This is a genomic window from Micromonospora sp. GCM10011541 (assembly GCF_042650725.1).
Taxonomy (GTDB): Bacteria; Actinomycetota; Actinomycetes; order Mycobacteriales; family Micromonosporaceae; genus Micromonospora; species Micromonospora sicca.
Genome location: NZ_JBHSBP010000065.1, coordinates 1 through 109,497, shown reverse-complemented (window position 1 = coordinate 109,497; position 109,497 = coordinate 1). Strand labels below are relative to the sequence as shown.

The following is a 109,497-nucleotide window of genomic DNA, read 5'->3' as shown; positions in this document are numbered from 1 at the left end:
CGCGCCCGACGTCCTGCACCGCCTCGAGCGATTCGCGGGCCTGGTCGGCGTCCGAGTCGAGCACGGCCTGCGCCGCGCCGGCCTGGAGCACCATCACCGAGACGCCGTGGGAGACGATGTCGTGCAGCTCCCGGGCCACCCGCAGCCGCTCGTCGGTCCGGGCGGCGGCTTCCCGTTCGGCGGCGAGCGCGACCAGCCGGGCGGCCTGCGCCCGACGCATCCGCACGGCGTAGCCGGGGCCCAGCACGGCGAGCCCGACGAAGAGGATGAACATCCAGTCGGAGTCGCCCGCGGCGAGGTTCTCGATCCCGAGCGAGCCGAAGTAGCTGACCGCGGCGACCGCCGGCGCGGCCCGCCCACCGACGGCGATGCCGGCGAAGCAGGCGGCGACCAGCGCGAGCAGCGGTACGACCGGCCACTCCGGAAGCACCGGCGTGAGGCTCTGCGCGGTGAAGCAGGCGCCGGCCAGGACGGCGGCCGCCCGGGGGTACGCCGTGCAGCCCGCCACCGCGAGGCCGTAGCCGGCCAGCAGCACGGTGAGCACGGCGAGCCAGCCGCCGGGCAGCGCGGCGATGTCCGGCCCCTGTCCCTCGACGTAGCCGGCGAGCGGGACGTACAGCTCGGCCAGGCCGAACGCGAACAGCGCGACACCCGCGACGAGGACCGCGCCGCGGCGCCAGCGGGATCGGATGTCGAGGGCGGCGGACATGGTGGGAAGGGTATCGGCGGAGCCGGCGGCCCGGCGTCCACCCACGGGTGTAGGAGGGCCGGGCGGAACTCCACCCGCGGATCAACTTCGCGGCGGACGACCCGCCCGGACCCGACTCCTAGCGTCCATCACACAGCTTCGAGAGGGAGATTCTGATGGATGACAGGACCGGATGGCGGTACGGCCGGCGGCTCACGGCGGTCGCCCTGGCCGCGGGCGGTGTGCTGTACGGCGTCGCGAACGCCTTCTACTGGGTGATGTTCCCGGACGACGTGTCCGAGACCGCCGGCAACGTGGCGGTGGCCGCCGGGAACCTGGGCGCCTGGCGGGCGGAGACCGTCCTGTTCGCACTGGCACATCTGCTGCTGCTGCCGGCGATGGCCGGACTGGCCGCCGCCCTCGGCCGGCGCAAGCCGCTCGTCGCCGCCATCGGCGGCAGCGTCGCCCTCCTCGGCCTCTACTTCTCCGGCGTCCACCTCTGGCATTACAACGCGTTCTTCGGGGCCCTCGCCGGCGCCGGCGTCGACGCGGACGCCGCCCGGCCGGTCGTCGACGCCCTCGACAACGATCCGTTCGTGATGGCGTCGTTCGCCGTGTGGCTGCTGGGCTGGCTGGTCGGGCTGCTGGTGCTGGCCTTCGGCGCCTGGCGCGCCGGCCTGGTGTCGCTGTGGGTGCCGCTCGTCCTCACCGGCGGGCAGGTGCTCGACATCGTCACCGAGGGGGCCCCGCTCAAGATCGCGGTCAGCCTGCTGATGGTGGCCGGGCTGTTCGGCCTGGCCCGCGGTGTCGACCGCCGTCGCCCGGCCGACTCGCCGGGCGAGGCGAAGGCCGCGCTGGCCGCACAAACCTGAGCCGGGGTACGGGGACGTGGGCGGGGTCGCCGCATCGCGCGACCCCGCCCACGTGCGTCCCGTCCCGGCCGTCGGTGCGACGGCCGGGATCGTCGGCCCGCCGCCGGCCGCGCCCTACAACTCAGCTGCGGCGGAAGGCGTACCGGCGGGTCTGGCCGGCGCGCTGGCTGCGCCCGGCGAACCGGGCGTCCCGACCGGCCGGCGGACCGCCCTTCGGCGGTGGCGGGATCTCCGCCTGCGTCGACGCCGGCAGGGCGACCGGCGCGGCCGGTGCCACCGCGGGGATGTCGACGTCGGGCAGGGTCACGTCCACCACGGACGGCCCGGACGACGGCTTACGGGACTTCTTCGGACTGCGTTTGGCGGGCATACGCTGCCTCCTGACTGCGGGGCGCCGGTGGCGCGGCGAGCGGGGAACGGGGCTGCCCCGGCGGGCCCGACCACGGAGGACGTCGCGACGACGGCGGCGAGTGGCATGCGGACGCCCGGAGCAGCGGCCCGCGGCGACGGCGGCGGGCCAGCTTCCGAAAAAAGGGCGTCAGTTACGCATGCCCCGAGGCTATCCGACGGCCCGGGCGACCCGCAGCCGAATTACTGGCACGATCGGCGACATGCTGATCGCGTTCTCGATCACCCCGCTCGGCGTGGGTGAATCCGTCGGTGACCTGGTCGCCGAGGCCGTCCGGGTGGTCCGCGAGTCCGGGCTGCCGAACCGGACCGACGCCATGTTCACCACCGTGGACGGCGAGTGGGACGAGGTGATGGCGGTGGTGAAGCGCGCCGTCGACACCGTCGCCGCCCGGGCACCCCGGGTCAGCCTGGTGCTGAAGGCGGACGTCCGGCCCGGGGTGACCGACGCGATGCACGCGAAGGTCGCCCGCATCGAGGCCCGGCTGGCCGAGGGCTGACCCGGGCCGACGCGGCCGCTGCGCCGCACCGACGGCCGGCTGCCCGACCCCGACCGCCACACCGCGCTGACGGTGCGCTCACCCGACGTCGATGAGTCGCCCCGGGCCGCCGTCGACCGCGATACGGTCGCAGGACGGGCAGTCCGGCGAGAGGTGGCGGTACGGATGGCACAGCAGGCGACGGCGCAGATCGGCGTGACCGGTCTGGCGGTGATGGGTCGGAACCTCGCCCGGAACCTGGCCCGCAACGGTTTCACCGTGGCGGTGCACAACCGGTCGCCGGAGCGCACCCGCAGCCTGGTCGCCGAGCACGGCGACGAGGGCGCCTTCGTCCCGTCGGAGTCCCTCGCCGACTTCGTCGCCTCGCTGGAGCGGCCCCGCGCGGTCATCGTCATGGTGAAGGCGGGCGGCCCGACCGACGCGGTGATCGACGAGCTGGTGCCGCTGCTCGAGGAGGGGGACATCGTCGTCGACTGCGGCAACGCGCACTTCGCCGACACCCGCCGCCGCGAGGAGGCGCTGCGCGGGCACGGGCTGCACTTCGTCGGCACCGGCGTCTCCGGCGGCGAGGAGGGCGCGCTCCGCGGCCCGAGCATCATGCCCGGCGGCTCGGCCGAGTCGTATCGGAAGCTCGGGCCGATCTTCGAGAAGATCGCCGCGCAGGTCGAGGGCACGCCGTGCTGCCGGCACATCGGCCCGGACGGCGCCGGCCACTTCGTGAAGATGGTCCACAACGGCATCGAGTACGCCGACATGCAGCTCATCGCCGAGGCGTACGACCTGCTGCGGGCCGGGCTCTCGGCGAGCCCGGCGGAGATCGCGGAGATCTTCCGGGAGTGGAACGGCGGCGAGCTGGAGTCGTTCCTCATCGAGATCACCGCCGACGTGCTGGCGCACACCGACGCCGCGACCGGCAAGCCGTTCGTGGACGTGGTGCTCGACCAGGCCGAGCAGAAGGGCACCGGCCGCTGGACCGTGCAGAGCGCCCTCGACCTCGGCATCCCGATCACCGGCATCGCCGAGGCGACCTTCGCCCGGTCGCTCTCCGGCCACGCCGACCAGCGCGCGGCCGCCCGCCGCGCCTTCGCCGACGCGGGCGAGAAGTGGCAGGTCGACGACCGGGAGACGTTCGTCGAGGAGGTGCGGCGCGCGCTGCTGGCCAGCAAGATCGTCGCGTACGCACAGGGCTTCGACCACATCCGGGCCGGCAGCCGGGAGTACGACTGGGACATCGACCTGGGCGGCACCGCCACCATCTGGCGGGGCGGCTGCATCATCCGGGCCCGCTTCCTGGACCGGATCCGCGAGGCGTACGACGCCGAGCCGGAGCTGGCGACGCTGCTGGTGGCGCCGTGGTTCGCCGACCGGGTGAGCGCCGGCGTGCCGGGCTGGCGGCGGGTGGTCGCCGACGCGGCCCGGGCGGGCGTGCCGACTCCGGCGTTCTCGTCGTCGCTGGCCTACTTCGACGCGCTGCGCGCCGAGCGGCTGCCGGCCGCGCTGATCCAGGGGCTGCGGGACAACTTCGGCGCGCACACCTACCGGCGGGTCGACCGCGAGGGCTCCTTCCACACGCTCTGGGCCGGCGACCACTCTGAAGTGGAGGCGTGAGGCTCAACCGCCCAGCGGGCGGCGCGGTCAGGCGAGGGCGGCGTGCATCTCCCAGACCAGGATCTCGGCCGGCTCGGTGGCGGTCACCCGCTGTCCGCCGGTCATGGTGATCCGGGCCGCGTCCCCGTCGCCCAGCCGACCGGTGCCCTCCAGCGTCACCGCCCCGTTGGGCACGTAGAGGTGCAGGAACGGCGCGTCCGGGAGGGTCACCTCGTCGCCGGGGGCGAGCCGGGCGGCGTGCAGGGTGGCGTACCGGTTGCGGATCCGGATCGCGGACGCGCCGTCGTACTGGTCCATCCCGGAGGCGACCGGGACCAGGCCGCCGCGGAGCAGCTCGTCGCCGATCTCCAGCTGCTCGTACCCGGGGTCGACCCCCTCCTCGTCGGGGATCACCCACATCTGGACGAAGTGCACGGGGTCGTCGTGCGGGGTGGTGCCGGCGAGCCGCCAGGCGTCGTTCTTCTCCGAGTGCAGGATGCCGGTGCCCGCGCTCATCCGCTGCGCCAGGCCGGGGTAGATGACGCCGGAGTGGCCGGTGGAGTCCTGGTGCACCAGCGAGCCGCGCAGCACCCAGGTCACGATCTCCATGTCCTGGTGCGGATGGGTCTCGAAACCGGTGCCCGGGTGCACCACGTCGTCGTTGTTGACCAGCAGCAGCCCGTGGTGGGTGTTGGCCGGGTCGTAGTGCCGGGAGAACGAGAACGAGTGCTTCGAGTCGAGCCAGGACAGCCGGGTCGTGAACCGGTCGGCGGCCCGCCGGACGTCCACGGCGGGCATGGGGGCGACAGCGGTCACCAGGCACGCTGCCCGGTCTCGGTGGGCGCCCAGGTCAGCGCCGGCTCGCCGGTGGCCCCGAGCTCGGCGATCTCGCCGGAACGCACGCTCGGGACGTGCCCGAACTCGGCGCAGTGCTGCTCGGCTATCTCCGCGCAGATCCCGGCCACCTGCTCGCAGATCGGGCTGCCGAGGTCGGCCGCGTTCAACGCCATGATCATCTTGTACCGGAGATCCCGCATCCCCACCCCCGTGGCGGGCGCGTCCCGACGGCGCGCCCTGGGCCGATCGTACGCGCGAGCGCCCCGCCCTCCGGCCGGAAAGCCGGATGCGGGGCGCGGTCCGCGAGCCCGGTCAGCGCCGCGACGCCGCGGCGCCGACCGTCGACGTCACCAGAACCGACGACGCTTGGCCTTCTGCGGCCGCAGCATGTCGGCGCCCTTGGTGAGCAGTCGGCTCACCCCGGACGAACCGCGCCGGGCCTCCAGAGTGTGGCTGAGCCGACGGGCGCCGGCCGCCGCCAGCGGCACGGCGACCGCCATGACCGCCCACTGGGCAATCCGCTTCTGAATCATGTGGGTTCACCTCCGCGATTGGCTGCTGTCCGGATTGATACCCAGCCCGCCGCGCGGGTAAGCGTGACTCAGATCCGCGGCGCGACCGGGTTGGGCAGCGCGCCACCGAAGCGGCGGTCCCGCTGGGCGTACAGCTCGCAGGCGTACCAGAGGTGGCGGCGGTCGAAGTCCGGCCAGAGCGTGTCGAGGAAGACCAGCTCGGCGTACGCGCTCTGCCAGAGCAGGAAGTTGGAGGTCCGCTGCTCGCCGGAGGGGCGCAGGAAGAGGTCCACCTCGGGGACCTCCGGGTGGTACAGGTACTTCCCGATGGTCTTCTCGGTGACCTTGCCCGGGTCGAGCCGGCCGGCGGCCACGTCGCGGGCGATCGCGGCGGCGGCGTCGGCGATCTCCGCCTGGCCGCCGTAGTTGACGCAGAACTGGAGGGTCAGCGTCGAGTTGCCCCGGGACATCTCCTCAGCCGTCTGCAACTCGGAGATGACGCTCCTCCAGAGCCGGCCGGCCCGACCCGACCAGACCACCCGGACGCCGAGGTCGACCAGCTGGTCCCGGCGGCGGCGGATGACGTCCCGGTTGAAGCCCATCAGGAAGCGGACCTCGTCCGGCGAGCGCCGCCAGTTCTCGGTGGAGAAGGCGTACGCGGACAGGTAGGGGATGCCCAGCTCGATCGCGCCCTCGATGGTGTCGAAGAGGCTGTGCTCGCCCTGCTCGTGACCCTTGGTGCGGGGCAGGCCGCGCTCCTTGGCCCACCTGCCGTTGCCGTCCATCACCACCGCGACGTGCTTCGGCACCGCGTCGGCGGGCAGCGCCGGGGGCCGGGCACCCGACGGGTGCGGAGTCGGTGGCGCCGGCTCGCGCCGGCCGGCACTCGTCGATCGGATCACTCGGTCTTCTCCCTGTTCACACCGTCCGCCTCCGCGACCGCGCCGACCGGCGGCGGGACCGCGGTGGCCGCCGGGGCACCCCGGTCGACCAGCGGCAGCGAGCGTAGCGCGCGCTCCAGGTGCCACTGCAGGTGCGCCGCGACCAGGCCGCTGCACTCCCGGCGTACGCCGGTCTCGGTGGCGTCGGCGAGCACCCAGTCGCCGGTGGTCAGGGCGGACATCAGGTCGATGGTGGCCGGCGCCGGGTGGGCCGCACCGGGCGGCCGGCAGTCCGGGCAGACCGCGCCGCCGGCCGGTACGGAGAACGCCCGGTGCTGCCCGGGCGTGCCGCAGACCGCGCACGCGGTCAGGGCCGGTGCCCAGCCCGCGAGGGCCATCCCGCGCAGCAGGTACGCGTCGAGCACCAGCGTGGTGGCGTGCTCGCCCTGGGCCAGGGACTTGATCGCGCCCAGGGTGAGCTGGAACAACCGCAGCGACGGTTCCCGCTCGACCGGGGTGAGCCGCTCGGCGGTCTCCGCGATCGCGCTGGCCGCGGTGTAGCGGGGGTAGTCGCCGAGGAACCGCTTGCCGTACAGGTCGATCCCCTCGACCTGGCTGACGGTGTGCAGCGAGCTGCCGTGCTCGCCCTTCGGGTCGCCGGCGAGCTGGAGGTCGACGTGGCCGAACGGCTCCAGCCGGGCGCCGAACTTGCTGGTGGTGCGCCGGATCCCCCGCGCGACCGCGCGCAGCCGGCCGTGCCGGCGGGTGAGCAGGGTGATGATCCGGTCGGACTCGCCGAGCTTCTGCACACGGAGGACCACCGCGTCGTCGCGGTAGAGCTGTCGGCGGTACCCGGCCATCCGGTCATTCTCCCTCGGGGTGCGATCTCAGGGTCGGTTCGGGGTGGACGGGCGGACGAACCCGGATGTGCGCCGGGCCGCCCCGGTCGTAGCGTGCTGGCCATGGCTCTGCACCAGACCACCGCCGTCGCCGCGCGCACCGGGGTCGCCGCGGCGGCGGCCGCCGCCCTGATCCTCCTCGCCGGGTGCGACACCCTCTCGTTCCGCCGGCTCGACTTCGACAACACCGAGGCGGTGAAGATCAGCCGGATCACCGTGCTGCCCGGCTCCGGTGACGTGACGGTCCGCGCCTCCGGCACCACCCCCCAGGTACGGATCAAGCGGATGGTGCGCTACCAGGGCGGCGAGCCCGACGCGCGGTACGAGGTCAAGGGCGACGAGCTCGTGCTGGACACCGACTGCGGGAACCGGTGCAGCATCTCCTACGAGGTGACCGCTCCGGAGGGGGTGGCGGTCCGGGGTGAGACCGGCTCCGGCAACGTGGAGCTGACCCGGGTCGGCCCGGTGGAGATCAAGCTCGGCTCCGGCGACATCACGGTGACCGGCGCCACCGGCCCGGTACGCGCCGAGACCGGCTCCGGCAACATCGAGGTGGTCGACGTGGCCGGCCGGGTGGACCTGCATGCCTCCTCGGGCGACATCAGCGCCCGCCGGCTCGGCGACCAGGTGGACGCGGAGGCCAGCTCCGGCAACGTCACCGTGGAGCTGGACCGGCCGGCCTCCGCCCGGGTCCACGCCGGCAGCGGCGACGTCGAGCTGACGGTGCCGGCCGGCCGGTACCGGGTCCGGTCCAGCACCGGCTCCGGGGACGCCGAGCTGGGCGTCGCCGACGACCCCACCGCGCCCCTGCTGCTCGACGTCGGCACCGGCAGCGGGAACGTGACGATCAGCCAGCGCTGACCCCCGGGCCGGTGGCCGCCCGCACGCCCCGCTGGGCGGGGACCCGGCCGCCGCGGGGCACCGGCGCGGCCGGCGACGGCGCCGCGGCCGGCGCGCCGCCGAGGTGGGCGGTGCCCGCCCCCACCCCGACCGGGACCGGTTCGGACCCGGCCCCGGCCGGGGCGGGACTGGCCGGGGCGGCGGCCCGGCCGGCCGGCGTCGAACGGGACCCGCTGGGCAGCAGCTCCGGCACCCGCCGGGCGGCCACGTCCTCGACCCAGCCGACCAGCACGGTGACCACGCCCACCAGGGCGAACACCAGCACCACCCGGACCGCCAGGCCGACCGGGTCCCGGCGGGACCAGCCGACCAGGTCCACCAGCGGGGTGAGTGCCACCACGAAGGGCATGTGCCAGAGATAGACGGTGAGCGCCCGCCGGTTCAGCACGGTGACCACCCGGCCGACGACGGCGTTGCGGTCCACCCACCCGGCGCCGGCCGGCGCCCGGCCGATGGCCACCAGGATGAACGCCGCCGACCAGAGGGCGTTGCCCAGGTGGATGTCGTTGAGGTCGTAGCCGCGCGGGCCGGGGTGGGTGAAGATCCAGGTCAGCCCGGCGGCGCCGAGGGCCAGCGCGGCCGGCACCAGGACCCGGCCGGCCAGCCGGCGCAGCAGGCCGTCGTGGTGGGCGAAGCCGAGCAGCCAGGCGCCGAAGTAGAGACCGAACTCGCGCAGCACGGTGGGCGCGGCCGGCAGGACCCCGAACTCCATCACCGCGAGCAGGGCGTACGGGGCGAGGAGGGTGGGCAGCGGGGCACGGCGGAACAGCCACAGGGCGAGCGGCGAGGCGAGCACGAACCACAGGTAGTCCCGCAGGTACCAGATCATGCTCAGCGCGACCGACCCCCAGCCGTTGGCCGGCGGGTCGCTGACCGGGAAAAGCCAGAGCAGCACCTTCGGGGTCAGCGGCAACCCGGTGAGCAGCATGGCCGGCACGAAGAGCGCCGACAGCACCCAGAGCGACGGGAGCAGGCGGCGCAGTCGCCGCAGGACGGCCGGCGGGCCGGTGCGGTCCAGGGAGGCGGCCATCAGCGAGCCGGCGAGCGCGAACATCACCGACATCGCCGGGAAGATCAGGGTCAGTGCCGCGGAGCCGGTGACGTGGTAGACGACGACTCGGACGATGGCCAGGAAGCGGAGCAGATCGAGGTATCGATTGCGCATCAGCCTGCATCTATGTTGGGGGGCGGGGGGGTTGCCGTCCCCTACCCTCCGACGCGGCCGGACGAAACCGGCGCGCGGGCAGGGCGAAAAGTGAAACTTGCCATATTCCCCGACCGATCCGGACCAGCGCCGCCGCCCCGCAACGCCGAACCGCCGGCCCCCTGAACAGGGAGCCGGCGGCCGGACGTACGGTCAGAAGCCGAGCTTGCGCAGCTGCTTCGGGTCGCGCTGCCAGTCCTTCGCGACCCGGACGTGCAGGTCCAGGTAGACCCGGGTGCCGAGCAGCTCCTCGATCTGCCGGCGGGCGGTCGTGCCGACCGCCTTGAGCCGGCTGGCCCGGTGGCCGATCACGATCGCCTTCTGGCTGGGCCGCTCGACGTAGAGGTCGGCGTAGATCTTCATGACCTGGCCCTCGGGGATCATCTCCTCCACCACCACGGCGATGGAGTGCGGCAGCTCGTCGCGCACCCCCTCCAGGGCCGCCTCCCGGATCAGCTCGGCGACCAGCACCTGCTCGGGGTCGTCGGTGAGCATGTCGTCCGGGTAGAGCTGCGGCGACTCGGGCAGATAGCCGGTCATCACGTCGACCAGGGTGTCCACCTGGTGCCCGGAGACCGCGCTCACCGGCACCACGGCCGCGAAATCGCCCAGCTCGCTGACCGCGAGCAACTGCTCGGCCAGCTTCTTCTTGTCGACCAGGTCGGTCTTGGTCACCACGGCGAGGACGGTCGCCTTCAGCTCGGCCAGCTCACCGGTGATGAACCGGTCACCCCGGCCGATCGGCTCGTCCGCCGGGATGCAGAGGCCGATCACGTCGACCTCGCTCCAGGTGGAGCGGACCAGGTCGTTCAGGCGCTCGCCGAGCAGCGTCCGGGGACGGTGCAGACCGGGCGTGTCGACCAGCACGAGCTGCGACTCGGGGCGGTGCAGCACCGCGCGGATGATGTGCCGGGTGGTCTGCGGCTTGTTCGAGGTGATGGCGATCTTCGTACCGACGATCGCGTTGGTCAGCGTCGACTTGCCGGCGTTCGGCCGCCCGATGAAACAGGCGAAACCGGCCCGGTACGGCCGCGGCTCGAGGTCACTCACTCGACCACCGTGCCGAGGACGGTGCCGTCCGGCGCGGCCACGTGGATCGGCGCGTCGGCGGAGAGGTCGCGAACCGCGGCGTGCCCGGCGCCGTCCAGCGTCGACGCCTCGGTCACCACCACCGCCGCCTCCAGCCGGCTCGCCCCGGCGGCCACCGCCGAGGCGACCGCCAGCTGGAGCGCGGTCAGGGTGAGCGAGGGCAGGGCCACGCTGGCCGCGGCGTACGTCCGGCCGTCCTGGTCACGGACCGCCGCGCCCTCCACGGCGCCGACCCGGCCGCGCGCGCCCCGGGCCAGGATGACCAGCTTGCCGTCCTCGGCGCTCAGCTCGGCGGGATCGGACGGGGTGGGCCGGGCCGCCGGCACGGCGGGTGACTCAGGCATCGGCGGGTTGCCTCTCCTCGGATCGGTTCTGGTTGCCGCGGGACTCGGCGTGCTCGCCACGCCCCGCGCTGTCCTGCGCGTCGGTCGGCGCCATCCGGCTCACCAGCACGGTGTCGATCCGGTTGCGCCGCCCGGTGGTGCCCTCGGCGATCAGCCGGAGCCCGGACACCTCGGCCTCCGCCCCGGGTATCGGGACCCGGCCCAGCGACTGGGCGAGCAGACCACCGACCGTCTCCACCTCGTCGGTGGGGAGTTCGGTGTCGAAGAGCTCGCCCAGATTCTCCACCGGAAGGCGGGCGGTGACCCGGACGGCACCGTCGTCCAGGCGTTCGACCGGCGGGCGTTCGACATCGTACTCGTCGGTGATCTCGCCGACGATCTCCTCGAGGATGTCCTCGATGGTGACCAGGCCGCCGGTGCCGCCGTACTCGTCGACGACGATGACCAGGTGGTTGCGGGCCGCCTGCATCTCCGACAGCAGGTCGTCGACCGGCTTGGACTCCGGCACGAAGGTCGCCGGGCGCATCAGCTCCGACACCGGCAGCTCGTCGGCCCGTGGGTCCCCGCCCTGGGTACGCCGGATCAGGTCCTTCAGGTAGAGCACGCCGAGCACGTCGTCGACGCTGTCGCCGATCACCGGGATGCGGGAGAAACCGGAGCGGAGGAAGAGCGCCAGCGCCTGGGAGAGGGTCTTGCCCTCCTCTATCCACACCATCTCGGTGCGCGGCACCATCACCTCGCGGGCGATGGTGTCACCGAGGGCGAAGACCGAGTGGATCATCTGCCGCTCGCCGTGCTCCACGACACCGCGCTGCTCGGCCAGGTCGACCAGCTCGCGCAGCTCCAGCTGGGTGGCGAACGGCCCCTCCCGGAAGCCGCGGCCCGGGGTGACCGCGTTGCCGATCAGGATCAGCAACGAGGCGAGCGGGTTCAGCGCCCGGCCCAGCCAGCGCACCAGGGGCGCGACGGCGCGCCCCACCGCGTACGCGTGCTGCCGGCCGATGGTCCGCGGCGCGACGCCGACCACCACGAAGCTGACCACGGTCATCGCGCCGGCGGTGACCAGGGCGGCCCGCCAGCCGGCGCCGAACGTGTCCACCGCGACCAGCGCCACCAGGGTGGTGGCGGTCAGCTCGGCCAGCAGCCGGAGCAGGAGCAGCAGGTTGAGATGGCGGACCACGTCACCGGCGACCACCTGGAGGGCGCGGGCGCCGCGCGCCCCGTCGCGGGCCAGTTCGGCGGCCCGGGCCGGGGAGACGGCGGCCAGCGCCGCCTCGGTCATCGCGATGAGGCCGGCGAGCACCACCAGCCCCGCCGCGAAGACGATGAGCTGGAGATCGGGCAGGCCGGCGGTACCAGAGGCCGCCGCCAGGGTGGTCATCACCGGGACCGGGTCGACCGCCAGCTGGAAAGCAGGCGGGCCTGGAGCGCGAACATCTCCCGCTCCTCCTCCGGCTCGGCGTGGTCGTACCCGAGCAGGTGCAGCACGCCGTGCACGGTGAGCAGGTGCAGCTCGTCGGCGGGCGAGTGGCCGGCGGTGGCCGCCTGCTTGGCCGCCACCTCCGGGCAGAGCACGATGTCGCCGAGCAGGGCCGGCTCGCCACCAGCCGGGGCGGTCTCGCCCGGGCCGTGGTCGACGCTGCCCTCGTCCATGGGGAAGGCGAGCACGTCGGTGGGACCGTCGCCGCCCATCCAGCGATGGTTCAGCTCGGTCATGTAGTCGACGTCGACCAGCAGCACGGAGAGCTCGGCGAGGGGGTTGACCCCCATCTCGTCGAGGGCGTGCCGGGCGACGGCGAGCACGGCGTCCGTGTCGACCTCGACACCGGACTCGTTGGCGATCTCGATGGACAACTGTCTTCCTCTGATGGATTAGCGGCGCCGGCCGGCCCGACCGCCCTGGGCGGTCCGCCCCGGCACGGCGTGCACGCTCTGCGCCTGCTGGTTCTCCCGCTCGGCGTCCCAGCGGGCGTACGCGTCGACGATCTCCCCCACCAGCCGGTGGCGGACCACGTCGGAGCTGGAGAGCTGGGCGAAGTGCACGTCCTCGACGTTCTCCAGGATCTCCCGGACCACCCGCAGGCCGCTGGTCGTCCCGCCGGGAAGGTCCACCTGGGTGACGTCACCGGTGACCACGATCTTGGAACCGAAGCCGAGCCGGGTGAGGAACATCTTCATCTGCTCGGGCGTGGTGTTCTGCGCCTCGTCCAGGATGATGAAGGCGTCGTTCAGCGTACGGCCCCGCATGTAGGCCAGCGGCGCCACCTCGATGGTGCCGGCCGCCATCAGCTTCGGGATGGTCTCCGGGTCGAGCATGTCGTGCAGCGCGTCGTAGAGCGGACGCAGATACGGGTCGATCTTCTCGTTGAGCGTGCCCGGCAGGAAGCCCAGCCGCTCCCCCGCCTCGACCGCCGGCCGGGTCAGGATGATCCGGTTGACCTGCTTGGCCTGCAGCGCCTGGACCGCCTTGGCCATGGCCAGGTAGGTCTTGCCGGTGCCGGCCGGGCCGATGCCGAAGACGATGGTGTGCGAGTCGATGGCGTCGACGTAGCGCTTCTGCCCGAGGGTCTTGGGGCGGATGGTGCGACCGCGTCGGGAGAGGATGTTGAGCGTGAGGACCTCGGCGGGCCGCTCCGCGCTGCCCTGCTCGAGCATGCCGACGGTACGCCGGACGGCGTCACTGGTCAGGGTCTCGCCTTTCTCGATGAGTTCGAGGAGCTCACTGAAGAGGCGCTCGGCGATGGCGTTGTCCGCGGGGGCGCCGGTGATGGTGATCTCGTTGCCACGCACGTGGACGTCGCTGTTGACCGAGCGTTCGACGAGTCGCAGGATCTCGTCGCCCGCGCCGAGCAGGTTCACCATGATCTTCGGGTCGGGGACCGTGATCCTGGTCTGCACCCGGGGCGGGCCGGGAGGTGGGGTGCCGGTCATAGATCGGGCCCGTCGGGCCCTGCGCCACCTGCTTCCGAATTCGGCGCCGCTGCCCTGTTGGCGCGGCGTGCGGACGTTCTACCCATCGTATCTGTTCAACACCGGACGCACCCCGCCCATTTCGGCTGGTCCGTGATCATCTCCCGGCGCGGAAGTCGTACCCGTCGAAGGTCTCCTGGGAGCGGGTGAAGCGGTAGGTGGCCCAGTGCATCCGCACCACCGCGCCGCGCTCGTCCCGGGTCAGCCGGAGCAGCTCGCCCACCTCCCGCCCGGCGACGGTCCGGAACACGTCCGGCCGGTCGGGCAGCGGCGCGAAGACGGCCGGGGGCTTGCCGGCCGGGTCGTCCGCGCCCCGGGCCCGCAGCGCGCCGTCGTGCCAGGAGAAGACGTACTCGAAGCCCTCGCCCCACCAGCGGCCGAGCGCCCCGCGCAGGTGGTCGGGGGCGGGCGGGCCGGGCCGCCACGGCTCGACGTCCGCCGGGTCGTGCTCGGCCGCGGCGGCGAGCAACTGGTGCGGCAGGTCGAAGACCGCCACGCCGGTGCCGGAGGAGCCGAGCACCGCGCAGCCCATCGCGCCCGCGGTGCCCTCGCCGCCGCACCGGCCGTAGACGGCGGCCAGGAAACCGGGCATGGCCCCGTCGTGCCCCACGTGCAACACGCGCTGCGGCTGCGGCACCAGGATCAGGCCGAGCCCGAAACCGGCCACCCAGAGCGTCTCATCGGTGGTGGTGAGCGGCCAGCGCATCTCATCGAGGGTGGCCGGGGCGAGCACCGCGCCGGTCGAATCGAGCGCGGCGGGGTCGGCGAGGAAGGCCGCCCAGCGGGCCATGTCCGGGGCCGTGCTCCACAGCTGGGCGGCCGGGGCCACCGCCCCGAAGTCGGTCGGCGGCTCGGGGTGGGCCTCGTCGGAGTACGCGTCGACCAGGAACCCGGTCGCGGCCCGGTCGCCGGGCGTCGGGCCGGTGGCGGTCAGCCCCAGGGGGACGAGCACCCGCTCGGCCAGCACCTCCGCCCAGGTGCCGCCGCGCAGCCGGCCGACCAGCTCGCCGAGGAGCGCCATGCCGAGGTTGGAGTAGTGGTAGCGCCGGCCGGTCGGCAGCACCCGCTCGACCCGGGCCAGGTCGGCGAGCAGCTCGTCCACGCCGGGCGCGCGCAGCGAGTCCCAGACGTCGCCGTACGGCTCGCGTTGCAGGCCCGCGGTGTGCGACAGCAGCCGGCGTACCGTCAGCTCGCCGTGCGCCGGCAGGTCGAGGTGCCGGCCGATCGGGTCGTCCAGGTCCAGCAGGCCGTCGTCCCGGCACTGCATGACCAGCACCGAGGTGAAGGTCTTGGTGACCGAGCCGATCCGGAACACCGACTCCGGGCCGACCGGCGTGTCGTTGCCCGTGTCGCCCACCGCGCAGCTCCAGAGCGGGCGATCGGCCCGGTGCAGGGCGGCCGAGATCGCCGGCACCCGGCCCCGGGCCTGCGCCTGCCGCACCATCCGTTCCAGCCGGTCGTTCACGGTGATCATGCCAGCAGTGTAAGGAGCGGGCCGCCGTGGAGCCCTCAGCGGGCGAGCATCGGGCCGAGCGGGGCGCCGCCGAACAGGTGCGCGTGCGCGTGGAAGACCTCCTGGCCGGCGTACGACCCGGTGTTGAACATCAGCCGGAAGCCGTCCGCGAGCAGCCCCTCCTCCTCGGCCACCACGGCGGCCGTGGCCAGCACCTCACCGGCCAGGCCCGGGTCGCCCTGGGCGAGGGTGGCCACGTCCGCGTAGTGCTCCTTCGGGATGACCAGCACGTGGACGGGCGCCTTGGGGTCGATGTCCCGGAAGGCGAGGGTGGTGGCGGTCTCTCGCACGATGGTGGCCGGGATCTCCCCGGCGACGATCCGGCAGAACAGGCAGTCGGTTCCCATCCGGGCATGCTAAGCGCTGCCCGGACCCGCCGCGCCGCCACCGGCCGCGCCGGGCATGATGTCCGGCGTGACTTCTCGGGCGGTACTGGTGACGGGGGCCTCGCGCGGCATCGGCCGCGCGGTGGCGCGGGCGTTCGCGGCGGGCGGGGACCGCGTGGCGATCCACCACCGGGACTCGGCGGAGCTGGCCGAGCAGCTGCGCGACGAACTGCCCGGCGACGGCCACGTGGTGGTCCGCGCCGACCTGGCCGACCCGGACGCGGTCCGGGCGATGGTGGACGAGGCGGCGGAGCGGCTCGGCGGGCTGGACGTCCTGGTCAACAACGCCGGCGTGTACGGGCCGCGGGACTTGCCGCACCCGGTCTTCGGCAACACCTATGAGCAGTGGCGCCAGCAGTGGCGGCTGGTGCTGGAGACCAACCTGACCGGGGCCGCCAACGTGACCTGGTGCGCCGCCCAGCACATGCGGGAGCGGGGCGGGCGGATCGTCAACGTCTCCTCCCGCGGCGCGTTCCGGGGCGAGCCGCAGCAGCCCGCGTACGGGGCGAGCAAGGCGGGGCTGAACGCGCTCGGTCAGTCGCTGGCCCTGGCCCTCGCCCCGTACGGCATCGCGGTGGCGACCGTGGCCCCCGGCTTCGTCGAGACGGACATGACCACCGAACACCTCACCGGCGAGAACGGTGCCGCCATCCGCGCCCAGAGCCCGTTCAACCGGGTCGCCCGCCCCGAGGAGATCGCCGCCGCCGTCCACTGGCTGGCCAGTCCCGAGGCGGAGTGGGCCTCCGGCACCATCGTCGACCTCAACGGCGCCTCCTACCTGCGCACCTGACCCCGCCGCTCGCGGCCCGGCACTCGACGCCCGGCACTTGAGGCGCGGCACTCAGGGCTTTGCACTCGAGGCCCCGTGCTCGATGCCCGGTGCTCGATGCGGGCGCTCGATGCGGGCGCGGACATTCCCTACGCACGCTTTGCTCTGCTGCAGCCCACGCAACACTCCCGGGCCGTGAGTGTTGCGTGGGCTGCAGCAGAGCACAGGGCGTGCTGGAACTCCTCTGGCGGGCGGGGCGACTCACGCGAGTTGCGGGAGACGGCGGCATCACGTGCGCCGGACACACCGTAGTTTCCGGAACATCGTGTGGATCTTCAGCCAGCCGACCGGCGGAGACGGCGGAGACGGCGGGAAGGGCGGAGACGGCGAAGCTCATCACGCGGACGGCAAGCCGGCTGCGGACGCGCGGGTCACCAGCGCGCGAGGCGGGTGGCGAGGACGGCGAGGGCCGCCACGCCGGCCGTGGAGGTGCGCAGCACCGACGGCCCGAGCCGGACCGGGCGGGCGCCGGCCTCGCGGAAGGCCGACAGCTCGGCCGGGGCGATGCCGCCCTCCGGGCCGACCACCAGCACGATCTCGCCTGTGGCGGGCAGGTCGGCGGTGGTCAGCCGCTCCTCGGCCTCCTCGTGCAGCACGAACGCGCCGGCCGCCCCGGCGATCCGCCGGACGACCGTCTGGGTGGACTCGTCCGGGGACCCGGCCACCACCGGCAGCCAGGCCCGGCGGGCCTGCTTGGCCGCCTCCCGGGCGGTCGCCGCCCACTTCTCCCGGGCCCGTACGCCCCGGTCGCCGCGCCACTGGGCCACCGAGCGGGACGCCGCCCAGGGCACGATCTCGTCGACCCCGACCTCGGTCATCGCCTGCACGGCCAGCTCACCCCGGTCGCCCTTGGCGATGCCCTGTACCACCACGACACGCGGGACGGACGCGTCGGTGTACCCCCGGGAGGTGACCTGGAGGTCGAGGGTGCCCCTGCCGACGGCGGTGACCACCGCGGCGGCCGTGCCACCCCGACCGTCGGCCAGCAGCAGTTCCTCGCCGACCCGCAGCCGCTGCACGTTCGCGGCGTGGTGCCCCTCGGGGCCGTCCAGCGTCAGTGCGTCACCGGTGGGCAGCGCCTCCACCAGGAACAGCGGGGCGGACACGTCAGGCGTGCCCGTTGAAGGCGTCGCGCATCCGGGAGAAGAAGCCGCCCTGCTTGGTCAGCTCGGCAACCTCCTCGCCCCGGGTCTTGGCGAAGTCGCGCAGCATCCGCTCCTGGTCGGCGTCGAGCTTGGTCGGCGTCCGCACGTCCAGATGGACGTAGAGGTCGCCGCGGCCGGTGCCGCGCAGGTGCGGCACGCCCCGGGCGCGCAGCCGCAGCGTGCTGCCCGGCTGGGTGCCCGCCTTGACGTCGACCGTCTCCTCGCTGTCCAGCGTCTTGATGGTCAGCCGGGTGCCGAGCGCGGCGGCGGTCATCGGCACGGTGACCCGGCAGTGCAGGTCGTCGCCCTTGCGGGAGTAGACGTCGTGCGGCCGCTCGTGGATCTCCACGTACAGGTCGCCGGCGGTGCCGCCGCCCGGGCCGACCTCGCCCTGCTGGGCCAGCCGGATCCGCATGCCGTCCTCGACCCCGGCCGGGATCTTGACGGTCAGCGAGCGGCGGGTCCGCACCCGGCCGTCGCCGGCGCAGGTCGGGCAGGGGTGCGGGATGGTGGTGCCGTAGCCCTGGCAGACGGTGCACGGCCGGGCGGAGACCACCTGGCCAAGGAAGGTCCGCTGCACCGACTGCACCTCGCCCCGGCCGCCGCACGCCTCGCAGGTGGCCAGGTGGGTGCCGGCCGCGGTGCCGGCGCCGGAGCAGGTGGTGCAGAGCACGGCGGTGTCGACGGTGATCGGCGCCTCGACGCCGAACGCGGTCTCGTGCAGGTCCAGCTCCAGCCGCAGGATCGCGTCCGCGCCCGGCCGGGTCCGCGGGCGCGGCCCCCGGGCGCCGCCCGCGGCGCCGCCGAAGAAGGCGTCCATGATGTCCTGGAAGCCGACGAACGGGCCGGCCCCGCCGGGACCACCCGGACCGCCGGCGCCCCCGCCGCCCGGCGCGAGCGGGTCGCCGCCCAGGTCGACGATCTGCCGTTTCCGGTCGTCCGAGAGGACCTCGTACGCGGCGTTGATGTCCTTGAACTTCTCCTGTGCCTCCGGGTCCGGATTGACGTCCGGGTGGAACTGCCGCGCCAGCTTGCGGTAGGCGCGCTTGATCTCGTCGTCGGAGGCCTCCCGGCTCACGCCGAGAATGCCGTAGTAGTCCCTGGCCACTGCGTTCCGTGTCCTCATGTTCGTCTCGCGTTGCGCCGGTCGGCGGCCGGAGCCGGCCGTCGGCCCTGACTGGTCAGTTCTGGGCCAGCAGCTCGCCCACGTAGCGTGCCACGGCCCGCACCGTGGCGATGGTGCCGGGGTAGTCCATCCGGGTGGGCCCGAGCACCCCGAGGCCGCCGACGATGGTCGCGCCCGGGCCGTACCCGGTGCTCACCACCGAGGCGGCGCGGAGGTTGTCGATCTCGTTCTCGTCGCCGATCAGCACCCGAGTGGTGCTCGGCTCGGCCTCCCCGATCAGCTTGAGCAGCACGACCTCCTCCTCGAGCGCCTCCAGGATGGGGCGCAGCGAGCCCTGGAAGTCGAGCAGTCCACCGCGGGTGAGGTTGGCCGTCCCGGCCAGCGCGATCCGCTCCTCGTGCCGCTCCACCAGCGTCTCCAGCAGCACGGTGGAGAGGGTGGTCATGGCGCCGCGCAGATGCGGCGCCGACTCGTCGACGAGCGCCTGGACCAGCGGCGGGGTCTCCGAGAGCCGGCTGCCGACCAGCTTCTCGTTGACCAGCCGGCGCAGGTCGATGACGTCGGCGGCGGGGATCGGCGCGGGCAGCTCGACCAGCCGCTGCTCGACCCGCCCGGTGTCGGCGATCATGACCAGCATCAGCCGGGTGGTGGAGATCGGCACCAGCTCCAGGTGGCGCACCGAGGAGCGGGCCAGGCTCGGGTACTGCACCACGGCGACCTGGCGGGTCAGCTGGGCCAGCAGCCGGACCGTGCGGTGCACCACGTCGTCCAGGTCGACCGCGCCGACCAGGAAGCGCTCGATGGCCCGGCGCTCGGCCGGGCTGAGCGGCTTGACCCGGGAGAGCCGGTCGACGAAGAGCCGGTAGCCGCGGTCGGTGGGCACCCGGCCCGCGCTGGTGTGCGGCTGCCGGATGTAGCCCTCCTCCTCCAGCACCGCCATGTCGTTGCGCACCGTCGCCGGGGAGACGCCCAGCTGGTGTCGCTCGACGAGGGCCTTGCTGCCGACCGGCTCCTGCGTGGCGACGTAGTCCTCGACGATCGCGCGCAGCACGGCGAGCTTGCGGTCGTCGAGACCCATCTCCCCACCTCCTGAAGCACCTCGACCCGCCGGTGGTCCGGGGCGGGCCGGGCACCTGGCACTCGACTGTAGCGAGTGCCAGTCTACGTCGGCGCCACCCCTGACGCGATGATCAGCGACGGACCACGGGGGTCCGGCCCGCCACCCAGCACGGCGCCAGAGCCGTTCAGCCGGACATCCCGGGCGATCTCGCTCTGGTGCCGCCTTGCGGGCAACCCCTACCGTGACGTCCATGACTGAACCACCTCGCCCTCCCGGAGCGGGGGACGCCGGCGCTCAGCCGCCGGACCCGACCCCGCCGTCGGCACCGTACGGCTCGTCGGCGGACGAGCCACCCACCGCACCACTGTCCGGGGCGCCGGGCGCGGGCGGCTATCCCCCGCCCGGTGGCTATCCCCCGCCCTCCGGCGGCCAGCCGCCGTCGGGTGGCTACCCACCTCCGGGCGGCTATCCGCCGCCGGGCGGCGGCTATCCGACCGGCGGCGCGTACGGCGCCCCGAGCGGCGGCTGGGCCAACAACGAGGACAAGACCTGGGCGCTGGTCGCGCACTTCGGCGGCGCGGCGGCGATGTTCGTCAGCGGCGGCGTGCTGGGCTGGCTCCCGCCGCTGGTCGCCATGCTGGCCCGGGGAAACCAGTCGCCGACGGTGCGTCAGCACGCGGTCGCGGCGCTCAACTTCCAGCTGCTCTGGTCGATCGTCGGCCTGGTCGGCTGGGTCCTGGCCTGCATCGTGATCGGGTTCCTCGCGGTCGGCGCGGCGGTCATCATCGGCGTCCTGTTCGGCATCCTCGCCGGCGTCAAGGCCAACGAGGGCCAGCTCTACCGCTATCCGATGAGCATCAGCCTGGTCAAGTGACGCCCCGCCCGGCCGGCCCGCGGGTCGGCCGGGCGATCGGCGGTCAGGGCAGCAGGTCGCGGACCACCGCGTCAGCCAGCAGCCGGCCGCGCAGCGTGAGCACCGCCCGGCCGGCCGCGTACTCCGGCGCGGCCAGCAGCCCGCCGGCCAGGGCCCGCTCGGCCCCGGCGCGCCCCGCGTCGTCCAGCACGTCCAGCGGCAGCCCGGAGGCGAGCCGCAGCCGCAGCATGACGTCCTCCATGTGCGCCTCGTCGGGCGTGAGCACCTCCCGGGCCAGGCCCGGCGACTCCCCGGCGGCGAGCCGCTGGGCGTACGTCGTCGGGTGCTTGACGTTCCACCAGCGCACCCCGCCGACGTGGCTGTGCGCCCCCGGTCCGAGGCCCCACCAGTCGGCGCCGGTCCAGTAGAGCAGGTTGTGCCGGCACCGGGCCGCCGCCGAGCGGGCCCAGTTGGACACCTCGTACCAGGAGAAACCGGCCGCGTCGAGGGCGGCCTCCGCGGCCAGGTAGCGGTCCGCCGCCACGTCGTCGCTCGGGTACGGCAGCTCGCCGCGCCGCATCCGCGCGGCCAGCCGGGTGCCGTCCTCCACGATCAGGGCGTACGCGCTGACGTGGTCGACCCCGGCCGCGACGACCTGCTCCAGCGAGGCGGCGAAGTCCTCGGCGCGCTCCCCCGGCGTGCCGTAGATCAGGTCCAGGTTCACGTGGTCGAACCCGGCGTCGCGCGCCTCGAGGGCGGCGGTGGTGGCCCGCCCGGCGCTGTGCTTGCGGTCCAGGATCGCCAGCACGCCCGGCGCGGCGGACTGCATGCCCAGCGAGATCCGGGTGTAGCCGGCGGCCCGCAGCGTCTTCAGCGACTCCGGCGTGACCGACTCGGGGTTGGCCTCGGTGGTCACCTCGGCGTCGGCGGCGAGCCCCCAGGTGCGGTCGATCCCCGCCAGAATGCGGGCCAGGTCGTCGGCGGGGAGCAGGGTCGGCGTGCCGCCGCCGACGAAGACGGTGTCGACCCGTCGCGGCGGCGTGTCACCGAGCACCCGGCCCGCGAGGGCCAGCTCGGCCAGCACGGTGTCGGCGTACGACTCGCGGCTGGCCCCGCCGCCCAGCTCGGCCGCCGTGTACGTGTTGAAGTCGCAGTAGCCGCAGCGGCTGGCGCAGAACGGGACGTGCACGTACACGCCGAAACCGCGCGCGCCGACCGCGCGGGTGGCGGCGGCGGGCAGCGACCCGTCACGCGGGACGGATTCACCTTCTGGAAGAGCGCCGGGCATGGCAACTAGTGTGCCCGGCATGACCTCTCCGGACGCTCTCGTGCGGGTCGCCACGGCCCGTGGGGTGACCACCCTCACCCTGGACAGCCCGCACAACCGCAACGCGCTCTCCACCCCGCTGATGACCGGGCTGCTGGCCGGGCTGGCCGCGGCGGTCGCCGACGACGCGGTCCGGGCGATCGTGCTGGACCACACCGGCCCGGTCTTCTGCTCCGGCGCGGACCTGAAGGAGACCGCCGCCGCGTACGCCAGCGGGACGGTGCCGGCCGGGATGCTCGGCGACGTGCTGGTGGCGGTGCGGGAGTGCCCGAAGCCGGTGCTGGCGAAGGTGGCCGGGCCGGCGCGGGCCGGCGGGCTGGGCCTGATCGCGGCGGCCGACCTGGCGGTCTGCGCCGAGGAGGCGACCTTCGCCTTCACCGAGGTGCGGATCGGGGTGATCCCGGCGGTCATCTCGGCCACCGTGCTGCCCCGGCTGAATCCCCGGGCCGCCGCCGAGCTGTACCTGACGGGGGACACCTTCGACGGCCGCCGGGCCGCCGAGATCGGTCTGGTCACCGCGGCCGTGCCGGCGGCCGGGCTGGACGCGGCGGTGGCCCGTTACTGCGACTCGCTGGTCCGGGGCGCGCCGCGGGCCCTGGCGGGCGCCAAGGAGCTGCTGCGCCGGCCGGCCCCCACCGACCTGCGCGCCGAGATCGCCGAGTTGGCCGCCCTCTCCACCGGGTACTTCCTCTCCGACGAGGGCCGGGAGGGCGTTCTCGCCTTCCGCGAGAAACGGGACGCGGCCTGGGTGCCGACCGGGAACGCCGCCGACTGACCACGGATGCCCTCCGTGGCCGAGTGGTGACGGAACGGGAGGCAACCGGTCGGACGACCCGGGCGGCGCTCCGGGGGACGTACGCTTGGCGGACTGTCGAACAGGAGGTGCGGGTGCGAACTCGGGCAATCGGGGCAGCCGGTGTGGTGGTGGCGGTCGTCGCCCTCCTCGGGATCTGGTTCGTGGCCCGGCACGTCGCGCCCCAGCTCCGCCTCCCGGCGGCCAGCCGCACCTGCACCGTCCAGGCCGACGGCCGGGTCGTGCTCGGCGCCGACCAGATGGCCAACGCGGCCACCATCGCGGCGATCGGCGCACAGCGCCGGATGCCCGAGCGGGCCGTGGTGGTGGCGCTGGCGACGGCGTACCAGGAGTCGCACCTGAAGAACCTCGCCCACGGCGACCGGGACTCGCTCGGCCTGTTCCAGCAGCGCCCGAGCCAGGGCTGGGGCACCGCCGAGCAGATCCAGGACCCGCGCTACGCGGCGGACCGGTTCTACGCGGCGCTGAAGAAGGTCAAGGGCTGGGAGGAGCTGCGGGTCACCGAGGCCGCCCAGCGGGTGCAGCGGTCGGCCTATCCCGAGGCGTACCAGAAGTGGGCGGACGAGTCGCAGGTCCTCACCCGCGCGCTGCTCGGCCATGCGACCGGCGCGGTGGCCTGCACGGTCGGGCCGACGCCGGCGATGCGCGGCCAGGCCGCCGCGGCCGCGCTGATCCAGGGGCTGACCCTCGACTGGGGGTTGCCGGGCGTGGCCTCCCCGACCGACCTGACCGGCCTGGCGGTGTCGGCGACGGACAGCCGCAACGGCTGGCGGTACGCCCACTGGCTGGTGTCGCACGCCGACGACCACGGCGTGAAGCGGGTCCGCTTCGGCGGCCTGGAGTGGACCGCCGAGCAGGGCACCTGGGCCAAGGTGGCCGACGGGCGGGCGACCCCGACCCAGGTGCTGGCGGAGGTCTTCGCCGACACGTAGGCCGGCAAACCGGCCCCGGTCAGGGGCGGCTGCCGGAGAGCCGGCGGCGGACCCTCTCCCGGATCGGCTCGGGCAGCTCCGGGGCGTCCAGCAGCCGGGGCAGCAGCGCCGGCTCCAGACTCGTCGCCCGGAACACCTCGCCGATCGTGACGCCGTGCGCCGGGCGCGCCACCACCTCGACCGGGTCACCGGCGCCGACCGTGCCCTCCCGGAGCACCCGCAGGTACGCCCCGGGCGCGGCCCGCGCGGTGAACCGCTTGATCAGGTCGGGCATCCCCCAGAAGCCGGCGAAGGTGGTGCACGGCGTGCGGGGCTTGGTGACCTGGAGCAGTGCGTCGCCGATGGCCCACTGCTCGCCGATGACCGCCCCGGTGACGTCCACCGCGTACGTGGTCAGGTTCTCGCCGAAGCCGCCGGGCCGGATGCCCCGGCCCAGCTCGGCCGCCCACCAGTCGGCGTCCTCCTCGGCGTAGGCGTAGACGGCCTGGTCGGGCCCGCCGTGGTGGGCCCGCTCGCCGATGAAGTCGCCGGCCACCCCGTCGACCCGCAGCAGCACCGGACCGTCGACCGGCCGCTTGTCGATGCCGCTGCGACCGCTCGGGTCGCCCGCCCACTCCGCCTCGGTGACCACGCCGAGGTTCACCGCCGCCAGCCTGCCCGTCATGGCGGTGAGCCTAGTCGGGCGCGGATCGGCGGGACAGCCGGTGATCAGCCCTTGACGGCGCCGGCCACCAGGCCGGAGACCATCCGGCGCTGCACCAGCAGGAAGAAGACGATCACCGGCAGGGTGAACAGCGTCGAGGCGGCCATGACCGACCCCCAGGCGGTGTCGTCCCGCCCGAAGAAGAAGGTCATCGCCACCGGCAGGGTGTACCTGTCCTGGTCGTTGATGAAGGTCAGCGCGAAGATCAGCTCGTTCCACGCGGTGATGAAGGAGAAGATGCTGGTGGCGACCAGCCCCGGGGCGACCAGCGGGAAGAGGATCCGCCGGAAGGTCTGGGCCCGGCTCGCGCCGTCGATCGCCGCGGCCTCCTCCAGTTCCTTGGGCACCGCCGCCACGAAGCCGCGCAGCATCCACACGGCGAACGGCAGCGAGAAGCCGAGGTAGGTGAGGATCAGGCTGGGCAGCGTGTTGTAGAGCCCGAGCCGCTGGATCATCAGGAAGAGCGGGATGACCAGCGCCTCAAGCGGGATCATCTGCACCACCAGCAGCAGGATCAGGAACGTGGTGCGCAGCCGGAACCGGAACCGGGCCACCGCGGTCGCCGCGAGCAGCGCGACCAGGCCGCTGAGCAGCACCGTCGCCAACGCGACCAGGGCGCTGTTGAGGAAGAAGTCGGCGAACGTCACGCCCGGGATCAGGTTGCCGGTGAGGATCTCCCGGTAGTGCTCGAGGGTGGGCTCCGCCGGCACCGGGCGCGGCGTGGCCGAGAAGATCTCCCGGTTCGGCTTCAGCGAGGTGGCGATCATCCAGTAGACCGGGAAGGCCGCGAAGAGCGCGACCAGCAGGCCGGCGCCGTTGAGGGCGAACTTCTTCACGACTCGTCCTCCTGCCGGAGCACCATCCGGACGTAGACACCGGTCACCACGAGCAGGATCAGGGTGAGGATGACCGCGATCGCCGCCCCGAGGCCGTACTTCGGCGGCGGTGAGAAGGCCTCCGCGTACGAGTAGATGGAGAGCATGAACGTGGGCCGGTCCTGGGTGCCGCCGGCCAGCACGAACTGCTGGGTGAAGACCTTGAAGTCCCAGATCGTGGAGAGCACCACCAGGATGCCGAAGACCGGTCGCAGGGTGGGGAAGGTGACCGACCAGAAGACCCGCCACGGCCCGGCCCCGTCCACCCGGGCGGCTTCCTGCAACTCGCTCGGCACGCTCTTCAGGCCGGCGAGCACGCTGACCGCGATGAACGGGAACGAGTGCCAGACCACCACCAGGGTCAGGATCGAGAAGAACAGCAGCGGGTCGTTGAACCAGCCGTAGCCGGTCCAGTCGCTGCGCCCGAAGAGCGCGGTGGAGAGCCCATCGGGAAGCTTGTTGAACAGCCAGGTGACCAGGCCGCTGGTGTCGTCGAAGATCCACTTCCAGACGATGGTGCCGGTCAGCGCCGGGGTGGCCCAGGCCAGCATCACGCAGCTGGCGACGAAGGTGGCCATCCGCTTGCCGAGCCGGTTGAGCAGCAGCCCGACCAGGGTGCCGAGGATCATCGTCAGCATCACGTTGGCCGCGGCGAAGAGCACCGTGTTGCGCAGCACCGTACGGAAGAACGGGTCGCCGAGGATCTGCGCGTAGTTGGCGAACCCGACCCAGGGCCACTCGCGGTCCCCGCGCAGCTGCCGGACGCTGTCCAGCTTGTAGAAGGACATGCCCACCACCTGACCGAGGGGCCAGAGCAGCAGCACCCCGATGATCACCAGGCAGGGCAGGAGCAGCAGGTACGGCAGGCGGTCGACGCGGCGGCGCCGCCGCGCGGGGGTCTCCCGCGCGACGGCCTCGCCGGTGGCCTCGGTCAGCGTGGTCACTTGGCGTTGAGGATGCTTTCCATCTCGGTGGCCGCGTCGGCGGTGGCCTTCTCGACCGTCTTCTGACCCTTGATGACCGAGCTGTTCATCGCCTGGGTCACCGTCTTGGTCCGGCTGACCTCGACCCACTTCGGGGTGAGCGGGGTCAGCTTGGTGTTCTGCATGGTGGTGGCGAATGCGGCCATCACCTTGTCGTTGGCGTAGTTGCCGCCGCCGACCAGATCCTTGTAGACCGGGAAGAAGTTGAGGCTGCTGGCGAACTCCTGGTCCTTCTGCTTGCTCAGCAGCACGGTCAGGTAGTCCCAGGCCAGGGCCTGCCGCTTGCTGTCCTTCCACAGGGCGATGTCGGAACCGCCCGCGAAGGCCGGGGCCGGCTTGCCGTCCGGGCCGGGGATGGGGAACGTGCCCCACACCTTCTCGATCTCCGGGTTGTCCTTCTTCATGGCGCCGCCCTGCCAGCTGCCGGCGAAGGCCATCGCCGCCCTGCCGGTGGCGAACTGGGTACGGGCGTCGACCTCGTTCCAGCCGGCGGCGGCCGGCGGGGCGACCTTGTGCACGGTCACCAGGTCGGTCCAGAACTTGACCGCCTTCTGCGCCTCCGGCGTGTTGTAGCCGGACTTCCAGGTGTCGCCCTGCTTGGTGGCGATCTCACCGCCGGCGCCCCAGAGGAAGGAGTAGAACGGCAGCTCGGAGTTGCCCGGCAGGGCGATGCCGTAGGTGCCCGGCTTCTTCGCCTGGACGGCCTTCGCGGTGGCGACCAGCTCGTCCCAACTGGTCGGCGGCTTCACGCCGGCCTCGGCGAACCAGTCGGTGCGGTAGTAGATGGCCCGCACCCCGGCGTACCACGGCACGCCGTACTGCTTGCCGTCGAGCTGGGCGTTCTTGACCAGGTCGGGGAGGATGTCCTTGCCCTCGGACCAGCCGTTGAACTTGTCGGTGACGTCGGCGAGGGCCTCCTGCGCCGCCCAGCCCTGGGTCTCGGTGTTGCCGAGCTCGGTGACGTCCGGTCCCTCGCCACCGGCGAGCGCCGCCTGGAACTTCTTCGGCGCCTCCAGCCAGGGAATGTACTGGACGACCACGTCCGTCTCGGGGTGCTTCTTCTTGAATTCGGCCTCGACTCCGTCGAGGAACTTGGTCTGGGCGTCGCCGCCCTCACCCATCATCCAGACCGTCAGCTTGCTGTTGTCCGCGGCCTTGTCGTCGTCACCCGAGCCACCGCAGCCGGCGAGCACCATCGCGGCCGAGGCCACGATGGCGGTGACCGGCGCCAGCCGCTTCCACCTGTTCACGCCCATATCTCCCTCGCGCCGTTTGGCACTAACCTTCTCCGCCGCACCTTAGTAGGAAAAAATCCTTTACGACAGGGGGTAGTCGTGCGGGTCGGGCGAGGCGACGGTATCGCAGGGTGCGGGGGCCGGGGCAAGCGTGCCGTACGGGCAGGTCGCGGGCGTCCGGGGCGGCAGGCACGAAGCGGGCGCCCGACCTTTCGGCCGGGCGCCCGCGTCAGCAGGTGCGCGTGTCAGTACCGGGTGACGCCCCGGCGACGACCCACGCCGGCCACCAGGGCCACCCCGATGGCGGCGAACAGGATCTGCAGCAGCAACTCCCGCCAGTCGATGCCGGCGGTGTCGGCGAAGCCGGAGGCGCGCGCGACGATCGTGCCGAGCAGCGCGGCGCCGACGCCGATCAGCATGTGCAGCCACATCGGCATGTTCTGACGGCCCGGTACGACCAGGCGGCCCACAGCGCCGACGATGAGACCAACGATGAGCGCGGTGATGATGCCCCAGACGGTGAGCTCCACGGTCGCTCCTCCTTCAGTAATCGAGTCACACGCTGTCGTGTGTTTCCTGCCGTCACCGCCAATTGCCCGACCGGCCGAAAACCCAAACCGACTCGGGTGACGAAGGCACCCTGGGGGTCGAATCCGTGGAATATTTCGCGTGCGGCCGCACCTGGACACAATGCGGAACGGGCGCCCGACCTTCCGGTCGGGCGCCCGTTTCGGCAGTTCAGGCTGGGTCAGTAGCGGGAGACGCTGCGGCGACGACCCACGCCGGCCACCAGGGCCACGGCGATGGCGGCCACCACGACCTGGACCAGCAGTTCCAGCCAGTCGATACCGGCGGTCTCGGTGGCGATGCCCAGCGCCCGGGCGATGACCGTACCGAGCAGCGCGGCGCCGATACCGATCAGCATGTGCAGCCACATCGGCATGTTCTGGCGACCCGGAACGACCAGGCGGCCCAGAGCGCCGACGATGAGACCAACAACGATGGCGGTGATGATGCCCCACACGGTGAGCTCCACGGTCGCCCTCCTTCTTCAGAAGTTTCACACGGTGTCGTGTGGTTCCTGTCGTGACCGCTAAGTGCCCGAGCGACCGGAAATCCAAACCGAGTCAATCTGCCGGACGTCGTGCAAGGTCGATGTCCGGGCCGCGCGTCGGTTCGGGCAGCAGGCGACATCCCGCAGGTGGGAGCGGGTGCCGGCCGACCCGACGACGGCGTCCGGGACGGGAGAAATTCATCGACGGTACGACCACGAACGGCGGCGCCCCGCGCGGAGGACCCGGGTGCGGGTCGCTCCGGCGGGGCGCCGGCCGTGCTGGGGTGACGCGAGCGGGGCTACTTCTTGCCGGGGGCCTTGCCGTCCCCGGAGTCGGAGGAGAGCGCGGCGATGAAGGCCTCCTGCGGCACCTCCACCCGGCCGACCATCTTCATCCGCTTCTTGCCTTCCTTCTGCTTCTCCAGCAGCTTGCGCTTCCGGCTGATGTCACCGCCGTAGCACTTGGCGAGCACGTCCTTGCGGATCGCCCGGATGGTCTCCCGGGCGATCACGCGGCTGCCGATGGCGGCCTGGATCGGCACCTCGAACTGCTGGCGGGGGATCAGGTTGCGCAGCTTCGCCGCGATGGTGACGCCGTAGTTGTACGCCTTGTCCTTGTGCACGATCGCGCTGAACGCGTCCACCGGCTCGCCGTGCAGCAGGATGTCGACCTTGACCAGCTCGGAGGCCTGCTCGCCGGATGGCTCGTAGTCCAGCGAGGCGTAGCCCTTGGTGCGGCTCTTGAGCTGGTCGAAGAAGTCGAAGATGATCTCCGCGAGGGGCAGGGTGTAGCGCAGCTCCACCCGGTCCGCGGAGAGGTAGTCCATGCCGAGCAGGCTGCCCCGGCGACCCTGGCACAGCTCTATGACGGCGCCGACGTAGTCGTTCGGGGTGAGCACGGTGGCCCGGACGACGGGCTCGTACACCTCGGCGATCTTGCCGGTCGGGTACTCGCTCGGGTTGGTCACCACGATCTCCTGGCCGTCCTCGGTGATGGCCCGGTAGACCACGTTCGGCGCGGTGGAGATCAGATCGAGGTTGTACTCGCGCTCCAGCCGCTCCCGGATGATCTCCAGGTGCAGCAGGCCGAGGAAGCCGCAGCGGAAGCCGAAGCCCAGCGCCCCCGACGTCTCCGGCTCGTAGTCGAGCGCGGCATCGTTGAGCTTGAGCTTGTCCAGCGCCTCGCGCAGGTTCGGGTAGTCCGACCCGTCGATCGGGTAGAGGCCCGAGTAGACCATCGGCTTCGGGTCCTTGTAGCCGCCGAGGGCCTGGGCCGCCGGCCGCGAATTGATGGTTACGGTGTCACCCACCCGGGACTGGCGGACGTCCTTCACTCCGGTGATCAGGTAACCCACCTCGCCGACGCCGAGTGCGTCGGCCTTCACCATCTCCGGCGAGATGACGCCGATCTCCAGCAGCTCGTGCACCGCGGCGGTGGACATCATCTTGATCCGGTCCCGCGCGCTGATCCGCCCGTCAATCACCCGGACGTAGGTGACCACGCCCCGGTAGACGTCGTACACCGAGTCGAAGATCATCGCCCGGGCCGGGGCGTCGGCGTCGCCGACCGGGGGCTGGAACTGCCGGACGATCTCGTCCAGCAGGTACGGCACGCCCTCGCCGGTCTTGCCGGAGACCCTGATGCAGTCCGCCGGGTCGCCACCGATCAGGTGGGCGAGCTCCTCGGCGTACTTCTCGGGCTGGGCGGCCGGCAGGTCGATCTTGTTGAGCACCGGGATGATGCGCAGGTCGTTCTCGAGCGCCAGGTAGAGGTTGGCCAGGGTCTGCGCCTCGATGCCCTGCGCGGCGTCGACCAGCAACACGGCCCCCTCGCAGGCGGCCAGCGACCGGGACACCTCGTACGTGAAGTCGACGTGCCCCGGGGTGTCGATCATGTTGAGCACCGCGTGCTCACCGGCCCGCTCACCCTCGCGGATGGTCCACGGCATCCGGACGGCCTGGCTCTTGATTGTGATGCCGCGCTCGCGCTCGATGTCCATCCGGTCCAGGTACTGGGCACGCATCTGCCGGGGGTCGACCACGCCGGTGAGCTGCAACATCCGGTCGGCCAGGGTCGACTTCCCGTGATCGATGTGGGCGATGATGCCGAAGTTCCGGATGCGACCGGGGTCGGTGGCACCAGGAGCATTCGCGCCGGGATCGAGCTTCGGTGGCACAGCGGTCCGTTCTGGTCGGCTGACGTGAGGGGGCCGGCACGCGCCGGCCCCCTCTATGCTCCCACGTCGCTCCGGACGCGGTCCGATCACTCCTGGCCGCCGCCGAAGGCCCGATCGGTCACTCCGCCGGCGGCTCGACGAAGAGGGCGGCGAGCCGGGGCAGCCGGCGACGCGCCTCCTCGTCGTCGTCGAAGTCCCAGAAGTCGTTCAGATCGGGCACCGGCACCGGGTCGCGGTCCGCCGGCAGGTCGGCCGCGGTGGCCTTCCGGTACGCCTCCCAGGACACCGCGAGCATGTCCTCGCACTCGAACTCCTCGCCGCTGAGCGCGGCGGCCCGCACGCGGGGCAGCTCGGCGAGGGAATCGGGGTCGGCGACCGCCCGGGCGAACACCGCCCGGCCCTGGGTCATCAGCCAGCCACGGAAGTACTCGAAGCCGTCGCCGGAGGCGCCCCCGTTGATCAGATAGGCCGCGCCCCACAGGTCCACCCGGTAGGACGCCGCGAGCACCCGCCGCTGGTGGTGGGCGTACTCGACGATGTCGTCCGGGTCCCGCTCGGCCAGCAGGGCGACCGCCCGGGCGGCGATGGCGTCGGGCTCTCCCCCGCCGCCCTCCCGGGCCCGGTCGATCAGCTGCCAGAAGTCGTCGGTCCGCATGGCTGGCAGTCTGGCAGAGCCGACCGACACCCGACCGCCGGCACGACCGGGCGGGCACCGTCGGGCAGCATGGGCGGGTGCCCGCGATCTCGCTGCCCCCGGTGCCGTACGACGCCACCGCCGTGCGCCCCGCCTGGGCGGCGCTGCCGGCCGGCCTGCGGGACGCGGTCGCGGGGCGGCTCGGCGGCCCGCCGGTCGCGGTACGGGTGGCCGGCGCCGGATTCACCCGGGGCTTCGCCGCCGTGCTGGAGACCGCCGACGGCGCGCGGGCCTTCCTGAAGGCGGCCTCGCTGACCACGCAGCGGCACCTGGTCGACTGGTACGCCCACGAGGCCGCCGTCCTCGCCCGGCTCCCCGCCGGCCTGCCGGTCCCCCGGCCACGGTGGGCGCTCACCGAGGCCGGCTGGTACGCGGTCTGCCTCGACGCCGTCGACGGCGCCCCGCCCCGGCTGCCCTGGGACCCGGCCGAGCTGACCGCCACCCTCGCCGCGTACGCCGAGGTCGCGGCCGCCCTCGCCGAACCACCGGCGGAGCTGGTCAGGCTCGGGCTGCCCCGCCTCGCCGACCTGGCCCGCGACGACATCCTCTGCTGGGGCGAGGTGGCCGCCGGCCGGGAGCCGGCGCCGGAGCTGCCGCCCTGGGCCCGGCCGCGGCTGCCCGAGCTGGCCGCGCTGGAGTCCCGCCTCCCGGCGTACGCGGACGCCTCCCCCGCCGGGTCGGGCCGTTCGCCAACCGGGTTGATCCACTGCGACCTGCGGGTGGACAACGTGCTGATCGACACCGCCGGTCGGGCCTGGATCTGCGACTGGAACTGGCTCTGTCACGGGCCGGCCTGGTTCGACCTGGCCGGCCTGTTGATCACCGCGTACGCCAGCGGCCTCGCCGCGGACGAGGCGTTCGCCACCCACCCGGCGGCGGCCGGCGCGCCGCCGGACGCGCTCGACGTGACCCTGGCCGCACTGTCCGGGTACCTCCTCACCAACGCGGCCGCCGGCCCGTCCTCCGCGTCGCCGCACATCCGAGCCCACCAGCGGTGGAGCGGCGACCAGGCGCTCGGCTGGCTGGCCGCCCGGCGGAGCTGGGGCTGAGTCGTTTTGGCTCGTCCCGGCCGACCTGGTAACCTGGCTCTTCGCGCAGCGATGACGCATGCTCGTCGCGCGTGAAGCAGACCAAACCGAGCTATCAAGACGAGGCTGTCGCGTGGCGAACATCAAGTCCCAGATCAAGCGCAACCGGCAGAACGAGAAGCGCCGGCTGCGTAACAAGTCGGTCAAGTCGTCGCTGAAGACCGCCATCCGCAAGTTCAACGAGGCTGCGGAGGCCGGTGACGCCGAGAAGGCCACCGTCCTCATGCGTGACGCCGCCCGCAAGCTGGACCAGGCTGCCAGCAAGGGCGTCATCCACGCCAACCAGGCGGCGAACCGGAAGTCGGCGATCGCGAAGCGCATCGCCTCGTTCTCGGCCTGACAAGCGCCGGTAGATCTGCCGGAAGCCCCGGGCACTGACCCGGGGCTTCCGGCTGTCTGCGTCTGGGATCGCGCCCGCTGCCACCGTCCGGCTCTCGGCCGGCACGCCCTCGTCGGGCCCCGGCGCCCGGGTGCGGTCGGCTCAGCGCATCGGGTCGTGCCGGACCGGGTCGGTCCAGGTGCCGCCCTCGTCGTACCGGGCGACCTGGTCGCCGGGGCGGGCGGCCCGCAGCGTCGGGTCGGAGGCGAGGACCACCCCGGGCAGCGCGCGCGGGGCGGACGGCACGCGGGCCCGGCCGACCACCGGCTCCATCTGCCGGCGGAACCGGTCCTGTTCCTGCTCCGGCACGAGCGCCGCGGTGCGGACCACCACCTCGGCGACCATGTCGTTGAGCTTCACCATCGCCGCCACGGCGACCGGCAGCACCAGCACCGCCCACCAGCTGACCAGTTCGGCGAGGGCGAGCAGCACGGCGAGCGCGATCGAGCCCTCGAAGAAGAGGAAGCACAGCACCCCGCCGGGGTTGACGAACCGCAGCCCGAGGACCCGGGCGTACAGCGGTCGGTACCGCTCCTGGTCGGTGGGGACCGTCGCCCAGCCCGTCCGGGGGGATCGGGTCACCGGGCGCCGCCCTGCCGGGCGGCGGCGACGGAGAAGACGGCCCGCTCCAGCGCGTACGCCCGGTCGTCGGCGCCGCCCTTGACGGCCGCGTTGCACTCGGCGGCGGCGCGCATCGCCTGCACCAGGCCCTCGGGTGTCCAGCCCCGTCCCTGCCGCTGCGCCCGCTCGATCTTCCAGGCCGGCATGCCGAGGCTGCTGGCCAGCTGGTACGGGCTGCCCCGCCCGGCGGAGGCCACCCGGGCCACCGTGCGGACCCCGTCGGCGAGCGCGTCGGCGATCGGCACCGGGTCGACGCCGACGTGCAGCGCCCAGCGCAGCGCCTCCAGCGCGGCGGGCACGTCACCGACCATGGTCGCGTCGGCGACGGTGAAGCCGGTCACCTCGACCCGGCCGCGGTAGTAGCGGGCGACCGTGTCGGCCCCGATCCGGCCGTCGGTGTCGGCGATGAGCTGCGAGCAGGCGGCAGCCAGTTCCCGCATGTCGGTGCCGACGGCGGCGATGAGCGCCTCGGCCGCGTCGTCGGTGCACCGGCCGCCGCCCCGGCGGACCTCGTCCCGGACGAAGGCGACCCGCTCCCGGTGCCCCTTGAGCTTGGCCGCCGGCACCACGGTCGCACCGGCCGCGCGCAGCCCGTCGGCGAAGGCCTTCCCCTTCGCCCCGCCGAGGTGCAGCACGACGAGCTGAACCTCCGGGTCGGGGTTCTTCGCGTACGCCAGCAGCGCGGTGACCAGGTCCTTCCGGGCGTCCTGCCCGGCGTGCAGCACGAGCACCCGCCGGCCGCCGAAGAGCGACGGGCTGAGCATCTCGGCGATCTCCCCCACCGCCACGGCGCTGGCCTGGTACTCCCGGACGTCCACGTCGGGGTCGACGGCGCGCGCCGTCGCGACGGCTTCGCTGACCGCTCGCGTGGCGAGCAACTCCTCGTCGCCGAGGACGAGCAGAATGGGGGGCAGGCTGGCGGGGGTCACGTCGCCCATATTCGCACGGCCCTCGACCGGATCGTGCCTGCTCATCGGCGACTGTGACGGCAGAGCCCGCACTCAGCGCGAATCCCGACATTTGCGTCGATGCAACCGCTATAGCAACAAGCCGCCTCCATTGGTCGGTCACTCCGCCGATCGTCGCCGGCCGGTCGAGGCACGCCGGCTCGCGCCGGGTTGTGCGGGCTGTTGCGAGCCGGCGGGCGTGGGCGCCACGGGTGTCACGGCTGCCGCCCGGGTCGGGTGCCGCGGGCCACCACCGCCAGTCCACGCCGGTCCCGGACCACCGCGAGATCCCCGTCGGTGTCCGTTCGCAGCACGCGGGCACCGACGCGGGTCAGCCGGGCCAGCAGCCCGGGATTGGGGTGCCCGTAGTCGTTCCCGGCACCCACCGACACCAGCGCGACGGCGGGCCGGACCGCGTCGAGGAACTCCGGGTCCTGGTACGCCGAGCCGTGGTGGGCGACCTTCAGGACGTCGGCCCGGAAGGCGGCGGACGGCGACGCCTCCAGCAACGCCCGCTGCTCCTCGGTCTCGGCGTCGCCGGGCAGCAGGATCCGCACTCCGGCCACGGTGGCGGCCAGCACCAGCGAGTTGTTGTTGGGATCAAATCTGCCCGACCGAACGGCTTTCCGAGTCTTCCCGCGTTAGCGCAGGTCACGGGCCGCTTATGTAGATCTACATCACTCTGTGATGATCTCGCGTAGAGATCAACTCTCACAGTCTTCTCACAACGGCCCTCAGCCGCTCAGTGCGTCACCCAATGCGGTGCTGACCTGCGCGATCCTCTCCGCCATGGCGTGGGTGTAGCCGGCGGTCACGCTCACCTGCGACTGGCCGAGCCAGGCGGCCACGGCGGCGAGCGGCAGACCCATGTCACCGAGCAGGCTTGCCGCGCAGTGCCGGGCACCATGCAGCGGGATCCTCGGCAGACCGGCCACCTTCACGGCCGCATCCCACCGCTCGCTCCACGTCTGCGGCCGCGGCGCCGTGCCGTCCGCGTCCACCACGACGTACCCGAGCGGGTTGTACTGCTCGCCGATGCCGGTCGCCAGCCGCTCGGCCGCCTGGTCCTTCTTCGCCTGCTTGAGCGCCTGGGCAACCAGCGGAGGCAGCACCAGCACGCGCCGGCCGCCGCGACTCTTCGGGCTGTAGACATGCTCCTTGCCGGCGACGACCACCCGGTTGCGGGTGATCGCGATGGTCGGGGTGCCCGCCGGGAACTTCGGCGCGCCTGGCCACCACGGACGGTCGGCCCGCTCCCCTGTCAGGTCGCAGCGGTCCCACCGCAGCCCGAGCACTTCCCCGCGGCGCGGGCCGAGGGCGGCGAGCAGGAAGCCGACGTAGTACCGGGACTCGCGCACCGACCGCAGGAACGCGACCGCGTCGTTGAGCTGCCAGGCGCCGCGCAGCGCGGCGACGTCGGGCGTTTCGAGGTCATCCGGGTCGACGATGGGTGGCCGCACTCGCGCCACTGCGGCGGCCGGATTGAGCGGCACCTTCTTCCGCTCCACGCCCCACGCGAACATCGACGTGATGGTCTGGAGCTGAAGGTTGATGGTCCGCCGGGCCAGTGGTTCACCGGCCGGCCCGATCTTCCGCAGTTCGCCGGTCAGCCCGGCCGCCTTCAGCGCCTCGATGTGGTGCTCGGCCAGCTGCTGGGCGGGCATGTGGCCGTGCCTCTCCCGCAGTGGTGCGAGCGCGTCGACGTAGCTGCGCACGGTCGACGGCTTCAGGTCCGCCTTGGTGGCAAGCCACAAGTCGCACAGCTCGTTGACGGTGGTCTTCCTGTCAGGCTTGACCAGCGTGCCCTGCCCGCGTTCGTGCTTGATCCGGTTCCACTCGGCGCGAGCATCGGTCAGCTTGTCGAACGTGAACGTCCGCTGGTCGCGGGTCATGACGGGCCGGCCGTCACCGCCAATCACGGGTAGGCCGGTCGCCTTGTCGATCTTCGGCTTCTTGCCGACGTCGATCATGAACCGGTACCGGACCGTCTTCCCATCGGCAAGTTCGATCTTCTTGATCGGGTCGCCTCGTTTGGACATGCGTCGCCCCTTTCCCTAGCCTGCGTCCGCGCCGGCGGCGGGCTCGCCGATCAGGGTCGCGAGGACCACCGGCAGTCGCGGCGGCAGAACCCCGTCTCCGCGCATGCGGGTGCGAAGGTCCGCGATCAGGCGTTCCAGATCGCCCAGGCGGCGCCGAACGTCCCCAAGGCGGCCCTGGTGAGCGCTGCGCTCCTGTTCGGTGGTCGCCGCGGCGGCGGCCTCCTCGAGGATGTCGACCCGGCCTTGCTCCCACAGCCAGTCGAGCACCAGCCGGTCGTGTTCGTCGTGGTGCAGCAACGGGACGGCGCTGGCCAGGTACGCCTGGTTGTCCTCCGGCGTTCCGTTGCCCGCGCTCGGACGTGGGTCAGGGTCCGGCGCGGGGAATGCGCCCCGTCCGCCGAACCACTTCACCAGCTCCCATGTCGGGCGTCTCTGGCCAGGCAGGGCGTCGGCCTCCAACTCCCGACCCAATGGCAGGACCAGCAGCACGGGCGGCACGCCTAGCGCCTTCGCCAAGGCGAGCAGGTCAGGGACGGTGATCGTGTTCCGGTGACCCCTCTCCAGCTTCGCGATCACGGACCGGTCCAGCGGATGACCCAGCGCGGCGCACCTGTCCGCGAGTCCCTGCGCGGTCATGCGTCCCGGGGCGCGCTCGCGGAAGTACGCGACTCGCTGGCCGATCTGTCTCGTGAGTTGGCGGGACCACTCATCGTCAGTTTGTTCCACAGCGGCACGCTAACCGCCATGTGGCGACTTGACAAGCACACACACCGCCATATGCTGACACCTGTTCCGCTGTGGTCGCCTGATTAGGAGTTGTCGACCGTGAGAGAACAGTCCGCCCGCGCCGAAGCCGGCCAGGATCTGCATGGGAATGCGGAGCCTCCCCGGTTCCACAGCGACGCGTGTCGAAGCGACCAGCTACTGCGACGCCCGACGGTGGCGCTGCGGCTAGACGTCAGCGTTCGCACCCTCGAGCGCTGGGCGCAGCAAGGCATCGGGCCGCGACCGGTCAAGGCCGGGCCGCGATTCGTGAGGTACCGCGCCAGCGAGGTCGAGGCGTGGCTGGACCAAGCCCAGGAGGCAGTGGCATGACGACCGCATCGGAAGCCCGCGAGCTGCCGGACCCGGCCGCCGAGCCCACGCTGGTGCCGAACCGGGCCGCGGCCATCCTCGGGGTGTCGCGCACCGCCGTGTACGACGCCATCGGGCGGGGTGAGATCCCGAGCTTGCGCGTCGGCCGCTCCATCCGCATCCCGACCCGGCGGTTCTTGCAGGTCTACTTCCCGGAAGAACTGGCGACCGAGTCTGACGAGACGTCAAACCCGCCCACCCCTGAGCAGGGAAAACAGGGCGACATGTCACCGAATCTCACCCAGCAGACGACCCCTCAGCGGGTCGGGCTGGCGGCGGTTCGGGACTCGACGGCCGCGTGATGGCTGCGCGAGCCGATCCCGACAACACGGCGGCCGGGCGCTCCGCAACGCCCGGCCGGCCACCGATGAACCACCCTCACCACAAGAGCAGGTCCGCCATGAATGTACCCCGCCAGCCGGGCTCGCAGCGGTTCCGAATGGACCCGCTACCGACGGCAGGACCCGCCCGGGTCGCCGCGATCAACCAGCTCGCCCGGCGGCTGGCCGACGACCTCTTCGCCACCGCGACTCACCTCCAATTTGAGGGGATGACCGAGGACGACGTCGTAACCCTCCTCGAATGTCAGCGACGGTGGCTGTGCAACCTCGTGGACGAAGCCCACGGCCAGGCCGTCGCCTACGTGAGGTGGGCAAGTTGACCGCCGCCCTCGAGCCGGCCGCCCTCACGGCCGCCGACGTCACCGCCGCCGCCTACCAGTGGCACCAGGCCGGCTTCTGCGTCCTGCCCGTCAAGGCCGATGGCAGCAAGGCGCCCGACGTCACCACCTGGACTCGGTATCAGCGGGAACAGTCGACCGACAGGCAGATCAAGGCGTGGTTCGGCAACCACAAGCGCGCCGGCCTCGGCATCGTCTGCGGCGCCGTGTCCGGCGGTCTGGAGATGTTCGAGCTCGAGGGTCGATGCCTCGCGGACGGGGCCCGCGACAAGCTGGTCCCCGCGCTCGAAGCCGCCGGCGTCCTTGACGTGTGGCGCCGGCTGGTCAACGGCTACGCCGAATGGACCCCCTCCGGCGGCCTGCACCTGCTGTACCGACTCGCCGACCGGGAGGTCCCCGGCAACACCAAGGTTGCCCAGCGACCCGCCCGCGAGAACGAGCTGGACGACCGGGAACGCGAGATCCTGCGCAAGAACCCCGACAAGATCTTCCGCCGGGTGCTCGCCGAAACCCGCGGTGAGGGCGGCTTCGTCGTTGCCGCTCCCAGCCACGGCACCACGCACAGCAGCGGCAGGCCGTGGGTGCTCGCGAAGAAGGCGCAGCCCGGTCGAGTCCCTACCATCAGCTGGGACGAGCGGGTCGCCCTGTTCGCCGCAGTCCACGCGGTGCTCGACGAGACGCCCGAACCCGAGCCGGTACAACCTCGATCCCAGCTGACGCGCGGCGAGGTGGGCGAGCGGCCCGGCGACGTGTGGGCCGCACAGACCGACTGGTCGGACATCCTCACGCCACACGGATGGCACCACGTCTACCGCCGGGGCGACATGGACTTCTGGCGCCGCCCCGGCAAGGACATCGGCTGGTCGGCGCGCACCGGCGGCCGGCATGACGGCCTGTACGTGTGGTCGACGTCCACGGAGTTCCCGACCGAGGTGCACATCTCGAAGTTCCGGGCGCACGCGATCCTCAACCATGGCGGCAACGACAGCGCCGCCGCGAGTGACCTGCGCCGGCTGGGGTACGGGGGGCAGCCGGACGAGCGGCGTCTGGCACCCTCCCCTGCGGCTGACCCGGCCGCCGGGGGCCACAGCGCTGAACATGCGGGCTGGCCGGACGGCACTGTGCCGGAGCGCCCCGCCGACGAGGGAGAGCAACCAAGTCACCTCGACCGGCTACGGGCCGCACTGGTCGACTCGGCGGGGCTGGACAACATCCCCGACCCGGACCCGCTCGTCGGGGCCGACATCCTGTTCCGTGACTGCCTGGCCTGGATGGTTGGCAAGCCCGGCTGCATGAAGTCGTTCACCGCTCTGGATCTTGCTGGCTGCGTCGCGACCGGCGAGACATGGCAGGGCTACCAGGTCAGCCAAGGGCCCGTGCTGTACCTCGTCGCCGAGGGCGTGCGGGGGATCAAGAAGCGCGTGCGTGCTTGGGAACAGTCCATGGGGAGGCGCATGGGCGGGGTGTACTTCCTGCCTGTCGCCGTGCAGTCCAAGAACGCCAGCCAGTGGGCCGCCCTGGTTGATCTCGCCAGCGAGCTGCGTCCCGCGCTTGTCGTGGTCGACACTCAGGCGCGGGTGACAGTCGGGGTGGAGGAGAACTCCAACACCGAGATGGGCGAGTTCGTGCACCAGGCGGAAAAGCTGCGCGCGGCCTCGGCGGCGTGCGTGCTGATCGTCCACCACATCGGCCGCAACGGCGACACCGGCCGCGGCGCGACCACCCTCGACGGTGCTCTCTCCACCGTCATCAAGGTCACCAAGGACGAAGACCGGGTGAAGCTGGAGTGCCAGAAGAACAAGGACGGCACCGAGTGGGAGCCAATCGAGCTGCGCGCCGTGCCCACCGGTGACTCACTGGTGCTGATGGTCGACAACGGCGCGACCCAGCCCAAGGCCAACTCTGCCGCGAGCCGCAAATGGGTCCGCGAGTGGTGGTCGATCTTCGAGGCCGACCCCATGACCCCGGCGAAGCTCATGGCAACCCTGGGGGTCGCCGAATCGACGTTCTACCGCACAGCCAAGGAGCTGATCGACGCCTCCGCAGCGGCCAAGGAGGGCCGCGGTAGCGCGACCAGATACCGGCTCTTGCACGCCCCTACTCCCACCTGACTCCCACACTCCCACCCCTGAGGGTGGTGGGAGTGGGTGGGAGTCGGAAATCAGGCGACTCCCACGAGACTCCCACCACCAGAAACGGCACCTGACCTGCGGAACTCCCAGACTCCCACTCGACTCCCACGAGAAAGCGTGGGAGTCACCCGGAAGCAGTGACTCCCACTCAAGGACTTCGATGACCGAGGCAACCCGCGATCCACTGCACCCGCCCGCGAGGCAGGCCGGCAACGACCTGACATGTGGGAGGCGAGGTGGCGCCGTACGCGATGACGAGTCAACGGCGGTGGCCGTCGCAGCCAACGCGATCCGGCAGGCCCGTCAAGGTAAGCCCGGCGACCCGTGGGAGTGGGACGCGTGCACACAGGACGACGTCGACCGGGCTCGCTGCCTGGTCGACGCGATCGCATCCGTGGCGCAGCGGTCATGACCCGGCGGCTACGTCACAAGCACATGGGGTCACGGACCAGGGCGTGCACCATGGGGCGGCGACCGTGCATGGAGCACGCTTACCGGCGGACGGCGTCCCGTCCAACGAGTGCGACGGCGGAGTCCCTGACGATCTGGGCGTCGGCGCCGGTCAGCTTGAGGACGCGGATCAGGTCCTCGGCCATGACGGTGGAGGGTGAGCGCTCGCCCCGCTCCAGCATCCCCAGGTACCCGTACGAGCTGCCGCATGCGGCGGCGACAGCGCGCAGCCCGAGGCGGGCGCGGAGCCGGGCAGCGCGCAGGGTGGGGCCGAACTGGGCTGGCGGGATGTGCCGCATGGTGGGGGTGTCACTCACGGTTTCCAGCGTAGGCCGGTCGTGCTCCATGGGGTTCAGCCCACCGGGAGGCGTGCGGTGACGGGGGCGTTCGAGTACGGGCCGCCGGTGGGCGGCGAGGCGGCCCGGTTGGCGGCCGGCGTCGGTGCGTTGATCGCGGCGGAGCGGAAGGCCCGCGGCTGGTCGAAGGCGGAGCTACGCAGGCGGGCAGGCGTGGACCTGGGCCGGGTGGAGCTGGGGCGTAGCCGCCCGAGCTGGCCGGGGCTGTGCCGTGTTGCGGCGGCGTTGCACCCGGACGACCGGCCGGCGGCGCAGGCCTTGGCGTTGCGGCTGGCGGAGGCGGCGGGGCCGTCGTTGGCGGGTAGCCCGTGGCTGCCGGTGGGTGTGTCCCGGGAGCTGGTTGTGCTGGTGCTGGTGCGGTCCGCGCGGGCTGTCGGGCTCGACCTGGACGACGACACGGTGCGGCTGGTGGTTGGTGAGCAGTTGCGCTTGGCGGCGGGGGAGGCGGCGAGCGGGCAGCGAGCGATTGGGGCCGCGCCGGAGGGTGAGGTGCTGTCGTGACGACCGCCGATCACAGGTCGCCGGCTGAGCCGCTGAGCCGCCCGCTGGCGGTCGCGCCGGTGTCGGGGTTCCCGGCGGCGGTGCTCGTCGGGGTCCTCGCCGAGCACCTGCCTCGCGTGGCTGAACAGGTGGCGGCAGGGCGGATACACCCCGACTACCTGACGCAGCTTCGCGAGGCGTACGCGGCGCTGTGCGAGGTGGCCGCGCAGTGGCGGGTGTGGCGCCGGGCGTGCGCGGAGGCGGAGGCGACGGCTGCCGCCGACGACAGCGCTGCCGCCCTATCCACGGCAGCGGCGGAAGGCTTACGGGAGATCGACACCGACGCCGCTGCGGTGGTGCTGAAGGTGACCCCGAACCGGGTCCGTCAGCTGTGCCGCGCCGGCCAGTTGCCGGCCCGGAAGGTGGGCCGGACGTGGATGGTGCCGGTCGGCGAGCTGAGGCAGATGGAGGTGCAACGAAGTGGATCAGTTTGACGCGATAGCCGATCTTGGTCGGGCGTTGGGCATGAACGAGGCGACCGCGCGGCAGTTCGCGATCGGCCGGGACGGCACCGAGGGGACCGCTCGGCGGCGCTGGTCGACCCGGGAGGCGCAGCCGCAGCCGGCCGCCGCGGATCCGGCGCGGGCGCAGGCAGAGGCCGCGCAGGCCGCGATCGACGCGGAGATGGCCGTGCTGGGCCGGACCCGGGAGCAGGCCAGCGAGCACGTCCGCGCGATGGTGCGCGACGCGGGCGCCCGCCGTGGCGTCGCATACGCCACGCAGCTGGCCACCGAGTACGCGCGGGCACTCCGGTCCCCGGAGTCGTAGCCCGAACAGCTTGACCGGGGCGTGAACGTCACCGTCCGGCGTGCCGACATGCGCTGGGGAGCGGACACGAAGGCGACGAGGGTTTTCCCTCCTTTCTCGGCCCGACGACTCGCCTGCGCCCACCGTGGGCGCCGGCGGCGCGTTTTCCCATGGCGCGCCGCCGGCTCCTTCGCTTCCCCTCTTGGTGAAAGGAACCTGATGTCCATCGCTGACGCTGTCGCCCAACTGGAGCAGGCGGTCGCCGAGAACCCCGCTGGCTGCACGTTTTGCGCCGTGGAGCCGCCCGCCGACCTGGATGGTTGGACTGCTCGCGGCCTCGACGCCGATGTGGTGTGGCGCCTGCCGGACGGCGACCAGCCGGCGGGTGTCATGCCCGCGGCGGATCTGTACTGGCTGTGCCCGTCGTGTGAGAGCTGGATCGCTGGCCAGCGTCCGGCGAGCTACGTCGACGCGCTGCTCGACCTGACCGGGCTGACGGGTGCGGAGCGCGGCGCGGTGCGGGCGGAGCTGCTGCCGTTCTTGCTGGCGGTCGCCGACCGTCTCGGCCCGCCCGCCGACCTGGCTACCACGCTGATGCAGGGGGGTGGGGGCGATGACTGAGCGGAATGTGACCGTGCGGCTGCGGATGGTCGCCCGGGACTACACGATCGGCGCTACCGAGGCCGAGCGGATGACGAAGCGGCTCGCCGCCGCCCAGCGGGACCTTGCCGGGTCCTCGCGGTCCGCTGGTGACGAGCTGGACCGCTCGGCGCGCCGGGCCGAGATGGCGGGGCAGAGGTCCGGGCGGGCGTTGCAGTACACGGCCGCCGGCGTGGCCGCGCTCGGCGCCGCCGGTGGCGCACTGAAGGTGCTGCCTGGTTTGCTGACCGCGACTGCCACGGCTGGCGCGGCGCTACCGCCGATCCTGACCGGCGCGGCCGTGTCCGGCGGTGTGCTGGCCGCCAGCCTCGCCGGGGTTGGGAAAACCGCCGGGGAGGTCCTCAAAAGCGACGACCCGTTCGCCGGGCTCGGCAAGAACGCCCGCGCGCTGGTGTTCGAGATCAAGGCGCTGCAGCCGACGCTGTCCGGGGTCCAGCAGGGCTTCCAGGACCGGACGTTGAAGAACGCCGCCCAAGACCTCCGCATCCTGGCCACGCAGGTGTTGCCTCAGGTGCGGGGCGGGCTGAACGCCCTCGCCGACAACTGGGGTGACACCTTCGACCAGATCACCGCCAGCGTGGCGGATCCGCATTTCATCGGCGCGTTCAACAGTGCGACGCGCAGCGCTGACTGGCTGTTCGACATGCTCAACGCGCGGATCCCCGCGACCGTGCGGACGGTCGGGACCCTGGTCGAGAGTGCCGACCCGCTCGCCCGCGCATTCGGCCACAGCTTGGTCACCAGCCTGGACCAGTTCAACGCCGCGGTCGACCGGGCCGCCCGGTCCGGCTCCCTCGAGGAGTTCTTCGCCCGCGGGGCGAAGGGCGCTGGCGACTTCATGGCCATCGCCGAGGGCGTGCTCCGGCTGACCGGGATGGTGGTCACCGAGGTCCAGAAGCAGAACGGCAGCCTCGCCGACACCCGGGCGTCGCTGGAGGCGTACCTGGCCAGCGGCCGCGGTGCGGCGGATGTCGCCGGAATCGTGCACACCCTCACCACCGCGTACGAGGGGCTCCAGGACGTGCTGGGCCCGCTGGGGGCGATCGCCCGGGACGCCCTCGCCGATCCGGCGACCGCCGACGCGCTGCGCACCATGTTCGACGTGCTCGCGGCCGGCTCCCGGGTGCTGCAGGTGGTTTTCGGCCTGTTCCAGGGGCTGCCCGACGTGTTCCAGTCGACGATCCTGGTGGCGATCGCCGGCGCCGTCGTGTTCGGCAAGCTGTCCAAGGCGCTCGCCCTGGTGCAGGGCGCAGCCGACCGGGCCGCGACCTCGCTCGGCAAGACCGGGAAGGCCGGCGAGCGGGCCGGGCGCGGGTTGCGCAGCGCCGCCGCCGGCGCTGGGAAGGCCACGGTTGCCCTGGTCGGGCTTCAGGTCCTCGGCGATGTGCTCGACCAGTTCAACGGGGCCGCGCCCGATGTCGATGCGGTCGGCCGGGCGCTGGAGGACTTCGCGGCGAAGGGGAAGCTCGGCGGCGAGATGACCCGGCTTTTCGGCAAGGACCTCGAGTGGGTGGGGGGTGTGGCGAAAGACGCGTCGGACACCTGGCTCAACAACCTGTCGCGGGGGATCGAGGGGGCCGTCCCCGCGATGCAGAGCATCAGCGAGTGGCTCGTCGACGCGTCGGTGACCGGCAACACCGAGAAGATGAAGACGCTCGACGCGGCCCTGACCGAGTACGCCCGCACCACCGGCGACGTCACCACCGCGCAGGAGGTGTGGAACCGGGTCTTCAACGCCTCCGGCATGGACATGCAGGACTTCGCCAAGCTGCTGCCGACGTCGACCGCCGAGCTGCAACGGCTGAGGGAGGCGAACGAGACCGGCGCGCAGGGGTTCACCGCCAACAGCGAGCGGGCGAAGCTGCTCGGCGGCAGCTTCCGCGAGGCGGCTCTGGCCGGTAAGGACCTCGCCAACACGATGGACCTGATCAACGGCAAGAACACCTCCGCCCTTGAGGGGCAGATCCGGCTGGAGCAGGCATACGACGACGCCGCCGAGGTTGTCGACAAGTACGGGCGGGTGACGAAGAAGGGCACCAACGAAATCGACCGGGGGACGAAGGCGGGCCGCGAAAGCCTGACCGCCCTGATCGGCATCAAGGACGCCGCGGTCGCCGCGGCCGACGCTGAGGTCAAGCGGACCGACAACACCGCCGCCGGTGTGCCGATCCTCAACGCCGCCCGGGACCGGTTCATCGCCCTGGCCACCGAGATGACCGGCAGCGCGGCCGCGGCGACGGCCCTCGCGAACGAAATCTTCAAGATTCCCGACAAGGACGTCAAGGTCGACGCGAAGACCGAGGCGGCGATCGCCAAGCTCCAGGACATGGGCATCACCATTGGGAAGCTCCCCAACGGCAAAACAGTGCTCTACGCGGCGAAGACCGAAGAGGGCCGCCGGAAGCTCCGCGAGGCGGGTTTTGAGCTGAAGAAGCTGCCTAACGGCAAGTGGGTGGTCGTCGACGCGAAGACCGACGAGGCCAAGAAGAAGCTCCGGGAGGCGCAGAACCTGATCGACCGGTTGCAAGGCAAGACGGTGACGCTGACGGTCGTCCAAAAGACCATCACCCGGGACGGCCAGCGGGTCACCGGCGGGACGGGCTCCGGCACGCTGATCCGAGCCCACGGTGGCGTGTCGGTGCCGTACGGGCGGCCGATCGCCGCAGCGGTGGGGCTGGTGCGGCCGGACATCTACCCGGCCAGCAACCCGCCGCTCTACCAGTTCGCCGAGCGGGAGACCGGCGGGGAGCTGTTCCTGCCCCGGCGGGGCATCGACATGGCCCGGGGGCGGGCGCTGCTCGCGATCGCCGCGTCGTGGTACGGCGGGATGTTCATGCCGATGGCGCGGGGTGGGATCACCGCCGCGGCGGCCGGGCTTGTGTCGTACGCGCCGTCGTCGTCGACGTCGACCAGGACGCGCGGCAGCGCACTGGACTCGACCGCCGCGTACATCGACGCCCGCGACGCGCTCTCCCGGCTGAACGCCAGCCTGAAGGAGAACGGCCGCAGCTTCAGCCTGTCCACCGCCAAGGGCCGCGAGAACTACTCGACGCTCATCGCGGCCGCCCGCGCCGCCGAGGACGCCGCGCAGGCCAAATACGCGGAGACGGGGTCGGTGAAGGCCGCGAACGCCGCCTACGACGCGCACATCGCCGCCCTGCGCCGGGCGCTCGCGCAGCAGAAGGTGTCCGCGTCGACGATCGCCGCGCTGACCCGGCAGCTGGGCCGCCCGTCCTACGACCTGCCCGCGCCGGCGACGCCGGTCGGGTCGTCGCGGAACATCGCCGCGACCGAAGGCCGGATCCGCGCAGAGGACGCCCTCGCCGGCCTGGTCGACCACTTCAGCCTCACCAAGCCGGTGTTCGACATCAAGGACGCCACCGGCCGGGAGAACCTGACCGAGCTGTTCGGCTACCTGAAAGCCGCGCAGGACGCCGCTCAGGCGGTGCTGGAGCAGACAGGGAACCGCAAGACCGCCTCGGGGGTGTACGAGTCGTACATCGGCCGGCTGCGGGCCGCTCTGGGCGGCGCCGGGGCAGGCAAGGGACTCATCGACTCGCTGATCGCGCAGTACGGCAAGGCGGTGCTCGCCCCGAACCTGGCCGGCGGCGTGTACGGGCCGATGGCGCTGTCGGAGGCCAGCCTGTGGCGGCCGGGGTCGACGTTGTACGGCTTCGCCGAGCGGGGCACGGGCGGGGAGCTGTTCGTGCCGAGGTTGGGCGACCAGGCCCGCGGAGAGCGCCTCCTGGCGATCGGCGCCGGCTGGTACGGCGGCCGGTACGTGCCGGCCGGCGGATCCGGCGGCGACACGACGACGGTGAACAACACCCTCAACGTGAGCGGCGGCCAGCACCGGCTCACCCTCGGCGAGCTGCAGGGCCTGCTTCGGCAGATGGACGCCCGCGCTCGGGTGGGCCGCAAGAACTGACCCCGCAACGGCGAACGGCCCGCCAGGCGCGATCCTGGCGGGCCGTTCGACATCCCTACGACCAGGGGCCGTCTCCGTAGAGCTTGCCGCACACGTCGAGCACAGCAAGCTGCGCTTGAGCGATGTCGATATTCGTGTCCGGGCCGGGGGCTGCGCTGGCCGCCCCTGCCGCCTTCACCAGATCTCGGCCGGCCAGCGAGAACCCCGGGTCCGCCACCCGTTCGGCCTGCTTCCCGACGGCCAGGCTCGCGGCTGCGTCGTACTTGAACTCGTTGCCGAGGTTGGCAATGTTGTCGCACAGCTTCCGGATCGTCGTCTCATCGGTGATCGGTTCGGTTGTAGCCGTCGACGGCGCCACGGTGGAGGCGGCGGGCGCGGCAGTCGTGCGGCTGGGGGATCCGGCCGGTTCGTTGCCGCTTGAACATGCGGTCAGAGTTGCCGCGAACAGAGTGACGGTGATGAGGGCTCGGGGGAGGCGAATCATCCGGGCACGGTACCGGCGGGCGGACGCGTGGCGGTGTCGCACAGGCGACAGCCTGTCAGCGCGCCTCCCGGGCGGTGCGCCGGGCGCGTTCCCACATCCGCCGGCCGAACCGCAGCCGCCCTATCCGACGACCATGGGTCGACGTCCGATCGCCGCGTTGATCTGTTCGGCGATGACCAGCATGTCGGCGGCACGGATAGGTTCCCCGCTGCCGATCGCGTCTGCGGACATCAGGTCGACGAGGGACCGCACGACGGGATCATGAGGGACCGCCTGCTTGACGTCGTCCAACGCGGCAGCGACGACGGGAACGGCGAAGCCTTGTACCTGCTGCTCCGGGTCGCTGGCAACGAGCGCGGTCAGTGACTTGATCAGCGCGTCGATGCGCCTCTTGGCAACGTACGGATAGTTCGACACGGGTGGTCTTCTCCAGAAAGGCTCACGGGGCTTATGCGGCTACGAACTCGACGGAACCGCGTGTGATTTTCACGTCGAACTCCATGCCTGTGCCCTTGGACAGCTTGGCTAGCGTGGGGATAGACGGCGGCTGGTCGCCGGACTCCAGCCGCGCGATGACGGACTGGGTCATGCCGACCATGCGTGCGAGGGCGGTCTGCGTCAGGTTGTTCTCGGTGCGGTACCGAACGATGCGGAGGGCCACGTCGCGGGCGAATGCTGTCCGGTCCCACTCTGCGCGGAACGCCGGATCTTGGCGGCGTTCCTCGATGACTTGCTGCGCGGTTTTCAGATCGGATAGCTTCATCACTCGTCCCTTACGTCGTTGATCCTCTGCTCGGCGGCGGCTACGGCCCGGCTGAATTTTCGCTGGTTGACGTTGGCTTCGGGCCCAATCGCGCCGATGACGAATGCGGGCCCCACTTGTCGGTAGAACGCCCGCCACCGGCATCGGCCACCTCGGGGGCGAAGTTCACGCAGGTTGTGGGCGATCTTGACAGCGCTTGAATGCGGGTGCCCGAGGTTGGGTCCTTGGCTTTCCAGCTTCTCAACAGCGTGCCCGATTGCTACCTGTTCGGTTGTCGGTAGTGCCCGAAGCTCGGTATCGGCGTCGGGGTGGTAGACCACTGGCCATGACACCTACCGACTATAGCAAAGTTGCGATTCGCTGACCAGCCGCTCTAGCCGCGCAACCAGCTACTCGTCGGTGCCGTCACTCGCCTGGCTGTAGACAACCCGAAGCGCGGCTTCGCCGCCCATTGGCAGGTCGAGGAACAGTGCAATGGCCTCGCGCACGTAGACGTCCAGGGTCGCTTCGTCTTTCGCGAAGGTGTGTACGCCCGGCAGTTCGGGCACGTCGGCGCACAGGTCTCCGCCGCTGCGGGTCACCACCACGTGGTAGACGCGCGGGTTCGTCTCCGTCATGCATCCGCTCCCCTGGCCAGGTCGGGGCGCACGGGCTTTCCCGGCGCCGGGGTCCCATCCCCGGCCAACCAGGCCGCAGCGGCTTGTCGTGAGGCTTCCCGGAAGGCGGCGAGCTCGGGCGAATCTGGTAGCCAAGCAACGGGCGCTGCGGCTACCTTCGCACGCGCCCGCGCGAGTTCGTCCTCCGCAATGACGATGCCGCGGCGAGCGAGCTCGGCCAAGAACGCGCCTACGGGACTGGTCGTGGACTGCTCGTCCATGCGCCCAAGATACGTCAGGCGGTGGCCGATGGAGGACCGACGCGTGGTGAAGGGATGCCCTCGCCTATTAGAGCCAAGGCCCGTCGCCGAACTTGTCGCCGCATGCGTCGGACGTCGAACTGTGCCCGGGCGATCTCGAGGTTGGCGGTGACACTCGCCCACTACCCGTTGGTGCCCTCACCCCGCCTGGCTGTAGCGCCCGCCGCGTCGGCTCATTGACCGGGACGTCGGCCCGCATCTCCCGGATCTGCTGCTCCAGCTCGTCGACGGACGGGCCGGTCGGCGTCCATGCCAGTTCGGCCGCCTGCCGTGCGGGCAGGGCGTCACGCATGGCGAGGCCGTCGGCGATCGCGGTGCCGGCTGAGGTGATGGCGTCCGCGCGGGTCATGGCGCCTGGACCCAGGCGCGCAGTTCGCGGTTCTGGCGGACGTGCGGGGAGCGGGTGTTGAGTGCCTTCGTCCAGCGTCCCTGAACCGGTCGGCGAGCTCACCCCGCGATTGTGGGTCTACGCCGAGACGGGCACGATCAGACCATGTCAGCACAAGTACAAGGCGATCGATTAGCCCGAACGATGCACCACCAGGGAGTAGAGCGCAGGCCCTAACCTGGCTGGCGTGAGTACGCCCAATGTGACCGACTGGCTCCAAGCAATCGGCACCGTCGCCGCATTTGCCGTCACCGGTGCGGGGTTGCTGTGGGAGGCCCGATCCCGGCGGCTAGAGCGACGCGATGGAGACAAGGCTCTGGCCCGCTGCGTCGTCATCACGGCCATACCTGACGAGTTGTTGAGCAACGCGTACGGCAGCATCCAGGCGGTGGGGGGCGCGGCGGTAACGGTGACGAACTACAGCCGGGAGCCGATCACCGAAGTGCGGATCATGTTCGCTGACAGCGCCGCGGGGGCTGTCAGGGGGGATGACTTCACCGCGAGCATCGGACCGGGCGAGTCGCACGGCTTCGGGTGGAAGTTCGCCAAGCCGCTGGAGTATCCGGATGGGGACATGCAGATTCCCCCGTCGTTGCTCGACATGGTCAAACCCGTCGTGGAGTATCGGATCGTCGGCGGTCTGTGGACTCGGGCCGGTCATCTGGAGCCTGTGCGCGGCCGAGCCGGCGGATAAGGCGAGACGGAATGGTCGGCCAGGTGGTGAGCCTGGCGGGCCGTTCGCCGTTCATGACGGCAGGCTGCGCGCCGGCCTGTCGTCGGTGTTGCCGTCGCGTTTCGCTGCCGTCGGTGAGCCGACCAGGAGGGTGTAAGAGGTCGGGTTGCGGCTGCCTGGCGATTGCCGGTCCCGCTTGACCCAGCCCGCATCCTCGAGCGCGTTCAGCCAGTCGGCGACCGTCGATCGGGAGTAGCCAGTCATGGCGGCGAGCGTGGTCAGCGAGGGCGAGCGCTCGGGCGGGACGACGGCGGTACTGACGTTGGCTTCGGTGAGCAGCGTCATCATGATCTGCCGGGCAGTTGGTTCCAGGTCGGACGAGCACACCGCTTCCTCTACCTCCCAACGGGTGACCGGCCTGTCCTGCTCTGGGACGACGTGGGCGGCCGGCAGCAGCAGGGGCGGCTAGGTGGCGGCGCTGGTCTTCGGTGAGCGGCGGGGCGGCGTCGACGGCCGCGCGGATGGCCACCTCGAGCTTGGCGGCGCGCAGGTCGCGGCGGGCTTCGTCGGCGGCTTGCTCGTCACCGCGCATGGTGGCGTTGGCGAGACGCGCGCGGTGGTGCGTCCAGTTGGTCACTCGTTTCTCCTGTCAGCTCGGGTTGTCAGTTTGCCGCGCGGTGCAGCCGGCGCGCTCGGTTCCACAGCCGCCGACCGATGCGCAGCCGCTTCCCGGTGCGGTGGCACCAGAAGCACGGGCGGGACAGCTTGCGGTTGGACTTGCTGCGGAAGTGGCCCTGCCCGTCGCACACCCAGCAGTCGCGGAACGGTCGGATGATGCACGACAGCGCGTAGGCCAGCAGGACGGCCAGCACGATGCCGGTCGCGGTGAGAGTGCCTCTCATCAAGTGCCTCCAGAGACGGATTTCCGGGCCTCGGCGGGGGTGCCGCGACCACGCGACCAACAGGTGTTTGCGCTGGTAGGGGCCGGTCGCGGGGGTGGTCGCACTTCCGCGACCATGATCCGTCCCGCGACCGGCCACGCGACCTACTCGGCTTCGATCTCGCGGCGCTGCTGCGCGGCGTCCAGCGACGTGCGCCGGGCGCCCTTCAGGTTCTTCCGGCCGACCTTCACGTCCATCGAGTCGACGCCGTACCGGGCCAGGGACTCGCGCACCATGTCGGCGGTGTAGCCGGCGTACATCTCCGGCGCCAGCTCGGCGAGCCGCTCGGCGAGGACCGCCCACGGCACGCCAGCCTCACCGGGCCGCAGCACCGCGCGGGCGTCGGCGAGCATGTCCCGGGCCTCGACCCGCTCGACGTCCTCGCCCACCACCTGGCCGCGCAGCTGCCCGGCGCGAGCGACGATCGCCGCGGTCACCTCCGGCTTTGGGAAGAACGACCGCGCGCTGCCCGGCTTGTCCACACCGACCATGACGCCCCACCCGGCGTCGACACCCGGCCGGTAGACGGTGCCGGTGAACCCGCGCTTGTACGCCCCGGTGCCCAGGATCATGTCGTTCTCCACCTGGCCGAGCACGGACAGGCACCAGCGGGTGGTGATGCAGCGGGTGATGTTCGGCGGCAGGCTGTCCTTGTCGGGGATCTGCGTGGCCAGGCAGAAGATGATGCCCAGCGCGCGGCCCCGCTTGATGGCCCGCTCGCACGCCGCGGCGGCGCCCGGCACGGCGGCGAACAGCTCGTGCACCTCGTCGAGCAGGATGAACACCGGGTGCAGCCCCGAGCCGCGCTTGGCGGCCAGCTCGGGCGTCACCTTGCCCTCGGGTGCCTCGCCGCGCTTCTTCGCCTCGAGGATCCGCTTGCCGCGCCGCTCACACTCGGCCAGGGCCCAGGTGATGATGTCGCTGCCCGTCTCGAACGCCTCGTCGTCGACGCCCACCACGTAGGTGGAGCACAGCGGCGACATGTCGAGGAAGTCACCGACGCCCTTGAACTCGGCCACCTTCAGCTCGACCGTGGGGTCCAGCATCGCGATGGTGAGCAGCGTCCGCGCGGCGTAGGACTTGCCGGAGCCGGGCTGACCGCCGATGAGGAAGTTCCGGGCGAACAGCACCGTCGACAGGGGCCGCTGCCGGGCGTCGGTGGCGAACGGCTGCGCCTCGAAGACGCTGGTGCGGGCGTTGTCCGCCGCCAAGGCCCAGCGCGGCTGACCCATCTTGCTCGACGGCTGGTAGCCGACCCACAGGTCCACCTGTCCGGGGTGGTCCGGGCCAACCTCCGGCCACACCTGGTCGACCGGGAGGCGCAGCGCGGCGGCGAGGTTGTCGCGCTTCTCCAGCAGCGTGGTGGCCACGATGGCGCCGGGGAGGTTGAACCGGGCCAGCCAGCCAGGCCCGTCCTTGTGGATGCCGGGCGGCGGGAACGTGAGCTGGCCGGGCTCCTTCACGCCGATCGACAGGGCGACGACGGCGTTGCGGACCATCTCGGCGGTGAGCTTGGTGAACCGCTGTCCGGTGGTCACCCGGTCGACGATCGGCTTGTCCGCCGGCCGGCCGAGGCGGGCGGCGACCAAGACCATGCCGACGACGGCGGCCCACCAGCCGACCGGCGGCATCCCGGCCAGCTCGGCGCCGATGAGCGCCGCCAGCAGCAGCACCAGGCCGGCGCCGACGACCCACCAGCGGGCCGAGGACTCCTTCGCCCGGGTCCGGTTGAGGGACTGCCAGGTGTGGGGGTCGTTCTTGTTGGCTGCCTCCTGCCGGAGGTGGAAGTTCTCCCGGCCGCCGGCGGCCCACCACAGCACCGCCGTGCCGGCCCGCCACATGCCGCGGGGTGCGTAGGCGGCGACCTTCACCCCGTACTTCGGGGAGCGGGTCACGTGGTAGAGCGCGCGGTTGGCGCCGTAGCGGGCGGACCAGCGCACCAGCGCCCGCCTGCCTTCCGGCGAGCGCAGCACCGCGGGCACGATCGGGCGGGTCTGCTCGTCGCGGCTGACGACGTCGGCGAACGTGGCCTTGCGGTCTGGCGCGTCAACCGGCCCGCCGCGCTGGTCGGCCTCGATGACGTGCCGCTCGTCGTCGTACTCCATCGGGAGAGTGGTCATGTCAGTTACCGTCCTTCCGCCTGGTCGGCGAGATTCGCGGCGCGCACGGCGAGCACGCCGAGCAGCTCGGATCGGTGCATGGTCGGCTCGACCATCTCGGACTCGATGAACGCGGCCAGGGCCCGCAGGCCGCCGGCCGCGGCCCCGAGCCGCATCAGCAGCTCGGGGCACGCGGTGCAGTCGTTCTCGGCCACGTCAGTCCGTGCTCTCGATGTAGCCGCCCACGAACTTGCCGCCGTGCATCCGCTTGGCGTGGTCGACGGCGTCCTTGTTGGCCTGGTTGAACGTGTCGCGCTTCGGGCCACGCATGTCACACGACGAGCAGCCGCCGCGCATCTTGTGCCCGTCTGCCGGCGGGACGTCGGCGGGGTTCGGCTTCCGGTTGAGCAGGCCCATGGGTCAGCTCTCCTTGCGGTTGGTGGGTCGGGTGCCGGTGAACGGGCGCTTCTCGCTCACGCCCCAGGTGCGCCCGGCCTTCGCCGAGCCGGTGAAGCTGCCGCGGCCGGCGGACTTGAACACGTCTGGGCTGGTCGACCAGGGCTTGCGGGTGCGCTTCGGCTCGTGGCTCATCGGGCGTTCTCCCGCCTGCGGCGCACGTGGAAGGCGACACCGGCCGCCGCCGCACCGAGCCCGGTGACGATGGCGGTGGTGGTGTGCCCGGTCAGGTTGGCGGCCACGGACACGGCCGCGAGGACGGCGGCGACGACGCTCACTTCGCACCCTCCGGTCCGGTGCGCAGCGTCTTCTCGTGCCGGTACAGCTGGTCGACCAGCGCGGTCGACGCCTTCCACCGGCGCGCGGTCAGCGCCTCACGCATCCGGCGACGGAACTCCCGCAGGCTCGGCGGGTTCTCGTCGACCTCGGCGGCGGTGTACACCTCGGCGGCCAGCAGCTGCAGGGCCTTGTCGTCGGGCGTGCCGTAGCCGTCTTCCGCCTGCGCCACGACCGTGCCGGAAGGCGTGCCACCTGCGGTGATGGACGGAACAGTCAGCGAGTCGAGCAGGGTCCGAATGTCGTCGTCGGAGATCAGCCCGAAGCTCGGCAGGGCTGACACGGGGGCGGCGCCGGCGATGTCGGCGGCCTGGTCCTTCAGCGCCGACTCGTACGCCCGGCGGGCGTCGTCAACCTCGGCGTGCGCCTTGACGCGGGACCGGTACTCCCGGGCCGTGTGCTCGGCGCCCACAGCTTCACCGACGGCCTTCACCTCGTCGACGGCCCGCGCCACGGCGACGGCGTCCCGGCCGCGGGAACGGACCATGTCGACCTTCCGCTGCGCGTCGGGGGTGATCCGCACGCTGGCCGTCGACATGGCCATCTGCAGGGTCAGTTTGCCGAGCACGGGGATCACCGCCCCGATGACGGCGATGGGAACGGTGGTGGCGGCCAGGCCGTGAACGAGCACAGCGGCGACGGACACGGCCAGCAGCACCCAACCGAGAAGGGTCGGCGTGCGGGAGACGGACGCGGACCGGCGGTGCGCCCGCTCGTGGAGCATCGCGGACACCCACACCAGGTCGAACAGGCCACCGGCGCTGTAGGCGACCCACGCGGGCGCCTGCGTGGCCAGCAGCCCACCGACGGCCACGAGGGTCCAGGCGACCGCGAGCGCGGTCAACGCGATCGGCAGGCCCCACAGGATGCCGCTCTGGACGGCGTTGAGGATCTTGCTGCGTGCGGTCATCGGTCGGTACCTCCGGTCAGGTCGTCGGGCGCCCGCTCCGGGCGCACCTGGTAGCGCGGGCACCGCTCGCCCACGTGGCGCGGGCCGCCGCAGAACGGGCACGGCCCGCGCTGGCCACCGTCCGGCCGGCCGCAGTAGCCCGTGTCGCCGAACCGGCCGCCGGCGGGCCGGCCGCACGTGCACACCTCGCCCGGCTCGGCCGGCCGCTCCCCGTGCTCGGTCATCGGGTCAGCTCCCTTCGGGGCTGGTGGTTGGCGTCGGCGGCGAGCACCTGCAGCTCACCCACCACCGACGCCTCGAACGTGGCGGTGGTGTCGCGGCGCACCAGGGCGCGGGCGATCAGGAACGGGACGGTCATGGCGGCCGTGCCGCCGGGGATGATCAGCAGCAGCCACCTCATCGGGCACCTCCGGCCCAGCTGGTCGAGACGCACATGCCGCCGGCGCCGACGCTGGCACCGGTGCACGGGTGGTCGTGGTGGTTGGCCATGAAGGCCAGGCCGGCGAGCGCAGCGCAGAGCAGCACCGTGCGCTTCACCAGGCGGTCAACGAACGCGGCCATGGCGGGCACCTCCAACGGGGGCGGTACGGGTGTACGGACGGGGGGTCCGCCGGGGCGGCTGCTCGCCGAGCTCGGCGAGCAGCCGCACCAGCACCTCGGCGGTGAGAGGGCCGGCCGGCCGGCGGCGGATGGTCTGGTAGCGGCTCACCGGGCACCGCCGCTCTGCGCCATCGCCTGGCATGCGGCGGTGAAGATCGGGCGCACGGCCGCGGCGGGCATGCCCAGCTTGTGGGCGGTCACCTTGGCCGGCTGGTGGTCGACGCCGTACAGCACCACCACCTGCTGCTGGGTGACCGTCAGCCCGTCGAACGCCCTGCGGAGGCGGCGGGGCATGCGCAGGGCGGGTGCGCGGCTCACCGGTCCACCGCCTCGAGGTCGCGCAGCGGCAGCGGCGCGGCGTTGTCGGCGGCCGTGAGCAGCGCCGCGGCGAGCTGCCGCGCATGCTCGGGGGTGAGCGCCAGGTCGTCCATGCTGATCCGCCCGTCCGGGCCGATCAGCAGGTTCACCGACGGCGCCGGGTCCTGGCCGGGCCGGTCGACGCGGGTCGCGGACACGGAGAGCGTGACCGGCCCGTCGACGTGGCTGACGGCCTGGACGTCGGCGAAGGTGGACGCGTGGTGCTGGGCGCCCTCGGCCCAGTCCCGGCAGTCGCTGGCGCACCACGGCGGGCATACGGCTGCGGTCATCGCCGGCGCGGTCATCGGGCCGCCTCCGCTTCGAGGGCGTCCAGCAGACGCCAGAAGGCCTTGCGCTGCCGCCGCGCCGCCCGCCAGTACCGCTGCGACTTGTCCTGGTCGCCGAGGCCGGACCACATGCCGTTGTTGAACTCGGACAGCGCCTGTCGCTGCGCCATCTTGTCGACGGCGTGCCGGAGCTTGGCGACGCGTCCCCTGCGCTCGAACCGCCGGTCGGCGGCCGTCTGCCGGCTCATCGGGCACCTCCGGCGACAACGAGGCGGGCCAGGGCGCCCGACAGCCGCACGGCGTCGTCCAGGCCCAGCTCGATCACGTCGGTCGGGTTGTCCGCGGCCGGCTCCGTCGGGTCCCACTGCTCGACCTCGATCCCGGGCCGGCCGCCCTGGGGCTGCCCCAGGCTGGCGAACAGGCCGTCACGGATCTCCTCCCGGTCGCTGCGGTGGGTGCCGTGGGGCCGCACCGCAACCGTGCACAAGTTCGGTACGCACCACGTCGGGTGCTGGACGGCGTCCATCAGCGGCCGGCGATCTGGGCGCGGTCGGCGATCACCGCGGCGTTCGCCTTGATCAGCGCGTGGATCAGCGCGGTCGTGGCGTCCGGTCCCAGGTCCCCGGGGCCGCTGACCGTCTCGACGATCACCGCCGCCTGGCCGGCCTCGCCGTCCTCGTCGAGGCGCTGCAGGCTGACCGACACGACGGACGTGTCCCCGTCGACGGTGTCGGTGATCGTGGTGGCCGGGCTGGTGTGCAGCCGCGACGATCCGTCGCCGAGGCTCCGGCACTGCTGGTCGCACCAGTACGGGCAGGAGCTCACGGCCGTTCCCGTCGCGTCGGCGTTGTTGATCCGCGTGGCGAGAGCGTCGGCCGCGAGCATGTCCGCAGCGAGCGCGGCCAGCGACCCGAAGGTGCCCGCCGACTCGAAGTCGATCACAGCCGGGGTCGGGTGCCCCTGCTCGTACCGCTGCGTCACGACGCCCGACCACGTGGCGCCGTCGAACTCGTCGGTGCCCTCCCACGGCTTGCTGTAGTGGTCGACGACGCCCGGGTCGGGGCTGACGCACTTCACGCACCACGACAGCTGGCAGAGCGGCGGGGTGGAGTAGCCGACGCGTCGGATCAGCGGGGTGGTGTCGCCGTTGATGAGCCGCTGCCCGTACCGGAGGAAGATCTCCGACACCCGGTCGCCCAGGTCGCACAGCGGCGGCGGGGTGGTGAGCAGCTGGTCCAGCTCGGCCGTCACCTGCGGGTCGTTGATGGTGCGCAGGTCGGTCATGAGCTGCATCGACCAGCGGACGTCGTCGGTGAGCGCCTTCTCCGGGATGGGGCCGTAGGCGCGGCTGTTGCGGGCGCCGAAGCGCACGGTGTCCGCGTCGATGAGACGGTTGCTGGCGGGGACAGGTGCGGATGCCATGATGGTCATCGGTCGGGTCCTTTCCCGATCTTGGGCCTCCGGCAGGTGCTTCGCGGTGCGGTGCCGGAGGCCCGCCTATTGCTGCGGGACGGTGGGAAGGAAGCCGGACCGGGGGCGTGACCTCGAGGTGACGCCCCCGGCCGGCGGGGGACGTCAGGCCGCGAGGGTGGCCAGCTGGTCGTTGCGCTGCTCCCGGCGGGTCGCCTCGGCGTCCAGCCGGGCCAGCTCCCGCTCGCCGGCGGCGGTGAGGGTGGCGTGGTCGATGTCGTAGCGGCGGCCGGGCCGCATGTGCAGCCGCACCAGGCCCTTGCGGGCGAGCGCCCGCAGCGTGGCCACCGACTCCTGGTAGGTGCCGCCGCCGCGGGTGACCCGACCGAACGCCACCGCGGTGGCGAGCGCCCGGTGCTGGGGGTCGGTCACGTCGGCGAGCTGCGCGCCGGCCATCGTCGGGCGCACCTGGCGGTGGCTGCCCTGCAGGGCGACGGCGGGGAGGGAGGCGACCGGCGCCGCGCTGCCCTCCGCGTCGGCCTCGGCCTTGGCCAGTTCGGCGTAGAGGTGGGCGACGCTGCGGGCGATCGGCTCGGTGGTGTAGCTGCCGCACTGGTCCTCAACCCGGTACGTGCCCTGGTAGACGGTGACCGTGTACGCGCCGTCGCGGACGTACTGGAGGGTGATGGTGGTGCGGCCGGCGGTGTAGGCGATGCTGTCGCCGGGGCGGCTGAGCGCGCTGATAGCGTGCATGGCGGATCGGACTCCCTGTGTTGGCAGGTGTTCGGTCAAGGGCCTCGGTAGCGAGTGGAGTCGCTCTCCGGGGCCCGCCTTGTATGCCACAAGCCTAGTTGCATGTGGCATCGCTGTCAACGGTAGTAGGCCATACGGCCGAATTGATGTTGCCGAGCGTCGCGTGGGACCATGCCACACATGGACGACCAGTTGACACAGGCCGCGCGGGCGTACCGGGACGCGCTCGCCGAAGAGTCCGAAGCCAAGGAAGCCCTCGCTGCCGCGAAGCTGCGACGCGAGGAAGCCGGACGGGCGGTCAACGCCGCGCGCGGGCCGCTGGCCGATGCGATCGTCGCCAGAGCGCGAGCCGGCATGCGCCAGGTCGACATCCTCGACGCGATAGAGAACGTCTACACCCGCGAGACCGTCCGGCGGATCTGCCGGGCTGCGGGCGTCGAGCCCGGCGAGTAGTTCGGGCACTGGTCAGACCTTCCGTGGTGAACGGCTCCCCTGCCCTGGTCGTGACCAGCGCAGTTGCCATCGGATCGGCCCCGGAGATCTCACAGCCTTGTCACTTGACCCAATGGATCAAGACGGACGGCGCGGTCAGGACGGACGGCCGCGAGGCTTCCGGGTGGCCGTGACCTGCGCTAGACGGACAGGGCGGACGGGAGAGACACGCCCGGTCGGAGTTGGGATCCGACCGGCTGCCCCGCAGCGGGTACGGCGGGCCGAGCGCGACCAGCGCCACTCCCCCCGCCCGCCAGCTCCAGCCCACCGGCGCGGTACGCAGGCTCGCCGCACCGCCCAGCGCGGCGACGCGTACCTGGTACACCCCGAAGGCCGGCTCCGACCACTGTGGGGTCAGCACACCCGCCACCCGGCGGCCCCGGAACACCCCGGCGACCCCGCCGACGTGGTCGGCGTGGAAGTGGCTGACCACCAGCAGCGGCACCTCGCGTACGCCGAGTCGGCGCAGGCAGCCGTCCACACCGGCCGGGCCGGGCCCGGCGTCGACGACCACCGCCCGACCGGCGGCGACCGGCAGCACCAACGCGTCGCCCTGCCCCACCGCGCAGGCCACCAGCACCCAGCCGGGCGGCGGCCAGCCGCCGGCCAGCAGCCGGACGGGCAGCGTGCCGAGCACCACCGCGACGGCGCACACCGCGACGAGCCGCCGGACCAGCGGCCGTCGGGTGGCGAGCAGCAGCGCCACGGTGAGCCCGGCCAGCAGCAGGGCCCCGGTCACCCCGCCCGGCCAGGGCAGGGTCCCGGCGGGCAGCCCCGCCCCGTGGCCGGCCACGGTCACCAGCCAGCGGGCCGGCCAGCTCGCCAACCAGGCGGAGAACTCGGCTCCGGCCGGCCAGACCGGCGACACCACGGCGGCGGCGACGCCGAGCACGGTGGCCGGTGCGATGGCCGGCACCGCCAGCAGGTTGGCGGGCACGGCGACCAGGCTGACCGTCCCGGAGATGCCGGCGACCACCGGGCCGCAGGTGAGCTGGGCGGCCGCCGGCACCGCCAGCGCCTCGGCCAGCCCCACCGGTACGCCCCGCCGGCGCAGTGCGTCCCGCCAGCCGGGGGCGAGCAGCAGCAGCCCGGCGGTGGCGCACACGGAGAGGGTGAAGCCGGCGTCGCCGGCCAGCTCCGGGTCGACCAGCACCAGCACCGCGACCGCGGTGCAGAGAGCGGGCAGCGCGGCCCGGGGCCGGCCGGCGGCGAGCGCGGCCAGGCCGATCGCCCCCATGGTGGCGGCCCGGACCACGCTCGGCGACGGTCGGACCAGGATGACGAAGCCGATCAGGGCCAACGCGCACGCCAGGACGGCCGCCCGGGGACCGGCCCGGGCCCAGCGGGCGAGCAGCAGCACCGCGCCGACCACGATGGCGACGTTCGAGCCGGAGACCGCGTTGAGGTGGGTCATGCCGGTGGCCCGGAAGTCCGCCTCGACGGCGGGCATCAGTCGGCTGGTGTCCCCGACGACCAGCCCGGGCAGCAGACCGCCCGGCTCGTCCGGCAGCGGCTCGCAGGCGCGTTGCAGGCCCGCGCGGAGCGTGCCGGCCGCGCGCTGGAGCCACGGCGGCGGGCCGTGCGGGGTGGGCGGGCCGGTCACGGTGAGGACCGCGGCGGTCAGGTCGCCGCCACGCGGCGCGGCCAACCGACCCTGCGCGCCCACCCGCTGCCCCGGCAGCAGCCCCCGCCAGGCCGGGTCGGCGGCCAGCACCAGGCCACGGACGGGTCCGGCCACCCGCCGCCCGTCCCGAGCGGCCAGGCGTTCGAGGTCGGCCCGGACCAGGAGGGTCGCCGGCCGGCCGGCGGCGCCCCGGACGGGCCGCGGGTCGTCGCGGACGACCAGTTCCGCCGTGACCAGGGCCCGCTCGTCCACCAGCGCCCGGATCGGGGCCGCATCGCGGACCATCAGGCGGGCGGCGGTGGCGCTCGCCCCGCAGACCACTCCGATCAGTACGGCGACGACCACCCAGCCGTGCCGGCGGACCGGAGCGGCCGGGCGCCCGAGGAAGCCGAGCAGGTGGCCGGCGAGGAGGGCGGCGAGCATGGCGGCGACGGCGGCCAGCGCGGTCGTCACCGCTGCGGTGAGGTGCAGTCCGGCCAGCGCGGCGAGCCACGCGGCGACGGCCAGCCCGGCCAACCTCAGGTCCGGGACGCTCTCCTCCGCCCCGACGACCGCCGGCTCCGGGGCGGCGTTCCGGCGGGCGGTCACACCGTCACCAGGTCCTTGAGCTGCTCATACCGGGCGTCGCCGATGCCCTCGACCTGGCGCAGGTCCGCCACCGACCGGAAGCCGCCGTGCTGCTCCCGGTGGGTGAGGATCCGCTGGGCGAGCACCGGGCCGACCCCGGGCAGGGCGTCGAGCTGGGCCAGGGTGGCGGTGTTGAGGTTGACGGGACCCCCGGGTGCCGGCCCGGCGGCGGCCGGCCCCGCCGCTCCACCGGCCGGAGGCTGGCCGGCGGGGCCGGGCGGGGCGGCGACGCCGACCAGGATCAGCTCCCCGTCGATGACCTTGCGCGCCGGGTTGAGCAGGGCCACGTCGACGCCGGGCAGCGCGCCCCCGGCCGCCTCGACGGCGTCGGCGACCCGGGAGCCTGCCGGCACCCGGACCAGGCCGGGGCGGCGCACCTTGCCGGCGACCGCGACCACGAGTTGGCCGTTCGCCGCGCCGGACGAGCCGGCCGGGGACGGCTCGTCCGGCGCGGCGATCGTCGACACCGGCCGGACGGGCTCGGCGTGCGGCCGGGACCGCCAGGCCCAGAGTGCGGCACCGAGCACCACGACCAGGGCGACGGCGGCCAGGGCCCGCACTCCGCGTCGCCCGGGGTCGAAGGCGCCCGGGCCGGGTAGCAGCGAGGCTCGGCGCTCGGGTTCCTCGTCGCCTCCGTCGACGACCGGGGACGAGGCGAGCCGCTCCGGGGCCGGGGAGAGGATGAACTGATTCCCGACGGCGACCTGGGGTGGGGCGGACCGGCGCGGGGCGGACCGGCGGCGCGGGCCGGCGTTCGACGCTCCGCGCAGCTCCAGCAGGACCGCACCGGGCGACTCCTCCGATCCGATGGCCGGGACCGGTTCGGGGAACGGGTCCGGCAGGGGCCGTTCGGACCGGCTCGGGGGAAGCAAGTCGAACGTCGGCCAGTCGGGATCGATCGCGGCCGCCGGATCGACCGGCCGAGGGTGGGGGTGAGCGGTCGGGTCGGGACCGGTGGCGGGGTGGTCGGCGGGCATCGGCGAGCCCGGCGACGGGTCGGCCGTGACCGTCAGCGGCGGGTCGGCCGTGGCCGTCAGCGGCGGGTCGGCCGTGGCCGTCGGCGACGGGTCGAACAGGCGGGACAGCCGCTGCCGCACCCGGCTCTCCTGGTCATCTGACACGACGCGAGGCTAGGGCGGGCAGGCGGCGTCGGTCAGGCCAGCGCGCGCCCCTGTGGACGAAAGCATCTCCTGTGGACAAGGCCCTGATCATGCGGCGATGTGGTACCAGCCGGACGCGGGGCTCACCGGGCTTCCGGGTCGAGGCCGAGCACCGCCCGGCCGCCGTCCACCGGCAGGGTCACCCCGTTGACGAAGCCGGCCTGCGGCGACAGCAGGAACGCCACGGCGTCCGCCACCTCCCCGGTATGGCCGATCCGGCCCACCGGGTGCAACCGGGCCAGCTCCGCCGCTACCCGGTCCGCCTCGGCCGGCTCCTGCCGGGCGAGGAACTCCGCGTGCCGCTCGGTGGCGATCGAGCCGAGGGCGACCGCGTTGGTCCGGATCCCACGATGCCCGTACTCGACGGCCAGCGCGCGGGTCAGCCCCTCGACGGCGGCCTTCGCGGTCGCGTACGGCAGGGCGCCGGGCACCGGCCGGCGGGCCTGGTGGGAGGAGACGTTCACGATGGCGCCGCCGGTGCCGGCGGCCAGGAACCGGCGCGGTGGCGGCGCCCACCACGGCCGGGCGCAGGTTCAGGCCGATCAGGTCGTACACCTCTGCGGCGGGGGTGTCGTGCAGGGCCGCGTCCCGGAAGACCGCCGCGTTGTTGACCCAACCGGCCAGCGGGGCGGCGCGCTCCGCGAGGTCGGCGGCCCGCCCGGTGACCCGCTCGTCGGCGGCGTCCCCGACCACCGGGAGCAGTCGCCGCGCGGCGGGATGTGCCGCCAGCCAGGCCAGCGCGTCCGGGTCCCGTTCGACGACGACCACGGTGCCGTCGTCGGCGGCCAGCCGGGCCACGATCGCCCGGCCGACGCCCCGGCCCCCGCCGGTCACCACGTAGGACACGGTCACCCCTCGGGCGACGCGTCCGGCCCGGGTCGGCGGTGGATCACCACGCAGGCCAGGCCCGGTCCGGCGTGCGCGGCGACCACCGCGCCGGCCTCGGAGACGTACGTGTCGTGGAGGCGGTCGCCGAGCCGGTCGGTCAGCGCCGCGACCAGTTGTTCGGCGCGCTGCGGTGCGGCGAGGTGGTGCACGCCGAGGTCCACCTCGGCGTCGCCGGCCGCCTCGACCGCCAGGTCGATCAGGCGGGCCACGCCCCGGCTGGCGGTGCGCACCTTGTCCTTCACCACGATCGCGCCGTCCGGCATGTGCATGATCGGCTTCACCGACAGGGCGGTGCCGAACAGCGCCTCGGCGGCATTGATCCGGCCACCCCGCCGCAGGAACTCCAGCGTGTCGACGTAGAAGAAGATGGTGGTCCGGTCGACCGCGTCCAGCGCGGCCTGCCGTACGGCGGCGAGGTCGGCGCCGCGCGCGGCGGCCGCGGCGGCGGCGAGCACCGGGAAGCCGAGACCCATTCCGGTGGAACGGCTGTCGACCACCGCGACCCGGTCGCCGACCTCGGCGGCGGCCAGCCGGGCCGCCTCCACCGTGCCGGAGAGTTCGGCGGAGAGGTGCACCGAGACGACCCCGTCGGCGCCCCCGGCGAGCAGCGAACGGTAGACCTGGGCGAACTGCTCCGGCGACGGCCGGGAGGTGCTCACCGAGACCCGCCGCCCGCCCAGCGCCCGGGTGGCGTCGGCCGGGGAGGTCTCCACCCCCTCCAACCCCTCGGCCCCGTTGAGCACGACGGTCAGCGGGACGACGGTGAGCCGGTGCGCGCGCACCAGCTCGGGCGGGAGGTAGGCGGTGGAGTCGGTGACGACCGCGACGGGCATGCCCGGCACGCTAGCCGATGTCGTCGCGGCGTGCCGGGGCCGTTCGGTCAGACCGCCTCGGTCAGCGCCGGCTGCGTGATCAGGCCGACATTGTGGGCGCGCAGGTGCCAGCCCCGGACATCGTCGTGGCGCAGCTCGGTCCAGTGGCAGTTGGACAGGGAGCCGACGCTGCGCAGCACCGCGTGGTCCCAGCCGAGCAGGTGCCCGACGCCCTGCCGGGCGCCGCCGCCGTGAGTGGTCACCACCACGGTGCCGCCGACGGCGAGGTCGGCCGCGTCCTGGAAGGCGGCGCCGATCCGCTTGCCCAGGTCGTGGAGGCTCTCGATCCCGGAGCCCGGGTCTGGGTCGCCGGCGCGCCAGCGGGCGTACTCCTCGGGGAACCGCTCGGCGACCTCGGTGAGGGCGAGGCCCTGCCAGTCGCCGAAGTGCCGCTCCCGCAGCCGGGCGTCGGCGCGGACCGGCAGCCCGGTCAGCGCGGCGAGCGCGGCGGCGGTGTCCGCGGCGCGGCGCAGGTCGCTGGCGACGATGGCGTCCGGGCGCAGCCCGGCGAGCACCGGGGCGGCGGCGCGGGCCTGCTCCCGGCCGAGGTCGTTGAGGGGTATGTCGGTCTGCCCCTGGACCCGGCTGGCGGCGTTCCAGTCGGTGTTGCCGTGCCGCCAGATGATCAGGCGGGTCATTCCGCGGCGGCGGCGCCGGTGGTGGTGTCGGCGTCGACGAGGTCCCGGTCCACGAACGGGATCTGCGGGCAGTCCTTCCAGAGCCGGTCGAGGGCGTAGAACTCGCGCTCCTCGGTGTGCTGGACGTGCACCACGATGTCGACGTAGTCGAGCAGCACCCAGCGGCCGCCCCGCTCGCCCTCGCGCCGGACCGGCTTGGCCTTCTCCGGCAGCTCGAGCAGGCGCTCCTCGATGGCGTCGACGATGGCCAGCACCTGACGCTCGTTGGGGGCCGCGGCGAGGACGAACGCGTCGGTGATGGCGAGCTGGTCGCCCACGTCGATGATGACGATGTCCTGCGCCTTCTTGTCGGCCGCGGCCTGGGCGGCGGCCATCGCCAGCTCGTGAGCGCGTTCGGAAACTGTCACCGTTCTCCTTCGATCAACCGTGCGACCCTCCAAGCCTCTCACACCCGGCCGGGCGACGACTTGTCAGTTCTGGTCGATTACGCGGACACACGCTCACATTCTGGGCGGCATCACTGCTGGTAGAGGCGCCGCTTGGCGATGTACTGCACCACACCGTCGGGCACCAGGTACCAGACCGGCTCGCCCCGGGCGACCCGGGCGCGGCAGTCGGTGGAGGAGATCGCCATCGCCGGCACCTGCACCAGGCTCACCGTGTCGGCGGGCAGGTGCTTGTCCGACAACTCGAAGCCCGGCCGGGTCACCCCGATGAAGTGGGCCAGCTCGAAGATCTCGTCGAGATCCTTCCAGGAGAGGATCTTCTCCAGCGCGTCCGCGCCGGTGATGAAGAAGAGCTGCACCTTCGGGCCGTACTCGGCCTGCAGGTCGCGCAGCGTGTCGACGGTGTAGGTCGGGCCGCCCCGGTCGATGTCCACCCGGCTGACCTGGAACCGCGGGTTGGAGGCGGTGGCGATGACCGTCATCAGGTACCGGTCCTCGGGCGGGCTGACCGGCTCGTCGACCTTCTGCCACGGCTGACCGGTGGGGACGAAGACCACCTCGTCCAGCTCGAACCGGTCCGCCACCTCGCTGGCCGCGACCAGGTGCCCGTGGTGGATCGGGTCGAACGTGCCGCCCATGATCCCGATCCGCCGGATGTCTTCCTCCACCCCGCGATCGTAGGCCGACCGCTCCCACCGGCAGTTCCGGCCCGTCCGCCGTCCGCGCAGCAGGACGGCCACGGAATGGGCTTCCCCAACCGACCTCCCGGCCGTATATTCGTCGACAAGTAATCGCCAGCGAGCATGGGGGGGAGGCCAACATGCCCAAGCAGCGCAAGGTCGGCAACCTGCTGGCACTGGCCGTCCTGTCGGTACTCGTCCGGCGACCCATGCACCCGTACGAGATCGCCACCACGCTCCGGTCCTGGGGCAAGGACCAGGACATGGACATCAAGTGGGGGTCCTTCTACACGGTCATCAGGAACATGGACCGGCACGGGCTGATCGCGCCCGTGGAGAGCATCCGGGAGGGCCGGCGCCCCGAGCGCACCGTCTACCGGATCACCGACTCAGGGCGGGCGGAGCTGGTCGACTGGGCCCGCGAGCTGGTCTCGATCCCGACGCCGGAGCACCCCCGGTTCCGCGCCGGCCTGTCGGTGCTCGCAACGCTGCACCCCGACGAGGCGACGGCTCTGTTGCGGCAGCGGCTGGAGCTGCTGGAAGAGGGGATCAGAGCCGGACGTGACGCGCTGGCGGAGCACCAGCGGCAGATACCGCGGCTGTTCCTGGTGGAGTCGGAGTACGACCTGACCATCCGGGAAGCGGAGGCGGCCTGGGTCCGGGCCCTGCTGGCCGAACTCACCGCGGGCACCTATCCGGGCATCGACGAGTGGCGGGCCTTCCACGAGACCGGCGAGCTCCCGGCCGACCTGAGCGACGCCGCGGAGAGGAGCCGCTCCACGCAGTGACGGACGGCCCCGGCACGGTGCGCCAACACCGCGCCGGGGCCCTTACCTCGAACCACACCTGGAAGGTGCCCGGCCCGAAGCGGCAACCACGAGGATAGCCGGGTCCCTTCCAGGTCGGTTCGCCACGCACGACGACCGACGACCCCTGGGAGGGGAACCATGACCAGAGTGAAGACAGCGATCGTGATCGGCGGCGGCATCGCCGGTCCCGTGACGGCGTTGGCGCTGCGCCGCGCGGGCATCGCCGCCACCGTGCAAGAGGCGTACCCGGGCACCGCCGACGGCATCGGCGGCACGCTCGCGCTCGCGCCCAACGGCGTCGCGGCCCTGCGCCTCGTCGACGCGGACACGGCGGTGACCGACATCGCCACCCCGATCCGCCGGATGGAGATGGCCGTCGGCCGGCGGCACCTCGACATGCCGGGGCTGGACGACGTGCCGCCGCTGCAGGTGGTGCACCGCCACGAACTGCACCAGGCGCTGCACGACCGCGCCCGGGCCGAGGGCGTGATCATCGAGTACGGCAAGCGTCTGGTCGACGTCCGGGAGACGGCGACCGGCATCACCGCCAGGTTCGCCGACGGCGACACGGCCACCGCCGACGTCCTCATCGGAGCCGACGGCATCCGGTCGACGGTCCGCGCCCTGATCGACCCGGACACCGCCGGGCCGCGGTTCACCGGCCTCCTCGGCTTCGAGGCGGTGGCCCGGCACGAGGTCGACGTGGAGCCGGGCACCATGACCTTCGCCTTCGGCCGGCGGGCCTACTACCTCTACTGGCCCGAGCCGGGCGGTGGCACCCGCTGGGGCGCCAATCTGCCGCAGGTCCGGCCGATGAGCCTCGCCGAGGCCCGTGCGGTGCCGCCGGCCGAGTGGCTGCGGACGCTGCGCGACGCGTACGCGGACGACGACCCGGGCCGCCAGCTGATGCTGACCAGCAGCGACGACGACCTGCGGGCGGTGGGCTCGATGCACATCATGCCGCCGGTCCGGCACTGGCACCGGGGCCGCATGGTGCTGGTGGGCGACGCGGCGCACGCGCCCTCCAACAGTTCGGGTCAGGGCGCCTCGCTGGCGATCGAGAGCGCGGTGCAGCTGGCCCGCTGCCTGCGCGACCTGCCCGACGCCCCGTCCGCGTTCGCCGCCTACGAACGCCTGCGCCGGGATCGGGTCGAGAAGATCGCCGCGCGGGCGGCGCGGATCAACCAGGCCAAGGCCCCCGGCCCGGTGGCCCGGGCGCTGATGCCGCTGCTGATGCCGCTGCTGATGAAGACCGCGATGAACCCGGAGAAGACGCTCGGCCCCGAGCAGCGTTACGTCATCGACTGGGACGCCCCGGTGTCGCCGGTCCCGGCGGCACGCTGACTCGGCGCGGTGGGTGGCGCACCCCGGTCGGGTGCGCCACCCACGCCGGACCCACCGCCGCGCGCGGCCCGGTCAGGCCGCCGCGGCGGCCGCCGCCGTCCGGGCGACCAGCGCGCGGCGCAGGTCGTCGTCGGCGTCGGTGACCCGCCGGCGCAACCCCGGCGTGAGGTCGTCGCGGGCCAGCAGCGCCGCGGCCAACTCCCGGGTGGGCTGCGCCACGGCGTAGCGGGGGAAGGCCAGGGCCGCCACCCGGTCGGCCGTCCAGGGGGTACGCAGCCGCGCCGCGGCCGGCATGTCGGCGAAGTACCGCTCGACGTACGACGCGGTCAGCTCGGCCTGCTCCGGCTGCCAGAAGCCCTCCGCGGTCGCCTCCACCAGGCGGTTGGAGAGCTCGGCGTTGACCGTGACGATCTCCCACGCGGCCCGCTTGGCCGCCGGGTCGGGCAGCGCGGCGCGGCAGCTGGCGGCCCGTTCCGCCCCGGTGGCGCTGCGGTCGGCGGCCGCCTCGGCGGCGATCTCCGGTTCGCCGGCCGCGCCGAGCACGACCAGGCGCAGCAGCAGCGCCCAGCGCAGGTCGGCGTCCACGGCGAGCCCCGCCGGCACGCCGTCGCCGGCCAGCCAGCCGCCGAGCAGCGCGGTGTCGGTGGTCGACGAGATCAGGCCCCGGGCCGCGGCGAGCTGGAGCGACCCGCCGGGCGGCGCCCCGGCGAGCAGCGTCGCGCAGGCCCCGGCGACCCGCAGCAGGGCCGCGTCGCGGGCCAGCGGGTCCAGGTAGCGGTCGATCAGGCCGCGGCTGAGGGTGAGCACGTCCTCCGCGATGATCACCTCGGTCTCGGCGGGCAGCGCCGCCGCGATCAACGCCACGAGGGCGGCGACGGGCCGCTCCCCGTCGGTGGCCGCGTCGAGCGCCTCACCCCAGAGCAGCGCCCGGGCCAGCGGGTCGGCCAGCGCCGGCAGCACCATCGGCACCGCGTCGGCGGAGGCCGGGTCGAGGCGGATCTTGGCGAAGGTCAGGTCACCGGCGTTGGGCAGCAGCAGGCCGGTGGCGGCCTCGCCGACCAGTCGGTCGAGCTCGGTACGACCCTTGTCGGCGTCCGGGTCCAGGTCCACCTCGAACCGGCTGGCGGTGCCGTCGGCGGCGTACCGGCCGACGCCGATGCGGTGCGGGCGCAGCACCGGGTACGCCTCCGGCGCGGTCTGCACCACCGCCGCCTCGGTCCACCGGCCGTCGACGTCCACCGCCGTCTCCATCCGCAGCGTGTTCACCTGGGGGCGGCGCAACCAGCGCTCGGCCCAGTCGGTGAGGTCCCGCCCGCTGGCGGCGCTGAGGCTCGCGAGCAGGTCGGCCAGGGTGGCGTTGCCGAACCGGTGCGCGGCGAAGTGCGCGTTCAGCCCGGCCAGGAAGACGCCGTCGCCGAGCCAGGCGACGAGCTGCCGCAGCACGCTGGCGCCCTTGGCGTACGAGATGCCGTCGAAGTTGAGCAGCCCCTGCGCGGCGTCCGCGACCTCCTCCGGCGCGACGGGGTGGGTGGAGGGCCGCTGGTCGGCCGCGTACCCCCAGGCCTTGCGGCGCATGGCGAAGGTCGTCCACGCCTGGTCGAAGCGGGTGGCCTCGGCGGTCACCCGGGTGCCCAGGTACTCCGCGAAGGACTCGTTCAGCCAGAGGTCGTCCCACCAGCGCATGGTCACCAGGTCGCCGAACCACATGTGCGCCATCTCGTGGGCGATGGTGGTGGCGCGCAGCTCGCGCTGGGTGTCGGTGACCGCGGAGCGGAAGACGTAGTCGTCCCGCAGGGTCACCAGGCCCGGGTTCTCCATCGCGCCGGCGTTGAACTCGGGCACGAACGCCTGGTCGTACTTGCCGAACGGGTAGCGCTCGGCGAAGAGCTGATGGAACCGGTCGAGGCACTGCCTGGTGACGGTGAAGATCTCGTCGGCGTCGGCGTCCAGGTGGGCGGCGAGGGAGCGCCGGCAGTACACGCCGAGCGGGATGCCGTCGTGCTCGTCGTGCCGGACGTGCCACGGCCCGGCGATCAGCGTGAAGAAGTACGTCGCCAGCGGCGCGGTCGGGGCGAACTCCCAGCGCCCCGGCGCGGGCCGGGCGGCGACCTGGCCGTTGGCTGCGACCGTCCACTCCGGCGGGGCGGTGACCGAGAGCGTGACCGGCGCCTTCAGGTCCGGCTGGTCGAACGCGGCGAAGATGCGCTGCACGTCGTCGAGGAACGACATCGCATACAGGTACGTCTCGCCGTCGGCCGGGTCGACGAAGCGGTGGATCCCCTCGCCGGTGTTCGAGTACGCCATCTCGGCGCGGACGGTCAGCGTGTTCTCCGCGGCCAGGCCGGTCAGTGGCAGCCGGTTGTCGGCCAGCGCGGCGGGGTCGAGCTCCCGGTCGTTCAGCCGCGCCTCGATCAGGCCGGCGGGTTTGACCTCGGCGAAGGTCTCGGCGCCGGGGGTGGCCCGGAACCGGATGGTGACGGCGGAGCGGAACCGCTCGCCGGTACCGGTCAGGTCGAGGTCCACCTGGTAGGACTCGACGGTAATCAACGCGCCACGCGCGGTCGCCTCTACACGGGTCAGGCTTGGCATCCGCTTATCCTGCCCGATGGGGATCCGGACGGGCTTCCCGTGAGGCATGGCGATGGAGGAACAACGATGGGTCAGCACCCCAAGGGCGACTTCGACCTCACCCGGGCGGTCTGGCAGCGGGCCGAGGGCGACACCTCCGACAGCGCGGTCGAGGTGGCCTTCGTCGACGATCTGATCGGCATGCGCAACTCGGCCGAGCCGGACGGGCCGGTGCTGGTCTTCACCCAGGCCGAGTGGGACGCGTTCGTCGCGGGCGCCCAGGACGGCGAGTTCGACCTGGACTGACCGCGGCGCTCCGCCGCCGGGACGGTGCGTCACCTCCCGGCGGCGCTCACAGATCACCGTCGCCCCAGCCGAGACCACCCGGACCGGGGGCGTGGTGGAAGCCCGGATGGCCGGCGACGTCGGCGCACCGCTCGCCGTCCGGCCCGACCGCCCCGCAGAACAGCCGCTCGGCCCGCTGCCAGGCGTCGGCGGGCGAGAGCGCGGCGGCACCGAGCGCCAGCTCGGGGCGGAGCAGGCTCAGCGCCTCGGCGTACGCCACCGCCAGTTCCCGGGCCCGGTCGGCGTCGTCGGCGTAAAAGCCGAGGTGCACGGTGAAGTACCGGGACGGCGCCGGCCCACGGCGCGGCGGCGCGAGCAGCGGCAGGTCGGGGCCGCCCGCTCCGGGCCGGTCGCGGCCGGCGCCGAGCGCCTCGACCACCCGCCGCTGCCGCCAGTACGGCGGCCTGTTGTCCCGCATTCGTCCTCCCCGTCGTCGATCCGGCCCCGGCGGCCGGCCTCGCCTGCGGCAGCCAAACAGATTTCCGTCGGCCGGGGAGGGGCCAGCGCGACGAGCTTCGGCTGGCCCCTCCCCGGTGCTGTTGATTTCGGCGATGATGGGCGGTTCAGCCGGCTGTGCACGGGTAGACGCAAGCGGGCGCAGTGCCGAGCCCGCTGCCGAACCAGGTCAGGAGCAGCAGATGAGCAGCATCCCCGTCGACCGCAGCCCGGACAGCACCCTGGCGTTCCTCCGCGAGGGCTACCGGTTCATCGGCGAGCGCTGCGACCGGTACGGCAGCGACATCTTCCAGACCCGGCTGCTGCTGGAACCGACCATCTGCCTGCGCGGCCGCCCCGCCGTCGAGCTCTTCTACGACGACGAGCGCTTCCGCCGGCGGGGGGCCATGCCGATCCGCGCGCAGCGGACGCTCACCGGGGTCGGCGGGGTGCAGGGGCTGGATGACGCCGTGCACCGGGCGCGGAAGGCGATGCTGATGTCGATCATGACGCCCGCCGCGATCCGTCAGCTCGGCCAGCTCTTCGACGACGAGTGGCGGGCCCGGATCCCGATCTGGGAACGGTCCGGCCCGGTGGTGCTCTACGACGAGGCGGCCCGGATGCTCACCCGGGCGGTCTGCGCCTGGGCCGGGGTGCCGCTGGCCGACCCGGACGTGGCCCGGTGGACCAGCGAGCTGCACGCGATGATCGAGGCCCCGGCCGCGGTCGGCCCCCGGCACTGGCGTGGCCTGCTCGGCCGACGGCGCGCCGAACGCTGGACCGGCGAAGTCGTCGACCGCGTTCGGGCGGGTGCCCTCCCCGCCCCGGAGGGCAGCGCGCTGCGGGTGATCGTCGAGCACCGGGACGACCGGGGCCACCCGCTGCCCCGCCGGATCGCCGCGGTCGAGCTGCTGAACGTCCTCCGCCCGACCGTCGCCGTGGACCGCTTCGTGGTTTTCGCCGCGCTGGCGCTGCACGACCACCCGCTGTGGCGGGAGCGGGTCCGCGGCGACGAGCCGGCCACCGAGACCTTCGTGCAGGAGGTCCGCCGCTACTACCCGTTCTTTCCGGTGGCGGCGGCCCGGGTCCGGCGCCCCTTCGAGTGGTCGGGACACCACTTCCCGCTGGGGCGGCGGGTGCTGCTCGACCTCTACGGCACCAACCGCCACCCGGAGCTCTGGCCGGGGCCGGAGCAGTTCCGGCCCGACCGGTTCGTCGGCTGGCGCGGCGACCCCTTCGGCCTGGTCCCGCAGGGCGGCGGAGACCAGCTCACCGGCCACCGCTGCGCCGGGGAGTGGATCACCATCGAGCTGATGAAGCGGGCGGTGACCAACCTGACCACCGCCATGAGCTACCGGGTGCCGCCGCAGGACCTGGCGATCAGCCTGCGGCGGATGCCCGCCCTGCCGCCGAGCGGCTTCCTGATCGACGGCGTGCGCCGCACCGCGTAGGCCGGGCTCACTCCGCCGCCACCAGCGCCTGGGGCGCGGCCTGCTTCATCCGGGTACGCAGCCACTTGAGCTGGATCGCGGTTTCCTGCTCGCAGGACTTCACCACCGCCAGCAGGTCCTCATCGCGGGCCCCGTACGCGGCCTGGCCGACCACCGCCCAGCTGATGTCGCACTCCGCCGCCATCAGGTAGAGGTCCTGCAGGTCGCGGAGCAGCCCGAGCCCGCCGGAGCGGGTGCCGGAGAAGAGCTGCGAGTGCAGCCGGTCCGGTTCCGCCGGGGCGTCCTCGGCGTACCGGTGGGCGAACGGGGCCAGCTTCTCCGCGTGGCCCCGACACTGGCCGGCCAGCCGCTGGCAGGTGTGGAAGATGTCCGGCTCGTCGCGGTGCGCCTCGCCGATTTCGGTGAACGCGTCCCCGAGGCGGTTCTGGGCCTTGTGCAGCAGCCCGAGATAGTGCGCCAGGTGCATCTCACTCCCCTCTCGACGGTGCCTCGGCGGCCGGCCCACCGACGGTGGCCGGGATGCCCGATCCCTCGGGCGGAGCGGAGCCGCCGACGGTGGGTGCGGGCGAGGGCCGGCCCCCGGAGTCCGCCTCCTTCACCACCCGCACGGCGGCGACCTTGAAGATCGGCTGCTTGGAGACCGGGTCCCAGGCGGTGATGGTCAGCTCGTTCGCGGCCCGGTCGTGCCGACGGCCCGCGCCACGATCGGCAGCGCCGCCGTCCGGACCGCCGGGCCCGGCCGGGTCGGCGGCGTCCCAGTAGCCGTAGTGGAAGGGGAGGAAGACCACGCCGGGGCGTACCCCGCAGATCCGGGCCCGGGCGCGGACGGCGCCGCGCGGTGACTCCACCCGGACCAGGTCTCCCTCCCCGACGCCGAGCGTCCCGGCGTCGGCGGGGTTGAGTTCGACCCAGACCTCGGGCGCGGCGTGCACCAACTGGGGGGCGCGCCCGGTCTTGGTGCGGGTGTGGAACTGGTAGACGGTGCGCCCGGTGGTGAGCAGCAGCGGATAGTCGTCGCTCGGCACCTCCGGCGACGGCTGGTACGGCGTCGCATGCAGGAACGCCCGCCCGCGCGGTTCCTTGGCCCGGTACTCGTCGGGCAGCAGCTCCGCCCCGGTGGCCAGGTCGTGGCCGTACGACTCGCAGTAGTCGGGGTCGGTGTTGAAGACCCCGTCGGTGTAGAGCCGCTCGGTGCCGTCGGGGTGCTCCTCGGTGCACGGCCACTGGATGCCGCCGGCGCGCAGCCGCTCGTACGTGATCGCGGTGTAGTCGCAGGGCCGGCCGCGCGAGCACTCCTTCCACGCCTCGAACGCGGCCTCCGGGTCCGACCACTTGACCAGCGGCCGGCCATCCTTGTCCCGGAAGTCCATCCGGCGCGCGTAGTCGAGGAAGATGTCCAGGTCGGGACGGGCCTCGCCGGGCGGCTCGACGGCCTTTTCGGAGATGTGCACCGTCCGGTCCACGCTGGTGAAGGTGCCGGTCTTCTCGCCCCAGGTCGCCGCGGGCAGCACCACGTCGGCCAGTTCCGCGGTCTCGGTCAGGAAGAGGTCCTGCACCACCAGGAACAGGTCCGGCTTCGCCAGGATCCGGCGGATCCGGGCCAGGTCCGGCAGGGAGACCACCGGGTTGGTGGCGGAGATCCAGAGCAGCTTGATCGAGCCCTGCTCGGCGTACCGGAAGATCTGCATGGCGTGGGTCGGCGGCGCCCAGTGCGGGATGGTGTCCACCTCGACGTTCCAGAGGCGGGCCAGCTCCGCGACGTGCTCCTCGTTCTCCCAGTTGCGCAGGCCGGGCAGGTCGCCGTCGGCGCCGCACTCCCGGTTGTTCTGCGCGGTGGGCTGGCCGTTCATCTGGTAGATCCCGGCCCCGGGCCGGCCGATCATGCCGCGAATGAGGTGCAGGTTGTTCACCTGACAGGAGGCCGCGGTGGCCTGGTTGGACTGATAGAAGCCCTGGAGCACGGTGGAGACCAGCCGCTGCGACCGGCCCAGCAGCTCGGCGGCCCGCTCGATGTCGCGGGCCGGCAGGTCGCAGATCTCCGCCACCTTCGCCACCGGGTAGTCCTCGACCACCCGGCACAGCTCGTCGAAGCCGACGGTGTGCGCGCGGACGTACTCCTCGTCGTACCAGCCGCGGTTGATCAGCTCGCGGAGCAGGCCGTTGAGCAGCGCCAGGTTGGTGCCGTTGCGCAACGCCAGGTGCACGTCGGCCTCCCGGGCCACCGGCGTGGCGCGCGGGTCGACCGCGAGCATCGCCGGCGGGTTCGGCCCGCGCCGCCGGTCCAGCATCCGCATCCAGAGCACCGTCTGGGTCTCCGCGACGTTGTGCCCCCACAGCGCGATCGCGTCGCAGTGGTCCACGTCGGTGTACGACCCGGGCTGCCCGTCGGTGCCGAAGGACGCCTTCAGCGCGGCGGCGGCGGTGGCGGTGCAGAGCCGGGTGTTGCCGTCCATGTGCGGGGTGCCGAGCCCGGCCTTCCCGATCAACCCGAGCGTGTAGTACTCCTCCAGGAAGAGCTGACCGCTGGTGTAGAAGCCGAAGTGGCCCCAACCGCCCGGGCCGTCCAGCAGCTCCTTCGAGCGCGCCACGATCCGGCCCATCGCGGTGTCCCAGTCGGTCTCCACCAGGCGGTCGCCCTCGCGCACCAACGGCCGGCGCAGCCGGTCCGGGCTGTGGTTGGCCTGCCAGCCGTACAGGTCCTTCGGGTCGACCCGGCCGTGGTTGATCCGGTCGCCGGCCCGGCCCCGCACCCCGACGATCCGGTCGTCGACCACCGCGATGTCCATCGCGTCGCCGTTGGAGTGCAGGATCGACGCGCTCGGCACCCAGCGCTGCACGTCGGCCTCGGTGTGCCCGGCCGAGAGGAAAGTGTCCACCCGCGCCGGCCAGCGCTCACCCGGCCCGTACGGGGTGCGCGGCCCCCACGGGTCCGCGATCCGGTCCACCATCGCTCATCCCTCCTTCTTCGAAGGCGCCCAGAACGGCATCGGCCGGCCGGTGGCCCGGATGAACAGCCAGTCGACCAGGGTCACCAGGAGCACGGCGGCGAACGCGGTCACCAGCTGGCTGGGGGTGCGCAGCAGCCCCAGGCTCACGATCAGTGTGGTCGCCGGGCTGCTCGACGTGCAGCATGACCGCCGGGCCGAGGCTGGGGAAGAGCCACGGCTGCCGGGTCAGCAGGGCGACCGTGCCGGCCACCACCAGGGCGGCGCCGCTGCCGGCGAAGGCTCTGCCGGCGGTGCCGGCTCGGTGCGGGCTCTGCTCGTTCTGCGCGGCCATGACGACTGCTGTACCCCCGCCGCCCGCGATCGAATCGACCGCGTCAGGCGGCCTCGACCAGCGACTTGATCCGGTACAGCGTGTCCCGCAGCCCCACCTCCGGGTCGTGGCCGGTGGTCCGCCCCAGGGCCCGGCGGACCGGGTTGGACCGCCAGCGCAGCTCGGTCCGGATCTCGGTGCCCCGGTCGTGCGGGGCGGGGACCAGCTCGGCCTGCCCCTGCTGGACCACCGGCCCCTCGGTGACCCGCCAGCTCAGCCGGCCCGGACCCTCGACGGTGAGCTCGGCGCGCCACTCGGTGCCGCCGCCGGCCGGGTCGCTCGCCACGCAGCGCCACCGGTTGTCGTCGAGCTGCTCCAGGGTCGCCCACTCGGCGAGCGCCAGGTCCAGCCGTTCCCGGTCGGTCCAGAAGTCGATCAGGGCGTCCATCGGGCGGTCCACGGTGATCCCCCGCTGGACGACGTACCAGCCGTCCGCCCGCTCGGCCTGGAGCGGACGCCGCCGCCGGGCCACCATCCGGCCGACACCGACGGCGGTCACCGTGGCCGCGCCCGCCAGCGCCCACCTCGTTCCTCTGCTGGTCATCACGTCTCCTCCGCCCGGGCGTCCGGGGATGGACCGCCCGCATCCCGCAGCGCTACCCGCCGGGAGGGCGTCGAAACGACAAATCGGTTTGATTGGCGGAAATTAGGGCACCCGCCGACCCCGTCCCCGCGTTCCTCCGGGAGGCAGCGTGTCCTTCGATCACCGCGGCCCAGGCCGGCCCACCGGCAGCCGGGGGTTCGCCCCGTCGGGCCGGGCGGCGGCATGAGCGCGCCGGCCCGCGATCACCACGCGGCGCTCGCGCCGGCCCCGGTCGTCGGTGGCACGGCCGCCGGGCCGAGCGGCGGCCGGCGACCCGGTCGGCTCCCCGTCGAGTACGTCCTGCCGCTGCGCCGGTCCGACGACAGCGGCCTGACCGGGCTGACCGACCACCTGCGCCACCTCGCCCGGTGGGTGGACGTCACCGTGGTCGACGGCTCCCCGCCGGAGCTCTTCGCCCGGCACGCCGCCGCGTGGCGGGGCCTCGTCCGGCACGTCCGGCCCGACGCCGCACTGGGCGGCGCGCAGGGCAGGGCGCTCGGGGTGCTGACCGGGGTCGGCCTGGCGCGGCACGAACACGTGGTGATCGCCGACGACGACGTCCGGTACGACGAGTCCGGGCTCCGCGCGGTGCACGAGCTGCTGGACCGGGTGGACCTGGTCCGGCCGCAGGGCCACTTCGACCGGCTGCCCTGGCACGCCTGGTGGGACACCGGCCGGACCCTGCTCAACCGGGCGTTCGGCGGCGACTGGCCGGGCACCGTGGCGGTGCGCCGGGGCACCTTCCGCGCGATGGGCGGGTACGACCCGGACGTGCTCTTCGAGGACCTGGAGCTGGCCCGGACCGTGCGGGCGTACGGGGGTGCCACGGCGACGCCCGCCTGGCTGCACGTACGCCGGCTCCCGCCGACCGCCGCGCACTTCCGCGGGCAGCGGATCCGGCAGGCGTACCGGGACCAGGCCCAGCCGCTGCGGCTGCTGGCCGCGCTGGCGGTGCTGCCGGGCGTGGTGGCCGCGCTGGCCGCCCGCCGGCCCGGCCTGCTGCTGCGGGCCGCCGTCGCGACGGTGGCGGTCGCCGAGGTGGGCCGCCGGCGGGCCGGGGGCGCCCGGGTCTTCCCGGCGCACACCGCGCTCGCCGCCCCGCTCTGGGTGCTGGAACGCGGCGTCTGCTCCTGGCTCGCGCTGGGCCGGCGCTGGCGCGGCGGCGTGCCCTGCGCGGACGTCCGGGTGCGCGAGGCCGCGCATTCCGTCCGGACGCTGCGCCGCCGGCTGGCCGCGAACGGTCCCGGTGACCTGGTGCTGTGGGTGGAGGCCGCCGGCCGGCCGCGGGGGGCGGTCGCGGACCGCACCGCCGGTGCCACCGGCTCGGCGCCGAGCTGAACCGGTCCCGACACCGGCTCCGCACCGACCGCGACCGGTCCGCCGCGCACGCGACAGCTCGCGGCCCCTTTCCCGAGCGGGCCGGGAGTGACCGCGAGCTGCGGTGGACGAGGACCCCGGTCAGTACCGGACCTGGTCGCGGGACTGCTGTGCGGTGTCCTTGACGTCGTGCGCGGCCGACCTCGTGTCGTCCTTGACCGCGTGCACGGCGTCCTGGGTCGTGGCGCGCACCGACTCGGTGGCCTGCTGCGCCGGCTCGCGCAGCTCCTCCTTGAACTCGCCGGCCACCTCGCCCAGCTTCTCCTTCACCGCGCCGGCGTGCTCGCCGGCCTTCTCCTTGACCTGCGCCGCCACCTGCTGCTCGCGGCGGCTGGCCGGGATCAGCGAGGAGACCAGCATGCCGGCGCCGAACGCGATCAGGCCGGCGGCCAGCGGGTTGCCCTCGGACTTCTCCCGCAGCACGTGCGGGGCCCGCTGGGCGGCGTCCCCGACGGTGGAGGCGGCGGCGTGCGTCTTGTCGCTGACGGTGGAGGCCGCCGAGGAGGCGTGGTGGGCCACCGAGTCGGCGGCGTGACCGGTGCTGTGGCCGTAGTCCGAGGCGGTTCCCATGACCTTGTCCCTCACATTCTGGAGCGCGTTGCGCGCCCGCTGCTTGCGGTCGTCGACGATGCGGCTCGGGCTGACCTTGTACGCCAGCGCGTCCACGTCGGAGCTGAGGCTGTTACGGGTGGCCTCGATCTCTCGGCGGATCTGGTCGGGGTCAGTGCTCATCTGGTGACTCCCTCCGGGTGCGGCTTGAGCGCGTCGGGGATGCGCTGCACGCTGTCGTTGGTCTGCTTGAGGCCGCGAATCCGCTCGGCGTTCTTCTTGGCCATGGAGTAGAGGACCGCGGCGATGACCGCCCAGATGACGGCCACGATCAGCCCGGCCCAGCCGGCGTCCATCACGTTGGACAGCCCGGCCCAGAGCGCGATCGAGAGGAAGAGCGCCACCATGTAACCGCCGAAGCCGGCGCCGCCGAAGAGCCCGGCGGCCTTGCCCGCCTTCCTGCCCTCCTGGCGGATCTCCGCCTTGGCCAGCTCGACCTCCTGCCGGATCAGCGTGGAGAGGTCGGTGGTGACGGAACGCATCAGCTCACCGAGGGAGCTGCCCCGGACCTCGTCCGCGGTGTGCGGGGCGCCCGTCTCCGCGTGGTAACCGGAGTCCAGTCCGGACCCCTGCGTCGGCATGCTCATGCCGTCGCCTCCCTTCTGACGGATCGGCCGCTCACGGACGGGTGACGCCGCTCGACGGCACGCCCGGCAGCGGGTCGGTCTGGCTCACCGGCGGCAGCGGCCGGCCGGTGCCGGTCTGCGGCTCGGCGTAGCCGCCGCGGGTCGGGTCGGTGTAGCCGCCCGGCTCGGCGTAGCCGGTCTGTGGGTCGGCGTAGCTGCCCGGGGTCGGGTCGAGGTAGCCGCCCGGCGGCACGGCCTCCGGCACCGCGCGCGAGGTCGGGATGACCGCGGTCCGGTCCGGGTCGTAGCCCGGGCCGTACGCCCGGCGGGCCGGGTCGTCGTCGCCGGTGGCGGCGATGTTCTTGGTCAGCCGGCCGGCGAGGACGCCGAGGACGGCGGCGCCGACGAGGAAGGTGCCCGGGTTGCGGCGGGCGTAGCTCTTCACCTCGTGCAGAATGTCGCCCGGCTCGCGCTGCTCCAGCCAGCCGGCCACGCCGTGCACCCGGTCGGCGGCCTGGTGGGCCAGCTCGGTCACCGGGCCGGACTGGCCGCTGTTCTGCGCCATCGAGCGCATCTCCTCGGCCAGCGAGCGGAGGCTGCCGGCGGCGCGCTGCTGCTGCTGGCTGGTCTGGGCGGCGACCTGGTTGCGGGCCTCGCCGTAGAGGTTGCGGGCCTGGCGCTTCGCCTCGCCCACCACCTCCTTGCCCTGCTCCTTGGCGGTCTCCGCGACGGCGCCGCCCGCGTTCGCCGCCTCCGAGCCGACCTGGCGGGCCTGGTCACGGACGCCACCGCCGTTGTGCGACTCCTGCCCGTAGGTGGAGGACGTGGGGGAAAGATCGTAAGTCATGATTACCCTTCCGCTCGGATGGTCATAGCGGTCGTGTCGGGGGGTCGCGCCGACGTTTGTCGGCGTGACCATTGACCTACCCCTAGTCGTCGGGTCCATGCCTGATTCGTCATTTCTCTGCGGAGGCGCCTGGTCGCGGTCACACAATGGAGGGTCGTCCGGTTCCGGGCGGCGGGTGATCCACGGAGGTGACAGCGATGGCACGTGACGTGCGCGGACGCGCCCCGGCCGGCCCGAAGCCCCGGATCCAGCCGGTCGCCGCCGCGGTGGCCGCCGTCTTCGTCCTGATCGGCGTGCTCGGGTTCGTCCCCGGGGTCACCACGCACTACGGTGACCTGGCCTTCGCCGGGCACCACTCGGAGGCGAAACTGCTCGGCCTGTTCCAGGTGTCGGTCCTGCACAACCTGCTGCACCTGCTGTTCGGCCTGGTCGGGCTGGTGCTCGCCCGCCGGGTCGCCGGGGCCCGGCTCTTCCTGGCCGGCGGCGGCGCCGCCTACCTGGGTCTCTGGCTGTACGGCTTCGGGATCGACCTGGAGACCGCGGCGAACTTCTGGCCCTTCAACGACGCGGACAACTGGCTGCACCTGTTCCTCGGCTTCGGCATGCTCGTGGTGGGGCTGCTGCTCTCCAACGACGTGGGCACCGGCGGCCGGCTGGACACCCCGATGGACCGCCCCTGACCTGCGCCGTCACCCGAGCGGGTGGTCCGTGACCCGACACACCCGGCGCGGAGTTTGCCGAATCCCCGCCCGGGGCACCGGAGAGTCACCACGGGGAGTGACCGACGGACAAGGAGGCCCGGCGATGCCACGGTGGTTGCGGGAGAACGCGCTCACGGTCGCCATGCTCGGCGCGTTCCTGATCTTCCTGCTGTTGCAGAGCGTGTTCGGCTGGCGGGTGCACAACGAGGAGCTGAGCCAGTACGGCGCGGCTCAGCTGAGCTGGTGGGCGTACCTCGGCACCGGGCACTTCGCCGAGGCGGTCTTCGAGAACTGGGAGTCGGAGTTCCTCCAGATGGGCGGCTACGTGCTGCTCACCGCGTACCTGGTGCAGAAGGGCTCGGCCGAGTCGAAGCCCGCGGGCCAGACTGACCGGCCCGAGGACGACGCCCGCCGGGCCAAGCCGGACTCCCCCTGGCCGGTCCGGGTGGGCGGCTTCCCCCTGGCCGTCTACCGCAACAGCCTGTCCCTGGCGCTCCTGCTGATCTTCGCCGGCTCGTTCCTCGGCCACCTGTTCGGCGGCGTGGCGGAGTACAACCAGGAGCAGGCGCTGGAGAGCGGCGCCGCCCCGATCGGCGCCGGCCAGTTCCTCTTCACCAGCGACTTCTGGTTCCAGTCGATGCAGAACTGGCAGAGCGAGTTCCTCGCCGTCGGGGTGCTGATCCTGCTCAGCATCGTGCTGCGGCAGCACGCCAGCCCCGAGTCGAAGCCGGTCACCGCGGCGCACGCCGAGACCGGCGCCTGACCGCCCCCGCCGCCCGGGTCGGCCGCCGTCAGGCGGCGACGGGCAGCCGCTTGGCGAAACAGACGCTGTACGGGTTGCCGACGTACTCGCCGTAGACCGAGATGGGCTCGTACCCGCAGGAGGTGTAGAGCCCGATCGCGGCCGGCAGGTACGTCCCCGTCTCCAGGCAGACCACGGCGTGTCCGCGCTGGAAGGCGAGCTCCTCCAGGGCGGACAGCAGCTGACGGGCGATGCCCCGCCCCCGGTACGCCGGACGGACGTACATCCGCTTCAGCTCCCCGGTGTCGCCGTCCAGGGCCTGGAGACCACCGCAGCCGACGGCCCGGCCGCCGACCACCGCCGCCAGGTAGTGGATGTCGTCGTGGGTCAGCGTCGCCTGCCCGTCCAGCCCGCCGTCGGCCGCCCGCAGCTCGCGCTGCTGGGCCGTGACCAGGGCGGCGATCTCGGGATCGGTGGCGGGACGGGATTCGATCAGCATCACGTCACGTTAAGCCGAGCGGATTTCGCGGAGGTTTCCGGCGAACGACCGGAGCACGGACGGGGCCGAGCTATTTGTTGTCGTCCAGGTCGTCGTCGTCCAGGTCGTCGGAGAGGTCCGCGTCCAGGCCACCGGCCTCCAGCTCGTCCTCGGGACGCCGCCGGCGGGCCTTGCGCGCGGCCAGCCGCTCCGCCGCCGAGGCGCGGGTCGACTTCTCCTCCAGCCGGATGTCGGTGCCCCGGTTGCCCGGGACGAAGTCCACCCCGGCGTAGAGGGTCGGCTGCCAGTCGAACTCCCGGTCGCCGATCCGCACCAGGTCGCCGGGGTTGGCGCCGGCCTTGGCCAGCTTCTCCTCGACGCCGAGGCGGGCCAGCCGGTCGGCCAGGTAGCCGACGGCCTCGTCGTTGTCGAAGTTCGTCTGCCGCACCCAGCGCTCCGGCCGGGCTCCCCGCACGGTGAACGAGCCGTCCTCCTCCACCTCGATGGTGAAGCCGGTGTCGTCGACCGCCTTCGGGCGGATCACGATCCGGGTCGGCTCGGCCGGCGGCGCTGCGAGGCGGGCCTGCTCGACCACCTCCGCCATCGCGAACATCAGCTCCTTGAGCCCCTCGCGGGTGGCCGTGGAGACCTCGAAGACCCGGAAACCGCGCGCCTCCAGGTCCGGCCGGACGATCTCGGCGAGGTCCCGCCCGTCCGGTACGTCGATCTTGTTGAGCGCCACCAGGCGGGGCCGGTCGGCGAGGCCGCCGTACTCGGACAGCTCCGCCTCGATGGTGTCGATGTCGGCGAGCGGGTCCCGGCCGGGCTCCAGCGTCGCCGTGTCGACCACGTGCACCAGCACGGCGCAGCGCTCGACGTGGCGGAGGAACTCCAGCCCCAGGCCCTTGCCGGTGGCCGCGCCCGGGATCAGACCCGGCACGTCGGCGACGGTGAAGGTGTGGTTGTCAACCCGGACCACGCCCAGGTTCGGGACCAGGGTGGTGAACGGGTAGTCGGCGATCTTCGGCTTGGCGGCGGAGATCACCGAGATCAGCGAGGACTTGCCGGCCGACGGGAAGCCGACCAGGCCGACGTCGGCGACGCTCTTCAGCTCCAGCACCACGTCCAGCCGGTCGCCGGGCTCGCCCAGTTCGGCGAAGCCGGGGGCCTTGCGCCGGGCGTTGGCCAGCGAGGCGTTGCCCCGCCCGCCGCGACCGCCCCGGGCCGCCTCGAAGGTGGTGCCCACGCCGACCAGGTCGGCCAGCACCTCGCCGTCGAGGGTCTGCACCACGGTGCCGTTCGGCACCTTGATGATCAGGTCGTGGCCGTTGGCCCCGTCCCGGTTCGAGCCGGCGCCACCCTTGCCGTTCTCGGCCTTCAGGTGCGGACGGAAGTGGAAGTCGAGCAGCGTGGTCACCTGCGGGTCGACGACCAGCGAGACGCTGCCGCCGTGCCCGCCGTCGCCACCGTCGGGCCCGCCGAAGGGCTTGAACTTCTCCCGGTGGATGGAGACACAGCCGTGCCCGCCGTCGCCGGCCTGCATGTGCAGGACGACCCGGTCAACGAACGTCGTCACGACGCCAATCCTTCCAGCGGGGTCCACCCCGCGTGAGAAAAAACGAAGCGGGCCGGGACCCGAGGTCCGCGGCCCGCAACGCCTTCGAACTACTGCTGCGGCACGATGCTGACGGTCTTGCGACCACGCTTGGTGCCGAACTGGACCGAGCCGGTGGCCAGCGCGAACAGCGTGTCGTCGCCGCCACGGCCGACCAGGTCACCGGGGTGGAACTTGGTGCCACGCTGACGGATGAGGATCTCACCCGCGCTGACGACCTGACCACCGAAGCGCTTCACGCCGAGCCGCTGGGCCGCGGAATCGCGACCGTTACGCGAGCTGGACGCACCCTTTTTGTGAGCCATTGGAGGACGACCTACTTCCCGCTGGAGATGCCGGTCACCTTGACCTGGGTCAGCGGCTGGCGGTGACCCTGGCGCTTGTGGTAGCCGGTCTTGTTCTTGAACTTGTGGATCCGGATCTTCGGGCCCTTGGTGTGCGCGGCGATCTCGCCGGACACCGCGACCTTGGCAAGCTTCGCCGCGTCGGTCACCAGGTCGTCACCGTCGACGAGGAGCACCGCGGTGAGCTTCACCGCGTCACCGGGGGCACCGGTGAGCTTCTCGACCTCGATCACGTCGCCCTCGGCGACCTTGTACTGCTTGCCGCCGGTCTTGACGATCGCGTACATCGGAGGCGGACTCCCTGTCGTTGAGGCTGCTGGCGGTCGTTCCCACGGCGACTCGCCGGGTAGCAGTGACACCGGCGGCGCGGGCACGCGGGAACTCGGCACACCAAAGTGCGCCGCAGGCAAGCGTACGCCATACCCGGGCCGCCGCCCAAACCGGGCCGCCGGTCGGGTCGAGCCGGCCCCTGTCGCGGCCTGGCAGACGCCCGCGCCGCCGGTGCCCGCCCGGAGTGGGAGTGCCGCAGGGCACGCCCAGTGCCGTCGTGACCGGTGGGGCGTGGCGCCGTCCGGCCGGGGGCCGTCGAGACGGCAGGGCCCCTCCCACCGGACACTCATGCCGGGGAAGGGGCCCTGTCAGACTTCGCGCAGGTCAGCGGCTCACGGCCGGGTACGCCGGCGGGTGCCGCCGCGACGGGAGCGCCGCCGGCCGGTGCCGCCCTCGGTGCCCTCCTCGTCGGTGTCACCGTCGCTCAGCGCGTCCGGGTCGTCCGCCGCGGCCAGCCGGGCCGACTCGCCCTCCTGGCTGTCGGCGACCGCCGGGGCGGCCGCCGTCTCGGACTCGTACCGGGACAGGTCGTAGCCCATCGTGTCGTGGTAGTCCGGCTCCGTCGGCGGCCCCGCGTCGGCGGCGTCGGTGGTCTCGGTCACCTCGGCCACGGTCTTCTCCGGCGCGGCCGACTTGCGGGCCCGGCGTCGGGACGAGGCGGTGCCCTGCTCGGCGGCGGGGGTGGTGACCGCCGAGGCGACCGCCTTGACCTTCTCCCCCACGCCGCCGGAACGCGGCTTCTCCGGCACCGGCTCGGTGTGGATGATCAGGCCGCGGCCCTTGCAGCACTCGCAGGTCTCGCTGAACGCCTCCAGCAGGCCCGCGCCGATCCGCTTGCGGGTCATCTGGACCAGGCCGAGCGAGGTGATCTCGGTGACCTGGTGCTTGGTGCGGTCCCGGCCCAGGCACTCGGTGAGCCGGCGGAGCACCAGCTCCCGGTTCGACTCCAGCACCATGTCGATGAAGTCGATCACCACGATGCCGCCGAGGTCGCGCAGCCGGAGCTGGCGGACGATCTCCTCGGCCGCCTCCAGGTTGTTCCGGGTGACCGTCTCCTCCAGGTTGCCCCCGGAGCCGGTGTACTTGCCGGTGTTGACGTCGATGACGGTCATCGCCTCGGTCCGGTCGATCACCAGCGAACCGCCGGAGGGGAGGAAGACCTTGCGGTCGAGCCCCTTGAGGATCTGCTCGTCGATCCGGTACTCGGCGAAGACGTCGGTGGTGCCGGCGTGCCGGCGCAGCCGGGCGACCAGGTCCGGCGAGACGTGCGACAGGTACGACTCGACCACGTCGTACGCCTGCTCGCCCTCGATCACCAGCTCGCGGAAGTCCTCGTTGAACAGGTCCCGCACGACCCGGATGACCAGGTCCGGCTCCTCGTAGAGCAGCACCGGGGCGCCGCCCTCGGCCGCCTTGGCCTGGATGTCCTCCCACTGCGCCTGGAGCCGCTTGACGTCGCGGGCCAGTTCGTCCTCGCTCGCCCCCTCGGCGGCGGTCCGCACGATCACGCCCGCGCCGTCCGGGACCAGCCTCTTGAGCACGTCCCGCAGCCGCTTGCGCTCGGTGTCCGGCAGCTTCCGGCTGATGCCGGAGGCGTTGCCGTGGGGCACGTAGACCAGGTGCCGGCCGGAGAGCGCGATGTGGCTGGTCAGCCGGGCGCCCTTGTGCCCGATCGGGTCCTTCGTGACCTGCACCAGCACCGAGTCGCCGGAGCGGAGCGCCTGCTCGATGGAGCGGGCCCGACCCTCCAGGCCGCTGGTGTCCCAGTTGACCTCGCCGGCGTAGAGCACGGCGTTGCGGCCGCGCCCGATGTCGACGAAGGCCGCCTCCATGCTGGGCAGGACGTTCTGCACCTTGCCGAGGTAGACGTTGCCGGCCATGGTGCCGGAGGAGTTGCGGGTGACGTAGTGCTCGACCAGCACGCCGTCCTCGAGGACCGCGATCTGGGTCCGGTCGCCGCGCTGGCGGACCGCCATCACCCGGTCGACCGCCTCCCGGCGGGCCAGGAACTCCGACTCGCTCAGGATCGGCGGCCGGGTACGCCGCTGCTCCCGGCCGTCCCGGCGGCGCTGCCGCTTGGCCTCCAGCCGAGTCGAGCCGGAGACGCCCTGCACCTCGTCGACGGCCCGGCGCGGCTCGCGGATCTTGACCACGGTGGGCACGCCGTCCTCGGCGGCGGTCTCGACCTCGCCGGCGCCCCGACGACGACGGCGGCGCCGGCGGCGGGTCATCCCGTCGCCCTCGCCCTCCTCCTCCTCGGCCTCTTCGGCCTCGGCCTCGGCGCTCTCGGCCTGGATGGCCTCCTCGGCCTCCTCGTCCTCGATGTCCTCCGCGCCACCCTTACCGCGGCCGCGGCCGCGGCGTCCGCGACGGCGACGGCGACGGGCCGCGGCCGACTCCTCGTCCTCGTCCTCCGCCTCGCCGATCTCCTCGGCTTCGACGGCGGGCTCCTCGTCGACCTCGACCTCGACCTCGACCGGCTCCACCTCGCGGCGGGCGCGACGACGGCGGCGGCCGGTCTCGACGGGCTCCTCGACCGGCTCCTCGGCCGGCTCCTCGGCTGCGGGCGCGGGCGCGGTGGCCCGGACGACCGGCGCCTCCTCCGGCTGCGGCGCCATGAAGAGCACCGTCGGCGCGGAGAGCGCGGCCCGCCGCCGGCGGGTCCGCGGCTCCGGCTGCTCTGCGGGCTGCTCGCCCGGGACGGCCGCGCCGGGCGCGACGTCGCCGGTGCGGTCCTCGGCTCCGGTCGGCGGCGCGGTGGCGGCCTCGGCAGCCGGCGGGATCTCGGCGGTACCCGATTCGGTCGGCGTCGCCTCCGCGGCGTTCTCCGCCACCGAGGTCTCCTCCTCGGCTTCGGCCGGCTCGGCGGCCTCCTCCTCGGCGGCGGCCTCCGGCTCGGCCGGCGCGGCCTCGGCCGCCGGCGGGACGGCCTTCCGGCGCCGGGTGCGGGTCACCTTGACCGGCGGGACGGCCTCCGCGGAGTCTTCCTCCGCGGCGGTGGCGACCACGGGCTCCTCGACCGCCTTGGCGGTGGTCGCCTTCCGGCGGCGTCGGGGGGTCTTCGGGGCGGCCTCCAGCTCACCCGCGACCGGGGCGAACACCTCGGCCTGGGGCGACTCGCCCGTGGTCGTGCCGGCGTCGGCGGGCGCCTCGGCCGGCGCTTCGGTCTGCTCCGGCTGGTTCAGCGGGGCGGCCTTGCGGCGGCTGGTCCGCTTCCGGGCCGGCGGCCGGACCTCGGCGGTGCTGTCGGTGCTGGTGTCGGCGGTGTCGCCGGCCGGCTGTGAGCCGGTCCGTTCGCCGCCCTCGGGCTCGTTCTCGAGCATGGACGTTCTCCAGTTCTGGCTGCCCCGGGCGCGGGTGAGCGCTGCCACGCAGGGTCGCCGCAAAAGTGTTTCCGCCGGGCGCGCGAGGTGCGCGACCGCCGAAGTCTGCCTGCTTGGAACACCAACCGTCGGTCAGTGCTCACCGATGGCTGCCCCGTCGCGATCCGCATCCAACGGATCCACGATCTCGCCCTGCGCGGTCAGCGTGCCCTGCGCCAGCCGGATCACCTTCGGGGAGACCGGCGGCTCCAAGGCGGCCACCACGCGGAGGCCGGAAAGGACGTCATCGGGCCGTACGGACGGGGTGACCTGCCGCACGACCAGTTCGAGTATCGCACACGGTACGGCCGGTGCCCCGGAAGGCGTCTCGGACGCGGGTACGACATCGATGCCGATGACCGCCGAACGCGCGTCGAAGGTCCGTCGCCCCTGCTTGGTCATCCGCTCGACCTGGATCTCCTCGGCGGCGCGGAAGGCGGCCACCGCCTGCTCCGCCAGCGCCGGGTCGACCTCGGGCAGCTCGATCCGCCAGCGGGAGGCCTCGATCCGGTCGGCGAGGCTACCGCCGCCGGCCACCACCGCGTCGAGCACGTCGAGTCCCGGCGAGAGCGCGGCGTCCAGGGCGGCCCGCAACCGGTCCGGGTCGACCGGCTCGCGGAGCCCGATCTCCAGGTACTCGGCCTCGCTGGCCACGCCCGTGGGCGCGGCGCTGGCGTACGAGATCTTCGGGTGCGGGGTGAAGCCCTGGGAGAAGGCGATCGGTACGCCGGCCCGGCGCAGGGCGCGCTCGAAGGCCCGGGCGAAGTCCCGGTGCGAGGTGAACCGCAGCGGTCCGCGCTTGGCGTACCGGATCCGGACGCGCTGGACGACGGGCGCCTGCCCGCCCTCCGGCTGTGGTTTCTTGCTGATCGTCGTGCTCCTCGGGGTCAGGACCGGTTGATCATGAAGTCACTGCGGGAAGACGGTCACTGCTGGGTGCCGGACGGGACCTTCAGGCCGGAACCGCCGATCGGGGTCAGCGGGAGGAGCTTCTTCCCGGTCGGGCCGATCTGGATCTCGGTGTCCATGGACGGGCAGACGCCGCAGTCGAAGCACGGGGTCCATCGGCAGTCGTCCTGCTCGTACTCCGACAGCGAGTCCTGCCAGTCCTGCCAGAGCCAGTCCTTGTCGAGACCCGAGTCGAGGTGGTCCCAGGGCAGGACCTCCAACTCCTCGCGCTCCCGCGTGGTGTACCAGTCGAGGTCCACCCCAAAGGCCGGCAGCACCTCGGCGGCGGCGTCCACCCAGCGCTGGTACGAGAAGTGCTCGCTCCAGCCGTCGAACCGGCCGCCGTTCTCCCAGACCTTGCGGATCACCGCGCCGACCCGACGGTCACCGCGGCTGAGCAGGCCCTCGATCAGCGAGGGCTCGCCGTCGTGGTACCGGTAGCCGATCGCCCGGCCCAGCGAGCGGTCGGCGTTGATCGCCTGCTTGAGCAGCCTGAGCCGGTGGTCGATGACCTCCGGCCGCGCCATCGCCGCCCACTGGAACGGGGTGTGCGGCTTCGGCACGAAACCGCCGATGGAGACCGTGCAGCGGATGTCCTTGCTGCCGGTGGCCGCCCGGCCGGCCTTGATGACCTCGTGCGCCATGTCGGCGATCTCGAGGACGTCCTCGTCGGTCTCGGTGGGCAGGCCGCACATGAAGTAGAGCTTCACCTGCCGCCAGCCGTTGGTGTACGCGGTGACCACGGTACGGATGAGGTCTTCCTTCGACACCATCTTGTTGATGACCTTGCGGATCCGCTCCGACCCGCCCTCCGGGGCGAAGGTCAGGCCGGTCCGCCGCCCGTTGCGGGACAGCTCCTGGGCCAGGTCGATGTTGAACGCGTCCACCCGGGTCGACGGCAGCGACAGCGAGACGTTGGTGCCCTCGTACTGCTGGGCCAGGCCCGAGCACATGTCACCGATCTCGGAGTGGTCGGCCGAGGAGAGCGAGAGCAGGCCGACCTCGGAGAAGCCGGAGAACTCCAGCCCCTCGCGCACCATCTGCCCGACCGTGGTGATCGACCGCTCCCGCACAGGACGGGTGATCATGCCGGCCTGGCAGAACCGGCAGCCCCGGGTGCAGCCCCGGAAGATCTCCACCGCGTACCGCTCGTGGACCGTCTCGGCGAGCGGGACGAGGGGCTTCTTCGGGTACGGCCAGGCGTCCAGGTCCATCGTCGTGCGCTTGTGCACCCGGAACGGCACGTCCGCCCGGTTCGGCACGACCCGCTGGATCCGGCCGTCGGGCAGGTAGTCGACGTCGTAGAAGCGCGGCACGTAGACGCTCTCGGTGCGGGCCAGCCGCAGCAGCAGCTCGTCCCGGCCACCCGGGGAGCCCTCGGCCTTCCACTCCCGGACGATCGTGGTGATCTCCAGGACCGCCTCCTCGCCGTCACCGAGCACGGCGGCGTCGACGAAGTCGGCGATCGGCTCCGGGTTGAACGCGGCGTGCCCGCCGGCCACGATCACCGGGTCGGCGTCGGTGCGGTCGGCGGCCAGCATCGGGATGCCGGCCAGGTCGATCGCGGTGAGCAGGTTGGTGTAGCCCAGCTCGGTGGAGAACGAGACGCCGAACACGTCGAAGTCGCGTACCGCGCGGTGCGCGTCGACGGTGAACTGGGGCACGCCGTGGGCGCGCATCAGCTTCTCCAGGTCCGGCCAGACCGCGTACGTCCGCTCGGCGAGCACGTCGGGCAGCTCGTTGAGCACCTCGTAGAGGATCTGCACGCCCTGGTTTGGCAGGCCCACCTCGTACGCGTCGGGATACATCAGCGCCCAGCGGACGACCGCCGCGTCCCAGTCCTTGACCACCGCACCCAGCTCCCCACCGACGTACTGGATGGGCTTGGTCACCTGGGGCAGCAGCGGCTCAAGCTGGGGCCAGACGGAGTTGGCCGCGGCGGGGCGCGGCGTCGTGGACGGGACGCTCATGAAGCCCAAGGGTACGCGCCCGTCCGCCGGGCACCGCGCCGCACCGCCCGCCGGCCCGGTCGCCCAAGGCGGGAGGAACCGGACCGCCGGCGGTCAGCGGCGGCGCGGTCGACCCCGGCGGACGCCCTCGCTGGTCAGCGCGTGATAGGCGATCATGACCACGATGCCGATCACTCCGAGCACCGGGCTGACGAACCAACCCAGCGCGCCGCTGAGCAGGTAGAGCGCCATCCCGGTGACCGGGCGGGCCCGCTGGGCGGCGACGTGCGCCACGGAGATTCCCTCCCCCAGCAGCGCCGGATGCCGGCGCAGGTAACTGAAGAAAGCGAGCCAGGGTGCGGACATCGCCGCCGCGGCCAGCGCGTAGAGCAGCACGGCCACCCGCCGGTCGTGGTCGTTCCCGTCGTGGGCGAAGGCGGCGGCGAGCACCGCGGTCGGGAACGGGATGACCACCACGCCGAGCAACAGCCAGAGGTTGATCCAGTTCAGGCCGAGCGTGGTGCTCCGGACCAGCCGCAGCAGCATGTGGTGGTTGAGCCAGATCACCCCGACGTAGCCGAAGGAGAGCAGGAAGGCGACGTAGGCCGGGGCCTCCTCGACGAGGCCGGTGAGCAGTTCCCCCGGCCGGTGGGCGGGCACCCGGAGCTCGATCACCAGCAGGGTGATGACGATGGCGAAGACCCCGTCGCTGAACCCGGTCAGCCTGCCGATGTCACTGACCGGCGGCGTGCCGGCGGCCTCGCCCGATGCGGACATGCGCCGAGACTAGGCGTCCTCCTCCGGACACCGCCGGTGGCGCGCCGGGGGGCCGGCCGGTCGACCCGGCCGCCCGGCCCGGCGGCGGGCGGGTTGGGCGGCGGTGGCACTCCGGTACTAACCTCGCAACCGGCGCGAGAGGAGATTGCCGCGATGCCGGAGCCGCAGCCGGGAGCAGACCGGCCGGCCGACGGGGGCAACCCGGTCACGGACCGGGATCCGGCGGTCACCCACGAGCCCGTACCACCGTCCGCCGGGCCGCCCACGGGCGCCGACGACGCCGGGACCGACGACACCCGGGCGGCGGACGACGAGAAGCCGGCCGCGCCCGCCGAGTCCGCGGCCGACGGCGACGCCGGGCCCGCCACCGACGACGGGCCCCGGGTCACCCAGGACCCGGTCCGGACCGGTCCCGAGACACCGGCCGCGACCGGCACGGACGCACCGGCAGCCGACGGCGACGCACCGGCAGTCGGTGGCGACGCACCGGCAGTCGGTGGCGACGGCCCGGCCACGACCGACGAGGGCGGGACGAGCACGCCCGCCGGCCCGGACGCCGCGGCCGAGCCCACCCCGCCGTCGGTCACGCCGGCCCGGGGCTCCGCCGCCGTCCCGACCCGCGCCGAGCCGGCGCCGCCGGCCGCGCATCCGGAAGCGACCCGGGCGGAGACCCGGCCCGACCCGACCCGGGTGGAGACCCGGCCGGAGCCGGTGGCCCCGAAGTGGAGCGGCTCGGCGGCGGTCCCGCCACCGCCGCCCCGGAAGCGCGGCTGGGGCGAGTCGGCCGAGCCCACCCCGCTGCCCGCGCCGCCCGCGCCGGAGCACCAGGTGCCGGTCGACCCGTGGGCGGGCGCCGACACCAGCGGCTGGGAGCTGCACTCCGCCGACTTCCCGGCCCTGCCGGCGACACTCCCCTACGCCGCGCCGCCGCACACGCTCCCCAACCCCGCGCCGCCGGCCGCCCCACCGCCCGGCCCGCCGGTCCCGCCCGCGCCGGTCGCCGCCCGTCCGGTGTCGCCGCCGCCGGCGCCGGTCTCCCCGCCGCCGCCCGCACCGACCCGGCCGCCGAAGCAGCGCCGCCGAGCCGCCCCGCCGCCGGTCGCCCCGCCCCCGGGCTGGCGGGCGCCGAAGGGGTACGTCCCGGTTCCGGTCCGCCGCCGGCGACGCTGGCCGTGGCTGCTGCTGCTCACCCTCGTCTGCTGCTGCGGCGTCCCACTGTGGTGGGTCCAGCCCCTCTCCACCCAGTACCCGGCCAGCGCCGCGCTGCCGGACCGGGCCGCCGGCCTGCGGCTGCGCGAGGACGAACGCAGCCAGGCCACCGCCGAGCGGTTGAAGACCGAGGTACGCCAGGCCCACCTGCTCGCCGAGGACACCTTCGCGGGCGTCTACGCCACGGACGACGGCAAGCGGGTGACGATCTTCGGCGGCACGGGCTTCCGGCTCAGCCCGGAGGCGGACGCGGAGGCCGAGATGGCCCGCCTCAGCGAGCAGTACGCGCTCGACCCCGCGGTGCCGGTGGAGACCGGCGTCCGGGGCCGGTACGAGCGCTGCGCGGTGGGCCGCGCCGACGGCGACGCGGTGGTGGTCTGCACCTCGGTCGACCACGGCAGCCTGGCGACGGGCGTCTTCACCCGGTTGTCGCTGGAGGACGGCGGCGCGCTGCTGGACACGCTGCGGCAGCAGATCGTCACCCCGACCCAGTCCTGACCGTCACGCTGCGCATGGTCTCAGATACATAAAGCTCTCGTTTTCCATACGCCCATATCCGACGCATGGCTCACAATCAGGACATGTCGCGGCGTTGGCTGTTCGCCGATCAGCTGGGACCGCACTTCCTCGACGACCGGCGGCAGCCGGTCCTGCTGATCGAGTCGAAGGCGGTCTTCCGACGCCGCGTCCACCACCGGCAGAAGGCCCACCTGATCCTGTCCGCGCTGCGGCACCGCGCCGCGGAACTCGGCGACCAGGCCGTCTTCCTGCGCGCCGAGACGTACGGGCAGGCGTTGCGGAAGGTCCGCGAGCCGCTGGAGGTCTGCCACCCCACGTCGCGGCGCGCCCTGGACTTCGTCCGCGGCCTGGACCGGGTCACCGTGCTGCCGGAGCGCGGCTACGTGACCAGCCTGGCGGACTTCGCCGAGTGGGCCGACCGGCGCCGGGGCGCGCTGCGGATGGAGGCGTTCTACCGGTTCGCCCGGGAGCACCACGGGGTGCTGCTGGACGGCGGCGACCCGGCCGGCGGCCGGTGGAGCCTGGACATTGAGAACCGCGAGCCGCCGCCGAAGGACGGGAAGCTCGACGTGCCGGCGCCGCCGATGCCGAAGGAGGACGACATCGACGCCGAGGTCCGGGCCGACCTGGACCGCTGGGAGCGGGAGGGGATCCGGTTCGTCGGCCGGGACGGCCCGCGCCGGTTCCCGGCCACCACGAAGGAGGCCAAGGCCCGGCTGCGGCACTTCCTGCGGCACCGGCTCGCCGCGTTCGGCCCGTACGACGACGCGATGCTGTCGACCGACCCCTGGCTGGCGCACAGCATGCTGTCCTCCTCGTTCAACCTGGGCCTGCTCGACCCGATGGAGGCGGTCCGCGGCGCGGAGCGGGCGTACCGCCGGGAGGGCGCGCCACTGCCGAGCGTGGAGGGCTTCGTCCGGCAGATCCTCGGCTGGCGGGACTACATCTGGCACACCTACTGGTACTTCGAGGCCGGCTGGCGCACCAGCAACGAGCTGGGCGCGCGGCGGTCGCTGCCGGGCTGGTGGAACGACCTGGACGCGGACGCGGTCGACGCGCACTGCCTCTCCGACGTGCTCGCCGGGGTCCGGGACCGGGCCTGGGTGCACCACATTCCCCGGCTCATGGTGCTGGGCAACTACGCGCTCCAGCGTGGCTGGCGCCCCGCCGAACTGGTCGAGTGGTTCCACACCCGCTTCGTCGACGGCTACGAGTGGGTGATGACCGGCAACGTGGTGGGCATGAGCCAGTACGCCGACCTGGGCCGGATGACCACCAAGCCGTACGTCGGCGGCGGCGCGTACATCAACCGGATGAGCGACTACTGCGGCGGCTGCCGGTACGACCCGCGGAAGCGGCTCGGCGAGGACGCCTGCCCGTTCACCGCCGGCTACTGGGCGTTCCTGTCCCGCAACCGGGACCGCATCCCGGGCAACGCCCGGATGGCCCGCACCATGAAGCAGATGGACCGCCTCGCCGACCTCGACGCGGTGGTCGCTCAGGAGAAGCGCCGGGGCAGCGACCCGCCGTGACGGGTCAGACGGCGCCGGGCTCCCCCGCGATCGGCGGGTGGGCGCGCGGCGGGGCGTAGCGCGGGACGTACTCCTGGCCGGTCAGCTTCTGGATCTCGGCCATCAGCTCGTCGGTCATCTCCCGCAGCGAGGTGCGGTCGTCCGAGCGGCCGGTGAAGTCCAGCGGCTTGCCGAACCGGATGCCGATCTCGGCCCGACCGGGCCGGGGCACCCGGGCGCCGATGGGCTGCGCCTTGTCGGTGCCGGTCACGCCGACCGGGATGATCGGCACGCCGGCCGCCACGGCGAGCCGGGCCGCACCGGTCCGCCCCCGGTAGAGCCGGCCGTCGGGCGAGCGGGTCCCCTCCGGGTAGACGGCGACCAGGTCGCCGGCCTTGAGCACCGGGATGGCGGCGTCGAACGCCGACAGCGCCGCCCGGCCGCCGGCCCGCTCAACCGGGATGGCGCCCAGCCCGGTGAGCACGAACTTGGAGAAGACGCCCTTCACGCCGGTGCCCTTGAAGTACTCCGACTTGGCCCAGAAGGCCAGGTGCCGGGGCACGACGGTGCCGAGCAGGAGTTCGTCGGCGACGGAGAGGTGGTTGCCCGCGAAGATCGCACCACCGGTCGCCGGGATGTGCTCCAACCCCTCCACGTGCGGACGGAAGGCCAACCGGAGCGCGGGCGCCACGGTGAGCTTGCCGATGGTGTAGAGCAGGGGCACTGGTCCTCCGGCGGTCGTACGTGAACAGGCGGTGTCACGGTAGCGGACGGGGTCGCGTCGGCCCGATCGGGTGGCCTGCCGCGCCGGTGGTGGTCCGGCGGCGGGCACGCCGCCGGACCACCCGCCGTCACCTCATACCCGCCGCACGACCACCGTCACCCGCTCGCCCTCGCCGACCTCACCGGTGAAGCCGTCGGCGCCGTCGATCCCGTCGGCGAAGTCGACGGTGTCGGCCAGCACCTCCCGGGCCACGAAGTCGGTGTACGCGGAGACCGCCGCCCGGACCTCCTCGGAGGCCGACACCGACACCACGATCCGGTCGGAGACGTCCAGGTCGGCGTCGCGGCGGGCCTGCTGAACCACCCGGACCACGTCGCGGGCCAGCCCCTCGGCGGCCAACTCCGGGGTGACCTCGGTGTCCAGCACCACCACGCCCTCGCCGCCGGGCAGCGGCGCGGAGTGCTCGGCGTCGGCGGCGACCAGCCGCAGCTCGTACTCACCCTCGGCGAGGGTGACGCCGGCGGCGACCGGGGCGCCGTCGACCAGCTCCCACTCCCCCGCCTTGACCGCCTTGATGACCTGCTGCACCTGCTTGCCGACCCGCGGGCCCAGCGCCCGGGGCACCACGGTCAGCACCTGCTGGCAGTACGCGGACACCTCGTCGGTGAACTCCACCGCCTTCACGTTGACCTCGTCGGCGACCAGGTCGACGAAGGGCCGGAGCTGGTCCGCGACCGGCGAGGCCACGGTCAGCTTCGGCAGCGGCAGCCGGACCCGCAGGCCCTTCGCCTTGCGCAGCGACAGCGCCGCCGAGGCTACCGCGCGGACGGCGTCCATCGCGGCGACCAGGTCGTGGTCGGCGGGGAACTCCGTGGCCTCCGGCCAGTCGGTCAGGTGCACCGACCGCTCCCCGGTGAGGCCGCGCCAGATCTCCTCCGCGGTCAGCGGCGCCAGCGGCGCCAGCACCCGGCAGAGCGTCTCCAGCACCGTCCACAGGGTGTCGAACGCCTCGGCGTCGCCCGACCAGAACCGGTCCCGCGAGCGCCGCACGTACCAGTTGGTCAGCGCGTCCAGGTAGGACCGGACGGTCGCGCAGGCGCCGGAGATGTCGTACGTCTCCATCTGCCCCTGGACGGTGGTGACCAGCTCGTTCGTCTTCGCCAGCACGTACCGGTCGAGCAGGTGCGTCGAGTCGGTGCGGCGACGCGCCTGGTACCCGTCGGCGTTGGCGTAGAGCGAGAAGAAGTACCAGACGTTCCACAGCGGCAGCAGCACCTGCCGGACGGCGTCCCGGATGCCCGCCTCGGTGACCGCCATGTCGCCGCCGCGCAGCACCGGCGAGGACATCAGCATCCAGCGCATCGCGTCCGACCCGTACGCGTCGAAGACGTGGTAGACGTCCGGGTAGTTGCGCAGGCTCTTGGACATCTTGCGTCCGTCGGAGCCGAGCAGGATGCCGTGGCTGAGGCAGTTGCGGAAGGCCGGCCGGTCGAACAGCGCGGTGGCCAGCACGTGCATGGTGTAGAACCAGCCGCGGGTCTGTCCGATGTACTCGACGATGAAGTCGCCCGGGTAGTGGTGCTCGAACCAGTCCGCGTTCTCGAACGGGTAGTGCACCTGGGCGAACGGCATCGAGCCGGACTCGAACCAGCAGTCCAGCACCTCCGGCACCCGACGCATCATCGACCGGCCGGTCGGGTCGTCCGGGTTGGGCCGGACCAGGTCGTCCACCGCCGGCCGGTGCAGGTCGGTCAGGCGTACGCCGAAGTCCCGCTCGATGTCGGCCAGCGACCCGTACACGTCGACCCGCGGGTAGCTCGGGTCGTCGGAGCGCCACACCGGGATCGGCGAGCCCCAGAACCGGTTCCGGCTGATCGACCAGTCGCGGGCGTTGGCCAGCCACTTGCCGAACGAGCCGTCCTTGATGTGCCCCGGGGTCCAGTTGATCTGCTGGTTCAGCTCGACCATCCGGTCCTTGAACTGCGTCACCGCGACGAACCACGACGACACCGCCTTGTAGACCAGCGGGGTGTCGCAGCGCCAGCAGTGCGGGTACGAGTGGGTGTAGGTGTCCTGCCGGAGCACCACCCCCCGCTCCTTGAGCTCGCGGATCACCGACTTGTTGACGTCGAAGACCTGCTCGCCCTGGTACGGCGGGACCAGCGCGGTGAACCGGGTGTGGTCGTCCACGGTGACGATGGTGGGGATGCCGGCCGCGTTGCAGACGTTCTGGTCGTCCTCGCCGAAGGCCGGGGCCAGGTGGACGATCCCGGTGCCGTCCTCGGTGGTGACGAAGTCCGCGCCGAGCACCTGGTAGGCGTTCGGGCCGGCCTGCTCGACGAGGAAGTCGTACAGCGGGGTGTAGCGGCGCCCGACCAGGTCGCGGCCGTACACCGTGCCGACCTGCTCGTACCCCTCCAGCTCCTTGGCGTACGCGGCCAGCCGCGCGGCGCCCACCAGGTAGCGGGACCCGTCGCGCTCCAGCACCGCGTACTCGATGTCCGGGCCGACGGCGAGGGCCAGGTTCGACGGCAGGGTCCACGGCGTGGTGGTCCAGACGCCGAGCTGCACCGGCCCGCGCAGCAGCTCCGGGGCGCTCTCGTCCGGGGTCAGCTCGAACCACAGCGACAGCGTCGGGTCGTGCCGGTCCTTGTAGACGTCGTCCATCCGGGTCTCGGTGTTCGACAGCGGCGTCTCGCACCGCCAGCAGTACGCCAGCACCCGGAAGCCCTCGTAGACCAGACCCTTGTCGTGCAGGGTCTTGAAGGCCCACATGACGCTTTCCATGTAGTCCAGGTCGAGGGTCTTGTAGTCGTTGGCGAAGTCGACCCAGCGGGCCTGCCGGGTGACGTACCGCTCCCAGTCCTGGGTGAACTCCAGCACCGACGTGCGGCAGGCCTCGTTGAACCGGGCCACGCCGAGGTCGAGGATCTCCGCCTTGCTGGTGATGCCGAGCTGCTTCTCGGCGACCACCTCGGCGGGCAGGCCGTGGCAGTCCCAGCCGAAGCGCCGCTCGACGTGCCGCCCCCGCATGGTCTGGTAGCGGGGCACCACGTCCTTGACGTACCCGGTGAAGAGGTGGCCGTAGTGCGGCAGGCCGTTGGCGAACGGCGGGCCGTCGTAGAAGACGTACTCGTTCTTGCCGTTCTCCCCGGTCGGGCGGGCCTCGACGGACGCCTCGAAGGTCTTGTCGGCCGTCCAGTGCTCCAGGACCCGGCGCTCGACCGCGGGCAGGTCCGGGCTCGCCGGGACACCGGCGGCGGTCGGGTCGTGCAACGGATAGGCCATCGGGGGTCGCTCTCCTCGCGCAGCTCACTCATCTGTGGTCTGCGAGGACGAGCCCTCTCCGGTACGCCGTCCGGCGTCCCGGGGCAGGCCCGCGGTACCACCCCGCTTGACGGTCAAGGTGCGACCGCCCGCTCGTTGGCCGGCTGTGACGGGCCGTCCCGTCCGGTTCTACTGGGCCGGTCACCCGGCTGTTCTTCCGGAGGCTCACCGGTGATGGCCGGGTCGTCGCCTGTGTGCGACAAGCGTACTCGATCGGGAACGGAGATCGCCGCCGAGTAATCACGGGCCGTGCCTCTGGGGGCGATCACCAGCAGGAGCGGGGGCGCTGCGGACGCCCCCGCCCCAACCCCCGTCCCACCCCGCCCCGCCCCGCCCCGCCCCGCCCCGCCCCGCCCCGCCCCGCCCCGGTGATCATGAAGTTGTTCGGTGACCCACGGCGTGTCGCGGCAACAACTTCATGGTCAACCAGGGCGGGGTCAGGGGAGGGCGGGTCAGCGGGTGGGGGCGGGGAGGGTGGTGGTCCAGAGAGAGACGCCGTCGCGGTCGCGGAGGTGGACGGTGAGGTCGCCCGACGCGCCGTCGATCGCGACCTCGCCGAAATGCTGGAAGCCCTCCGCCGGCGAGGTGTTGGCCCGGGGCGGGGCGTGGGTGAACACGGCCTGCGGACCGAACGTGCCGTCCAGGGCGTTCGGGCCGAACGCGCCGGCGTGGGCCGGGCCGGAGACGAACTCCCAGAACGGGGTGAAGTCGCGCACCGCCGCCCGCGCCGGGTCGTAGTGGTGCGCCGCGGTGTAGTGCACGTCCGCGGTGAGGAAGACGATGCCGGTCACCCCGGCCCGGTGGGCGGCGCCCAGCACCTCGGCGAATTCCAGCTCACGCCCGGCCGGCGCCCCCGGATCGCCCTGCGCCACCCCCTCCTGGGCGCCCGGACCGTCCGGCACCACGAGCCCGAGCGGCAGGTCGTTCGCGATCACCTTCCAGGTCGCCCGGGACCGGCTCAGCTCCCGGATCAGCCACTGCCGCTGCTCCCGCCCGAGCAGGCCGCGGTTCCGGTCGGCGTAGGTGTTGCCGTCGTTCGGGTCCTTGTAGGTCCGCATGTCGAGCACGAAGACGTCCAGCAGCGGGCCGTACGACAGCCGCCGGTACATCGGCCCGGCGTCCGGGACGGGCAGCCACTCGTGGAACGCCTGCCGGGCCCGGGCGGCCAGCACGTCCACCCGCCGCTCGGTGTACCGGGCGTCGTCCAGGATCTCCCCCGGGTACCAGTTGTTGAGCACCTCGTGGTCGTCCCACTGGTTGACCTGCGGCACCTCGGCGGCGAACGCCCGCAGGTGCTCGTCGAGCAGGTTGTAGGCGAACTGCCCCCGGTACTCGGTCAGGGTCTCGGCGACTTTGGTCTTCTCCGGCGTCACCAGGTTGCGCCAGATCCGGCCGTCGGGCAGCGACACGCTCTCGGCGAGCGGGCCGTCGGCGTACACGGTGTCGCCGCTGCACAGGAAGAAGTCCGGCCGGACGGCGCTCATCGACCGGAAGATGCTCATCCCGCCGAAGTCCGGGCTGATCCCCCAGCCCTGCCCGACGATGTCACCGGTCCAGACGAACCGCACGTCGCGGCGGTCATGATGCCCCGGGGCGGTGGTGAACGCCCCGACCAGCGGCTCGCTGGCCACGCCGTGCCGGTCCAGGTCCGTCACCCGCACCCGGTAGTGCAGCCGCTCGCCCGCCGGCAGCCCGCGCAGCCGCACCCGGCCGGTGAAGTCCGTCGACGGGTCCAGCACCGGGCCGCGCAGCAGCCGGGCGCCGCGCAGGTCGGGGCGGCGGCTCACCTCGACGACCATCCGGCTCGGCCGGTCGGCACGGGTCCAGACCAGCGCCGATTCGGCGGTCACGTCGCCGCTCTGCACGCCGTGGGTGAGCACCGGACGGCCGGACGGGCGCCAGGCCGCCGCGGCGCCGGCCGGGCCACCGCCGAGGAGGCCACCGCCGGCCAGTCCGGCGCCCGTCGCCAGTCCGGCCCGCAGCAGGGTACGTCGATCGAGAGCAGTCATCTGTCCCCTCCGATGGAAGTCGGTCACCAGTGGTCTACCGGGCGCAGATGAGGTGTTCCGGCGGTGCGGGTGGCCGGCGGGGGAACCGCGGCTGACCACTGGTGGATCGCCGGGGCATGACCACCGTCACAGCCGTCCGCTGTCACGTCGGCGGCGCGGTCTCCCGTCGTACGCGTGTAGCCGTTATCGAGGGAGGCCGGAAATGAGTCGGATCGACATGGCGGCCGTCGTGCCGCAGGCGTACCAGGCGGTGTCCGGGCTGGAGAAGTACGTCCAGGCCAACGTCGACCACACGGTGCTGGAGCTGGTGAAGCTGCGGGCGTCGATGCTCAACGGCTGTGCGTTCTGCGTGGACATGCACAGCCGGGACGCGCTGGCCGCGGGCGAGTCCAGCCGGCGGCTCTTCGCGGTCGCCGCCTGGCGGGAGGCGCCGTTCTTCGACGAGCGGGAGCGGACCGCGCTGGCGCTGACCGACGCGGTCACCCGGCTCGGCGAGCACGGCGTGCCGGACGAGGTCTGGGACGCCGCCGCCAAGGTGTGGTCGGAGAAGGAGCTGGCGGATCTGGTCGTCGCGATCGCCACAATCAACGTGTGGAACCGGATCGCGGTGACCAGCCAGGCGCAGCCGCCGACCGAGGTGTGACCGGCACCTCGGCAGCGCAGGCGGCCGGTGCGCTTCAGGCGCACCGGCCGATGCTGCTCGGGTTGGCGTACCGGCTGCTGGGCAGCCTGCACGACGCGGAGGACGTCCTCCAGGAGGCGTACCTGCGCTGGCTCGACGTCGACCGGGAGTCGGTCGCCGAGCCGCGCCGGTACCTGTCCCGGGTGGTGACCCGGCTGGCGCTGGACCGGCTGCGCACCCGGCAGGCCGCCCGGGAGACGTACGTCGGGCCGTGGCTGCCCGAACCGGTGCCGACCGGCGCGGCGGAGCCGTTCGGGCCGCTGGACAGCGCCGAGCTGCGGGACTCGGTGTCGGTCGCGCTGCTGCACCTGCTGGAACGGCTCACCCCGCCGGAGCGCGCGGTCTACGTGCTGCACACCGCGTTCGCCCTGCCGTACGCGGAGATCGGCGACATCCTGGACCGGTCGGCGGCCGACTGCCGGCAGCTGCACCACCGGGCGGTCGCCCGGATCGCCGACGGCCGGCGGCGCTTCACCGCCGGCCCGGCCGAGCAGCGGCGGCTGCTGGACGCCTTCCTGGCCGCCGCCCGCGACGGTGACCTGCCCCGGTTGGCCGAGCTGGTGGCGTCCGACGCGGTCTCCTGGAACGACGGGGGCGGCGCCGTCCGTGCGGCGCGCAACCCGGTGCACGGCGCGGACCGGATCGCCCGCTTCTTCGCCGGCCTCTACGGCCGGGGACGCCCCATCGAGGCGACCCCCGCCGAGCTCAACGGCGGGCCGGCGCTGGTGCTCCGCTGGCCCGACGGGACCCGCTACACGCTGGCCATCGCGGCCGCGGACGGCCGGATCACGGACCTCTACCTGGTCGGCAACCCGGCGAAGCTGTCCCGGCTGCCCGGCTGAGCACACGGGACGGCCCCGGCCCCCGGGTCCGGGGGCGGGGCCGACGGGCTCAGGCCAGCTCGGGGAACCAGAGCGCGAGCTCCCGCTTGGCGCTGTCCGTCGAGTCGGAGGCGTGCACCAGGTTCTCCCGGTTGGACAGGGAGAGGTCGCCCCGGATGGTGCCGGCGGCGGCCTTGCGGCCGTCCGTGCTGCCGATCATGCCGCGCACCACCTCGATCACCTGGTCGCCGGAGAGCACCAGGGCGACCAGCGGGCCGCCGGTCATGAAGGCCTTCAGCGGCGGGTAGAACGGCTTGTCGACGTGCTCGGCGTAGTGCTGGTCGGCGAAGTCGCCGTCCATCGTCCGCATCGCCATGGCGTCGATCCGCAGGCCCTTGCGCTCGAAGCGGGACACGATCTCGCCGACCAGACCGCGGCGGACCGCGTCGGGCTTGATCAGTACGAGCGAGCGCTCATCCGGGCTGCTGCTGGACACGCTGGGTTCCTCCTGTGCGCGGAAGCCGGTCTGGCTGGGTAGGTTCAGCCTAGCGACCGGGTCCCGGCGCTGGCGCGGCGGCCGCTCTTCCCCTCGGTCGCCGCTGCGGCCTAGCCTGGCCCTAGACCCTGGGAGGTCCACTGTGGCGAACGGCGGGAACCGACCCATCGCGCCGGTGCGGAAGCTGATCGCCGCGGTGCTCGGCACCGTGGCGACCTTCGTCGTGCTGTTCGGGCTGGGGATGACCAGCTGGGCCATCGTGGCCCTCGGCGTCGCGCTGCTGGTGCTGGCGATCGCCCTGGCCACGGTGCGCGGGGGCGGGCGCACCTGGGTGGTCGGCGTCGGGCACGTGCACAGCGCGTCCGAGCCCCCCACGCAGTACGCCTTCGGCCGCTGCGAACTCCAGCTGGTGATCGACGCCCCCGGGTTGCCGCCCCGGTCCAAGAAGATCATCGAACCCCGGGTGCCGGTCGCCAAGTGGCCGTCGCTGGGCCAGCCGCTGCCCATCCGGGTCGCCCTCGACGACCAGCGGCACGTGCGCGTCCTCTGGGACGAGGTGCCCACCCACGCCGAGACGGCCGCCGCGACGGCGGACCTCCCGCCGGAGTACGCCGGCCCCGATCCGGTCGACGAGGTGCTGATCGCACAGGAGGCGCCGCCCTGGGCCGACCGCGCCCCGGAGGACGACTTCCGCGACGACTTCCCACCCGCGCCGGATCCGCTCCTCGACGACGTCACCGTGCTGACCGAGGAACGCGAACCGGTGGTCATGCACCAGCGCCCGGGCGGCCCGGTGGTGCTGGAGGGCACGGTGGTCGAGCAGCCGGCGACCGGGCCGCTGCCCCGCCGGGCGACGACCCCCGCGCCGCGGTCGCCCGCCGAGGAGCGGTTCGACGCGACGGTGCCGGTGGACCCGATCGACCTGCCGCTGGACGATCCGGCGCCGGAGGCGCCCCCGACCGCGGAGGAGCTGGACGAGGCCGTCTTCGGGTTCCCGGGCGACGACGCCGCCGAGGTGGCCGCCCCGATCAGCGGCATCGGCATCACCCTGCTGGTGACCGACCTGACCCGGTCGCTGGCCTTCTACCGGGACCTCGGCTTCGACGAGGTGGACCGGGGCTCCGGCAACGCCGTCCTCGCCTCCGGCGCCACCCGCCTGGTGCTGCGTGAAGTCACCGAAGCGGCCCCGATCAGCCGGCGGCTGGTCCACGTCAACCTCGAGGTCGACGACATCCAGGCCGCGTACGAGCGGCTGCGCGGCTCCGGCGTCCGCTTCACGTACGCCCCGCGGGTGGTCAACCGGGGCGCGAAGCTGGAGGTGTGGGCGGCGGCGTTCCGCGACCCGGACGGGCACGGCATCGCCCTCACCCAGTGGCGGACCCTCGCCGACGCGTGACGGCGGGGCGCCTGACGGCACCCGGCCCGCGGCTCAGCCGAGGATGACCCGGCGGACGTGCAGGGCATAGGCCCACACCAGGGCGAAGATGACGCCCAGCACCAGCAGCGACCAGTGCAGCAGGCCCGAGAGCATCAGCAGGCCCTGCACCACGGTGCCCGCGTGCCAGGCCCACGGCCGCCCCATCCGGCCGGCGAGCACCACGCAGGCCACGGCCAGCGCCACGATCACGGCGATGGCGGCGCCGCCGAGGTCCCCGCCGACCACCCGGATCGGCTGGATGGCGAGCAGCAGCACCAGGGCCTCCAGGGCCAGCGTGCCGGCGCCGAGCCCGCGTACCGCCTTCTCCGGGTTCCGCAGCCCGGACCGCCGCTCCCCCGGCTCACCGGCCACCGGACCGCCACCGGCCTCCTCCGGCTCCGGCCCGCCGGCGGCCGGCGTCGAGCCCGGCCGCCCACGGGGGTCGGCCGTCGCGTCGGTCCGCGGTCCGGCGTCCGGCCCCGGCACGACCTCCTCGGGGCGCTCCCCCATCGGGCCGGTCATTGCTTCAGCAGCCGGCGGGCGTCGGCCACGGTCACCACCGACCCGGTGATCAGCACACCGACCCCGGAGAGCTCACCGGGCACGTCGGACTCGGCCTCGGCGATCGCCGCCTCGATGGCGTCCGGCATCTCCTCGGCGACCTCCACCCGCTCCGACCCGAAGACCTCCCGGGCCAGCTCGGCCAGCTCCTCCACCGGCATCGCCCGGGGCGAGCTGTTGCCGGTGACCACCAGCGAGTCGAGCACCGGCTCCAGCAGCTCCAGCAGACTGGCGGCGTCCTTGTCGCCGAGCACGGCCAGCACGCCGACCAGCTTGCTGAACGCGAACTCCTCCTGCAGCGCGGTGACCGTGGCCGCCATCCCGTGCGGGTTGTGCGCGCCGTCGAGCAGGACCGTCGGGGCGCTGCGGACCTTCTCCAGCCGGCCGGGCGAGCTGGTCGCGGCGAAGCCCTCCCGGACGGCCTCGATGTCGAGCTGCCGCTTGGCACCGGCGCCCAGGAACGCCTCGACGGCGGCGAGCGCCACCGCGGCGTTCTGTGCCTGGTGCGCGCCGTGCAGCGGGATGAAGATCTCGTCGTACACCCCGCCGAGGCCCTGGATGGCGAGCACCTGACCGCCGACCGCGACCGAGCGGCGGAGCACGCCGAACTCCGCGCCCTCCCGCGCCACGGTGGCGCCCACCTCGGCGCAGCGCTCCAGGATCGGCCGGGCGGCCTCCTCCTCCTGCGCGGCACAGATGACGGTCGCGCCGGAGTGGATGATGCCCGCCTTGTGCAGCGCGATGTCCTCGATGGTGTCGCCGAGCCACTCGGTGTGATCCAGCGCGATCGGGGTGAGCACGGCCACCCCGGCCTGGATCACGTTGGTGGCGTCCTCGGCGCCGCCGAGCCCGACCTCGACCACCGCGACGTCGACCGGCGCGTCGGCGAACGTGGCGAACGCCAGCGCGGTGGTCAGGTCGAAGTAGGTCAGCGGTTCGGCGGAGCGCTGGTCGACCAGCTCGGCCAGCGGCTCCACCTCCCGGTACGTGGCGACGAAGCGCTCCTCGCTGACCGGCTCCCCGTCCAGGCTGATCCGCTCGCGGACGGTCTCCAGGTGAGGGCTGGTGTAGCGCCCGGTGTGCAGCCCGAAGGCCCGCAACAGCGAGTCGATCATCCGGGCCGTCGAGGTCTTCCCGTTGGTCCCGGTCAGGTGGATCGACGGGTACGCCCGCTGCGGGCTGCCGAGCAGGTCGAGCAGCATCTCGATGCGCTCCAGCTCGAAATGCATGCGGGTGAAGCCGCGGGCGGCCAGGGCGGCGTCGACGGCGGCGAATTCGGTGCGGTCGGTCACGAGGGCAGCGCCTCCAGGGCAGCGTCGATCCGGATCAGGTCGGCCTCGGCCACGGCGAGCCGTTCGCGGATCTTCGCCACCACCGGCTCCGGGGCCTTCCCGACGAAGGCCGGGTTGTCCAGCTTCGCCCGGGCCTGCGCGGCCTCCTTCTCGGCGGCCGTCCGGTCCTTGGTGAGCCGGGCCCGCTCGGCGGCCACGTCGATCGAGCCACGGGTGTCCAGCGCGACGCTGACCTCCCCGGGCATGGCGAGGGTGGCGCTGGCCTGGAAGTCCTCGGCGGGCGCGTCGAGCCGGACCAGCGACCGGATCAGCGACTCGTGCGCGGCGATGCCCGCCGGCGCGAGGCCGTCCAGCCGGGCCGCGACCCGCTGGGTCGGCCGCAGCCCCTGGTCGGACCGGAACCGGCGGATCTCGGTCACCACCCGCTGGAGGGTGGCGACCTCGACTTCCGCGGCGTCGTCGACCAGCGTACGGTCGGCCAGCGGCCAGGCGGCCGTCAGGACCGTCTCACCGCCGGTCAGCGCGGACCACAGCTCGTCGGTGACGAACGGGATCACCGGGTGCAGCAGCCGCAGCAGCTGGTCCAGCACGTGCCCGAGCACCCGGCGGGTGGCGGCGGCGGCCGGGCCGCCCCCGGCGAGCACCGGCTTGCTCAGCTCCACGTACCAGTCGCAGACGTCGTCCCAGGCGAAGTGGTACAGCAGGTCGCAGACCTTCGCGAACTCGTACGCCTCGAACTGCTCGTCCACCTCGGCGGTGACGTGCGCCAGCCGGGACAGGATCCACCGGTCGACGGTCGACAGGGTGCCGGCCGCCGGCAGCGGACCGTCGATGTGCGCGCCGTTGAGCAGCGCGAACCGCGTGGCGTTCCAGAGCTTGTTGGAGAAGTTGCGGGAGCCCTGGCACCACTCCTCGCTCACCGGCACGTCCTGCCCGGGGTTGGCGCCCCGGGCGAGGGTGAACCGGGTGGCGTCGGCGCCGAACCGGTCGATCCAGTCCAGCGGGTCGACCACGTTGCCGAACGACTTCGACATCTTCTTGCCGTGCTCGTCGCGGACCATGCCGTGCAGGGCGACCACGTCGAACGGCTGGACGCCGTCCATCGCGTACAGGCCGAACATCATCATCCGGGCGACCCAGAAGAAGAGGATGTCGTACCCGGTGACCAGCACGTTGGTCGGGTAGAACTTCGCCAGGTCCGGGGTCTGCTCGGGCCAGCCCAGGGTGGAGAACGGCCACAGGCCGCTGGAGAACCAGGTGTCGAGGACGTCCTCGTCCTGGCGCCAGCCCGCGCCGGTGGGCGGCTGCTCGTCGGGGCCGACGCAGACGATCTCGCCGTCCGGGCCGTACCAGACCGGGATCCGGTGGCCCCACCAGAGCTGCCGGGAGATGCACCAGTCGTGCATGTTGTCGACCCAGGCGAAGTACCGCTTGGCCAGCTCGGCCGGCTCGATCCGGACCCGGCCGTCGCGCACCGCGTCGCCGGCCGCCTTGGCCAGCGGACCGGTGTTGACGAACCACTGCAACGACAACCGCGGCTCCACGGTCGTCTTGCACCGGGAGCAGTGCCCCACCGCGTGCACGTACGGCCGCTTCTCGGCCACGATCCGGCCCTGCTCGCGCAGCGCGGCGACGATCGCCGGGCGGGCCTCGTAGCGGTCCAACCCCTCGAACGGGCCGGGCGCGGTGATGATCCCGCGCTCGTCCATGATCGTCAGGGCGGGCAGATCGTGCCGCTGGCCGATCTCGAAGTCGTTGGGGTCGTGCGCCGGGGTCACCTTCACCATGCCGGTGCCGAAGCTCGGGTCGACGTGCTCGTCGGCGACGATCGGGATCCGCCGGTCGGTGAGCGGCACGGCCACCTCGGTGCCGATCAGGTGCCGGTACCGCTCGTCGTCGGGGTGCACCGCCACCGCGGTGTCGCCGAGCATCGTCTCCGCCCGGGTGGTGGCCACCACCACGTCGTCGCTGTAGCGGATCGAGATGAGCTCACCCTCGTCCTCGGTGTGCTCCACCTCGATGTCGGACAGGGCGGTCAGGCAGCGCGGACACCAGTTGATGATCCGGTTGGCCCGGTAGATGAGCCCGTCGTCGAAGAGCTTCTTGAACATCGTCTGCACGGCCCGGGACAGGCCCTCGTCCATGGTGAAGCGCTCACGGTCCCAGTCCACGGCGTCGCCGAGCCGGCGCATCTGGCCGAGGATCGCGCCGCCGGACTCCGCCTTCCACTGCCAGACCCGCTCGACGAACTTCTCCCGGCCCAGGTCGTGCCGGGACAGGCCCTCGGTGGCGAGCTGCCGCTCGACCAGGTTCTGGGTGGCGATGCCGGCGTGGTCCATGCCGGGCAGCCAGAGCGCCTCGAAGCCCTGCATCTTCTTCCGCCGGGTGAGGGCGTCCATCAGCGTGTGCTCGAACGCGTGGCCCATGTGCAGCGAGCCGGTGACGTTCGGGGGCGGGATGACGATGGTGAAGGGGGGCTTGTCGCTCTCCGCCGACGCCCGGAAGTGGCCGCCGGCTACCCACTGCTCGTACCGTCGCTGCTCTACCTCGCCGGGCTGGTACTGGCCGGCAAGGGTCGGGGCGTCGGGGCGTCGGGCATCCAGTCTCTCGGTCACCCTGAAAGTCTACGGAGCGCTTCGGCGGACCCGACGTGCGCCACCTGTTGTTCGCGTACGGTGGCGGACATGTCCGACGCACATCTCACCGAGCGGCCGCTCGGCGACGGGCCCGAACCGGTCGACCTGACCGACGAGCCGATCCAGCTGAGCCGCCGCGACCCGGAAAGCAGCCCTGAGCGGGCCGGTACGCCGTCCCGTCGCCGGCGCCTGGTGCTCGCCGTCGCGCTGGTGGCCGGGCTCGCGGGGCTCGGGGCGCTCGGCGCCGGCGGCTGGCGGGTGTTTCAGGAGAAGGACACCGACCTGTCGACCCCGGTGAAGGTGGCCGGACTCACCCGCGACGACAGCGAGCGGGCGCGGAGCACCGCCGACTACCTGCGGGACGGCTTCGCCGCCGACATCGAGCTGGACAAGAGCGTCGGCACCGTCTACAGCGATCCGGCGGACGCGAGAAGGGCGGTGCTCGTCTTCGGCGGCACCACCCTGCTTTGGCAGCCGGAGCGGGATCTGGACAGCCTGTTCGGCCTGATGGCCGACGAGACCGGCAAGGTCACCGGGTTGCGGGAGGTGGACGCCGGCCGGCTGGGCGGCGTGATGAAGTGCGGCACGACCAGCGGCGACGGCGGCGACTTCGCGGTGTGCGGCTGGGCCGACCACGGCAGCGTGGTGATGGCGATGTTCCCGGGACGTCCCGTCGGCCAGGCCGCCGGCCTGTTCCGTCAGCTCCGCGAGGGCATGCAGACCCGTTGACCGGTTTTCGGGGCACGTCGCCGGCTCGCCCGCGGCGTGCCCTTCATCCGGTGCGCGGATTTGGGGCCGGAAACGCAGATGAGGTCACCCCGAAGGGTGACCTCATCTGGAAGATTGTCCGGCGGTGTCCTACTCTCCCACACCCTCCCGAGTGCAGTACCATCGGCGC

Annotated in this window: 118 protein-coding genes and 3 pseudogenes (1 of these 121 only partly in view); 34 read left to right on the top strand and 87 right to left on the bottom strand. The window is 73.0% G+C overall.

Annotated elements, in window-relative coordinates; genetic code table 11:
- A protein-coding gene (locus ACFOYX_RS27550) for a sensor histidine kinase (RefSeq protein ID WP_322439950.1) crosses the window boundary here: on the bottom strand, positions 1–709 show its 5' portion. It extends 491 nt beyond the left edge of the window; the window shows 709 of its 1,200 coding nt (coding positions 1–709); the start codon lies at positions 707–709; the stop codon falls past the left edge of the window.
- Between the two features lie 155 nt (positions 710–864).
- Between ACFOYX_RS27550 and ACFOYX_RS27545 the strand changes: the two genes are divergently transcribed.
- Positions 865–1,560 carry a hypothetical protein gene (locus tag ACFOYX_RS27545; protein ID WP_161557914.1) on the top strand — a complete coding sequence of 232 codons (696 nt, stop codon included), beginning with the start codon at positions 865–867 and terminating at the stop codon, positions 1,558–1,560.
- A gap of 121 nt (positions 1,561–1,681) precedes the next feature.
- Here the strand turns inward: ACFOYX_RS27545 and ACFOYX_RS27540 are convergent, their stop codons facing one another.
- The gene (locus tag ACFOYX_RS27540; RefSeq protein WP_109803262.1) at positions 1,682–1,930 is read right to left on the bottom strand and encodes a hypothetical protein; all 249 of its coding nucleotides are present in this window, start codon (positions 1,928–1,930) and stop codon (positions 1,682–1,684) included.
- Positions 1,931–2,171: 241 nt separating this feature from the next.
- Here ACFOYX_RS27540 and ACFOYX_RS27535 point away from each other — a divergent pair, with 241 nt between their 5' ends.
- Complete coding sequence (locus tag ACFOYX_RS27535) at positions 2,172–2,468, top strand: MTH1187 family thiamine-binding protein (RefSeq protein ID WP_109803263.1); 297 nt, start codon at positions 2,172–2,174, stop codon at positions 2,466–2,468.
- A 165-nt stretch (positions 2,469–2,633) separates the two neighbouring features.
- Complete coding sequence (gndA, locus tag ACFOYX_RS27530; protein ID WP_322439951.1) at positions 2,634–4,076, top strand: NADP-dependent phosphogluconate dehydrogenase; 1,443 nt, start codon at positions 2,634–2,636, stop codon at positions 4,074–4,076.
- 27 nt (positions 4,077–4,103) lie between these two features.
- On the opposite strand, the gene ACFOYX_RS27525 is transcribed toward gndA, so the two are convergent.
- The 5 genes from ACFOYX_RS27525 to recO form a co-directional block, all read right to left on the bottom strand.
- Entirely contained in the window at positions 4,104–4,871 is a 768-nt protein-coding gene (locus tag ACFOYX_RS27525) for a pirin-like bicupin family protein (RefSeq protein ID WP_236648127.1), read from the bottom strand.
- Entirely contained in the window at positions 4,868–5,092 is a 225-nt protein-coding gene (locus ACFOYX_RS27520; RefSeq protein WP_109803265.1) for a thioredoxin reductase, read from the bottom strand. The genes ACFOYX_RS27525 and ACFOYX_RS27520 overlap by 4 nt, the downstream gene beginning before the upstream one ends.
- 147 nt (positions 5,093–5,239) lie before the next feature.
- Positions 5,240–5,425 (bottom strand): hypothetical protein, encoded by a 186-nt coding sequence (locus tag ACFOYX_RS27515; protein WP_109803266.1) that lies wholly within the window; start codon positions 5,423–5,425, stop codon positions 5,240–5,242.
- Between the two features lie 68 nt (positions 5,426–5,493).
- Positions 5,494–6,306: an isoprenyl transferase gene (locus ACFOYX_RS27510; RefSeq protein WP_109803267.1), complete on the bottom strand. Its 813-nt coding sequence runs from the start codon at positions 6,304–6,306 to the stop codon at positions 5,494–5,496.
- Positions 6,303–7,145 (bottom strand): DNA repair protein RecO, encoded by an 843-nt coding sequence (gene recO / locus ACFOYX_RS27505; RefSeq protein ID WP_322439952.1) that lies wholly within the window; start codon positions 7,143–7,145, stop codon positions 6,303–6,305. Before recO ends, ACFOYX_RS27510 begins: the two co-directional genes overlap by 4 nt.
- 102 nt (positions 7,146–7,247) lie before the next feature.
- Between recO and ACFOYX_RS27500 the strand changes: the two genes are divergently transcribed.
- Complete coding sequence (locus ACFOYX_RS27500) at positions 7,248–8,045, top strand: DUF4097 family beta strand repeat-containing protein (RefSeq protein WP_322439953.1); 798 nt, start codon at positions 7,248–7,250, stop codon at positions 8,043–8,045.
- Here the strand turns inward: ACFOYX_RS27500 and ACFOYX_RS27495 are convergent.
- From ACFOYX_RS27495 to ACFOYX_RS27460, 8 genes are all read right to left on the bottom strand, one after another.
- Complete coding sequence (locus ACFOYX_RS27495) at positions 8,032–9,249, bottom strand: acyltransferase (protein ID WP_322439954.1); 1,218 nt, start codon at positions 9,247–9,249, stop codon at positions 8,032–8,034. The two genes, ACFOYX_RS27500 and ACFOYX_RS27495, sit on opposite strands and share 14 nt — an antisense overlap.
- A 192-nt stretch (positions 9,250–9,441) precedes the next feature.
- Positions 9,442–10,338, bottom strand: coding sequence for a GTPase Era (gene era / locus ACFOYX_RS27490; protein WP_109804787.1), 897 nt, complete (start codon positions 10,336–10,338; stop codon positions 9,442–9,444).
- Entirely contained in the window at positions 10,335–10,721 is a 387-nt protein-coding gene (locus ACFOYX_RS27485; RefSeq protein WP_109804788.1) for a cytidine deaminase, read from the bottom strand. Before ACFOYX_RS27485 ends, era begins: the two co-directional genes overlap by 4 nt.
- Complete coding sequence (locus tag ACFOYX_RS27480) at positions 10,714–12,126, bottom strand: hemolysin family protein (protein WP_201749928.1); 1,413 nt, start codon at positions 12,124–12,126, stop codon at positions 10,714–10,716. The genes ACFOYX_RS27485 and ACFOYX_RS27480 overlap by 8 nt, the downstream gene beginning before the upstream one ends.
- Entirely contained in the window at positions 12,102–12,575 is a 474-nt protein-coding gene (gene ybeY / locus ACFOYX_RS27475; RefSeq protein ID WP_109804790.1) for an rRNA maturation RNase YbeY, read from the bottom strand. Before ybeY ends, ACFOYX_RS27480 begins: the two co-directional genes overlap by 25 nt.
- An 18-nt stretch (positions 12,576–12,593) precedes the next feature.
- Complete coding sequence (locus ACFOYX_RS27470) at positions 12,594–13,652, bottom strand: PhoH family protein (RefSeq protein WP_109804791.1); 1,059 nt, start codon at positions 13,650–13,652, stop codon at positions 12,594–12,596.
- Positions 13,653–13,788: 136 nt separating this feature from the next.
- Positions 13,789–15,165 (bottom strand): serine hydrolase domain-containing protein, encoded by a 1,377-nt coding sequence (locus tag ACFOYX_RS27465; protein WP_322439955.1) that lies wholly within the window; start codon positions 15,163–15,165, stop codon positions 13,789–13,791.
- A 35-nt stretch (positions 15,166–15,200) separates the two neighbouring features.
- Positions 15,201–15,551, bottom strand: a complete 351-nt coding sequence (locus ACFOYX_RS27460; protein ID WP_109800929.1) for a histidine triad nucleotide-binding protein — start codon at positions 15,549–15,551, stop codon at positions 15,201–15,203.
- A 67-nt stretch (positions 15,552–15,618) separates the two neighbouring features.
- Here ACFOYX_RS27460 and ACFOYX_RS27455 point away from each other — a divergent pair, with 67 nt between their 5' ends.
- Positions 15,619–16,380 carry an SDR family oxidoreductase gene (locus tag ACFOYX_RS27455; RefSeq protein ID WP_322439956.1) on the top strand — a complete coding sequence of 254 codons (762 nt, stop codon included), beginning with the start codon at positions 15,619–15,621 and terminating at the stop codon, positions 16,378–16,380.
- 410 nt (positions 16,381–16,790) lie between these two features.
- Here ACFOYX_RS27455 and ACFOYX_RS27450 read toward each other — a convergent pair whose 3' ends face one another.
- The 3 genes from ACFOYX_RS27450 to hrcA form a co-directional block, all read right to left on the bottom strand.
- Positions 16,791–17,525, bottom strand: a complete 735-nt coding sequence (locus tag ACFOYX_RS27450; RefSeq protein ID WP_109800930.1) for a 16S rRNA (uracil(1498)-N(3))-methyltransferase — start codon at positions 17,523–17,525, stop codon at positions 16,791–16,793.
- Position 17,526: 1 nt separating this feature from the next.
- On the bottom strand, positions 17,527–18,672 hold the full coding sequence (dnaJ, locus tag ACFOYX_RS27445) for a molecular chaperone DnaJ (RefSeq protein WP_322440013.1): 1,146 nt from the start codon (positions 18,670–18,672) through the stop codon (positions 17,527–17,529).
- A gap of 73 nt (positions 18,673–18,745) precedes the next feature.
- Positions 18,746–19,768 carry a heat-inducible transcriptional repressor HrcA gene (gene hrcA, locus ACFOYX_RS27440; RefSeq protein ID WP_322439957.1) on the bottom strand — a complete coding sequence of 341 codons (1,023 nt, stop codon included), beginning with the start codon at positions 19,766–19,768 and terminating at the stop codon, positions 18,746–18,748.
- Between the two features lie 232 nt (positions 19,769–20,000).
- Between hrcA and ACFOYX_RS27435 the strand changes: the two genes are divergently transcribed.
- A complete protein-coding gene (locus tag ACFOYX_RS27435; RefSeq protein ID WP_322439958.1) occupies positions 20,001–20,624 on the top strand; it encodes a DUF4870 domain-containing protein in 624 nt (207 codons plus the stop codon).
- Between the two features lie 43 nt (positions 20,625–20,667).
- Here ACFOYX_RS27435 and hemW read toward each other — a convergent pair whose 3' ends face one another.
- Entirely contained in the window at positions 20,668–21,891 is a 1,224-nt protein-coding gene (gene hemW / locus ACFOYX_RS27430) for a radical SAM family heme chaperone HemW (protein ID WP_322439959.1), read from the bottom strand.
- A 19-nt stretch (positions 21,892–21,910) separates the two neighbouring features.
- On the opposite strand from hemW, the gene ACFOYX_RS27425 reads away from it, so the two are divergent.
- Together ACFOYX_RS27425 and ACFOYX_RS27420 are read left to right on the top strand one after the other, a co-directional pair.
- Entirely contained in the window at positions 21,911–22,705 is a 795-nt protein-coding gene (locus tag ACFOYX_RS27425; protein ID WP_322439960.1) for an enoyl-CoA hydratase-related protein, read from the top strand.
- A gap of 107 nt (positions 22,706–22,812) precedes the next feature.
- Positions 22,813–23,676, top strand: coding sequence for a hypothetical protein (locus ACFOYX_RS27420; protein ID WP_322439961.1), 864 nt, complete (start codon positions 22,813–22,815; stop codon positions 23,674–23,676).
- A 19-nt stretch (positions 23,677–23,695) separates the two neighbouring features.
- Here the strand turns inward: ACFOYX_RS27420 and ACFOYX_RS27415 are convergent, their stop codons facing one another.
- The 8 genes from ACFOYX_RS27415 to ACFOYX_RS27380 form a co-directional block, all read right to left on the bottom strand.
- A complete protein-coding gene (locus tag ACFOYX_RS27415) occupies positions 23,696–24,340 on the bottom strand; it encodes an MOSC domain-containing protein (RefSeq protein WP_322439962.1) in 645 nt (214 codons plus the stop codon).
- A gap of 44 nt (positions 24,341–24,384) precedes the next feature.
- The gene (locus ACFOYX_RS27410; protein WP_109800936.1) at positions 24,385–25,215 is read right to left on the bottom strand and encodes a carbohydrate ABC transporter permease; all 831 of its coding nucleotides are present in this window, start codon (positions 25,213–25,215) and stop codon (positions 24,385–24,387) included.
- Entirely contained in the window at positions 25,212–26,198 is a 987-nt protein-coding gene (locus ACFOYX_RS27405) for a sugar ABC transporter permease (RefSeq protein ID WP_322439963.1), read from the bottom strand. Before ACFOYX_RS27405 ends, ACFOYX_RS27410 begins: the two co-directional genes overlap by 4 nt.
- Positions 26,195–27,487 (bottom strand): sugar ABC transporter substrate-binding protein, encoded by a 1,293-nt coding sequence (locus ACFOYX_RS27400; protein WP_322439964.1) that lies wholly within the window; start codon positions 27,485–27,487, stop codon positions 26,195–26,197. Before ACFOYX_RS27400 ends, ACFOYX_RS27405 begins: the two co-directional genes overlap by 4 nt.
- 230 nt (positions 27,488–27,717) lie before the next feature.
- Positions 27,718–28,002, bottom strand: a complete 285-nt coding sequence (locus ACFOYX_RS27395; protein ID WP_322439965.1) for a GlsB/YeaQ/YmgE family stress response membrane protein — start codon at positions 28,000–28,002, stop codon at positions 27,718–27,720.
- Positions 28,003–28,220: 218 nt separating this feature from the next.
- Positions 28,221–28,508 carry a GlsB/YeaQ/YmgE family stress response membrane protein gene (locus tag ACFOYX_RS27390; protein ID WP_238454028.1) on the bottom strand — a complete coding sequence of 96 codons (288 nt, stop codon included), beginning with the start codon at positions 28,506–28,508 and terminating at the stop codon, positions 28,221–28,223.
- A gap of 317 nt (positions 28,509–28,825) precedes the next feature.
- Positions 28,826–30,703, bottom strand: a complete 1,878-nt coding sequence (gene lepA / locus ACFOYX_RS27385; RefSeq protein WP_109805729.1) for a translation elongation factor 4 — start codon at positions 30,701–30,703, stop codon at positions 28,826–28,828.
- Between the two features lie 118 nt (positions 30,704–30,821).
- Positions 30,822–31,358, bottom strand: coding sequence for a DUF4240 domain-containing protein (locus ACFOYX_RS27380; RefSeq protein ID WP_322439966.1), 537 nt, complete (start codon positions 31,356–31,358; stop codon positions 30,822–30,824).
- Positions 31,359–31,435: 77 nt separating this feature from the next.
- Between ACFOYX_RS27380 and ACFOYX_RS27375 the strand changes: the two genes are divergently transcribed.
- Positions 31,436–32,446 carry a phosphotransferase gene (locus ACFOYX_RS27375; RefSeq protein ID WP_322439967.1) on the top strand — a complete coding sequence of 337 codons (1,011 nt, stop codon included), beginning with the start codon at positions 31,436–31,438 and terminating at the stop codon, positions 32,444–32,446.
- Between the two features lie 112 nt (positions 32,447–32,558).
- Entirely contained in the window at positions 32,559–32,825 is a 267-nt protein-coding gene (gene rpsT / locus ACFOYX_RS27370; RefSeq protein WP_109799657.1) for a 30S ribosomal protein S20, read from the top strand.
- A 141-nt stretch (positions 32,826–32,966) separates the two neighbouring features.
- On the opposite strand, the gene ACFOYX_RS27365 is transcribed toward rpsT, so the two are convergent.
- From ACFOYX_RS27365 to ACFOYX_RS27345, 5 genes and pseudogenes are all read right to left on the bottom strand, one after another.
- The gene (locus ACFOYX_RS27365; RefSeq protein WP_322439968.1) at positions 32,967–33,446 is read right to left on the bottom strand and encodes a hypothetical protein; all 480 of its coding nucleotides are present in this window, start codon (positions 33,444–33,446) and stop codon (positions 32,967–32,969) included.
- A complete protein-coding gene (gene holA, locus ACFOYX_RS27360; protein WP_322440014.1) occupies positions 33,443–34,423 on the bottom strand; it encodes a DNA polymerase III subunit delta in 981 nt (326 codons plus the stop codon). Before holA ends, ACFOYX_RS27365 begins: the two co-directional genes overlap by 4 nt.
- Before the next feature lie 224 nt (positions 34,424–34,647).
- Positions 34,648–35,052, bottom strand: a pseudogene (locus tag ACFOYX_RS27355) (ComEC/Rec2 family competence protein); the annotation flags it as partial.
- A gap of 114 nt (positions 35,053–35,166) precedes the next feature.
- Positions 35,167–36,471, bottom strand: coding sequence for a site-specific integrase (locus tag ACFOYX_RS27350; RefSeq protein ID WP_322439969.1), 1,305 nt, complete (start codon positions 36,469–36,471; stop codon positions 35,167–35,169).
- Positions 36,472–36,486: 15 nt separating this feature from the next.
- A complete protein-coding gene (locus ACFOYX_RS27345) occupies positions 36,487–37,197 on the bottom strand; it encodes a helix-turn-helix domain-containing protein (RefSeq protein WP_322439970.1) in 711 nt (236 codons plus the stop codon).
- A gap of 99 nt (positions 37,198–37,296) precedes the next feature.
- Between ACFOYX_RS27345 and ACFOYX_RS27340 the strand changes: the two genes are divergently transcribed.
- The 4 genes from ACFOYX_RS27340 (at position 37,297) to ACFOYX_RS27325 (ending at position 40,395) form a co-directional block, all read left to right on the top strand.
- Positions 37,297–37,566, top strand: a complete 270-nt coding sequence (locus ACFOYX_RS27340; protein WP_369292968.1) for a helix-turn-helix transcriptional regulator — start codon at positions 37,297–37,299, stop codon at positions 37,564–37,566.
- Entirely contained in the window at positions 37,563–37,907 is a 345-nt protein-coding gene (locus ACFOYX_RS27335) for a helix-turn-helix domain-containing protein (protein ID WP_322439971.1), read from the top strand. The genes ACFOYX_RS27340 and ACFOYX_RS27335 overlap by 4 nt, the downstream gene beginning before the upstream one ends.
- A gap of 98 nt (positions 37,908–38,005) precedes the next feature.
- The gene (locus ACFOYX_RS27330) at positions 38,006–38,266 is read left to right on the top strand and encodes a hypothetical protein (protein ID WP_322439972.1); all 261 of its coding nucleotides are present in this window, start codon (positions 38,006–38,008) and stop codon (positions 38,264–38,266) included.
- Positions 38,263–40,395, top strand: a complete 2,133-nt coding sequence (locus ACFOYX_RS27325; RefSeq protein WP_322439973.1) for an AAA family ATPase — start codon at positions 38,263–38,265, stop codon at positions 40,393–40,395. The genes ACFOYX_RS27330 and ACFOYX_RS27325 overlap by 4 nt, the downstream gene beginning before the upstream one ends.
- Positions 40,396–40,907: 512 nt before the next feature.
- On the opposite strand, the gene ACFOYX_RS27320 is transcribed toward ACFOYX_RS27325, so the two are convergent.
- Entirely contained in the window at positions 40,908–41,183 is a 276-nt protein-coding gene (locus ACFOYX_RS27320) for a helix-turn-helix transcriptional regulator (protein WP_322439974.1), read from the bottom strand.
- A 57-nt stretch (positions 41,184–41,240) separates the two neighbouring features.
- Between ACFOYX_RS27320 and ACFOYX_RS27315 the strand changes: the two genes are divergently transcribed.
- From ACFOYX_RS27315 to ACFOYX_RS27295, 5 genes are all read left to right on the top strand, one after another.
- Complete coding sequence (locus ACFOYX_RS27315) at positions 41,241–41,723, top strand: helix-turn-helix transcriptional regulator (protein ID WP_322439975.1); 483 nt, start codon at positions 41,241–41,243, stop codon at positions 41,721–41,723.
- Positions 41,720–42,196 (top strand): helix-turn-helix domain-containing protein, encoded by a 477-nt coding sequence (locus ACFOYX_RS27310; RefSeq protein WP_322439976.1) that lies wholly within the window; start codon positions 41,720–41,722, stop codon positions 42,194–42,196. The genes ACFOYX_RS27315 and ACFOYX_RS27310 overlap by 4 nt, the downstream gene beginning before the upstream one ends.
- Positions 42,183–42,530 (top strand): hypothetical protein, encoded by a 348-nt coding sequence (locus ACFOYX_RS27305; RefSeq protein ID WP_322439977.1) that lies wholly within the window; start codon positions 42,183–42,185, stop codon positions 42,528–42,530. The genes ACFOYX_RS27310 and ACFOYX_RS27305 overlap by 14 nt, the downstream gene beginning before the upstream one ends.
- 198 nt (positions 42,531–42,728) lie before the next feature.
- Positions 42,729–43,130: a hypothetical protein gene (locus ACFOYX_RS27300; RefSeq protein WP_322439978.1), complete on the top strand. Its 402-nt coding sequence runs from the start codon at positions 42,729–42,731 to the stop codon at positions 43,128–43,130.
- Positions 43,123–47,097: a hypothetical protein gene (locus ACFOYX_RS27295; RefSeq protein WP_322439979.1), complete on the top strand. Its 3,975-nt coding sequence runs from the start codon at positions 43,123–43,125 to the stop codon at positions 47,095–47,097. Before ACFOYX_RS27300 ends, ACFOYX_RS27295 begins: the two co-directional genes overlap by 8 nt.
- A gap of 55 nt (positions 47,098–47,152) precedes the next feature.
- On the opposite strand, the gene ACFOYX_RS27290 is transcribed toward ACFOYX_RS27295, so the two are convergent.
- The 5 genes from ACFOYX_RS27290 to ACFOYX_RS27270 all read right to left on the bottom strand — a co-directional run bounded on the left by ACFOYX_RS27290 (position 47,153) and on the right by ACFOYX_RS27270 (position 48,961).
- The gene (locus ACFOYX_RS27290) at positions 47,153–47,581 is read right to left on the bottom strand and encodes a hypothetical protein (protein WP_322439980.1); all 429 of its coding nucleotides are present in this window, start codon (positions 47,579–47,581) and stop codon (positions 47,153–47,155) included.
- A 120-nt stretch (positions 47,582–47,701) separates the two neighbouring features.
- Positions 47,702–47,998, bottom strand: a complete 297-nt coding sequence (locus ACFOYX_RS27285) for a hypothetical protein (RefSeq protein ID WP_322439981.1) — start codon at positions 47,996–47,998, stop codon at positions 47,702–47,704.
- 31 nt (positions 47,999–48,029) lie between these two features.
- Entirely contained in the window at positions 48,030–48,344 is a 315-nt protein-coding gene (locus ACFOYX_RS27280; protein WP_322439982.1) for a helix-turn-helix transcriptional regulator, read from the bottom strand.
- Positions 48,344–48,664: a type II toxin-antitoxin system RelE/ParE family toxin gene (locus tag ACFOYX_RS27275; RefSeq protein ID WP_369292969.1), complete on the bottom strand. Its 321-nt coding sequence runs from the start codon at positions 48,662–48,664 to the stop codon at positions 48,344–48,346. The genes ACFOYX_RS27280 and ACFOYX_RS27275 overlap by 1 nt, the downstream gene beginning before the upstream one ends.
- Positions 48,665–48,733: 69 nt before the next feature.
- A complete protein-coding gene (locus tag ACFOYX_RS27270; RefSeq protein WP_322439983.1) occupies positions 48,734–48,961 on the bottom strand; it encodes a hypothetical protein in 228 nt (75 codons plus the stop codon).
- A gap of 874 nt (positions 48,962–49,835) precedes the next feature.
- On the opposite strand from ACFOYX_RS27270, the gene ACFOYX_RS27265 reads away from it, so the two are divergent.
- Positions 49,836–50,342: a hypothetical protein gene (locus ACFOYX_RS27265; RefSeq protein WP_322439984.1), complete on the top strand. Its 507-nt coding sequence runs from the start codon at positions 49,836–49,838 to the stop codon at positions 50,340–50,342.
- 51 nt (positions 50,343–50,393) lie between these two features.
- On the opposite strand, the gene ACFOYX_RS27260 is transcribed toward ACFOYX_RS27265, so the two are convergent.
- From ACFOYX_RS27260 to ACFOYX_RS27180, 17 genes are all read right to left on the bottom strand, one after another.
- Entirely contained in the window at positions 50,394–50,669 is a 276-nt protein-coding gene (locus ACFOYX_RS27260) for a helix-turn-helix domain-containing protein (protein ID WP_377534521.1), read from the bottom strand.
- 314 nt (positions 50,670–50,983) lie between these two features.
- Entirely contained in the window at positions 50,984–51,223 is a 240-nt protein-coding gene (locus ACFOYX_RS27255; protein ID WP_322439986.1) for a hypothetical protein, read from the bottom strand.
- A gap of 143 nt (positions 51,224–51,366) precedes the next feature.
- Positions 51,367–53,382: an FtsK/SpoIIIE domain-containing protein gene (locus ACFOYX_RS27250; RefSeq protein WP_322439987.1), complete on the bottom strand. Its 2,016-nt coding sequence runs from the start codon at positions 53,380–53,382 to the stop codon at positions 51,367–51,369.
- A 5-nt stretch (positions 53,383–53,387) separates the two neighbouring features.
- Positions 53,388–53,576: a hypothetical protein gene (locus ACFOYX_RS27245; protein ID WP_322439988.1), complete on the bottom strand. Its 189-nt coding sequence runs from the start codon at positions 53,574–53,576 to the stop codon at positions 53,388–53,390.
- A 1-nt stretch (position 53,577) separates the two neighbouring features.
- Positions 53,578–53,778: a hypothetical protein gene (locus ACFOYX_RS27240; protein WP_322439989.1), complete on the bottom strand. Its 201-nt coding sequence runs from the start codon at positions 53,776–53,778 to the stop codon at positions 53,578–53,580.
- A gap of 3 nt (positions 53,779–53,781) precedes the next feature.
- Positions 53,782–53,952 (bottom strand): hypothetical protein, encoded by a 171-nt coding sequence (locus ACFOYX_RS27235; RefSeq protein WP_322439990.1) that lies wholly within the window; start codon positions 53,950–53,952, stop codon positions 53,782–53,784.
- On the bottom strand, positions 53,949–54,095 hold the full coding sequence (locus ACFOYX_RS27230) for a hypothetical protein (protein ID WP_322439991.1): 147 nt from the start codon (positions 54,093–54,095) through the stop codon (positions 53,949–53,951). Before ACFOYX_RS27230 ends, ACFOYX_RS27235 begins: the two co-directional genes overlap by 4 nt.
- On the bottom strand, positions 54,092–55,063 hold the full coding sequence (locus tag ACFOYX_RS27225; RefSeq protein WP_322439992.1) for a hypothetical protein: 972 nt from the start codon (positions 55,061–55,063) through the stop codon (positions 54,092–54,094). The genes ACFOYX_RS27230 and ACFOYX_RS27225 overlap by 4 nt, the downstream gene beginning before the upstream one ends.
- Positions 55,060–55,287: a hypothetical protein gene (locus ACFOYX_RS27220; protein WP_322439993.1), complete on the bottom strand. Its 228-nt coding sequence runs from the start codon at positions 55,285–55,287 to the stop codon at positions 55,060–55,062. Before ACFOYX_RS27220 ends, ACFOYX_RS27225 begins: the two co-directional genes overlap by 4 nt.
- Positions 55,284–55,463, bottom strand: coding sequence for a hypothetical protein (locus ACFOYX_RS27215; RefSeq protein ID WP_322439994.1), 180 nt, complete (start codon positions 55,461–55,463; stop codon positions 55,284–55,286). Before ACFOYX_RS27215 ends, ACFOYX_RS27220 begins: the two co-directional genes overlap by 4 nt.
- Entirely contained in the window at positions 55,460–55,624 is a 165-nt protein-coding gene (locus ACFOYX_RS27210; protein ID WP_322439995.1) for a hypothetical protein, read from the bottom strand. Before ACFOYX_RS27210 ends, ACFOYX_RS27215 begins: the two co-directional genes overlap by 4 nt.
- A 144-nt stretch (positions 55,625–55,768) precedes the next feature.
- Positions 55,769–55,981: a hypothetical protein gene (locus ACFOYX_RS27205; RefSeq protein ID WP_322439996.1), complete on the bottom strand. Its 213-nt coding sequence runs from the start codon at positions 55,979–55,981 to the stop codon at positions 55,769–55,771.
- Positions 55,978–56,310 (bottom strand): DUF6907 domain-containing protein, encoded by a 333-nt coding sequence (locus tag ACFOYX_RS27200; protein ID WP_322439997.1) that lies wholly within the window; start codon positions 56,308–56,310, stop codon positions 55,978–55,980. Before ACFOYX_RS27200 ends, ACFOYX_RS27205 begins: the two co-directional genes overlap by 4 nt.
- An 11-nt stretch (positions 56,311–56,321) precedes the next feature.
- On the bottom strand, positions 56,322–56,555 hold the full coding sequence (locus ACFOYX_RS27195) for a hypothetical protein (protein WP_322439998.1): 234 nt from the start codon (positions 56,553–56,555) through the stop codon (positions 56,322–56,324).
- Positions 56,552–56,779, bottom strand: a complete 228-nt coding sequence (locus tag ACFOYX_RS27190) for a hypothetical protein (RefSeq protein ID WP_322439999.1) — start codon at positions 56,777–56,779, stop codon at positions 56,552–56,554. Before ACFOYX_RS27190 ends, ACFOYX_RS27195 begins: the two co-directional genes overlap by 4 nt.
- 53 nt (positions 56,780–56,832) lie before the next feature.
- A complete protein-coding gene (locus tag ACFOYX_RS27185; protein WP_322440000.1) occupies positions 56,833–57,738 on the bottom strand; it encodes a DUF6907 domain-containing protein in 906 nt (301 codons plus the stop codon).
- A 144-nt stretch (positions 57,739–57,882) separates the two neighbouring features.
- A complete protein-coding gene (locus ACFOYX_RS27180) occupies positions 57,883–58,470 on the bottom strand; it encodes a hypothetical protein (RefSeq protein WP_322440001.1) in 588 nt (195 codons plus the stop codon).
- Between the two features lie 180 nt (positions 58,471–58,650).
- On the opposite strand from ACFOYX_RS27180, the gene ACFOYX_RS27175 reads away from it, so the two are divergent.
- Positions 58,651–58,923: a hypothetical protein gene (locus ACFOYX_RS27175; RefSeq protein ID WP_322440002.1), complete on the top strand. Its 273-nt coding sequence runs from the start codon at positions 58,651–58,653 to the stop codon at positions 58,921–58,923.
- A gap of 202 nt (positions 58,924–59,125) precedes the next feature.
- Here the strand turns inward: ACFOYX_RS27175 and ACFOYX_RS27170 are convergent.
- From ACFOYX_RS27170 to nadD, 8 genes and pseudogenes are all read right to left on the bottom strand, one after another.
- Positions 59,126–61,174, bottom strand: a pseudogene (locus ACFOYX_RS27170) (ComEC/Rec2 family competence protein); the annotation flags it as partial.
- Positions 61,171–61,992 (bottom strand): helix-hairpin-helix domain-containing protein, encoded by an 822-nt coding sequence (locus tag ACFOYX_RS27165; RefSeq protein WP_377534527.1) that lies wholly within the window; start codon positions 61,990–61,992, stop codon positions 61,171–61,173. The pseudogene ACFOYX_RS27170 and the gene ACFOYX_RS27165, both read right to left, overlap by 4 nt.
- 464 nt (positions 61,993–62,456) lie before the next feature.
- A complete protein-coding gene (locus ACFOYX_RS27160) occupies positions 62,457–62,837 on the bottom strand; it encodes an SDR family oxidoreductase (RefSeq protein ID WP_322440003.1) in 381 nt (126 codons plus the stop codon).
- A gap of 100 nt (positions 62,838–62,937) precedes the next feature.
- Positions 62,938–63,171, bottom strand: a pseudogene (locus ACFOYX_RS27155) (short-chain dehydrogenase); the annotation flags it as partial.
- A 50-nt stretch (positions 63,172–63,221) separates the two neighbouring features.
- On the bottom strand, positions 63,222–64,094 hold the full coding sequence (locus tag ACFOYX_RS27150; RefSeq protein WP_322440004.1) for a DegV family protein: 873 nt from the start codon (positions 64,092–64,094) through the stop codon (positions 63,222–63,224).
- A gap of 47 nt (positions 64,095–64,141) precedes the next feature.
- Positions 64,142–64,771, bottom strand: a complete 630-nt coding sequence (locus ACFOYX_RS27145; RefSeq protein WP_109802057.1) for a histidine phosphatase family protein — start codon at positions 64,769–64,771, stop codon at positions 64,142–64,144.
- Positions 64,768–65,178, bottom strand: a complete 411-nt coding sequence (gene rsfS / locus ACFOYX_RS27140) for a ribosome silencing factor (protein WP_109802058.1) — start codon at positions 65,176–65,178, stop codon at positions 64,768–64,770. Before rsfS ends, ACFOYX_RS27145 begins: the two co-directional genes overlap by 4 nt.
- Before the next feature lie 110 nt (positions 65,179–65,288).
- Positions 65,289–65,885, bottom strand: coding sequence for a nicotinate-nucleotide adenylyltransferase (gene nadD, locus ACFOYX_RS27135; RefSeq protein WP_109802080.1), 597 nt, complete (start codon positions 65,883–65,885; stop codon positions 65,289–65,291).
- Between the two features lie 152 nt (positions 65,886–66,037).
- Here nadD and ACFOYX_RS27130 point away from each other — a divergent pair, with 152 nt between their 5' ends.
- Together ACFOYX_RS27130 and ACFOYX_RS27125 are read left to right on the top strand one after the other, a co-directional pair.
- Positions 66,038–66,685: a PadR family transcriptional regulator gene (locus ACFOYX_RS27130; RefSeq protein WP_109802059.1), complete on the top strand. Its 648-nt coding sequence runs from the start codon at positions 66,038–66,040 to the stop codon at positions 66,683–66,685.
- A 159-nt stretch (positions 66,686–66,844) separates the two neighbouring features.
- Complete coding sequence (locus tag ACFOYX_RS27125) at positions 66,845–68,050, top strand: FAD-dependent monooxygenase (protein ID WP_322440005.1); 1,206 nt, start codon at positions 66,845–66,847, stop codon at positions 68,048–68,050.
- 72 nt (positions 68,051–68,122) lie between these two features.
- Here the strand turns inward: ACFOYX_RS27125 and pepN are convergent, their stop codons facing one another.
- Positions 68,123–70,639 (bottom strand): aminopeptidase N, encoded by a 2,517-nt coding sequence (gene pepN / locus ACFOYX_RS27120; RefSeq protein WP_377534517.1) that lies wholly within the window; start codon positions 70,637–70,639, stop codon positions 68,123–68,125.
- A 66-nt stretch (positions 70,640–70,705) separates the two neighbouring features.
- Here pepN and ACFOYX_RS27115 point away from each other — a divergent pair, with 66 nt between their 5' ends.
- Positions 70,706–70,924, top strand: a complete 219-nt coding sequence (locus ACFOYX_RS27115; protein ID WP_089013001.1) for a DUF397 domain-containing protein — start codon at positions 70,706–70,708, stop codon at positions 70,922–70,924.
- Positions 70,925–70,970: 46 nt separating this feature from the next.
- On the opposite strand, the gene ACFOYX_RS27110 is transcribed toward ACFOYX_RS27115, so the two are convergent.
- Complete coding sequence (locus tag ACFOYX_RS27110; protein ID WP_322443783.1) at positions 70,971–71,381, bottom strand: hypothetical protein; 411 nt, start codon at positions 71,379–71,381, stop codon at positions 70,971–70,973.
- Positions 71,382–71,601: 220 nt separating this feature from the next.
- Between ACFOYX_RS27110 and ACFOYX_RS27105 the strand changes: the two genes are divergently transcribed.
- Positions 71,602–72,849, top strand: a complete 1,248-nt coding sequence (locus tag ACFOYX_RS27105; RefSeq protein ID WP_322443784.1) for a cytochrome P450 — start codon at positions 71,602–71,604, stop codon at positions 72,847–72,849.
- A gap of 7 nt (positions 72,850–72,856) precedes the next feature.
- On the opposite strand, the gene ACFOYX_RS27100 is transcribed toward ACFOYX_RS27105, so the two are convergent.
- The 4 genes from ACFOYX_RS27100 to ACFOYX_RS27085 all read right to left on the bottom strand — a co-directional run bounded on the left by ACFOYX_RS27100 (position 72,857) and on the right by ACFOYX_RS27085 (position 76,711).
- A complete protein-coding gene (locus tag ACFOYX_RS27100) occupies positions 72,857–73,315 on the bottom strand; it encodes a hypothetical protein (RefSeq protein ID WP_109802064.1) in 459 nt (152 codons plus the stop codon).
- Position 73,316: 1 nt separating this feature from the next.
- Positions 73,317–75,797, bottom strand: coding sequence for a nitrate reductase (locus ACFOYX_RS27095; RefSeq protein WP_322443785.1), 2,481 nt, complete (start codon positions 75,795–75,797; stop codon positions 73,317–73,319).
- Positions 75,798–75,800: 3 nt separating this feature from the next.
- Positions 75,801–75,944 (bottom strand): hypothetical protein, encoded by a 144-nt coding sequence (locus ACFOYX_RS27090; RefSeq protein WP_322443786.1) that lies wholly within the window; start codon positions 75,942–75,944, stop codon positions 75,801–75,803.
- 227 nt (positions 75,945–76,171) lie between these two features.
- Positions 76,172–76,711 (bottom strand): cyclase, encoded by a 540-nt coding sequence (locus tag ACFOYX_RS27085; protein WP_322443787.1) that lies wholly within the window; start codon positions 76,709–76,711, stop codon positions 76,172–76,174.
- Between the two features lie 222 nt (positions 76,712–76,933).
- Between ACFOYX_RS27085 and ACFOYX_RS27080 the strand changes: the two genes are divergently transcribed.
- The gene (locus ACFOYX_RS27080) at positions 76,934–78,088 is read left to right on the top strand and encodes a glycosyltransferase family 2 protein (RefSeq protein ID WP_322443788.1); all 1,155 of its coding nucleotides are present in this window, start codon (positions 76,934–76,936) and stop codon (positions 78,086–78,088) included.
- A gap of 120 nt (positions 78,089–78,208) precedes the next feature.
- Here ACFOYX_RS27080 and ACFOYX_RS27075 read toward each other — a convergent pair whose 3' ends face one another.
- From ACFOYX_RS27075 to ACFOYX_RS27065, 3 genes are read right to left on the bottom strand one after another with little or no spacing between them, the layout of a single operon-like run.
- Complete coding sequence (locus ACFOYX_RS27075; protein ID WP_322443789.1) at positions 78,209–78,859, bottom strand: DUF3618 domain-containing protein; 651 nt, start codon at positions 78,857–78,859, stop codon at positions 78,209–78,211.
- Complete coding sequence (locus ACFOYX_RS27070; RefSeq protein ID WP_109802069.1) at positions 78,856–79,323, bottom strand: phage holin family protein; 468 nt, start codon at positions 79,321–79,323, stop codon at positions 78,856–78,858. Before ACFOYX_RS27070 ends, ACFOYX_RS27075 begins: the two co-directional genes overlap by 4 nt.
- A 31-nt stretch (positions 79,324–79,354) precedes the next feature.
- A complete protein-coding gene (locus ACFOYX_RS27065; RefSeq protein WP_109802070.1) occupies positions 79,355–80,149 on the bottom strand; it encodes a hypothetical protein in 795 nt (264 codons plus the stop codon).
- A 197-nt stretch (positions 80,150–80,346) separates the two neighbouring features.
- On the opposite strand from ACFOYX_RS27065, the gene ACFOYX_RS27060 reads away from it, so the two are divergent.
- Together ACFOYX_RS27060 and ACFOYX_RS27055 are read left to right on the top strand one after the other, a co-directional pair.
- On the top strand, positions 80,347–80,829 hold the full coding sequence (locus ACFOYX_RS27060) for a DUF4383 domain-containing protein (RefSeq protein ID WP_109802071.1): 483 nt from the start codon (positions 80,347–80,349) through the stop codon (positions 80,827–80,829).
- Between the two features lie 124 nt (positions 80,830–80,953).
- Positions 80,954–81,613 carry a DUF6766 family protein gene (locus ACFOYX_RS27055; protein ID WP_109802072.1) on the top strand — a complete coding sequence of 220 codons (660 nt, stop codon included), beginning with the start codon at positions 80,954–80,956 and terminating at the stop codon, positions 81,611–81,613.
- Positions 81,614–81,641: 28 nt separating this feature from the next.
- Here the strand turns inward: ACFOYX_RS27055 and ACFOYX_RS27050 are convergent, their stop codons facing one another.
- The 8 genes from ACFOYX_RS27050 to ACFOYX_RS27015 all read right to left on the bottom strand — a co-directional run bounded on the left by ACFOYX_RS27050 (position 81,642) and on the right by ACFOYX_RS27015 (position 91,395).
- On the bottom strand, positions 81,642–82,091 hold the full coding sequence (locus ACFOYX_RS27050; protein ID WP_322443790.1) for a GNAT family N-acetyltransferase: 450 nt from the start codon (positions 82,089–82,091) through the stop codon (positions 81,642–81,644).
- A 70-nt stretch (positions 82,092–82,161) separates the two neighbouring features.
- Entirely contained in the window at positions 82,162–83,646 is a 1,485-nt protein-coding gene (obgE, locus tag ACFOYX_RS27045; RefSeq protein ID WP_109802074.1) for a GTPase ObgE, read from the bottom strand.
- 89 nt (positions 83,647–83,735) lie between these two features.
- A complete protein-coding gene (rpmA, locus tag ACFOYX_RS27040; RefSeq protein ID WP_109802075.1) occupies positions 83,736–83,990 on the bottom strand; it encodes a 50S ribosomal protein L27 in 255 nt (84 codons plus the stop codon).
- Between the two features lie 11 nt (positions 83,991–84,001).
- Positions 84,002–84,316 (bottom strand): 50S ribosomal protein L21, encoded by a 315-nt coding sequence (rplU, locus tag ACFOYX_RS27035; RefSeq protein ID WP_067312477.1) that lies wholly within the window; start codon positions 84,314–84,316, stop codon positions 84,002–84,004.
- Positions 84,317–84,691: 375 nt separating this feature from the next.
- Positions 84,692–87,682, bottom strand: coding sequence for an Rne/Rng family ribonuclease (locus ACFOYX_RS27030; protein WP_322443791.1), 2,991 nt, complete (start codon positions 87,680–87,682; stop codon positions 84,692–84,694).
- Positions 87,683–87,814: 132 nt separating this feature from the next.
- Complete coding sequence (locus tag ACFOYX_RS27025; RefSeq protein WP_322443796.1) at positions 87,815–88,534, bottom strand: TIGR03936 family radical SAM-associated protein; 720 nt, start codon at positions 88,532–88,534, stop codon at positions 87,815–87,817.
- A gap of 113 nt (positions 88,535–88,647) precedes the next feature.
- Positions 88,648–90,639 (bottom strand): TIGR03960 family B12-binding radical SAM protein, encoded by a 1,992-nt coding sequence (locus tag ACFOYX_RS27020; protein ID WP_238454444.1) that lies wholly within the window; start codon positions 90,637–90,639, stop codon positions 88,648–88,650.
- Positions 90,640–90,732: 93 nt separating this feature from the next.
- Positions 90,733–91,395 carry a TMEM175 family protein gene (locus ACFOYX_RS27015; RefSeq protein WP_322443792.1) on the bottom strand — a complete coding sequence of 221 codons (663 nt, stop codon included), beginning with the start codon at positions 91,393–91,395 and terminating at the stop codon, positions 90,733–90,735.
- Positions 91,396–91,548: 153 nt separating this feature from the next.
- Here ACFOYX_RS27015 and ACFOYX_RS27010 point away from each other — a divergent pair, with 153 nt between their 5' ends.
- Both ACFOYX_RS27010 and ACFOYX_RS27005 read left to right on the top strand, forming a co-directional pair.
- On the top strand, positions 91,549–93,102 hold the full coding sequence (locus ACFOYX_RS27010; protein WP_322443793.1) for a hypothetical protein: 1,554 nt from the start codon (positions 91,549–91,551) through the stop codon (positions 93,100–93,102).
- 83 nt (positions 93,103–93,185) lie between these two features.
- Positions 93,186–94,655 carry a cryptochrome/photolyase family protein gene (locus ACFOYX_RS27005; protein ID WP_322443794.1) on the top strand — a complete coding sequence of 490 codons (1,470 nt, stop codon included), beginning with the start codon at positions 93,186–93,188 and terminating at the stop codon, positions 94,653–94,655.
- Between the two features lie 4 nt (positions 94,656–94,659).
- Here the strand turns inward: ACFOYX_RS27005 and ACFOYX_RS27000 are convergent, their stop codons facing one another.
- The 3 genes from ACFOYX_RS27000 to ACFOYX_RS26990 all read right to left on the bottom strand — a co-directional run bounded on the left by ACFOYX_RS27000 (position 94,660) and on the right by ACFOYX_RS26990 (position 100,694).
- A complete protein-coding gene (locus ACFOYX_RS27000) occupies positions 94,660–95,358 on the bottom strand; it encodes a 1-acyl-sn-glycerol-3-phosphate acyltransferase (protein WP_109805367.1) in 699 nt (232 codons plus the stop codon).
- A 132-nt stretch (positions 95,359–95,490) separates the two neighbouring features.
- On the bottom strand, positions 95,491–98,646 hold the full coding sequence (gene ileS / locus ACFOYX_RS26995; RefSeq protein ID WP_322443795.1) for an isoleucine--tRNA ligase: 3,156 nt from the start codon (positions 98,644–98,646) through the stop codon (positions 95,491–95,493).
- 491 nt (positions 98,647–99,137) lie between these two features.
- Positions 99,138–100,694 carry an alkaline phosphatase D family protein gene (locus ACFOYX_RS26990; protein ID WP_322475180.1) on the bottom strand — a complete coding sequence of 519 codons (1,557 nt, stop codon included), beginning with the start codon at positions 100,692–100,694 and terminating at the stop codon, positions 99,138–99,140.
- Positions 100,695–100,896: 202 nt separating this feature from the next.
- Here ACFOYX_RS26990 and ACFOYX_RS26985 point away from each other — a divergent pair, with 202 nt between their 5' ends.
- Together ACFOYX_RS26985 and sigJ are read left to right on the top strand one after the other, a co-directional pair.
- Positions 100,897–101,337 (top strand): carboxymuconolactone decarboxylase family protein, encoded by a 441-nt coding sequence (locus ACFOYX_RS26985; RefSeq protein ID WP_322444022.1) that lies wholly within the window; start codon positions 100,897–100,899, stop codon positions 101,335–101,337.
- Entirely contained in the window at positions 101,286–102,218 is a 933-nt protein-coding gene (sigJ, locus tag ACFOYX_RS26980; RefSeq protein ID WP_377534513.1) for an RNA polymerase sigma factor SigJ, read from the top strand. Before ACFOYX_RS26985 ends, sigJ begins: the two co-directional genes overlap by 52 nt.
- Before the next feature lie 49 nt (positions 102,219–102,267).
- Here the strand turns inward: sigJ and ndk are convergent, their stop codons facing one another.
- Positions 102,268–102,693, bottom strand: a complete 426-nt coding sequence (gene ndk, locus ACFOYX_RS26975; protein WP_322444024.1) for a nucleoside-diphosphate kinase — start codon at positions 102,691–102,693, stop codon at positions 102,268–102,270.
- 142 nt (positions 102,694–102,835) lie between these two features.
- Here ndk and ACFOYX_RS26970 point away from each other — a divergent pair, with 142 nt between their 5' ends.
- Positions 102,836–104,089, top strand: a complete 1,254-nt coding sequence (locus ACFOYX_RS26970) for a VOC family protein (RefSeq protein ID WP_322444025.1) — start codon at positions 102,836–102,838, stop codon at positions 104,087–104,089.
- Between the two features lie 33 nt (positions 104,090–104,122).
- Here the strand turns inward: ACFOYX_RS26970 and ACFOYX_RS26965 are convergent, their stop codons facing one another.
- Genes ACFOYX_RS26965 through ACFOYX_RS26955 form a run of 3 tightly spaced genes read right to left on the bottom strand, consistent with a single transcriptional unit; the run spans position 104,123 to position 108,578 of the window.
- A complete protein-coding gene (locus ACFOYX_RS26965; RefSeq protein WP_322444026.1) occupies positions 104,123–104,620 on the bottom strand; it encodes a DUF4233 domain-containing protein in 498 nt (165 codons plus the stop codon).
- An 8-nt stretch (positions 104,621–104,628) separates the two neighbouring features.
- Positions 104,629–105,963 (bottom strand): folylpolyglutamate synthase/dihydrofolate synthase family protein, encoded by a 1,335-nt coding sequence (locus tag ACFOYX_RS26960; RefSeq protein ID WP_322444027.1) that lies wholly within the window; start codon positions 105,961–105,963, stop codon positions 104,629–104,631.
- Positions 105,960–108,578, bottom strand: a complete 2,619-nt coding sequence (locus ACFOYX_RS26955; protein ID WP_322444028.1) for a valine--tRNA ligase — start codon at positions 108,576–108,578, stop codon at positions 105,960–105,962. The genes ACFOYX_RS26960 and ACFOYX_RS26955 overlap by 4 nt, the downstream gene beginning before the upstream one ends.
- Before the next feature lie 69 nt (positions 108,579–108,647).
- On the opposite strand from ACFOYX_RS26955, the gene ACFOYX_RS26950 reads away from it, so the two are divergent.
- Positions 108,648–109,328, top strand: a complete 681-nt coding sequence (locus ACFOYX_RS26950) for a hypothetical protein (RefSeq protein WP_322444029.1) — start codon at positions 108,648–108,650, stop codon at positions 109,326–109,328.
- The last annotated feature ends 169 nt before the right edge of the window (positions 109,329–109,497 follow it).

Bases quoted from the DNA above. Each gene is read 5' to 3' on its own strand.
- ACFOYX_RS27545 (WP_161557914.1), top strand. From the start codon at position 865: ATGGATGACAGGACCGGATGGCGGTACGGCCGGCGGCTCACGGCGGTC.
- ACFOYX_RS27540 (WP_109803262.1), bottom strand. From the start codon at position 1,930: ATGCCCGCCAAACGCAGTCCGAAGAAGTCCCGTAAGCCGTCGTCCGGG.
- ACFOYX_RS27535 (WP_109803263.1), top strand. From the start codon at position 2,172: ATGCTGATCGCGTTCTCGATCACCCCGCTCGGCGTGGGTGAATCCGTC.
- gndA (WP_322439951.1), top strand. From the start codon at position 2,634: ATGGCACAGCAGGCGACGGCGCAGATCGGCGTGACCGGTCTGGCGGTG.
- ACFOYX_RS27520 (WP_109803265.1), bottom strand. From the start codon at position 5,092: ATGCGGGATCTCCGGTACAAGATGATCATGGCGTTGAACGCGGCCGAC.
- ACFOYX_RS27515 (WP_109803266.1), bottom strand. From the start codon at position 5,425: ATGATTCAGAAGCGGATTGCCCAGTGGGCGGTCATGGCGGTCGCCGTG.
- recO (WP_322439952.1), bottom strand. From the start codon at position 7,145: ATGGCCGGGTACCGCCGACAGCTCTACCGCGACGACGCGGTGGTCCTC.
- ACFOYX_RS27500 (WP_322439953.1), top strand. From the start codon at position 7,248: ATGGCTCTGCACCAGACCACCGCCGTCGCCGCGCGCACCGGGGTCGCC.
- ACFOYX_RS27495 (WP_322439954.1), bottom strand. From the start codon at position 9,249: ATGCGCAATCGATACCTCGATCTGCTCCGCTTCCTGGCCATCGTCCGA.
- ACFOYX_RS27485 (WP_109804788.1), bottom strand. From the start codon at position 10,721: ATGCCTGAGTCACCCGCCGTGCCGGCGGCCCGGCCCACCCCGTCCGAT.
- ACFOYX_RS27470 (WP_109804791.1), bottom strand. From the start codon at position 13,652: ATGACCGGCACCCCACCTCCCGGCCCGCCCCGGGTGCAGACCAGGATC.
- ACFOYX_RS27465 (WP_322439955.1), bottom strand. From the start codon at position 15,165: ATGATCACCGTGAACGACCGGCTGGAACGGATGGTGCGGCAGGCGCAG.
- ACFOYX_RS27460 (WP_109800929.1), bottom strand. From the start codon at position 15,551: ATGGGAACCGACTGCCTGTTCTGCCGGATCGTCGCCGGGGAGATCCCG.
- hrcA (WP_322439957.1), bottom strand. From the start codon at position 19,768: ATGGGTCTCGACGACCGCAAGCTCGCCGTGCTGCGCGCGATCGTCGAG.
- ACFOYX_RS27435 (WP_322439958.1), top strand. From the start codon at position 20,001: ATGACTGAACCACCTCGCCCTCCCGGAGCGGGGGACGCCGGCGCTCAG.
- hemW (WP_322439959.1), bottom strand. From the start codon at position 21,891: ATGCCCGGCGCTCTTCCAGAAGGTGAATCCGTCCCGCGTGACGGGTCG.
- ACFOYX_RS27425 (WP_322439960.1), top strand. From the start codon at position 21,911: ATGACCTCTCCGGACGCTCTCGTGCGGGTCGCCACGGCCCGTGGGGTG.
- ACFOYX_RS27415 (WP_322439962.1), bottom strand. From the start codon at position 24,340: ATGACGGGCAGGCTGGCGGCGGTGAACCTCGGCGTGGTCACCGAGGCG.
- ACFOYX_RS27380 (WP_322439966.1), bottom strand. From the start codon at position 31,358: ATGCGGACCGACGACTTCTGGCAGCTGATCGACCGGGCCCGGGAGGGC.
- holA (WP_322440014.1), bottom strand. From the start codon at position 34,423: ATGGGCGACGTGACCCCCGCCAGCCTGCCCCCCATTCTGCTCGTCCTC.
- ACFOYX_RS27350 (WP_322439969.1), bottom strand. From the start codon at position 36,471: ATGTCCAAACGAGGCGACCCGATCAAGAAGATCGAACTTGCCGATGGG.
- ACFOYX_RS27335 (WP_322439971.1), top strand. From the start codon at position 37,563: ATGACGACCGCATCGGAAGCCCGCGAGCTGCCGGACCCGGCCGCCGAG.
- ACFOYX_RS27330 (WP_322439972.1), top strand. From the start codon at position 38,006: ATGAATGTACCCCGCCAGCCGGGCTCGCAGCGGTTCCGAATGGACCCG.
- ACFOYX_RS27300 (WP_322439978.1), top strand. From the start codon at position 42,729: ATGTCCATCGCTGACGCTGTCGCCCAACTGGAGCAGGCGGTCGCCGAG.
- ACFOYX_RS27295 (WP_322439979.1), top strand. From the start codon at position 43,123: ATGACTGAGCGGAATGTGACCGTGCGGCTGCGGATGGTCGCCCGGGAC.
- ACFOYX_RS27290 (WP_322439980.1), bottom strand. From the start codon at position 47,581: ATGATTCGCCTCCCCCGAGCCCTCATCACCGTCACTCTGTTCGCGGCA.
- ACFOYX_RS27280 (WP_322439982.1), bottom strand. From the start codon at position 48,344: ATGAAGCTATCCGATCTGAAAACCGCGCAGCAAGTCATCGAGGAACGC.
- ACFOYX_RS27270 (WP_322439983.1), bottom strand. From the start codon at position 48,961: ATGACGGAGACGAACCCGCGCGTCTACCACGTGGTGGTGACCCGCAGC.
- ACFOYX_RS27260 (WP_377534521.1), bottom strand. From the start codon at position 50,669: ATGATGACGCTGCTCACCGAAGCCAACGTCAGTACCGCCGTCGTCCCG.
- ACFOYX_RS27255 (WP_322439986.1), bottom strand. From the start codon at position 51,223: ATGAGAGGCACTCTCACCGCGACCGGCATCGTGCTGGCCGTCCTGCTG.
- ACFOYX_RS27250 (WP_322439987.1), bottom strand. From the start codon at position 53,382: ATGACCACTCTCCCGATGGAGTACGACGACGAGCGGCACGTCATCGAG.
- ACFOYX_RS27240 (WP_322439989.1), bottom strand. From the start codon at position 53,778: ATGGGCCTGCTCAACCGGAAGCCGAACCCCGCCGACGTCCCGCCGGCA.
- ACFOYX_RS27235 (WP_322439990.1), bottom strand. From the start codon at position 53,952: ATGAGCCACGAGCCGAAGCGCACCCGCAAGCCCTGGTCGACCAGCCCA.
- ACFOYX_RS27225 (WP_322439992.1), bottom strand. From the start codon at position 55,063: ATGACCGCACGCAGCAAGATCCTCAACGCCGTCCAGAGCGGCATCCTG.
- ACFOYX_RS27220 (WP_322439993.1), bottom strand. From the start codon at position 55,287: ATGACCGAGCACGGGGAGCGGCCGGCCGAGCCGGGCGAGGTGTGCACG.
- ACFOYX_RS27215 (WP_322439994.1), bottom strand. From the start codon at position 55,463: ATGAGGTGGCTGCTGCTGATCATCCCCGGCGGCACGGCCGCCATGACC.
- ACFOYX_RS27210 (WP_322439995.1), bottom strand. From the start codon at position 55,624: ATGGCCGCGTTCGTTGACCGCCTGGTGAAGCGCACGGTGCTGCTCTGC.
- ACFOYX_RS27200 (WP_322439997.1), bottom strand. From the start codon at position 56,310: ATGACCGCAGCCGTATGCCCGCCGTGGTGCGCCAGCGACTGCCGGGAC.
- ACFOYX_RS27195 (WP_322439998.1), bottom strand. From the start codon at position 56,555: ATGAGCCGGCAGACGGCCGCCGACCGGCGGTTCGAGCGCAGGGGACGC.
- ACFOYX_RS27185 (WP_322440000.1), bottom strand. From the start codon at position 57,738: ATGACCATCATGGCATCCGCACCTGTCCCCGCCAGCAACCGTCTCATC.
- ACFOYX_RS27180 (WP_322440001.1), bottom strand. From the start codon at position 58,470: ATGCACGCTATCAGCGCGCTCAGCCGCCCCGGCGACAGCATCGCCTAC.
- ACFOYX_RS27175 (WP_322440002.1), top strand. From the start codon at position 58,651: ATGGACGACCAGTTGACACAGGCCGCGCGGGCGTACCGGGACGCGCTC.
- ACFOYX_RS27150 (WP_322440004.1), bottom strand. From the start codon at position 64,094: ATGCCCGTCGCGGTCGTCACCGACTCCACCGCCTACCTCCCGCCCGAG.
- ACFOYX_RS27145 (WP_109802057.1), bottom strand. From the start codon at position 64,771: ATGACCCGCCTGATCATCTGGCGGCACGGCAACACCGACTGGAACGCC.
- ACFOYX_RS27130 (WP_109802059.1), top strand. From the start codon at position 66,038: ATGCCCAAGCAGCGCAAGGTCGGCAACCTGCTGGCACTGGCCGTCCTG.
- ACFOYX_RS27125 (WP_322440005.1), top strand. From the start codon at position 66,845: ATGACCAGAGTGAAGACAGCGATCGTGATCGGCGGCGGCATCGCCGGT.
- pepN (WP_377534517.1), bottom strand. From the start codon at position 70,639: ATGCCAAGCCTGACCCGTGTAGAGGCGACCGCGCGTGGCGCGTTGATT.
- ACFOYX_RS27115 (WP_089013001.1), top strand. From the start codon at position 70,706: ATGGGTCAGCACCCCAAGGGCGACTTCGACCTCACCCGGGCGGTCTGG.
- ACFOYX_RS27110 (WP_322443783.1), bottom strand. From the start codon at position 71,381: ATGCGGGACAACAGGCCGCCGTACTGGCGGCAGCGGCGGGTGGTCGAG.
- ACFOYX_RS27105 (WP_322443784.1), top strand. From the start codon at position 71,602: ATGAGCAGCATCCCCGTCGACCGCAGCCCGGACAGCACCCTGGCGTTC.
- ACFOYX_RS27100 (WP_109802064.1), bottom strand. From the start codon at position 73,315: ATGCACCTGGCGCACTATCTCGGGCTGCTGCACAAGGCCCAGAACCGC.
- ACFOYX_RS27095 (WP_322443785.1), bottom strand. From the start codon at position 75,797: ATGGTGGACCGGATCGCGGACCCGTGGGGGCCGCGCACCCCGTACGGG.
- ACFOYX_RS27085 (WP_322443787.1), bottom strand. From the start codon at position 76,711: ATGACCAGCAGAGGAACGAGGTGGGCGCTGGCGGGCGCGGCCACGGTG.
- ACFOYX_RS27080 (WP_322443788.1), top strand. From the start codon at position 76,934: ATGAGCGCGCCGGCCCGCGATCACCACGCGGCGCTCGCGCCGGCCCCG.
- ACFOYX_RS27075 (WP_322443789.1), bottom strand. From the start codon at position 78,859: ATGAGCACTGACCCCGACCAGATCCGCCGAGAGATCGAGGCCACCCGT.
- ACFOYX_RS27070 (WP_109802069.1), bottom strand. From the start codon at position 79,323: ATGAGCATGCCGACGCAGGGGTCCGGACTGGACTCCGGTTACCACGCG.
- ACFOYX_RS27065 (WP_109802070.1), bottom strand. From the start codon at position 80,149: ATGACTTACGATCTTTCCCCCACGTCCTCCACCTACGGGCAGGAGTCG.
- ACFOYX_RS27060 (WP_109802071.1), top strand. From the start codon at position 80,347: ATGGCACGTGACGTGCGCGGACGCGCCCCGGCCGGCCCGAAGCCCCGG.
- ACFOYX_RS27055 (WP_109802072.1), top strand. From the start codon at position 80,954: ATGCCACGGTGGTTGCGGGAGAACGCGCTCACGGTCGCCATGCTCGGC.
- ACFOYX_RS27050 (WP_322443790.1), bottom strand. From the start codon at position 82,091: ATGCTGATCGAATCCCGTCCCGCCACCGATCCCGAGATCGCCGCCCTG.
- rpmA (WP_109802075.1), bottom strand. From the start codon at position 83,990: ATGGCTCACAAAAAGGGTGCGTCCAGCTCGCGTAACGGTCGCGATTCC.
- rplU (WP_067312477.1), bottom strand. From the start codon at position 84,316: ATGTACGCGATCGTCAAGACCGGCGGCAAGCAGTACAAGGTCGCCGAG.
- ACFOYX_RS27030 (WP_322443791.1), bottom strand. From the start codon at position 87,682: ATGCTCGAGAACGAGCCCGAGGGCGGCGAACGGACCGGCTCACAGCCG.
- ACFOYX_RS27020 (WP_238454444.1), bottom strand. From the start codon at position 90,639: ATGAGCGTCCCGTCCACGACGCCGCGCCCCGCCGCGGCCAACTCCGTC.
- ACFOYX_RS27015 (WP_322443792.1), bottom strand. From the start codon at position 91,395: ATGTCCGCATCGGGCGAGGCCGCCGGCACGCCGCCGGTCAGTGACATC.
- ACFOYX_RS27010 (WP_322443793.1), top strand. From the start codon at position 91,549: ATGCCGGAGCCGCAGCCGGGAGCAGACCGGCCGGCCGACGGGGGCAAC.
- ACFOYX_RS27005 (WP_322443794.1), top strand. From the start codon at position 93,186: ATGTCGCGGCGTTGGCTGTTCGCCGATCAGCTGGGACCGCACTTCCTC.
- ileS (WP_322443795.1), bottom strand. From the start codon at position 98,646: ATGGCCTATCCGTTGCACGACCCGACCGCCGCCGGTGTCCCGGCGAGC.
- ACFOYX_RS26990 (WP_322475180.1), bottom strand. From the start codon at position 100,694: ATGACTGCTCTCGATCGACGTACCCTGCTGCGGGCCGGACTGGCGACG.
- ACFOYX_RS26985 (WP_322444022.1), top strand. From the start codon at position 100,897: ATGAGTCGGATCGACATGGCGGCCGTCGTGCCGCAGGCGTACCAGGCG.
- ACFOYX_RS26965 (WP_322444026.1), bottom strand. From the start codon at position 104,620: ATGGGGGAGCGCCCCGAGGAGGTCGTGCCGGGGCCGGACGCCGGACCG.
- ACFOYX_RS26950 (WP_322444029.1), top strand. From the start codon at position 108,648: ATGTCCGACGCACATCTCACCGAGCGGCCGCTCGGCGACGGGCCCGAA.